Here is a 115343-nt window from a genome sequence, read left to right on the forward strand (position 1 = left end):
TATTGAGTGGCACGAATGCTAGTTGTGAAACAAGCAATGCTGCGTTAAAGATGAGGGCGGGCCCCTCGGCTCGGCATGCAGGTGCCGAAGCCAAACCACCACTAAGTTGCTGTGGTAAAGAGTCACGGTGGCGAGCGTTAGTGGAAAAGGCATCGTAAGAGGTGTCAGGTAAGTGTTAAGAAGACGAGCGAAAGCGAACCGATCGAAGAGGTGTCGAAAGGATTGGACGATGTCAGAACCGGGGATCAATATCTACCTGGGATCAATAAGGAAGTCACCTGTTTACTGGCCTTATGGCATCCGGCATATAGACGGCGTGATCTTAACACAGGCTTTAATGTGGAACGTGCGAACCTGTCGTAGCGATGTTAAGGGAAAACCTCAAGCCGGAGTGCCAGCAAGAGGGAAAGTACCGATGCGCTTCACGGGGGCGGAACTCTTCGTAGTACTGATGAGGCCTCTGTAATGGATGTGGAGGGAAGGGAGCGTATTATTCAAGTTTTAGAAAACATAGAAGGAAACTGCTTAAGGGCAGGAGGTACAGAAATGAAGAAAACAAAACCATTTACAATTGGAAAACTAGAAGTAATGAATGCTTATTTAAAGGTAAAAGCCAATAAAGGCAGCGGAGGTGTGGATCAGATGAGTTTACAAGACTTTGAGCTAGACAAAGCAAACCATCTGTATAAACTGTGGAACCAGATGAGTTCCGGCAGTTACATGCCCTGTGCGGTGAAGTTGGTAGAAATCCCAAAGAAAGGTGGCGGTAAAAGACCGCTGGGCATTCCTACGATAGTAGACCGAGTGGGTCAGACCGTAGTAAAAGACCTGCTGGAAAAGGCCATGGACAAGATCTTCCATGAAGACAGTTACGGCTACCGTCCAAACAAATCAGCCCATCAGGCACTAGAGCAAGCCCGTAAGCGCTGCTGGAAGTTTGATTGGGTGATAGACATGGACATCCGCGGTTACTTTGACAACATTCCGCATGAGTTGCTAATGAAAGCAGTGAGGAAACACACCGACATCAAATGGGTGCTGCTATACATCGAAAGATGGCTGGTTGCTCCATTACAACTGGAGGATGGAACCATAGTGGCAAGAACGAAAGGCGTTCCGCAAGGATCGGTAATCGGGCCACTACTGGCTAACCTCTACCTGCATTACGTGATGGACTTATGGCTAAGCAGGAACCATCCTGACTGCCCGTTTGAACGTTACGCAGATGATAGTGTGATCCATTGCGCAAGTAGGCCAAAGGCCGAAAGGCTATTGCAATTATTAGCAGAAAGAATGCAGGAATGTGGACTGGAAATGCATCCTGAGAAGACCAAGATCGTGTACTGCAAGGACAGTAACAGAAGGCAAAACTCACCCTACGCCGAGTTCGACTTTCTCGGCTATACATTCAGGCCGAGGCAAGCTCAACACAGCGGACGCAAGGAAACTTTCAGTAACTGGCTGCCCGCAGTAAGCAGGAAATCGAAACAATCTATGACTGAGAAGATGAAAAGCTGGACGATACTTCGGGCATCAGATGTACAGATCGAAGACATAGCGAAAGCTATCAATCCTGTTTTGAGAGGCTGGATCAATTACTACGGTAAGTTTTACCGAACAGAATTAAAGGACTTTATGACAAGAGTAAACTTAATGATTGCCCGCTGGGCACGTCGCAAGTACAAGAAGCTCCGAACGAGCTTGCTGAAAGCCATAATGTGGCTTAAAGGACTATCAGTTAGACAACCATCCTTATTCCTACACTGGGAGATCGGAGTAACACCGAGATGATGGCAACTAACAGAGAAATCCAAGTCCAACCTTCGCACGCGGGATGCTTGACACGAAGTCAATGGTTGGATAATAAGAGCCGTATGATGGGAGACCATCACGTACGGATCTATGAGAATCTCAGGCTGAAATGCCTGGGTTTACTTAACAATCTTCAAATTATGAAATGTATATATATGCTATTTTTTGCTGTGTTGCTATTTGTTTCCTGCAAAAAAATGGATGTTTCCCAACCTGAGTTCGAAGTCCAGTTGAGCAAGCTTCAATATAAAGTGGATGATACGGTGAGGTTTAACTTCTCTGGCGAAGTAGAAAATATTGTTTTCTATTCCGGGGAGCGTGGCTTCAGATATGCAAATAAAGATGCGGTGACGATTGAGCGTGGAATTCCACAGCTGCAGTTTACAACTGCGCTTGCGGGAGTAGCACAAGCCAATTCCCTTAAAGTTTTGGTTACCAAAAATCTGCTGGGAAGCACTCCTGAAAATTTAGTGGCTAGCAGTTGGACGGATATCAGTGATCAGGTAACCCTGGCCGTCAATTCCACCAGTACTGTATCAGGAATCGTTGATCTGAGTACATATGCTACAGAAGGTACTCCCTTTGCCTTGGCATTTAAATATGAGGCGGTAATGAAACCCACAGTCGCGCAACCTACCTGGGTTGTCCGTGCTTTTTCTATCAGTAATTTGTTTCCCGACAAGACATCAGTGCCGCTTGTCTCATTAGCTTCTGGACCATGGACATCCTATAACTTTAAAAATCCTGCAGCGGCCTGGGCTGTTTCGGCAACAGAATTAAGAATGAATGGTGGTGCTGCAAACTCGCCAGATAATGAAGATTGGCTGGTTACAGGGCCTTTAAATTTAAAGGCAACAAAAGAAGTTGCTGATTTCGGATTATCAATACAGAATATCGCAGGACGCAGATTAACCAATTATAGTTATGTGTATAAAAACCCTGGTGTTTATAAAGTAACTTTAGTTGGCTTTAACAATAATATTGATGGTAATAAACAAGTTGTCAGGGAATTTGAAATTACAATAACCCAATAAAAAAATTGAGGATGGAATTATTCAAGAAAGCTACGCTCTTTTTGCTCCTGATAGGAGGAGGTCTGGTAAAAGGGCAAGCCCCTAAAAATGATGTCTATGACAATTCTAAGCCAGTAGTGCTACTGCAGCCCTTGGATATGCAAAGGGTTAAGCAAATTGCAGCGATGTTACCGGAAAAACCTTCTGGGTTTGGGGAAACGTATAAAAATCGTAAAGAGTGGGACAGACTATTTAAAACTGGGAAATACGCTAAACTGCTCAAAACTGCCGATAGTTCATTAAAGGAACCGTTTCCGGCCTGGAGCGATTCAGACTATCTCGCTTATTGGACAAAAGGGACATCTGTTCCGGGAAAGAACATGCTTCAAAAGCGATTGTTATGGCTAACACAGTATGTCTTTGCAGAATGCCTTACCGACCAGGGAAAATACACCAAGGCAGCTGAAAATGCAATACTCGAATTGTGCCGTCAGAAATCGTGGGTAAATCCAACCCATGATTATGATAAAGTAAACTTTGAGGGGAAAAAATATCTGGTTGAGCTATCTGCCGTAAGTTATGCCCGGCATATCGCGCAGGCCTTATATTTACTGGCTGACAAGATCGATCCAAAAGTTAAAGCGGAAGCGATCAAAGCCTTGCAGCTGCGGGTCTTCGATCCTGTCTTAAACTCAGTTGAAACCGGCAACAAGGATAATTTCTTTTTAACGAATACCAATAACTTTAATGCGGTTTGTCTTTCCGGAACGGTTGGCGCTGCCGAAACCGTGATTGATGATAAGACTGAAAGGGCTAAATTTATCGCCATTGCAGAGCGCTATCATAAGAATGGCATTCATGGTTTTCTGCCCGATGGCTATTGTACTGAAGGTTTGGGTTATTACAATTATGGTTTTGGGCACTTTGTGCTTTTACGTGAATCGGTATACAAAAGCACCAATGGCAAGATTGACTTGTTTGCAGATCCTAAGGTAAAATTGATTGCAGAATTTCTTCCTAAAACGGTAATTATCCATGATGTTTTTCCTTCAATTGGTGATTGCCGACCATATACTCAACCTTCCGCTTTTATTCTTTATTATGTAAATCGGAATCTTGGAATAGATATTTCAAGCTTTAAGAAAAGTGCTTTTGAAGGACGTACCACAGATCTGGCTGAAAGTATCCTTGCCGTTTTTCCCGAAACAATATCTTCTGCAAAAGTGACCGTAAATACCAAGGGCACTGAACTGAGGTCTTACTTTGACCAGGCGGGGGTACTTACGGTGCGCCCCGGGCAAAACTCAGATCTAGATATGGGCGCTGCCATTAAAGGCGGCAACAATAACGAACACCATAACCACAATGATATTGGCTCGTTCTCTATTGTGATTGGAGATGAAGTATTGATGGGGGATCCTGGGATTATTCCTTATACCTCTAAAACATTTGGGCCAGAAAGGTATACCTATAAGACCATTGCTTCTTATGGGCATCCGGTACCGCTCGTTGCGGGTAAGGAGCAAATACCCGGCGCTGCGGCAAAAGCCAATGTCATCAGTACTAGCTTTAGCGACGACCAGGATAAACTGGTGATGGACATTGCTTCTGCTTACCCGGTAAAGGAATTGAAAAAACTGGAAAGGGAGTTTACCTACAACCGCAAGCCGGGGGAATTTTTGACTGTTAAAGATAATTTCATCTTTGATAGCAATCAAGCCTATGAGACGGCCTTAATAACAAGGGGCAACTGGAAGCAGATCAATCCTCGTCAAATCGAAATTACCGGTAAGAAAGATAAGTTATTAGTTACCATAGAGAGTAAAAATAATTTTGAAATTAAAAGCGAAGAGTTATCTGAAGGGGCTAAGCCTTATACCCGACTAGCGATCCGGCTAATCAACTCAGTTAAGGAGGGGACAATTTCGATGACCTTTAAACCAATCAGATAAATTGTGACTATGCTGATTCTTACAACCTGGTTATGAAAAATCCATATCTGTTATTCGTTATCGTCTTTCTGCTATGGAGTAACTCCGCAAAACCAGCTGTTGTGAATTCAACTTCAAACGGGGGAAACTGGAATGCCCCATCGAGTTGGGCCGGAGGAATTGTACCCTTAAGTACCGATAGCGTAAAAATCGTTGCCGGAAGTACCATAACCATAAACCTGAGCGGGAGCGTCACAGTAAAAAGCCTTGAGATTACAGGAACATTAAATTTTGCTTCCGGATCGGGAGTACTGCTGATCAACGGCTACCTGCTCATTAACAGCGGTGGAAAACTGGATGCTTTTAACGGCACAACCGGCAAAAGTGTAACTGTAAACGGGCATTTGACCAATAACGGATCTATTGAATTTTCAAGGACCGGAAGCATCCTGAAACTCGGGAGTGCGGCTGCTCAAACCAGCATCAGCGGTTCAGGAAATTTTAACATTATCCGTCAGTTAACCATAGACAATACAAGTGGTGTTGTTCTAAACGCCGCGGTCAGTATATCGAATACGCTTCTGCTCAATGACGGCACCTTTACCAATGGTACCAATTTAACACTGAACAATACAGTCGTAGGAAATGGCACAGCATCTGCCCAATGTATCATCCAGCGGTCCCAGACTGCAGCACTTGCCAGCACTTACACCCTTGGTGCAACAGCATCGCTTTATCTCGCCTATGTACACAACCCCTTAATAAGCCCGGCAAGCATTTCAGAGGGAAATGAAATGCCTGTATCCAGGTCCTTATTCCGGATAACCATCAACAATCCCGCCGGACTCCTGCTCAATGACAATGTAACTTTACGTTCCTCCAGTTCTGCATTGGTACTGACTTCAGGTGTCATCAATTTGCCAGCGGGTAAAACCATCATTTGTAACCATGTGAACAATACGAATACTGCTGGTAACGCAACCAGCTACATAAATGGGGGACTGGCGATGGCCGTCGGAACAACAGCAACCACAAGGGTATTCCCTGTGGGGGCTAACGGTCAAAACAGGAAAGTGACTCTAACAGGTCTCTCCGCTTTATCGGGCACATTAATCGTCAGGTTTGCCGTAGGTGCGCCGGGCAGCCCTCTAACCGGATCTGGTCTTACTGCACTTTCAAACCAAAGGGTATGGGAAGGGAGTGTGTTCAGTGGCACAATCAACAACTTCACAAAAATAACGATTGACACTCAACCAGATGATTCCATCCCTGGATCGGCAGTTGACGCGAGAATAGCCAAATCAGCATCATTAAATGGAACCTATAACAGTCTCGGAGCAGGTTCAAACACATTCACAAGTATAAACTCCCCAGTAAGCAGCTATACCACCCTGGGCTGGTTTGCCCTGGGCGCACTGTTGCCAGTCAGCAGTACCTATTATGTTGCCGCAGACGGCAGTGACATTGCCGACGGGAAAACAACGGCAACTGCCTGGAAAACCCTGAACAAAGTAAATGCCCAGGTTTTCAATACAGGAGACTCCATTCTGTTCAGAAGAGGAGATACCTTTAACGGTAAATTACTGATCAAGTATACCGCTAATCTTTATATTGATGCTTATGGAACAGGAGCAAAACCTGTCATCAGTGGTTCGGCGCCTATAAGTACCGCCTGGACACTTTACGGAGGGAATATTTGGCAAACTACATTTAGCCCTGCAGCCCCGGCTGAAATAAGGTCGCTGATAAAAGGAAACGACTTGCTCCCCATTAGCCGTTACCCTAATCCTGACGTAAATCACGGATATTTAAACTTCGAATCCTTTTCCGGAAATACACAGATCACAGATAATGAACTTTCAGGCACACCAAACTGGACCGGCGCTGAATTCGTTTTAAGGTCGTACCCTTTCCGGCTGATCCGCAGTATGGTAACCGCGCATAGTGGAACTACGATAACCTTTCCTGATCCGGTTGACATCGGCATTAAAAACGGTTTTGGCTACTTTTTTGTAAACGACCTGAAAGCCATAGACCAGGAAGGGGAATGGGCATATAAACCATCAACTGGTACAATTTATGTATATGCCACTTCCGACCCAAACCTGAACAGTTATTCGTATGCCAGGGAAGATATAGTCATACAGGCCGACACGGTCAATCAGCTTAGGCTCAAAAACCTGGACATTCAATATGCTGGCAAACTGGCCTTACTGCTAAACAAAACGACTGGCGCAATGATAGACGCTGTAGACATTTCCTATTCCGGTGGCGACGGAATTATACTAGGCAACAGCAGCCGGGCAAGCATACAAAATTCCAGCATATCCCATGTGAACTGGAGCGGAATCTATAGCCAGGCAAATAGCGACCAGATTACCATCAGCCATAACGAGATCACCAACATCGGAAACGCGGCCTACGGGAAGGGGAAAACTTTCGCAGGCATAGACTGTAATTCCGCCAACTCTACCGTTTCCTATAATAAAGTAGCGAAAACAGGCTATTCAGGGATCATCTCTGCTGGGGTCAACAACCTCATCCAGAGAAATGTAATCGACAGTGTTGTACTGTTGCTAAACGATAACGGTGGGATTTATACCAATGACAATATCAATAAGACCAACGGAACTATAATTGAAGAAAACATCATTACAAACAGTATTGGTGAGTATCTGGGCGCTCCTGTAGCGAGCCTGTCCAGCGGTATATATCTGGATAACTTATCTGAAGGGGTTACTGTGAGGAACAATACTGTCGCTTATGTGAACGGCTATGGCCTTTACGGACATTTATTGCAAGGGGGTAATAAATTTTACGAAAATACCTCTTTCCAGAGTGCCCTTTCGGAAATGCGACTCCATGTTCCTACCGTGGTGCCAGAGACTGAAGTCCGGGGAAATATATTGGTGACCAATGATCCTGCAGTTACACACAATGTACTATTGGGCAACTGTCCTGACCATACCTATGCTGAAATTGGTACGTTCAAAGATAATTACGTGGTCAATCCATTTAATGACAAAACCATTCGCTTTAATTATAAAGAAGGTAGCAGCAGTCCAAATATCCGCTACAATTCAGTATATGAATGGGAAGCCGCCGCTTCGCAAATCAGTGGTACAGTCGCTTCGCCTTTAAAATATCCATCCGGGACTATACCCTCAGACGTCATTAAGTTTTACTGCAACCCGACTTCTACAAATCAAAGTTTCAGCTTACCGACAGGTTCGTTTATTGATGTTAAAAACCAGGCTTACTGCGGAACTTTAACTTTAACACCCTATAGTTCGGTCATACTTCTAAAAGCCAGTTCTGTTAACTGTGTTAGCCCTGACTCCTGCGGCGTACCGACGAATGTAGTGGTTACCGCTACTTCCGATACCACAGCAACGCTTAGTTGGAATGCTGCTGCAACTGCTATCAATTATGATGTGCGCTATAAAGGCACGGGGGAGGCCGATTGGAAATACTACCATAACATTTTTGGCACCTCGGCTTTGCTGATCAATCTGGATCCGGAAAAAACTTACGAGTATCAGGTAAGGCGCAGCTGTTACGGAACAGAAAGCGATTGGGTTTTGTTGGAAGACACTACTGCGACTACCGCGGCATCAGTGAAACAAATTCAGGCTAGCGATTTAAAAAGCAAGCCTGCTCCTGTACCGAAGGTAAACCTGACAGCCTATCCCAATCCTTTTAAAAATCAAACAACAGTAGCTTTCAACCTGCCTTTAGACCAGGAAAAAGTGACTTTAAATGTTTACAACATAATGGGAAACAGGGTGCAAGGACTATTTGAAGGCAAAGTAAAAGGGCAGCAGTCCCACATTTTTGAGTTTGACAGAAAACTCCTTCCAGCAGGAGTCTATTTTGTACGACTTATTACCTCACAAAATACAAAACATATTAAAATAGTAATTACAGATTAATTACAGGAAAATAAATGGAAAGATCAGAAAATAACCGAAATCACACATTTTATATCGCATTGGCCATGTCATTATTTCTGATGACCATATGCAGCAAGATCTTCGCTCAAACCTATCAGCCTGAATGGCAATCGCTGGATAAAAGAGAAACTCCGGGCTGGTGGACTGATGCTAAATTTGGCATATTTATTCACTGGGGCCTTTACTCTGTACCTGCCTATGCACCGGTTAATGAAGTTAAAGGAGTTTATGAAAAATATGCCGAACATTATGAGAACAGGTTGATACAGGGCAATAAATTATTTACTGCACATCACCGGAAGTTTTATGGTGAAGGGTTTAAATACAGTGATTTCGCAGCAATGTTTAAGGCGGAATATTTTAATCCTAATGAATGGGCTGAGCTTTTCGTTAAATCAGGGGCAAAATATGTGGTACTGACTTCCAAACACCACGATGGATTTTGTTTATGGCCTAGTGCCGAAAGCAATAAATGGAACAGTGTTGATGTTGGGCCGCGTCGTGATATTGCAGGTGAGCTTACTGAGGCCGTTAAAGCTAAGGGATTAAAGATGGGATTCTATTATTCCCTGCTAGAATGGACTAATCCACTTTATAAACCTCAGACTGTTGATAACTATGTGGATAACCATATGTTGCCTCAGATGAAAGATCTGGTTAACCGCTATAAGCCAGAGGTGATCTTTGCCGATGGGGAATGGGATTATGAATCCGGAAAACTTAAAAGCACTAAGTTTTTGTCCTGGTTATATAATGAATCTGCAGTAAAAAAGACAGTTGTGGTTAATGACCGCTGGGGAAAAGAAACACGTAGTAAGCATGGAGGCTATTATACAACTGAATATGACCTGGTGCATGATGCGAAAGGAATAGGAGAAAAAGCTGAGCATCCATGGGAGGAGAGCCGTGGAATCGGAACTTCCTATGGCTTTAACCGATTTGAAACCTTAGATCATTATTATACAAGTAAACAGTTGATCGATTTGCTGATCGATAAAGTGAGTAACGGAGGCAATCTTTTGCTCAATATTGGACCTGATGCCAATGGACTTATTCCGGTAATTATGCAGGAGCGGTTGTTGGACATGGGCAGCTGGTTGAAGGTGAATGGAGAAGCCATATATGGGACTTCTTCATGGGCCAGGAGACCTCAGCATAGTAAGGAACAAACTGTTTTTTACACTCAAAAAGGAAAAGATCTTTATGTGATCTGTAAAAAATGGCCACAGACTGATCTGATCATCGGCGCGGTTAAAAAAGCAGGTAAAGTGACTTTATTGGGCTCCAAAGCTTCCCTGAAAGCGGTTATTACTGGAGATCAATTAAGCATACAAGTACCCACTTTAAATCCAGACACAATGCCATGCGAATACGCATGGGTTTTTAAAGTAGAGAATTTTAATTAGCCTATTGTCAATGTATATGAGATATAAAATAATTCTGACTCTTGGACTGATTATCCAGACCCTAAACGGATTTACTCAAGAGGCCAATAAACCACTTTTCCCTAATGGGAGTAAGGTTTGCTTTGTCGGTAACAGCATCACCAATAACGGCGAATATTACAATGATCTGTGGATGTACTATGCCACACGGTTCCCGAATGAAAAAATCCATTTTTTCAATTGTGGCATTTCCGGCGATGTAGCTGGCGGAATCTTAAAGAGGATGGATAAGGATATCCTCATCCACGAGCCTACTCATGCTGTGATGATGATCGGCATGAACGATGTGAAGCGGGATCTTTATGGAAAGAAAGATGTTAACGAGGAATTGAAGCAAAAGGCATTGACGGATTATAACAATAATACAGATGCGGCAGTAAGCATTTTAAAAAAACGTGTAGGAAATGTGATTCTGCTTAAACCTTCAGTTTATGATCAGACAGCAGTTCTAGAGACACCTAATCTGTATGGCGTTAATGATGCTTTACAACGTTGTGCTGAACAAATGCATTCCCTTTCGGAAAAATATCAAACTGGTTTGGTAGACTTCCAGACTGTTTTGCTCCGTATCAATAAAGAAGAACAGGCAAAAGATCCTGCGTTTACCATTATCGGTAAAGATAGGGTACATCCATTGTCCGTAGGTCATTTTGTAATGGCTTACCAGTTTTTAAAGGATACAAAAGCCCCTCAATATGTCTCGAAACTGGTAATTGGGAACGACTTGGCTGCCTCGCAAAAGGCTAGCTTTAATGCAGAAATAAAAAAGCAATCCAATAAAAATAAGGTGCTGACTTTCGAATGTCTTGAAAAGAGTCTGCCATGTCCGGTCAAAGAATCTGCAAAAAAGGCTCTTAAATGGCTGCCCTTTAATGACGAATTCAATATTTCATTGCTGCAGGTAAAAAGTTTAGAACGGGGAGACTACAATCTTTTTATTGACGATGTTTTAATTGCCTCCTTTACTGATGAAGCATTTTCTACCGGAATTAATCTTTCGCTATATCAAAATACACCCCAATATCAGCAGTCCATAAAAGTGATGGATGCTTGTGTAAAATATAGGGATACAGAATCAGCGATTCGTAATCTTCGCTTTGTTGAATTTAATCAGCTTTCCGGCCTCAAAGACCAATCAGATCTGACTCTAGTGGAGCAATATCTGAATAAAAGACTAGAATCTTTGAAGGATGGGGGACATTATGAATATTATCAAAAGCAGTTTAAAAACTACATTTTAAAAAAGAATGAGGAAGGGGAAGTCTTGAAAAAATTACCTGTGCTCGCTGCGGCTATTTACGAAGTAAACCAGCCAAAGCCCCACGTTTTTAAAATTGAGAAAAAGCCCTAGACCAATACGATTGAAGATGGAAAGAAGGAAATTTATAAAAGATTTGGCGGCCTTTGCTGCGCTTCCTATTGCTGCACCGCTTATGGGGGCTATCAGTAGTGGTACCATTAAACCTAATGCCAAAATCTTATTACGCTCATCATGGCAAACGGTAAATATCGGCGATATAGGCCACACTTTTGGGAATATGGAGCTGTTTAACACCTATCTGCCCGGGGCAGAGGTCACGCTTTGGCCAAATAATCTGGAGAATGGAGTGGATGAGTTGCTCAAGAAGAGTTTTAGTCAATTAAAACTTGCTCCTGGAAAAATTGATGCCGCTGGTAAACCTACTACCCCGGAACTGAGGCAGGCGTTTGAAACATGCGACATTATGGTGCATGGCTCGGGCCCTTGGATTGTAGTCCCTCAAGACCTGGCTGCATGGCATAAACAAACTGCTAAGCCTTTTGGCATGTACGGAATTTCGCTGGTGGATGGTGATGCGGCATCTATAGATTTAATCAACAAGGCTTCCTTTATATATTGCAGAGATACCGCTTCGTTGGACTATCTAAAGTCTTTAAAATCAAAATGCCCGGTAACAGAGTTTGCCCCGGATGCAACTTTTGCGATTAATCTTAGAAATGATCAGCTTGCAACTGATTATCTGAATAGGGTAGGTCTGAAAAAAGGAGAATTTATCTGTGTGATTCCCCGACTTCGGTATACCCCATACTGGAAAATGAAGGGGACGAAGCCAACGGAAGAGGATGAAAAGAAATATATGATTTCACAGTATTATAATGAGATGGATCATGTAAAACTTCGTGAGGTCATGATCAGATGGGTGCGGGAAACCGGATTAAAGATTTTAGCTTGTCCTGAAGTCATTTACCAGGTAGGGCTAGCCAAAGAAATATTGGTAGATCCACTTCCTGAAGATGTGAAGAAACAGGTAGTGTGGCGAGATACTTACTGGATTCCCGACGAAGCACAATCGGTTTATGGCCAGGCCAGAGCACTGATCAGTTTCGAAATGCATTCGCCAATCATTGCCTTTTCATCAAATGTTCCTGCAATTCACCTTAGACAGCCAACGGATACCCGAAAGGGGCAGATGTGGGCAGACATTGGTTTGGCAGAATGGCTTTTTGAAATTGATTTTACCAGTGGGAACCAGATTGGTGATGCACTGATGGAAATTCATGGAGATTATCCCAAAGCATTAAAGAAGTTGGCGAAGGCAAAGGAGTTTGTAACAAAGAGACAAAAAGACTCAATCCATAAAATTATAGATTCTATTTGAAAATTTAAAAGGTGACATTAGGCAGGATGGATAGTTTCTTTTTAAAAGAGTCTTCTTTTGGGTTAACCAACTGAGGCATCCATACCTTGTAAAAAGAACGCTTCTGCCCGTTTCCTGCCGACGCATAATCACAAAGAGATACGGATATAGGCGCCTTGGGATACTCTGTATAGGATTCAGGAATAAAGTTGGCCTCAAACGTCATAAAATACCCTCCAGGACGGCTAGCTGATCTTGTAAGCGCTATGTAGCCGTCCTTACCAATAACGGGTTTTAAAACGGATTCGACACCCTCTTCTTCAAGTCTGGCATCTCTGGTCAAAACAATAGGGCCAGTCATAATAGCAAAACTTTTCGGGAAGCTATCGCTTTCTATAACACGACCGCGCATATCCAATTTTAAAGAAATCTGGTCTCCTGATTTCCAAATGCGCTTAATTTTAGCCAATTGGCCAAATTGCGAACTATCAATATTTTCGCCATTTATAGCTAAAGTAGTTCTTTTACTCCATTTTGGTATGCGAATAGTGATTTCAAATGCCTCAGGTTTAATCATCTCAAGACTTATGTGAGTCTGTCCGGATTGAGGGTAATCCGTACGCTGTAAGATCGTTACCTTTTGGTTGGTTGGACTTTTTGCATTGTATATGCCTTCAGCAAAGTAATTGATCTGTAGCCCCTCATTCCGCTCCGTTACAATATAGGCTGGTAAGTTAAATAATCCTCTGGGTCCGCTGGCTTCACAGCAGTTCAATCCCATTCCACATTGTTCACTCCCTGGTAGCCGTTGCCCATTCAATGGTGTGTACTTTGCCCAAACTGCAGCATCGGCACTCATGGCACCTAATAAGGCATTATAATAGGTTTTCTCTGCTTCATCGGCATATTTGGATTCTCCAGTTAGCCGGAGTAATTGATGAGTTAATTTGAGCCAGGTTACCGTAACACAAGTTTCCTGGTAATGATTAATTGGGAAACTTTGTGCTGCCTTACCTCCAAACCACATTTCTGTTGAGGCGCCTGAACCGGCAATATTAATTTCAGTTTTACGGATATTCTCCCAGGTATTTTCCACCGCATATTTATAAGTAACATCTCCTGTCAACCGGTAAAGTTCCAGAAGCCCTTCATAGCACGACATCATCTCATAGGCCTTTTGTCCCTGCTCAAAACTATACCAACTCTTTGGTTTTGAAAACCGTTCACTTACATCTATCTGAGATTTACTTAATAACTGAGGACCTTGCGCTGTCTCCCATTGTCTGACAATCTCTTTTGCAAAATCCAGATACTTTTTATCATTGGTGTACTTATACAACATACAAATGGGTTCGAGTACCGAAGAGGCAGCCATTCCCCTGTAATTGCCCTGTGTAACGATTACTCCTCCTTGTCGATTCAGCTCAGCAATCAGATAGTCTGCTAGACGCACAGCCCCAATAAGCACCTTTTTATTTTTAGTAAGGTCATAATAAGCGAGCAAGCCTAGCATACAATATTTCTGGCCCCAAATATCCCATTGTTGCAGTCGCTTGTCCTTCGCGTAATTTCCAATATAGCCATCTGGACTTTGCGTGGCTAATAAGCTTTCTGCAGCGTATTCAAGTGTCTTTTTTAGCCTGTTGTCGGCTTTATATTTATAGGCCAGAACTGCCGACGTAAACCATTTACCCCAAAACTCGCTTTGCCATAACCTGCTTTCCTTTCTGTTTTCAAGCTTAAATGGCTCAATTAGTCGATCTACATCTTGTGCCAGAATGCGGTTATTTATAGATTCATCTAATTTATGAGCCAGATAACCACTCATATTTACTTTTTCCGTTAAGCGTAAAACGTCTTTGACGGGGAAGTTATTTTGAGCTTGTGCTGAAAGCGTTATTTTGAAGAATATCAAAGCAAAAACTAAGCAGGTAATTTTCATTTTCGGGGTATACATCGTGCTATGCTCACAATTATCTATCATATTTAGTATCCGGTATTCTGAGTAATCTTATCAGGATTAGTATCAATTTGCTGTTGAGGAATTGGGAATACAGTATTATGATCATCTATCTGAACAAGCACTCCTTGATTTTTTATTTCATTCTTCAAAAAGTAAGCATTCATTACCGGGATAAGACGATTAGTCCTTACCAAATCAAAAAAATGTAATCCTTCGAAGGCAAATTCAATTCTCCTTTCCTTTTCTATTGCAGTGCGCAAGTCTTGTTGGTTAATTGTTAATAGTTTAGGAGGTAAGTTTGTTCTGACAGTAGTTCGTACTTTATTTAAGTATATAACCCCATCGCCAGTTGCTCCAGTTTCGTTTTGACATTCCGCATACATTAAAAGAATATCGGAATACCTAAGAACCGGAAAATCTACACTGGTGTCGAATCCTTGAATTATACCCTGGTCTAAAAACTTTCTTACATGAGGTCTGCTGGTTATTGTGGTTCCTACTGTTATAGTTAAGGCCATTGTGCTGTTCTTCCGGGCATCACCGGGTTCAAATTCGTTATATAAATCAGTCGTTGGGACATTATACCCTGCACCACCAATTGGTTGTACGAAATTTCCAGTAGGTGCAAAATAGGCATGAGCGGCATTGCCTTGACTTGGAGATAAGCCCCTGGTATATTGAATTGCAAAAATGATTTCCTTATTATTTCCATTATTATATCTAAATACATCTGAATAGTTGGGTAGAAATCCGTAAAGAGAAGTGGTTTTGTCAATTATATCTTTAAGATAAGGTTTTGCATCACTAAACTTCCGCTGAAACATAAGAACCCGTGCCAGTAAACCTTCAGCAGCCCATTTCGTTGCTCTACCTATATCAGCAGCGGCGTAAGTAGGAGGGAGCAAATCAAAGGCCTCTTTTAAGTCAGTTTCAATTTGCTCATATATTTTTATTTTAGGTGCTCGCCCATATTCATAGGTTTCTTCTGGAGTTTGCAACTCTTTAGTAATTAATGGAACATCACCAAATGTAGTTACTAAGGAATAATAGAAATAGGCACGTAAAAATTTAACCTCACCCTTCAATCTGTTTTTTACAGCTTGATCTCCAAAAGCTACAGGATCAATTCGGCTAAGGACAATGTTGGCCCGACTAATGCCCTTATATAAGGCTGTCCAACGTGTATTTAAGACTCCAGCAGATGTAGTTCCGACCGGTATAACATTAAATAAGTCAAAGTCGCAATGGCCTACAAGGCAGCTGGCCGCATCTGCAAAGGAATCGTCTGTCGGGATATCTCCCACAATGTAATCAGAAGAGCTAGCTGTTTGCAAACTCGAATAAGTAGCATTAACGGCATTGGTTATGTCTTGAACTGTTTTATAAAAATCATTTGTCGAACCTGAGGTAATTGGGTTTAATTCAATAAAATTTTTCCCACAGCCTAAGGAAAACAAACAGCATATTGTGATTAAAGATAAAGTCTTTTTCATAATGTAATTATCGAAATGTTAAAATGATAAATTAGCCCCAAAGATAAATGAGCGATTGAGTGGGTATGATCCATAATCGATCCCTATACTGGTAACACTTTCGCCAAATTGATTAACTTCAGGATTGTATCCAATGTACTTAGTGAATGTAACCAGATTTTGTCCGGTTGCATAAATTCTAACGCTTCTAAAACCGAACTTTTTAAGTAATTCGGGCTTTACAGTATACCCAAGTGATACATTTCTTATCCGAAGATAACTGCCGTCATATAAGTAACGTTGAATATTGGAAGGAACCAGACCAATTGACGGTGTCGTTCCCGCTCTTGGATAATTTCCATTGCCGGGATCCGAAGGAGATTTCCATCGATTTAGAATTGCTCCTTCAAGTTGATTTTGCGCAAGGCTTTGTGTCCCGATAAAGCGTGACCCTAAAAAATAAATGTCACCCCCTTGAACGCCCTGGATTTGAATACTTAAATCAAAAGCCTTGTAAGAAAAATCATTGGTGATGCCATAAGAAAAGTCAGGTGTTGGATTACCTAAAATCACCCTATCAGCGTCTGTTATTACACCATCGCGATTAGTATCAACAAACTTAGTATCCCCAGGACCTGATGCTGATGTGAATTTCTGATCAGGATGCGCAGCAACATCATTTTGATCTTTGAAAATGCCATCTGTTTTATAGCCATAAAAAACGGCAAATGGTTGGCCAACCTGGATAAGCTGAGTAACCGTATTTTCCCTTGTAGTTAAAATGGGTTCATTTTTATCTCCTAGTTTTAATACTTTATTTCTGTTAATAGATAGGTTTAAATTTGTGTTCCACTTAAATTTATTAACCAAATTTTGGGTCCGTACTTCAAACTCTATTCCTTTATTTTCGATATTACCAATGTTTCCTAGATATTGATTGAAACCTGAAAGACCTGGTATTGGGCGATTGTATAGTAAGTCTTTGGTTAGTCTCCTATAAAGATCGGCCACAAAATACAACCTGTTTTTAAACAAGCCAATTTCCAGACCCATGCCCAATTGCCTGTTTGTTTCCCAGGTTAAGTTATCATTTTGAAAATTATTTATTGCGTATCCGGGAGCAATGGCTCCGTCGCCAGCTCCAAAGTTATAATTTGCCCTTGTTAGAAGACTTTGCCAACCATAGTTTCCAATACTAAAGTTACCAGTTGAGCCATAGCTTGACCTTATTTTTAACTCTGAAATAACCGGAATCTTTTTCATGAACTTTTCTTCAGAAACACGCCATCCAAATGATACAGAGGGAAATGTTCCCCACTTCTTGTTAGATGCAAACCGACTTGCACCATCTGTTCTGATAGATGTTGCTAACAGGTATTTCTTTTTATAATCATAATTAATACGAGCCAGATAACTTAACAGTGTCCATTGTTGAACTCCATAAGTGCCATTGATTACTGCAGCACCCTGAACATTTTGAATTAAATCGTTATCAAAACGTCCACTTTGTCCGGTAAGATTTAGCGAGTTGCTACTACTTTTCTGAACGGAGTACACACCGGTGAGATTAATATTATGTCCTCCTTTAAATGCCTTGGTATAGTTTACTTGATTTTCCCAACTAAAATTATAGCCGTAACTGCTTGAACCTGTACTAGCAATGTTAACAATGTTGGGGTCTTTTCTATCAGGTGTTAAAACTGCCGTCGAGCTTGTACTTACAGTAGAAGGTCTATAAAATGTTGCTCCATTGATACGATAATCACCACCAAAACTAAGTCTATAAGTTAGATTTTTAAAGGGCTTAAAATTTAAGAAACTAATGCCCTGCACACGAAATATGCTTCTATTATTTACGTAATTGGGGTCATCCAATGGCTGTAAAGGTGAAACAATTGCCGAATTACCCGGAGCAAAAATATTGCTTTGTAGCGTCATTCCATAAGTGCCGTCAGGATACCTTGCTGGCACAGTTGGTGGCATCATTAATGCAGCTAAAATTGTGGCGCCATCTCCTAAAGAACCATTAAAATGCCCATCAGTTCCCCTCAGGTTTTCAAGGCTATAACTTGGTGTGATATTTAGCCCTATTTCTAAATAGTTATTTAATTTTGAGTTGAAGTTTGCCCTCATATTGTATTTACTAATATCAGTTGACTTTATTATACCTTGTTGTGTAAAATAATTTCCAGAGATATAATAGTTAAACTTATCACTACCACCCTGTGCGCCAAGCTGAAAATTAGAGATGGGAGCTGATCTCATTATTTCACTTTGCCAATCGGTGTTAGGAAAATTCTCGGGGTGGTCATATTCTACTAAATATCGATATGCAGTGGGTCTGGAGGCATTAGGAATATTGGGGTCACCACCACTTTGTATCCAGCTACTTTGGTACCCTTCAATTTGATATTTAATGTATTCATCTTTGTCAAGCACTTTTATTCTTTTTGATGCAGAATTAATACCAGTATAGGTTGAAAAATCAAATTTTGCCTGCCCAGCCTTTCCTTTTTTTGTTGTGATAATAACAACACCATTACCTCCTCTTGAACCATAAATTGCTGCCGCAGCGGCATCTTTCAGCACGTCAATTGTCGCAATATCATTGGGATTTAAAGAATTAATATCGCTTGCATCTTCTAATGGTAACCCATCTATTACGTAAAGAGGCGCGTTGCTTGCATTAATGGAGCCAGAACCTCTGATCCTAATTGTAGGATTATCGCCTGGTCTACCTGATCCTTGTCTTACTTCAACACCAGACATCTGACCTGCCATTGTGTTTAGGACATTCCCTGTAACTTGTTTTTCAATTTGATTGGATGACATAGATGAGACCGAGTTACTCACATCTGATTTTCGTTGTGTTCCATATCCCACAACGACCACTTCATTCAATGCATTGTTCGTTTTGACCAATTCAACATTAATGTTTTTTGAGGTATTAACACTTATCTCAACCGTTTGATAGCCCATTGAACTAAACGTAATTACTCCGGCCTCGTCGGTAACAATGTTATAAAAACCATTAGCACCTGTAGTGGTGGTGCTACTACTATTCTTCACTTTAACAGTAACCCCAGGTATACCCGAATGATCATCTTTGTCCATCACGGTTCCAATAATTTTGATCTTGGAACTTTGGGTACCGGTAATTGTCTTACTGTTTGTTTCTTGGTTTTTTTTTAAAATGATCAATCGATCATTTAGCGTCCAGCTGATATCTTTACCTTGTAATATCGTTGATAATGCAACCTTAAGGTCTGTTTTAGAAAAGTTGACCTTTATTTTGTCCTGGTCATTTATTAAACGGTTATTATAAAATACCGTATAACCTGTCTGCTTTTTAATGGCATTAAAAATATCCAGAAGGCTAACACTTGCACCAGACATTGTTAGCTTTCCCAGTTCCTGTGCTTGTACCTTTGAAATGGATAAGCTAAGCAGACAAGTAAACAGCGTAACAATAAATAGAAATTTCTTCATAATTCAATTCAGTTTATAGTATTTGGTTATCTATAAGACTGATTAATTAGTATGATGGGTGAATCAATTTCTAAGAGAATTGAACTTAAACTGTAATTAGTAAGAAATATGAACGGTATTGTTCTTGATTTTTGCTTTTATTTCGGAAGAAGTTTCGAGGCTATTTAAAAACAATTCAATAGGTTTATTTTTAAAAATAACACCAGATAATTTAAAATTTGAAATTTCCCGTTGCTCAAAAAATACTTTAACACCGTACCATCGCTTTAAAATTTCGCTTATATCTGTTAATGATAAATTGTTAAAATATGCTTCGCCATCCATCCAACCCAGTACCTGTTGCTGGTTAAATAATTGATCATTAAAACCCTCATCTGTTAAAATAACCTGATGACCTGGGTTAAGAATATGGTTTTTCTCTTTAGCTTGCAAAGATACTTTGCCTTCTAATAAGGAAACAACCATGGACTTTGGATGATAGGTATTTACATTGAATGTTGTTCCCAGAACCCGTATTTTGGAATTGGGAGTATGGACAATAAAGGGGCAATTTTTATTCTTAGCTACTTTAAAGAAACCTTCCCCCTCCAAATAAACCTCTCTAAATTCTTTTGCGAAAATTGTTGGAAATTTAAGTGTGGAAACTGAATTTAGCCATACTTCTGTTCCATCGGCCAATGTAATTTTATAATCGAATTTAGCGGGGACAGATAAGGTCATCCAGTCCATTGCCTGATTTTGAGTTCTGCTATAGGATAAGGCCTTGTTATTATTTAAAATCTCTATATCTCCAATATTTATGACTTGTTTATTACCAGTCAAGCTTATGGTTTCCCCTGTTGAAATACTTAGTCTTACCTTATCCTGATTAATTGACGAAGCGAGATGTGCTTTAGCAATATGCTCAGCCGATTTAAAATTATGCAAGACAACAAATCCAATAATAACTAAAATTGCGGCTGCTGAAATTATTTTTGCAATACTAATTTTAAAAATTGATTTCTTTGCGTTCAATTTTTCACTTACGATGAGCCATTCTTTTTCACTATCTACATTATCTATATAAGTTTTTGCTCTTGTCGTTCCAAATTTTTGCTTTAAAGATTCCCATTCCTTTTGAACTTCAGGATCATTATCGAGCATCCGATTTAACCGCAGATCATCCTCAGGACTAATCATCCCTGTAATCTTGTCAATCAATAAATCTAAAATATGCTCCTTACTACTTTCCATTTATCTAAAACTTTGTAACTTAATCCTTAGCACTTTAACAGCGAGTTTTAGATGTGTTTTTAACGAATTTACCGTAATACCCATTTCTGTTGCGGCCTCTTTGTATGGCTTGCCTTGCATATAAACTAAATCAAATGCGTGCAAACGCTGGCTGGGAAGCTCGTTAATACATGTCGTCATTCCCCTGTTTAATTCGTTACGTTCCATATAATCCTCTGCAATTTGTTCTTCAAAATTTAAATGATAGATATCCTGAAGCTTCCTTTTTGTGCTATTTTTTGAAATTTTACTTAAGCATTTGTTTCTTACTGCAATTCTCAAATAAGATTTAATGGATAAGTTAATGTTCAAATAAAGCTTTTTGTCCCAAATCTCTATAAACAAGACCTGAACAATGTCGTCAGATTCCATTTCATCTCCCAATAAATTGAAAGCCTCAGTACATAGAAATTTATGATATTTTAAAAATATCTGCTGATATGCAGCCATACTGCCACGATTAAGCTCGCTTAGTAATACATCATCATCGCTCACATGATCATATATTAATTTGTTCTGACTAATAATTTGAGTTAATCGTTTCAAAAAATTGCAAGCTTACTATTTGGTTATATAAAAATACAATATTAGTTTCTGTTTTATCAAGGAAACCAGTCTATCTATTATAAGAAAGACTGGTTTTCTTTGTACATGGGTGAATGGAAAAAAAAATAATTTTAATTAATTATTCTTTGAGGATTAAATCACCTTGTGATTTGGCATAGAAATAGAATGTTCCGCTCGTACTGTTGATTGGAGTTGCAAGTAATTTATTGCCCGATATTGAAAATGAAAAAGAAGGATAGCTAGCACCTGCACCTGTTAAAAGGCCTAAGCTGGAAATTACAGTAACCAATGGACTTGAGCCTGAACTGGCTTTATTTACCAAGAGGTAATAAGTAGATGTATTTGCATTAGAAAATGCGGCATTCTTTACTGTAATTAAAATTGTACCACTAAAAGTTAGCGGTGAAAAGCCTGCATCCAATATTCCTAATAAATCCACAGCACTAGCACCGCTGGTTACGATCGTTTTATTTACATAGGCATCAGCTGCAAAGGTCCCCCATTCGTCATACTTTGAAACTACGCCATTTTTATAAATGCTTTTTAAATTGACAATATTGTTATACTTGTTTTTTTCTGAAAGCTTATTAAATGAATTACCTGCTTTGATAATATAGTGATCTATCAAAGCAAGATTCTGGGTTCCAAAATAATTTGTAAATGTATTGGTATAATTGATATTGTTTCCCGAAACGTTAATTGTACCGTACGTAGTACTATCAATTTCCACAACATTTCCAGAAAAGTTGTCAATTATATTTCCAGTAATATTGATAATTTGATCGGTAAGGGTCCCAGCAGCTCTAATTACGCTATAAACACCTTTTTGGCCCGTCCAGGCAAAGTTATTACCTGATACATTTAGCGCCTTACAATTTTCAACATAAATTGATTCTTCTCCGGATTCAAAGAAATTATTATTGGATACGATTATCCAATCTGATTGTTTATCTATTCTGAGATGATATTTTTTGTTTACTCTTCTCGCTGCATCCGAAGGAAAGAATAAGACATTGTTAATGTATTTTAACCCATCTATCCCGTTACAATATACCGCTGTTATCAATGTATTGTTGGATACATTTCCTGAAAAAGTGCAATCACTTGTGGCCATCCATGTGGCAGTAGAAAGCCTGTCTACATAAAAACAATAGTTAACATCATTAAAAATGTTTCCGTTACTAATCTCAATCATAGCATTAGCGTGAGTTGCTGTAATTTCCGGTTTAACATAAATGGATTTATCACATCCATTAAAAACATTCCCAGTTATCAATAGTTTCCTACAATTCTTAATCTGAATGGCGTTTCCGGCAAGCGTAAATGTTAAACCACTTATAGTAGATGTGTAAGTGCGTAAAGTGTCATCCCCAATGTTAATTGTACCTAATAAATTAGCTTTATACCCCATAATACTTACATCAGTTTTTGAAAGGGTAACCGCTGCAAACTTATAAGTCCCTTTTTCAAACATTACGGTTTGAAATTTTTGAGCTCGGTTAAAGCAATTTTGGATTGCTGCACCATCATCAGTAACCCCATCACCCTTGGCCCCAAACCAATTCACACTAATTGCTCCGGTAAAAATTCGCTTCCATCTGTTCCCATCAGCGTCTACTAAAACGGTTCCTGTATTATCGGCTGATGTATGATCTGATAGATCTTTGTACCAATTACCAGTTCCATAATCTGTTGATGATGCATGTTTATAGGGCTTTCCGCTAATGTTTCTGATTTGGTTTATTGTTCCGGTAAAAGCGGCAAGTGAATCTGTTTGTGCCTTTGCCATTACCACAAATAACATTAACGTTATTGTAATTAAAAGTTTTCTCATTGTATTTGATTTGGTTAGAATTAAAAGATGTTAACTATGTTTATATATCTAAAGGACTCATTTTTAACAACAAAGGGTTAAGCCGTAGTCATTTTTTTAATTTCCTCAACCATTCACCCAAATGCTTTCTCTTTCGGTCTTAATGTTAACAACACTAATTCCGAAAAAATGAAATATCAACCGATCAACTCATTCTTTAAAACTTTACTCGCATTAACAATACTAATATCCTTACCGCAGATAGGTTTCCCCCAAAAACTAAATTATGTTCCTAAAAAAAAGGTGCTGAATGCAATAAATAGAAACATTGAAGATGCTACTATTCAATATAAAATTTTGAAGAACACCATTCCTAAAAATAAATTGCCACGAACTTTTGAGAATGGGAAGCTTATTACGAGCAATTCTGATTGGTGGTGTAGCGGGTTTTACCCGGGGACGTTATTTTACCTCTTTGAACTGACAAAGGACACTGTTTTGAAAATAGAAGGATTAAGAAATCTAATCCTGTTGGAGAAAGAACAATACAACAAGGGAACGCATGACCTGGGATTTATGATTAACAATAGTTTTGGAATCGCGAATCAACTATTCCCAAATAAATCATATCAAAATATATTAATTACCAGTGCTCAATCACTGGCAAGTCGATTCGACGCTAAAGTAGGTTGTATACGGTCCTGGAATAATAAAAAACCTGGAGACTTTTTAGTGATCATAGACAATATGATGAATCTAGAACTTCTATTTAATGCAACTAAACTTTCAGGAGATTCGACTTATTATAAAATTGCGGTTAAGCATGCAAATACAACCATGAATAATCATTTTAGGTTGGATTATAGTTCCTATCATGTGCTCGAATACAATACTGAAACAGGAAAGCCAATGTTAAAAAGAACGGATCAAGGATTCGGCAATGAATCTGCATGGGCAAGAGGTCAGGCATGGGGCTTATACGGCTTTACCATGATGTATGCAGAGACTAAAAATAAAAAATACCTCGATTTTGCGAATCGGATTGCTAGCTTCATTATTACTAATCCTAATTTACCGGCTGATCAGATTCCGTATTGGGATTTTGATGCTCCTAAAAGTCCACAGACTTATCGCGATGCTTCAGCAGCAGCAATTATTGCCTCTGCATTAATCGAGTTAGCTAATTTTAACAAGCCCAGTTTGGCCACAAAGTATCTAACCGTTGCCGAAAAAATCATCCTTCAGTTGTCAACTTCTCAATACAAAAATATAAACGGACAAAATGGAGGATTCCTTTTAAAGCATAGTGTGGGCAGTTTGCCCCATAATTCTGAAGTAGATGTACCATTAACTTATGCTGACTACTATTATGTAGAAGCAATGAGAAGATATTTAAACCTTCAATAATTTTAATTCTTAATATTTTAATATGAAAAAGTCATTTTTCCTTAAATTTTTGTGCGCATTTTTTATCCTCGGCACATGTTTGATAAAATACTCATACAGTCAGGACGAGTTTAAAAATAAACTTAAGTCATCTGCATCTGTTATTGATTCTAGTGGTTTAACTTTAAAAAATGGCCTCTACGGAAATATCATCAATGGACAAAGTTTCCAGCAAGATGCATTAACAAGTTACGGTGGATGGCAATATATTACTTATTACGATGCAGAAAGACATGTTTGTGTGGGTAGAAGAAAATTACCATCGTCCAAGTGGGAAATAGTTAGATTAACAGACTACCGATTTTCAAAAAATAAAAGTCAGGAGAATGATGGCCACAATACAATTAGTATAGGTCTTTGTCAAAAGGACGGTACAATCCATTTATCATTTGACCAGCATGGTGGAGGATTGAATTACCGTGTTTCCAAAACAGGCATACTGGAGCATCCAGAAAAAGTGCAATGGGAATCCACACTTTTTAACCCTGTGATCAATTATTTGGAAAAGGACAAACCAGTTTTGGCAATTTCATATCCTGCATTTATAAGTACCCCACAAGGAAATTTGCTGTTTATATTTAGGAATGGAACTAGTGGAAATGGTGATTGTATACTTGTAAGTTACGATGGTAGTAAAAGCAAGTGGTATAACACACACACTTTTATATCTGGGAAAGGGGAATATATAGATCCAAATGCTGGTAAAAGTACAGCTCGCAATGCATACTTAAACAATGTTAGTTTTGATCGGCTTGGGCGCTTACACATTTCATGGACATGGCGAGAAATTGTAGCATCTAAAGGAAACAGAGATATCTGTTATGCCTATAGTACGGATAATGGTAATTCCTGGCTTGATCAAAAAAATGCAACAATTACAACATCAGGTGCTACTAAAGAAAGTATAGATACACAAACACCTAATGTTTTAGTAAAGAGTTTAAGCCGCGGCTGGGGTATGATTAACCAGCAATCTCAAACAATAGATCATAATTTAACTCCTCATATCGTGATGTCACATAGAAAGGAGGAGGGGCTACCCGGATGGTCCAGAATGGATGATGCACTATATTTTCATTATTATAAAATGGGAGAAAACTGGATAGCCCAAAAAATACCTTTTATGGGGAACAGGCCAAAATTATTAGCTGATAAAAACAATAATCTATACTTAATTTTCATTCGTAAAGGCAATTTTGATTTTATTAACCAGGGAGCACCTTTGGTAATTGTTAAAGCAAGATCAAAAAATAACTGGACAGACTGGACAAGTATTTACGAATCAAAAGAACATTATTTTAATGAGGTTCAAGTTGATACAAAAAGATGGACTGCAGACAATGTGCTATCAATTATGGGCCAGGCCCTTCCAATCAATGTAGGAGCTGCATCGGCAATTAAAGTAATTGACATCAAACTTTAATCTTATTAAAAAGGTCAAATTAATTTCCATTTTGAACCCAATTAGATAGTATATTCTCTACGGGGTTGCTAGCCTAAACAGTCGGAATTTGGCTTGTTTAAACAAATAAGATAAAGAATTCTCTATAAAATTAAATTCATGGTGAAAAGTCCGATTTTATTTCGGAAAGTTACTTAATAGGCAACGTCTAATGGACGGCATATGAACGGACAATGAACGGATATTGAACGGATACTGAACGGACCAAGCCGTTCAGTGTCCGATTAATATTGGTTAAATAGTAGTGAAATAAATTTCGTTTAACCGGAGGCAGACCGAAAGCTGATTTATACATGCTAGGTTACAGTGAACATACAGATCTCTTAATTTTTAAAAATTGCTTTTATTGAACTAAGGAAAAACTTTAATTTATTAAATTGGTTTATACGTTACCGTACGTATGGCACTAATCACATTTACAAACAAAGGTATTTACTGTAAGCAAGGAGATTTCTATATCGATCCATGGCAACCGGTTAACCTTGCCGTTACCACACATGGCCATGCCGATCATGTTAAATGGGGCAACAAGGCCTACCTTTGTCATGAGCATACTAAACCCATCCTGCAACATAGATTGGGTGATCTGAATATTCAAACCCTGCCTTATCATAAAGAGATCAATATCAATGGGGTTAAGTTGAGTCTTTATCCTGCTGGACACGTTATAGGATCAGCCCAGATCCGATTGGAGTACAAAGGAGAGGTTTGGGCTGTATCTGGCGATTACAAAGTGGAGTACGATGGTATCAGCACTGCTTTTGAGCCTGTAAAATGCCATACCTTTGTATCTGAAAGCACATTTGGCCTTCCTATTTATAAGTGGCAACCGCAACAGGATATTTTTAATCAAATAAAAAACTGGATTTCTCATAACCACGATAAAAATCAAACCACTGTGCTTGTTGCTTACAGTTTGGGCAAAGCGCAAAGGTTGATGGCAGGCCTGGCAGGTTACGTGGATATATATGTACACAGTTCAATAGCCAATTTAAACGATGCTTTTTTCAAAGCAGGGATAATCTTGCCACATACCATTCCTATTACGGCCGAAACAAGCAAGGAATCGCTGCTGAAAGGAATTGTAATTGTTCCACCAGCGGTGGCTGATGGAAAATGGATAAAGAGTCTAACCCATGCAGCGACAGGTATTTGTTCTGGATGGATGCAAGTTAGAGCAGGTAGAAGATGGCGCAGTGCAGATGCGGGATTTGCATTAAGTGATCATGCCGATTGGCCAGGATTATTGTCGGCGATTAAAGCCACAGAAGCAGAAAAGGTTTATGTGACACATGGCCATACTGCAGTTTTCAGTAAATACTTAAATGAAATCGGTATTGAGGCAGAAGAGGTGAAAACGCAATATGGGGACGGGGAAGAAGAGGATAATATAGAGGTCAATAAAGATTAAATGAAACGGTTTAGCCAATTGATACAGGAGCTGGAAATGAGCAACAAAACCAACGACAAAATGTTGGCGCTTGTTGATTATTTTAATGAAGCCGATGATATGGATAAGCCCTATGTAATTGCGATGTTTACCGGAAAGCGACCGAAACGTCCGGTAAGCACAGCCCTAATTAAACAATGGGCTATAGAATTGAGTAACTTGCCCGAATGGCTTTTTGCCGAATGTTATCACAATGTGGGCGACCTTAGTGAAACGATAGCGCTGATATTGCCGCCTCCCACATCAATCCGAGACCGTAAGTTGAATGAATGGATCAATGATCTTGCCTTACTAAATGATAAGGATGAAGCCTTTAAAAAACAATTCATTACAAAGGCCTGGGACACCCTGGAAACTTCAGAACGTTTTATTTTCAATAAACTGATATCAGGCAATTTCAGAATCGGAGTATCCAATAAAATACTGGTCAATGCGCTTGCTAAACAAAGCGATACCGAAAGCAGTAAGATTATGCACAGTATTATGGGCAAGTGGCTTCCTTCAGAAATCAACTATACCGACTTAGTTAATGGTGTACATGTAAATACTGATAACTCATGGCCATATCCATTTTGCCTCGCTTACGCCTTGGAAGGAGTGCTATCATCACTTGGAGAACCCCAGGAATGGCAAGCCGAATGGAAGTGGGACGGCATCAGGGGGCAGATTGTGAAACGTAACGGAGAGTTATTTATATGGTCCAGAGGTGAAGAACTGGTTACCGAACAATTTCCTGAACTCCATTTTTTATTAGACGAATTAGAAGATGGTACTGTGCTGGATGGTGAAATACTATCTGTAAAAGATGGAAAAGTGCAAGCATTTAGCATATTGCAACAACGGCTAAATAGAAAAACTATCCATAAAAATCAGTTAAAGGATGCACCAATAGGTTTCTATACCTACGACCTATTGGAATATAAAGGACGTGATATTCGTGAAGAAGCATTGAATAAACGTAGACAAATATTGGAGCGCATGATTTCAAATTTGAAAACCAATAGCATAGTCGTATTGTCGCCAATAGTCTCATTTAACCAATGGGACGAACTGGCTAAGCTTAGAGAAACTGCCCGGGATCTCAACAGCGAGGGCATCATGTTAAAAAAGCTGAATTCAGCCTATCATTCTGGAAGGAAACGGGGAGACTGGTGGAAATGGAAAATAAACCCTTACACGGTTGATACGGTGATGATCTATGCTCAAAAGGGGAGTGGCAGAAGAGCAAATTTTTATACAGATTATACTTTTGCGGTAAGGGATGGGGATCAGCTCGTCACCATAGCGAAAGCTTATTCGGGATTAACAGATAAAGAAATTAAGGAAGTAAATGCCTTTGTAGTAAAAAATGCAATTGAAAAATTTGGCCCAGTAAGAACCGTTAAGCCAGAATTGGTATTTGAAATCGCTTTTGAGGGAATTGCAGAAAGTAAGCGGCATAAAGCAGGTTTGGCTTTAAGATTCCCAAGAATTGCAAGATGGAGAAAAGATAAAAAAGCAGATGAGATAAATACATTAGATGATTTACGTCAGTTATTACAAGCTACTTTATTACCTCCGGCATAATGATTTAAACCTAAAATTTCTGATATTTTATAAATATGCAGCTGGAAAAAAGCAAAGGATACAAGAAGGTTATTAAATGGTTGAAACAGCATAAGAAGAAGCCATTTAAATTTCAGACAGATGCCTGGGTAAATTATGCCGAGGGATATTCTGGACTTATAAATGCCCCGACAGGTTTTGGTAAAACTTTTTCTATTTTTCTGGCTGTGATCATTGACGAATTAAATGGTGATCCATCTCTTGGTGTAAGCACAGCGGCTATTCAAAAAAAAGGGAAGCAAATCAAGCAAAAGCGGAAATCTGGCTTAAAACTAATCTGGATTACCCCACTGCGTTCTCTTGCCAAAGATCTTGCACGAGCAATGCGCGAAGTCTGCGAGCAGCTTGAACTGGACTGGCAGATAGGCGTTAGGAATGGGGATACTCCTCAAAACGAAAAGCTGAAGCAGAAAAAACAAATGCCGGAGGTACTGATCATTACTCCCGAAAGCATCCACCTCTTGCTCGCCCAAAAGAGTACTTTTAACTATTTTGATCAACTCCAATGTATTGTTGCGGATGAATGGCATGAGCTGCTTGGGAGTAAGCGAGGGGTACTGACGGAACTCGCTATATCAAGAATCAGAGGATTGCTTAGCGAGCAGCACCCAGAACGCTTACTTAGAATATGGGGGATATCCGCAACCATAGGGAATATGGAACAGGCAATGGAGGTCTTGGTGCCTTATGATGATATCCTAAAAATTATTATCAAATCCGATATTGAAAAGAAAATAGAGATACGTTCCATTTTGCCCGACCATATCGATATGTTGCCTTGGGCCGGACACCTGGGACACAAGTTGGCACATAAGCTTTTACCTATTATTCATAAGAGTAAAACAACGCTTATTTTTACCAATACGAGGGGGCAAGCCGAATTATGGTATCAAACCTTGTTGGCTCAGGATGAAAATCTGGCTGGTCTGATCGCTATCCATCATGGCTCAATTGATTATGAATTAAGAAACTGGATTGAAGAGGCCATCCATACGGGGGCATTGAAAGCTGTGGTTTGCACCTCATCCCTGGATCTGGGTGTCGATTTTAAACCCGTAGACACTGTGATACAGATCGGTTCGCCAAAAGGCGTAGCTCGGTTCTTACAAAGGGCAGGAAGAAGTGGTCATTCTCCTTATGAGACTTCTAAAATATACTTTCTGCCTACCCACGCGCTCGAACTGGTAGAAGCTGCCGCGATTAAAGAAGCAGCAAGAACACAAGATATTGAAAGCCGGGAACCTATAGTCATGTCTTTCGATACGTTAATCCAATATCTCGTGACACTGGCTGTTGGTGATGGTTTTGAGGAGGAGAAGATATTTTTTGAAATTAAACAAACACATGCATTTAGAGAATTATTGCCGCAGGAGTGGAAATGGATTATGCAATTTATCTCTACTGGTGGCGACAGTTTAACCGCTTACAATGAATTCAAAAAAGTAAGTAAAGATGAAGATGGTCTTTGGAAGGTGAAGAGCAGGCAGATTGCGATGCGTCATAGACTCCATATTGGTACTATAGTGAGTGATGCGATGCTAAAAGTTAAATATTTGAGCGGCGGGTATATAGGGATGATTGAAGAATCCTTTATCTCAAGAATGAAACCGGGAAATAGTTTTACGCTTGCCGGCAGGGTGTTGGAATTTATAATGGTAAAAGAAATGATGGTACTGGTTCGGAAAAGTAAACAGAAACAAGCCATCAGTCCAAGCTGGATGGGCGGGCGCATATCACTAACTGCAAACCTGGGTAGTATACTCAGGAAAAAATACAACGAAATACTAAATAAAACTCATGCTGAAGAGGAATTGGATTTTATTTTACCCTTATTCGAACGTCAGGCAAAGGTATCCCAGGTACCGAAAAGTAATGAATTTCTGATTGAATTAATTGATACCCGGGATGGATATCATTTTTTTGCTTATCCCTTTGAAGGTCGACAGGTGCATGAAATTATGGCGGCATTAATTGCATACAGGTTAGGGCGGATTAAGCCAATCACCTTCTCTATCGCCATGAACGACTATGGCTTCGAATTATTAAGTGAACAGGCCATTCCCCTGGATGAGGCTCATGTTAAAACGCTTTTTAGCCCCGAAAACCTTAGTGAAGATATTGTCGCCAGTATCAATGCAACCGAAATGGCAAGGCGAAAATTTAGAGATATAGCTTGCATATCAGGACTAGTATTCCAGGGCTTTCCCGGTAAATACGTTGCCAATAAACACCTTCAATCTTCTGCAGCTTTATTTTTTAATGTTTTTACTGATTATGATAAATACAATCTGTTGTTGCGGCAAGCTTATGATGAAGCGTTTTATCAACAGATCGAAGAGCCAAGGCTTGCAGCGGCCTTGAAACGCATTCAGCAGAGCAAAATAATTATTGTTAAAACGGATCGTTATACTCCTTTATGTTTCCCGATTAAGGTAGACAGTTTGAGGGATAATATGAGTTCCGAAGAGCTAAGTCAGCGTATAGAAAGGATGACTGCCGAATCGGAGAAAGCATTACTGAAAAAGAAAAACAACAGACGAAATGATGACCATTGATTGTAAAGGAGAACAATTTATACTTAGCAAAGAACGCGCAATCTTTTGGCTGGCAAAAAAAATGCTTGTCATTAGCGATTTGCATATTGGGAAATCGGCACATTTTAGAAGATCTGGTATTCAAGTACCCGACACAGTGGGTTTAACAGATCTCCATCGTTTGACTTCTTTGATGAAAGAGTTTGAGCCTGATACCTTACTCGTAACGGGTGATATGTTTCATAACAACATCAATAGTGATGCAAATGCTTTTGTAGAGTGGAGAAGGCGTTATACTCATTTAAACGTAGTGCTGATTAAAGGAAACCATGATGCTTTGAAAAACGAAGATTATGAGGCCTTAAATATAGAGGTCCATCCTAAGGAACTCCTTTGCACGCCATTTCGGTTTATACACGATCAACCCATGGAAAAGGATGAATATTACAACATTTGTGGTCATATCCATCCCGGTGTTGTATTGCAGGGAAAGGCAAAACAAAAGTTAAAGTTTCCCTGCTTCTATTTTGGGGAACATTGTGCAATTTTACCTGCTTTCAGCGTTTTTACAGGTTTAAAAATACTAAAACCACAAAAAAGCGATCAATTTTATGCCCTTGCTGGTGATAAAGTAATTAAGGTACTATCTATATTTGATGAAAAAAGGAAAAATGCAGGAATTTAATAGAAAAACAGAAGCTGGGGCGGTAGCATATTTTCGTCATTGTATAAAAAATGGGGATGTGGCAGGAGCCTTAGGTTGCTTTCATGCCCAGGCAGTCTATATAGATAGAGATGGGAAGGAGCTAAGGGGATTGGATGAAATTCAGTCGGCGATGAATAACATATGCGCATTAAAATTGGATATCAAAGGCGGAACCCCGCACATAGCTGTAGTTGATGATCTGGCTATGTGGCTTGATCAATGGGAAATGACTGGAAATACACCAGACGGACATCCAATTAAAATGACAGGGCATACTTCTTGTGTAATGAAAAAAAATGAGGAGGGAAACTGGTTGTGGATAGTTGACAATCCTTTTGGTTCTGCAGTGCTAATTAATAACGGATAAAATGAAAGATAATACTAGGGTATATAAAATGTCTTTTGCAAGCGTTTATCCGCATTACATTCAAAAGGCGGAGAAAAAAGGCCGCGCAAAAGAGGAAGTTGATGAAATCATATTTTGGTTGACCGGATATGATAAACAAGAATTTCAACAACTTCTTAATAATAAAACCGATTTTGAAATCTTTTTTGCTCAGGCACCATTAATCAATCCAAAGGCTTCAAAAATTACTGGCGTAATCTGCGGTTACCGTGTAGAAGAAATCGAAGATGAACTTATGCAAAAGATTCGTTATTTGGATAAATTGATTGATGAGTTGGCAAAAGGAAAAGCAATGGATAAGATTTTAAGGAGTTAGGTGGATCTTGCAGGATCATTTCGATTGCTGTTTGAAGAAATCGATGATCACCTTATTTGCAGCCGGGGGATAGGAATGACCTCCGGGATGACTATAGATCACTACAGGCATACCGATACTGGATTTATATAACATGGCATTAGCTGCAAAAGGGACACCTGTATCATCACATTTATTTAATTTTAACAGGAACCCGCATGTTTTTTTCTGCCATTCGGTTTTCACAAGCCCATCTTTTTCACCATAAAGGTGTAATACAGGCTTTGGTTTAAGTTGGTTCATTATCCTTGCTGCGACGGCCGCCGTAGGCGCTACCGCTGCAAAAACCGACCCTCTTGCAGCCCAAAGCAGATAGGTGAACCCGCCACCATTAGAGTGCCCGGTAACATAAATTCTATTTGCGTCGATGCGATAGTTTTCTTGTAAAGAAGCGAGCATGACGTCAAAGAATTTCAGGTCGCGGTCGCCATCGGTTCCAACGCTTTTTTGCCAGCCTGGAAGTTTCCCTTCTGGGTCAGTAAGTTGTCCAACTGTGTTTAGGCCCTGTGGACATATAAAGATAGCTTCTGGCCATAATTGGTCGAATCTTCGCGTTTTATACACGTTTTCCATATTACCACCATGACCGTGAAAAGTGAAAATAATAGGCGTTTTGTTAGTTTTAGCGCCATCAGGAATATAGACCAATGCTTTCCTCACCGTATCACCGATTTTCCATTCCATGACTACTGGATTGGGATTGTTAGCTTTTACATTTTGACCAAATAAAGCAATCGATGGAATTAGTAAAATCGCCAGAATGCTGACGTAGAGTAGGTGGAATTTTAAAGTCATATAACTCTATAGAGTGGAATAAAATCAAATGGTTTAATTGGCCATTAACCTATGATTATATTGTGGATTTAGTAAGTTTGTTTATACCAAATAACGCTAAAATGGATAGGAAGAAAAAAAAGCAAGCGGCAATTAAGTCGGCAGCCAATGTTGATCAACAGCGAAAGGCACTAAAAGAAAGATTTATAGACCGTATTAAGAAATTAATTATACTTGTTGGTGATGAAGTCTTGTTAGAAAAGTTCCCGGCCATTTATTTGGAAAAACTTTACGAATGTCGTTATCCAGTGCTAAAAGCTAAAGGAGCCCCAGGCACAGATATTAGTAAGGCAAGAGTAATTCAGTTCAATAAATTGTTGCTGCAATTTATGGAGGGGGCTGAGTTGACCTTGCCCAACGGTAATAAAATACCAATGGCATGGTATCTTTCAGAAGGTACGACTTTGAGTGATAGCGTATCTGAGTTTGATATCAGTAGAGATCCTAAGCTGGAAGGAATCAAAAAAGAATTTGCTTTCGGTTTACATGAAAGTAAGTTTCATCATGATCTACAGGACATATTGGAAATGCTGGTAAGTGAGGCTTGTATATTCTTGAGTGATTACAATGATCATATCTACAGAGCAGATATTTCTATGACGCCTTATTTTGCGCCATTCAATCCGCAAAATGACATCATTATCCACACCTTTAAACCAAAGAAAGAAACAATAGAGACAAATAAAGGGGCGCGGACTGCGATACGTCTGGGCTGGCCTTCTGAAGACTTTGAATGGGAATACTATAATGTCAAACCATCACTATTAGGCTTCAAGACCCCAGGTCTCGATATTCCTCTGGAATTATATATCAGTACCCATGCTTTTGGCAGGCTGCAGGAGAGAATCAACATCACACCTGGCATCATGCATCAAATATTGTTGCTCACCTTTTTACAACCTGAGATATCGCACCGATGGAACGGAAACGAGAGTCATGTTGATTTTCTAGTCTCTGGTCAGAAAGTTGGATATCTAGTCGTGAAACTACATGGCAGCAAACTGATGATCCATACTTTTCTATTTCTAACCAATAATGATACATTCGAAGGTGAAAAACTTGGACGCCTTTTAAGCATTGTTAAGGAAGATAAAAAGTATCTGGAGATAGACACCCTTCCAACATTTAATGCCTATCATATTGACAAAAATGAAAAATTAAGCAAATTGTTTAAAGATGCTGGCTGCGGATCATTACTAAAATTGGGACACCTGCAGGAATTTACCGCCAACCAGGTCTCGGATAAAGATCCTGAATCCATTTTACACTACCTGGCTGATGCTCCATACCTCAATAAACAGAATCTTAATTTTGAGTAACTTTAAGGGGGATGATCATGAACCGTATATAGCCATAAAAAAGGCCGGATATTGACGTAAAGTCTATATCCGGCCTTTTTACATCAGAAAAGAAACTATTTTTTAGCCTCGTTTAGTAGTTGCGTGTGTAAACGTACATACTCAGGGTTTTTAATTTCTGTAGCCAATTGTAAACCTGATGCCGCTGTTTTTGCAGCAGCTGTTTTGTCACCCATTTTTAATTGGATCCGGCCTTTTAATAATTTTATCCATGGTGCTTTACTGTCTGCAGCTTCGGCCGCAGTAGCCCATTCTAAAGCTTTATTTAAATCTTTATCATTTGAATAGTAATATTGAGCTGCCTGGAAGTAAGGTTTTTTCTCGCCTTTCATCGCTGCATCAATACTAGCCATTACGGTAGCATCAACTTCAGTAGTCATATTTACAGTTATGCCTGTATTTTCCCACATCAATTGTAATTTAGCGGTGGTAGGATATACATCAGCAAATTGAATCGTAAAAGTTTCTACTTTATCTTTCAGTTTGCTGGCTTTAACTTTAACTCTTAAAGCATCATCAGATTCTTTATATTCATAAGCTCCCCATTGCTTAGATGCTTTATTGAATATTACTGTCCATTCATCTTTGCCTGGGATAGTAAACAATTCGTACTCACCAGCAGGTAACTCTTTACCGTCAATTTTAACAGGCTCAGTGAAACTGATTGTAGTCGCCGAGTTTGCACCAGTACGCCATACAGATCCATAAGGCTCCAGATCACCAAAAATTTTACGACCTTTTACGTTAGGGCGAGAATAATTAAGTGTGATTTTACCTAGACCAAAGTTTTGAGTAATAGTTTGACTTGTGCTCGGTTGAGGCATTTTTAAGCCTTGAGCTTGAAGGTCAGCCGTTAATGACACGGTTAACGCTAGCAATAAAATTGCTTTAATAGTCTGTTTCATATGAATATATATATTTAAATGGTTATTAACCAATTATATTTTGATGCCACTAATTTACATCTATCATTGTATATTCTTTATTAAATATAAACTCTATATAGAAACTTGACGAAGAAATTAGATAATCATACTTAAATTAGCTCCTATGAAGGTCAATACAAGTAGTACTTTAACAAAGTTTGTCGTTTTTTTGTTTTTATTTGTTGTCGCAGAACGGGTTGAAGGACAAGAGATAGAAACTGGGGTCTCCAAAGAACTGGCTATACATCGGAAAGCAACTGTAAGTCGTATCCATTATGCCCTTGAGCTTGATATTCCTACTGTGAAAACAGAGAAAATTGAAGCTATGGAAGTACTAAGCTTTGATTTAATCGAAAATAAGCAGGTTTTACAGCTTGATTTCAAGGAGAATCCTGCAAAGCTGAAAAAATTGATTGTGAATGGGAAGGTAACTCCTATACAGCATAGCAAAGAACATTTACTAATAGCAGCTAAATACTTAAAAAAAGGAGCCAATCAAGTTAAAATAGAATTTCAGGCAGGCGAATCTGCTTTGAATCGCAATGCGGATTATTTATATACTTTATTTGTCCCGGATAGGGCAAGAACTGTTTTCCCATGCTTTGATCAACCCGATTTAAAGGCTACTTATGATTTAACTTTAAAAGTTCCTGCAAGCTGGAAAGCAATGGCAAATGCGCCATTAAAAGATTCGACACTGTTAAATGGACGTAAAACATATCGCTTTGCCACTTCTGATATTTTAAGTACCTACTTGTTTTCATTTGTTGCTGGAAAATTTGAACTGAAAAATGGTCGTGTAGGGCAGATGAACACAGATTTTTTGTACAGAGAAACAGATACTGCAAAAATACGGTACAGCATGAATGAGATCTTTAAGATCCATACCGATGCCCTTAAGTATTTTGAAGATTGGACAAGTATTCCGTACCCATTTAAAAAGTTTGGTTTTGCTGCAATACCCGACTTTCAGTTTGGCGGAATGGAGCATGTAGGTGTTATACAATACAAAGCTTCAGCTTTGTTTTTGGACGGAACGGCTACAAAAGATCAGTTGAATTCGAGGAGTAATTTGATTGCTCATGAGACGGCCCATATGTGGTTTGGTGATTTGGTAACGATGAACTGGTTTACTGATGTTTGGATGAAAGAAGTGTTTGCCAATTTTATGGCAGATAAAAGTGCAGAGGGTAGTGTGGGTAAAGATGAATTTGATTTGAAGTTTTTAGTGGATCATTTTCCTGCAGCTTACGGCATAGACCGTACAACAGGATCAAACCCGATAAGACAGGAATTGGATAACTTAAAAGACGCAGGAACCTTATATGGCAATATTATCTATCATAAAGCTCCCATCATGATGCAACAGTTGGAGCGCTTAATGGGGAAAGATAAATTTAAACAAGGGGTAAGAGAATACCTTAAGAAGTTTGCCAATAGTAATGCATCCTGGCCTGATCTAATCACCATTTTGGATAAATATGCGGATGCGGATTTACAAACCTGGAATAAAGTGTGGGTAAATGAACCAGGAAGGCCGGTGGTAGATTATATCATAGAAAAGAAAGGTGATAAAATAGGAAGGTTTACCATCAAACAATCTGCAGAGTATGGCAGGGATAGGATTTGGCCAGAGTTTTTTGAGCTCACTTTATATTACGCTGATCATACTAAGGAAGTAACGGTTAATTTAAATGCGGCAGAGGTAGAATTGAAAGAAGTGGAGGGGATGGACCTGCCATTATTTGTCCTATTCAATTCATCCGGGCAGGGCTATGGTTTATGGCCGGTAGATCGGGCAATGTTTCCTCAATTGTATACCATTGATAAATCTCTAAATCGTGCTACGGCATATATCTCACTTTATGAGAATATGCTGAATGGCAGGTTTGTGAAACCGGCAGAATTGTTAACCCTTTTTCTTGATGGATTGAGTAAAGAAAAGGAAGAGCTGAATCTCAAATTGATGACCAATTATATTGGCTCTATTTATTGGGAATTTATGACTCCAAAGGAGCGGATCAGTTTAGGCGAATTACTGGAAAAAAGAATTTGGAGCGCCATGTCGGAACAGGCTGCCTCAAACTCTAAAAAGCTATTGTTTAAAGTATATCAGGATGTGTTTTTAAGCCAGGACGCAAGTAAAACGTTATACGATATTTGGAAAACAAAAAAAGCTCCGGAAGGCTTGAAACTTTCTGAAGACGATTATACAGCCTTAGCTTTTTCGTTGGCATTAAGAGAAAGCAATGCTTCTACAATTTTGAAAGATCAATTGTCGCGCATTACAGATGCAGATAGAAAGATTAGGTTTGAGTTCATCATGCCGGCACTTTCTTCCGATCAGTTAGAAAGAGATCAGTTTTTTAAAAGCCTTGAACAGAAAGTAAACAGACAGAAAGAAGCGAATGTGTCGGCGGCCCTATACTACCTGCATCATCCTTTAAGGCAGTCGACCTCAGTAAAATATCTGCAAAAAAGTTTGGAACTTCTGGAAGAGATCCAAACTACAGGTGATATCTTTTTCCCTCAAAGCTGGTTGCAAGCTACACTTGGTTATTATCAAAGTGCGGAGGCTGCTGCAATTGTGAACGATTTTTTAAAGAATCATCCCAATTATAACCCCAAGCTAAAGGCCAAGATATTGCAATCTGCGGATAATTTGTTTAGGGCGCAAAAGCTTTTGCAATAGTTTATAGTTCGATGGATTTGTAGGTTATTTTAATACTTTGGGTGTTTTTGTCTTTGCTAATCATCATTTTTGAAGGGTAACCATCGGTATTATATTCGTAGCTGAAATCTGTGTTTTCCGATGGAGACTTTTGATTGCGATAATTGAGTAGATTGTTAAGGTAATAGCTTAGAAACCAATGTTCAGATTCAATGGTAAATAGTTGAGCATAGCTGATGCTACTGGCAATGCCCTTTTTCTGATCAAAGGTATACGTATGTATATTTGTAAATCCCGAATCATTGGTTGTGGTTACCGTAGATAGATTTCCAGATTTGATATAGGATTGTGCTTCGATCAGATTATCTGAGTTGTTGTAATAATGAAGGCTGCTCAGTTGTTGCAGATCATTATAGCTTATCGTGTAGTATCCTCTTGGGGTGTAAGTATGCAGTAGTTCTTTATAGTCAAATATCAGCACTTTGTTGATTACCTTTTTATCCTCCAGTCTGTAATTCACTTTATAAAATAATTTGCTGCTCTTATATTTCTCAAGTGCGATTGGATACTGCGCTGCGTTGTAAGTGATCACCGTTTTGGTACTTCCTTCCCCTTCAGAAATTTCTGTGAGTAAGGTGGTGTTTTCCTTGTATTTTAAGTTGATAATTAAACCTGCTGCTTCAAGTTTTATAGGGACCAATGTTTTAATGATGACAGGTGGCTCAGGTTCTGGTATCTCTATTTTAGTGTTTCGACTCTTCTTACAAGCTAGTACGAACAGTAATGCAAAGAGCGCTGCAAAGTGATGATGTTTTAAATTGCCCATGGTTCAATTGATTTATGTTGATCGTATTCAGGATTAGGTATTGGTAAACCTCTCGATGTTTAATTCAATAAAAAAATATTCACATTTAATTTCTTCAATTCATGAAAAAATCATTGAAAAATATCCCTTGAATGAATGGATAAGCCGTACTTTTACGGCACGATTTCTTTTTAGCACGTACGTTTATTAAATTATATTATGGACGATTTTTTAGCTGCCCGCCTCCAGATGGCCTTCTCCTTAGGCTTTCACATTGTTTTTGCCTGTATTGGTATGGTGATGCCCTTTTTTATGTCTGTTGCCCATTTTTATTGGCTTAGAACAAAAAAAGTAGTCTACCGGGATGTGACCAAGGCCTGGAGTAAGGGAGTGGCTATATTCTTTGCCACGGGAGCAGTTTCGGGCACAGTATTGTCTTTTGAACTCGGCTTGCTTTGGCCCAAATTTATGGAGCATGCAGGACCGATATTTGGAATGCCGTTTTCTTTGGAGGGAACGGCATTTTTTATTGAAGCGATAGCCTTGGGCTTTTATCTATATGGTTGGAATAGGCTCAATCCATGGTTTCATTGGGCAACAGGTGTGGTAGTCGGGATTAGCGGATTACTTTCGGGGATTCTTGTGGTTGCTGCAAATGCCTGGATGAACAGTCCAGCTGGTTTTGATTATATCGATGGACAGTATTTAAACATAGATCCTATAAAAGCGATGTTTAATGAAGCCTGGTTTTCTCAATCGCTACACATGTGTATAGCTGCATTTGTTTCAACTGGTTTTGCTGTTGCAGGTATTCATGCTTTAATGATCCTTAAAGGAAAAAGTGTAAAATTCCATAGTACAGCGTTTAAAATTGCTGCAGTATTTGGTACTGCAGCAGCTTGTTTACAACCTTTAAGTGGTGATATTTCTGCTAAAGATGTGGCCAAGCGACAACCAGAAAAATTGGCGGCTATGGAAGCTCATTTTCATACAGAAAGATTTGCGCCTCTCATCATAGGAGGAATACCGGATACAACCAATCAGAAAGTGGATTATGCGATTAAAATTCCGGGCTTGTTGAGTTTTATGGCTACAGGCGACTTCAATGGAGAGGTGCAGGGACTTGATCGTGTGCCTAAGGCAGATCAGCCGCCGGTAGCGGTTACCCATTATGCTTTTCAGATCATGGTAGGGATGGGGATGGCTATGGTGTTGATCGCTGTATTATATTTCATCGCTTTGTGGAAGAAAAAAGACTGGTTACGCAGTCGCTGGTTATTAAAATTGTTTGTCATTGCAACTCCTTTAGGCTTTATAGCCCTCGAAGCTGGTTGGACGGTTACAGAGGTAGGCAGGCAGCCCTGGATTATCAGAGGAGTGATGCGGACAGCAGATGCTGTAACGCCTATGCCTGGTATTGCTTATTCTTTTTACTTATTTACGGCTGTGTATATCTCTTTGGCCGTCATCGTAAGTTTATTGTTATTTAGGCAGATCAGCATGGTCGACAAATTATATGATTCTGCAAACCAATCAAAAGATGAACAATTATGATATATGTAGTTATTATTTTCCTGTGGACTTCCATTTTATTGTATATCCTGTTAGGCGGAGCTGATTTTGGTGCCGGTATTATCGAATTGTTTACTTCTAAAACCAATAAGGCCAAAACACGTAAAACGATGTATAAGGCTATTGGGCCTATTTGGGAAGCCAATCACATGTGGTTAATCATTGCTGTTGTAATTCTATTTGTAGGTTTCCCTAAAATATACACGACTATTTCTGTTTACTTACACATTCCTTTGGTATGTATGCTGCTAGGAATCATTGCAAGGGGTACTGCCTTTGTGTTTAGAAATTATGATGCGGTGAAAGATGATATGCAAAAAGTATATACCCCAATTTTTGTGTATTCGAGTCTGATTACTCCCTTTTTTTTAGGAATTATTGCTGCGAGTTCTGTATCTGGCCAAATTGATCCACAGGCAAATGATTTTATATCGGCATATATTTTTAGCTGGTTAAATTGGTTCTCTGTAGCTGTGGGCATCTTTACTGTAAGTATATGTGGTTTTCTGGCTATTATCTTTATCATCGGACAAACTGATAGTGATGGCGACAGACAGCATTTTGTGGGTAAGGCGAAGCGCGCAATCTTTATGGTTATGTTTTGTGGAGCTTTGGTTTTTATAGCAGCTTATGCAGAGCATATCCCCTTGGCCACATGGATTTTTGGGGATACACCGGGCTTAATTGCCATTATTGCGGCTAGTATTTCTTTAATTATTATGTTTTATGCGCTAAATAAAGATAAACCGATCCTGCTGCGATTGCTTGCTGGTTTTCAGGTGGCGATGATTTTATTTGCTGCAACTTATACGCACTTTCCCGATATTGTGTTACTAAAAAATGGCGAGAATCTTTCCCTTGTCGCTCATCAGGGGCAGGTAAAAACGATAGCCTCATTAGGCTATGCCTTGCTTATCGGTAGTCTATTTATTTTACCCGCCCTGGTCTATTTAATTTATATTTTTCAGAAGCCGAAAGCAGTGGTGGCTGATCATTAGCCAAATGTTAAACTTTGTTAAGTTGTGTAACAAATTACGAGAACAATTTCTAATAGAGTGGTTTTTGTGCTTAATTCGTGGTCTTTTATAAATTGACGAATTAATTATTCCATTATTATGTAATGGGACATTAAACCTAAGCCACTTTATAAAGTCTTAAATTTAATATCGCAATTAACATAATAACACCAAATATGAAAACAGTATTTATTAAAATGACATTTTGCGCGGTTTTACTCGCCGGTCTGGGCGCTGTTGCTCAGGCTCAAAAGGTAAATAACCTGCAGGAGGTTAGTATATTCGCTCCTCATGCTATTAAAATTGATGGTAAAAATTTTGAATGGAAAGACAGTGATTTTTCTGGGAATAAGCGTACTAGTCTTTCTTATATTATAAGTAACGATGATAAAAATCTTTATCTGATTATTAAATCTACTGATATCGCGAACAATTCTAAAATACTTGCGGGAGGTATTACTTTTTCGGTAAATCCGGATGGTAAAAAGAAAGAAAAGGAGAGTATAACCTTGACTTATCCTCTTCCGGCTGCCTTTGGCAGGCCAGGTGGCGGCGGGGGTGGGCAGAGCCGACGTGCAATGGGGATGACGATGTCCATGGGCGGCGGCGGTGGTCCGCAGAGCGCAAAACAAAGAGATTCTTTTATGGTTGCCAGACAGAAAACGCAATTGGTAGCGGCTAAAGAGATTAAAATTCATGGTTTTAAAAATACAACAGACACATTAGTCTCTATATATAATGAGTATGGCATTAAAGCATTTGCTAATATCGATAAGGATAATGTTTATTTCTATGAAGTAGGAATTCCATTAGAGGCTTTGGGTATTTCAGTAGCCGACGCGAAAGAATTTGCTTATAACATTAAGCTGAATGGCTTACAGTTACCAAATTTTGGTGGCGGTGGCGGCGGAGGTAACTTCGGCGGTGGTGGCGGAGGCGGCGGTCGTGGTCCTGGCGGTGGTGGCGGCGGAGGCGGTCACTTTAGCATGGGCGGCGGTGGCGGTATGGACTTTCAGGCTTTGATGAGTCCGACCGATTTTTGGGGAAAGTACACACTTGCAAAGAAATAACCTTAATACTGTAAAGAAACACACACATACACCCCAACCATACAAGCACACAAATGAACTATTTTAATTGGGTTACGGCTAAGGACTATTGCGTTCTTTTTAAGTCGAAGTACCTACAGCATTTTAAGAAACTGGCAGTCATTTTAATAATGACGCTTAGCTTTACCGAGGTATTTTCCCAGCAGCCAGCTAAAAAGGAAGTTCCTCCACCATTACCTACCAGGCAAATTAGCGGTATTGTAAAAGATAGCACAGATTTGGGTGTAATAGGCGCAACGGTTAGTTTAACTTCTGATAAGGATACCCTGAAAACATCAACCAATAGTGACGGTATCTTTGTTTTTAAAGATGTAAAATCAGCAACCTATACCCTTTTAATACAAAGTATAGGTTATGAAAAATCCCCTGTGATGCGTTTTAAACAAAACGACATGATTCCGAGGATTGTGATGGATCCAATTTTACTTAAAGAGCAAAAAAACACTTTAAATGAAGTGGTGATTAATGGTACACCTTCAATAACCTATAAAACGGATACGGTAGAGTATAAAGCCAGCGACTATGTAGTGAGGAAAAATGCTACCGTTGATGAGCTGTTAAAGAAGATGGAAGGAATGGAAGTCGGCAACGATGGAAGTCTGGTCCATCAGGGAGAAACAGTAACAAAGGCTAAACTGAATGGTAAGGAATATCTTGGGGGAGACATCGCAAATGCAATTAAAAATCTTCCTGCGGAGATTGTTGATAAAATTCAGATCGTAGATGACTATGGTGATCAAGCAGCTCGTACAGGGGTTAAAGATGGGGATCCTCAAAAAGTACTGAACATCACGACCAGAACGGATAAGTCTGTTGGTAATATGATGAATTTGAACGCCGCTGGAGGTAGTAATGAGAGAAAGGAGGCTGGATTATTCACAACGCGAATTAATGGAAATCAGCAGGTAGGTTTAAATGGAAATTTTAAAGATGTGATTAATCTCAACGCGCTGAATGGCTCTAACAAGAATGGAGATGCGAGATTTAGTATCCGTGATAAAATCGGAAAAAAGATTGATTATAATTTGAATTACCAATTTGGAAAATCTAATGGCGACAGTGAGAATGAGTCTAACTCATTAAGTAATATAAGTCGTCCTAATCCCGATGGCAGTGTTACAACTGGACAATTGCGCTCTAATAATTTTAGCAATAGCTTTCAAAAATCAAATAATCATCAGTTTAAATTTGAATTCGAAGTAAATCTGGACTCAAATGATTACTTAAAAGTTATTCCAACTTTCAATTTAAATTCTTCTGATAATAATAGTGAATCTTCGGTAGTGCAAAGGGGGAGTGATATTGGGTTGAAAATGGATCAGGACCGTACCATAAAGAACGAAACTTCCAGAACGGCTCCTGAATTTGGTGTTTCTGTTTTTTATCAACACACGTTTAAAAAATACCGAAGGAATTTTTCGACACAGGTAGATTTGAATAAAAATAATCAGGACAACGAGCAGGCAAGATATAACTTTACAACCTATTATCGTGAAAACTTTGATCCCTTAGATTCAGTAACCAATCAGATCATTGCCCGTAAGAATAGACGTGACAATTATCGAGGAAGTATGACTTATGTGGAACCACTTGGAGTCAATACACAATTTGAGGTGAATGCTCAGGTGAATTATAATGGATATGACAATACAGCAACTACAAGAGATATTTTGGCGGATGGCTTGTCTGGTGTCGTAGATTCATTGAGTAACATTTATAAATATTCCTTTACACAGGGACGGATTGCATTGAATTTTAGATATGGAATGTCAAATACCTCCAAAGTTCGTTTTTCTGTTGGTATAACCGGTGTACCGGCATTACTCTCCGGCACTAAGCAAAGTCTCGGAACCACAACAAATCGTAGCAGTTTTAATCTGATTCCTATCGCTAGGTTTGAATATCGTTGGACTAGACAACAAAGGATGTCTTTGAACTATTCGGGAAATGCAGTTGAGCCTACGTTTGATCAGATACAGCCAGTAAGGGATGTTACGAATCCAAATAATCCAGTTATTGGTAATCCTGATCTGAATGCTACTTTTGTACATACTATAAGAGGTGATTATAATAATTATATTGCAAATTCGAAGCTTAATCTTTCAATTACTGCAAATGGATCTTATACAGAGAATGCTGTAATTAGAAATGTTTCAAATGTTCCGAACCCAGGCCTCCCTGGAACCAATATTAATGAAACACGCTTTTTGAACGTTAGCGGAGTATATAGGCTAACGGGTAATTACAATATCAGTAAGCAGCTTAGCAACAGGAAATATAACTTGCAACTTAACGGTACTGCGAACTATAGCCATAACCTGAGTATGAGGGATGGTGTTTTGAATGCCACTAATATAACCTCTTTAAATCAACGTTTTGGTCCAAAAATCAACCCTACAGACTGGTTTGAGATCAATGCCGATATCGGGTATAAAATTGATAAATCTGACAATACAACAATAGGTTTTGTTAGCAATACGATCAACACACTTTCTCTTAATTTAGATGGGAGAATTTATTTATGGGAAAATTGGATGTTCGCTTACAATGGTAGTAAACAATATATAAATGGTATAGCTGGAAATACAAATAACAGACCCTTAGTGATCAATGCAAGTTTGGAGCGTCAGTTATTTAATCGTAGAGGTCAGATCACGTTTCAGGCGTTTGATATTTTAAATCAGAATAATATTCTTAGCTATGATCAAGCAGCAGACGGAGGATATACAAATACAACTGTGAATCCTGTAAGCAGGTACTTTATGCTTAAATTGAGCATGCGCTTGCAGAAATGGTCTGGTGCACAAGGACGTGGTGGCAGAGGCATTATGCGTAGAGGTGACGGAAGCTTCATGTAAACGGTCTTAAACCTATAAAATATGCCCCCTTTTTGCTTTATGCTAAAGGGGGCATTTCTGTTTTGGGCTGTTTTGTAATTATTTATGTTAATTCATTTATTTTATTAAAATTTGGACGAAGGATCATGAATGGGCTAAGGAAGTGCATCCCACTAGAAGTCTAGCGTTATATAATCGGGCTTGGTCAGAATTTGCAATGTATCTGGGAATAGGGAATGCCACGAATGAATCATTATTCGGGTCTTTTTTACGTAGGCTTGTTTAGTTAAACTAGTTGTTTAATGGGGTAAATACTTTTATTTTATTTTGAATTACAACTTTTATTTTGGTAATTAATTAGCTTTTTTATTGTTTTTTTTTATCTTTATTTGATTTTTTATCAACTACTTGTAGATATTTCCAATAAAGATGGGACGTTATCTTCCGGTTTAGCGATGTTTTTGGGCAGTATTAGGAGAAAAATTGGAACTTTTCGACATCTTGGTGCATACACCGTTTTTTTGCTCTTATTAGTGGTTTTTAATTTTTTAAATATCTGTTGTTTAGATGTTTGTGTTGTCTTTTATGAGTGGGATTTAGTTTCGGGAACCCTCCGCTTGTGGCTCGGTCAGACCTTATAACAAACAGGTACATCCTAGGTACATGACAGGTACATGATAGGTACCTCATAGGTGTCGACACCTTCCATGTAGGGCTTAGATACCTATCATGCACCTAAGAGGGAGTCTCTTGTCTTAGGCTGAAGTACTGGTGTTTCTTTTAACTAATAGTAAAACGATATTTAATAGTTCAAATAGGTCTTTTTTTTAAAGTTTTAATACCATTAATCCTAAATTTAAAAGGCTGGGCTAACGCGGCCTATCAAATGTATGGCGTTAAAGGAATACCTCAAAACTATTTAATTGTCCCATATTTGCTACCTTTGTTTAGGGAATTAAGGTATGGGGACCAAATACGAATCTACGTCGGACACTGAACTTGTCAGTTTACTCAAGTCTGGGAACAGATTGGCGTATACCGAAATTTATAACCGATATAAGTTTATCCTCCATACGCATGCCTATAAATGGATGCGGGATAGGGATGAAGTGATGGATATTATCCACGAACTTTTCACTTTTTTGTGGGATAAAAGAGAAAGCATTCAATTTAGCACCAGCCTCTCCGGTTATCTTTATGTCTCCTTAAGGAATAAAATTTTCAATAGAGTATCGCGTAAAAAGATAGAATCACAATATATCTGCTCCCTTCAAAGTTTTATTGACAGGGGTGATTGTATCACGGATCATTTGGTCCGGGAAAAAGAGCTTACCCATCTGATTGAAAAGGAAATTGCTGCGCTTCCTCACAAGATGCGTGAAGTTTTTGAGCTTAGTCGTAAATCGAACTTAAGTCATAAAGAAATTGCTGATCAATTGGGGCTTTCTGATCAAACTGTGAGAAAACATATCCAGCATGCCCTTAAAATTTTAAGGGTAAAACTAGGTTTGAGCTTGTTTCTGTTCACATTGTGAACTAAAATCAACTTTTTTAAAATTATTTTCATTTTTATTTACCCCATAAGGCTAGGCTATTTGTCTTCCATCATATAAGCACGATAAGATGCTTTAGACCATGGAGAGAATAGAGGCAAAAGAGCTGTTAGCAAAATACGAGACGGGTAAGTGTACTGAGCGGGAGAAGGCTTTATTGGAAAGTTGGCATTTAAGCTACGCGCTTGATGCTGTAGAAAGTATTCGCTTCGATGAGCAGTTGAAAGATTTAGATCTGGTATGGAATAGATTGCAGCAGGAGCGGGCTAAACCAGATACTAGAGCGTTGACCTTGTGGCCTAAAATTGCAATGGCAGCAGCCGTAATTCTTGTGGCTGGTATCGCTTTGTTTTTCTACTTCCAACAATTAAATCTATTTCAACAAAACGATAAGTTGGCGTCTGATGTACCTCCGGGAAAAAACAATGCGGTGTTAACCCTAGCTAACGGGCAAAAAATAATACTTAACGAAAGGACTAAAGGAGAGATCGCTAAACAAGGGGGGATCTCAATCACAAAATCTCAAGATGGAACGATTATTTACAATGTCGATCAGTCTACGACAGCTGAAAAAGCGAAAGTAGGGGAATTGTCTTATAACACTATTTCTACCCCAAGGGGTGGTAAGTACCAGTTAAACTTGCCTGACGGGAGTAAAGTTTGGTTAAATGCCGCATCAATGTTAAAATTTCCGGTCGTATTTTCAGCAAAAGAACGTAGGGTAGAGTTGATTGGAGAAGCTTATTTTGAAGTGACTAAAAATAAACACCAACCATTTCACGTTAAAACTGCGCAACAAGACGTAGAAGTCTTAGGAACCCATTTCAACGTAAGTGCATACAGTGATGAAAAGGAAGTTAAAACGACCTTGCTAGAAGGTTCTGTAAAAATTGTCGTGCGGAGTAAACAGTCAAAAGCAAAAATGTTAGCGGATGTGGTGTTGAAACCAGGCGAGCAGGCTACTTTGACAGAAAGCCAGCTTAATGTTGCTAGTGCAGATATTGGAGAAGTGAGGAGTTGGAAGGATGGAATGTTTGAGTTTAATAACTGTGACTTAACCAGCATAATGCGTCAGGCCTCAAGATGGTATGATGTAGATGTGGTTTACGAAAGTGGAATCCCCAATGTAAAATTTAGTGGAGAAGTCTCTAGAAGTGTAAATGCATCAGCTTTTTTAGATATGTTAAAATATCTTGATGTAAAATTTCGCATAGAAAAAATTGGGAATAACAGAAGTAGAATCGTTGTTTCTAAATAACTGTAATCAATTATAACCTTAAACCAAAAAAATGAATAGACATTTACATCCAAAGTAAAACACCATGGGGTAACTGAATAAAAAAAACCGGGAAAAGTGTTGAAGCACTCTACCCGGCATTGACTCGGATTGCAGTCCTTGTCACCGTTCGGTTAACCATTTTTCAATTTATCCTGATTAAAATCTGGATGAAAAACATGTAGCATATCTCACTATTATCAACCTAACCTTACAAATGTATGTATTTTATTAATACTTCATGTGGTATGGGCAAGCCTCGGCTTACGCCATACTTTAGATCAATTCGGGACGTTTATAAGAGCATTTCGCTTATAAAACCCGCAACCAGAAGACAGATTATTATGCGAATTAATTTAATTGCAATTCTAATGACCATGTCGCTGATGCAAGCCGCAGCCAGCAGCTTTGGTCAGCTCGTAACATTGCATAAAAGAGACGCAAGTCTCAATGAAGTGCTTAAAACAATACGCAATCAAACCAATTATACTTTTTTATACAATAGCGGACTCCTTAAGAATGCAAAGCCTGTGTCTGTTAATTTAGAGAAAGCAACTTTGGAAGAAGCATTAAGGGCTTGTTTTGAGAACCAGAATCTTAGTTTCAAGATTATTGAGAAAACTGTACTCCTTAAAAAGAAAGAAGTTGGTCTGTTGGATAAAGTAGCAAATTACTTTAGTGCGATAGATTTAAGAGGTAAAATATTGGATGAAGATGGTAGACCACTTCCAGGTGCGACCATTCGTGTAAAAAATACCACAAGGACAGTATTAACCAATGAACGTGGTGAATTTGAATTGAAAGGGATAGACGACAAGGCCATATTGGTGATCTCATTTCTTGGTTATACCACAAAGGAGATTCAGGCAAGCAAAGCAAACCCACTGATTATTAGTTTAGATGTTAATCCTGCAGAACTAGGCGAAGTAGCTGTGGTTTCGACTGGTTATCAAAAAATACCTGTTACACGTGCTGCGGGTTCTTATGCTGTAGTGACTGATAAAGCTATGGCGGGAAAACTTCAAACTAATATTATTGAGAGGATGGAAGGTATGGTTGCCGGTTTAACATCCTTTAAAAGTGGCCGTAATGATAAACCTAATATCCAGATCAGGGGAGTATCAACATTAACCGAAAATTCGATGATGCCTTTGTATGTTGTTGATGGAGCACCTTTTGAAGGGGATATACAGGCAATTAATCCTAGTGATGTAGAGTCTGTTACTGTATTGAAAGATGCGGCAGCAGCTTCTATTTATGGAACTCGTTCAGCCAACGGTGTAATTGTAATCACCACAAGAAGCGGTAGTAAGGGTAAGCTAAACATTGCTTATAATGCAACAGCAAGATTTATAGGGTTGCCGGATAGAGCTTATGCTAATAAAATGAGCAGTGCTGAGCTGGTTGATTTTCAAAGAGATATGTTTAACTATCGTTCTGGTTCCTACGCATCTATAGATCCCCGTAAATCAATGGTAGAAACTTATCGTTTGTTTTATGACGCAAGGCAAGGTGTTATTACTGAGTCTGAGTTGCAAAAACAATTGGATGTGCTTCGCAATAGGGACAGGTACGATCAGGTAGTTGATGAATTTTTACGTAAAACGTCAGTTACCCAACAGCACAATCTTTCATTTTCAGGTGGGTCAGATTTTTATAAATATAATCTTTCTGGAAACTATTTGGCTAATGCACCTATTGAACGCGCGCAAACCAACAATAGGATTGGTTTTAACTTAAAAAATAGTTTTAATTTCACAAAATGGGCAACAGTAAGTATTGGGGTATTAGGTAGCAACACTAGAAATGATTACGATAATGGTACTTCTGCTGCTCCTTTAACAGGTACAACTATTTATGCCCCTGGAATGGGTATTTTTAATGCGGGTAAGGCTTCTTATTATATGCTTAGGAATGCCGATGGTAGCTTGGCGACAAACTGGCTGAACTCGAAATCGCAGTTTGAAATAGATCGCTTAAAATCATTGGGACTTCAGGATGAAAATTATAATCCAATTACTGATCTTGATAAAAGCCACCTGACCAATACTAGTAAATACTTAAACCTTAATGTTTCTGCTAATTTAAAACTGATGGATGGGTTAAATTTAGATTTACTCTACCAAAGTGAAAGAACAGAGCTCTACAATAAGGAATATTACAGTAAAGATGCTTATAGGGTTAAAACCATGATCAATGACGCGACGGTAAAAGACGCAAAGCAGACCAAGATGATCCCTGTTGGTGGACAGATGAATGAACAAAGAGGTGACCAGAATTCCTATACACTTAGGGCACAACTGAATTACAATAAAGAGTTCAAATCGAAACATCGTGTTGATGCAATTATAGGAGCTGAAAAAAGAAAAATTCTAGGCACCTCTACTAATATTTATAAATATGGATACGACGATTTCAGTTTGAATTATAAGCCAATCGATGAACAACTTTTAAGTTCTGCAGTTCAAAACACACAAGCTCTATTTGATCAGTTTAACTTCCCGAAAGGAGATAGCAGGGCTGAAAGAGGTTTTGTAAGTACAGATGATCGTTATGTATCTCTTTACGGAAATGGCTCTTATACCTATGATAATAAAATTACAGTTTCGGGTAGTATCAGAGTGGATCAGTCTAACCTTTTTGGAACGGATCCAAAATATCAGTTCAAACCCTTTTGGTCGGCTGGATTACTCTATGTAATTGCCGAAAACAAAATGAACTGGTTGGATCGTGTTGCGGTGCGTGCTACTTATGGTGTGAGCGGAAATGTACCTAAAAGAGGTGGTCCGTATATGATTTCTGTGACTAACGGTAATAATGGTCTTACAGGGGAATCACAGGATAACATTTCAAGCCCACCTAACAACGGTTTACGCTGGGAACGAACCAATGTAACTAATTTCGGTTTGGATTTTAGCGTTCTTGACAGACGTTTATATGGTTCGGTAGATGTGTATAATAAAGCAACGAACGATTTGTTGGGTGATTTGAAATCGGATCCTACATTGGGATGGAATTCATTGGTGCAGAATTATGGCAGCATGGCAAATCGTGGAGTAGATGTTGCTTTAACAGGTAATATCATAACAAACACTGATTTTAGCTGGTCAACAGGATTGAATTTCAATTATAATAGAAACAGGTTGACTAAACTTGAAAACACTTCCAATACAGTTGGCTTTTATTTGAGTGATATTCAGAATAGGGTGGGTGTACCAATGGGTGCTTTATATAGTGTAAGGTATGGTGGTTTGGACAGTAAGGGAGCCCCTAAAGCGCTTACCGCCAATGGAACAGAAGTTTTTTCAACAGATAAACTGACTGTAAACGATCTGGTTTATAATGGCACGACGATCCCTCCATATTCGGCTTCATTACAAAATACTTTACGCTATAAAGGTTTTGATTTGTTTTTTATGTTTATCTACTATGGTGGAAATGTAATGCGTGATGTAACTGCACCGTACTTAACTAAACTTGCGGAGTTAAACTATACCTCTAACATGGAAAGGTCTGCTTTAACTTATTGGAAAAAACCTGGGGATGAATTGATTCCGGGGATGGCTCCTGCTTTTAGTACTGCTTTAGGTGGTGCAGTAACCAATATATGGGAAGCTAGTGATCAAAACATTCAAAAGGCTGATTACATTAAACTCAGAGACATCACGCTGAGTTACAATTTTAAAGGTAACTGGATGAAGAAAAGCTATTTGCAAAGGATGCGCTTAAGTTTGCAAGTACAAAACGCATGGAGATGGGCTGCCAATAAAAATAACCTGGATACAGAGGTTTGGAACGGTACAAAATCTATATCTCCTACCAGAGGTACGTTATATCCTGCTTCTTATACCGTCGGTCTTTCTGCTAATTTTTAATTGAACCTCATCATGAAAAAAATATTTATATTATTCGTCGCATTGACAAGCATTGCTGCTTCAGGATGTAAAAAATACTTGGATGTTAAACCCAAAGGGTATACCATTCCATCAACCTTTGATGATTATCAGAAATTACTAAACAATCAGTCATTGGCTGGGAGTTCCTCGCCTTATGCTAATTTTTTAACGGATAACCTCCGTGCTGGTGAAACTAATGATCCGAACAGGGCAACAGAGTATCCGCTGATGGGATTAGAACTGCGTAACTTATATGAATTTAAAGGCGGGGCAATTTTTGATCCAGCAGCAGCCGATCCTTTTTGGGAAACTGCTTATGCACATATTTATGTTTACAACACGGTAGTGAATAACATAGAGAAGGTGTCTGATGGATCGGATATCAGTAGAAAACAAATGAAGGCGGAAGCTCAGATAGGTCGTGCTTTTGAATATTTAATGCTAGTTAATGGTTATTCGAAACATTATAATCCATCTACAGCGGCGAGTGATTTGGGGGTTCCGATTATTTTAACAGAAGATATCAATGCACCTTATACAAGACATACAGTAGCAGAAGTATATGCACAGGTTAAAAAGGATCTTGATGAAGCTTTGCCAAATTTAGCGGCTACAGTACCTAACATTTTTCACCCTGGTAAAAGCGTAGGTTTTGCCTTTTTGAGCAAGATGTACCTGTACATGGGTAATTATGCTGAAGCTTTAAAAAATGCGAATGAAGCACTTAAAATAAATAGTGCCTTGATCGATTATAGCCTCTACACCACAAAGAACGGAACTACTTTTGGTAGAGTAGTTACTAAGGCGAATGTATTAGTAACCTTCCCTGATGGATATAAGAGTACCGAGAGTATTTGGGCACGTGTTCCAGGTTCAGCCAGCTTATCTAGTTTAGATGCAAAACTATATGCAAGCGACGATTTAATCAATACCTATAGGACCAATCTTCCTGCAGGGGCAACAGATCAACGCCTGGCGCTCTTCTTTTGTGATGGACAATCCAATTTTGGTTCAGCACCTGTGCTATTTCCAGGAAGATTCTTGTGGGCACCCTACATACAACCCAACCTTGGTTTTAGTACCCCTGAACTTTATTTAATCGCGGCAGAATGTGAAGCCAGAATTGGAGATAAGAACAGAGCTGTGGGCTACCTGAACACTTTACGTAAATCTAGGATTATCAATAACACAGATTTATCGGCAGGTACTAATGATATCGCTTTAAGACTGACACTAGATGAACGTAGAAGAGAAATGCCCTATTTAGGTATTACTCGTTTAATAGATTTAAAGCGCTTAAATATGGAGAGTGGCTTTGCAAAAACGGTAACGCATCAAGTTGGAACTCAGTCTTACCTGTTACCTGCAAATGATAATAGGTACATTTTGCCTGTACCACAAAAAGTGCTTGATTTTAACCCTACTATACCTCAATATCAACGTTAATTTTTAAGATTAACTGATTATTATGAAACCCTCATGTGCTACTGAAATGAATGAATTTAGGTAGCACATGATAACTTCATTACTATTAAAAAGAAATTTATACCGATGAAAAACATATTCACCTTCCTTTTCCTATTTGTCGCTATAAGTGTACATGCACAGGAAGAAATCCATTTTAATAGCTCATGGACTGAAGCAAAAGAAAAAGCAATTCAATCAAAGAAACTTATTTTCATTGATTGTTACACCTCATGGTGTGCCCCGTGTAAATGGATGGAGAAAAATGTATTCATCCAGCCAGCTGTCTATAAATACTACAATGACAACTTTGTGAATTTAAAGGTCGACATGGAAAAAGGTGAAGGCATTGAGATGCGTAAAAAATATAACGTACAATCTTTTCCTACCTATTTGTTTGTCAATACAGCAGGTGATTTGATACACCGGACTGCTTCGAAAATGGAGGCAGAAGCATTTCTTGCTGAAGCAAAAAGAGCAAATGATCCGAACAGAAACCTTGCCGCATTAAAAGAAAAATACGATAAGGGTGCCAGAGATCTGCCTTTTTTATTGGATTACTATCTGGGTGTAGAGCGGTCTGACCGCAATACTGCAGGAAAAATAAGTGATGAGATTGTTAGTAAAGTTACCGAAGCAGAATTAAACACTGAATTGGGCTGGAAAATGATTAAGGCATTGGCAAGAACTGAAAAGGACAAACTTGGCGCCTATTTTATTGCCCATGAAACTGCGTTTAAGAAATGGGGTACTCAGGCTGAATTAGACAAGGTAAGGGACCGTCTGGTAACGAGTACCATGTATGGTTTAATGAGAGGTAGTAACGAACAGGCTTTTATGGAAAAGCTGGCTTATTTTAAAAAATCAGACAAAATTGACCGTAAAAAACAAGGTGTGATGTTGGAAGCTGATTACTATCTGGAAAATGGGAGAACGGCTGATTACGTAAAGCTGACCACTGCGGCCTTGAAAAATGAGTTGAAGGATGATGCCGAAAAGCTGAGCTTTCTTGCCAGAAGAGGATCAGGTTCCAAAAGAGGTGACGAAGTTGTAGCTCCGGCTATTTTACAACAGGCCTACTTGATGGCTAAGCGTGCTGTAGCACTCGATCCTGAGGAATACAGTGTTCAGTCGACCTTTGCATTGGTGTGTTTAGCTATGAAAAACAAACCGGAAGCATTAGCAGCCGCAAAAAAGGCAAGACTGCTGGCAGATGCCGAGACTTCTAAAATTCAGAAGCTTGCGCAACAATTGTTGGATAAAGTTGAGGCGCTTTAAGCTGTAAAATAATTCAAAGTTTAAAGAGAAACAGGCTGTATCATGATTATTGGTACAGCCTGTTTTATATACGATAGAAAGAAATGAAGAAAATTTTTGCCTTAATCATTGTGCTTGCAGCATTTAAAGTAAATGCGCAAAATGAAATAAAATTCAATCAAACCACGACCTGGAAGGAAACCACCGAAAAGGCAGCAGCAACAGGTAAACTGATATTTGTGGATTGTTATACCTCCTGGTGTGGGCCATGTAAGTGGATGGATAAAAACGTGTTCGTTGAACCAGCTGTAGCTACTTTTTTCAATGATAACTTTATCAATGCTAAAATTGATATGGAAAAAGGTGAAGGTGTTGAGTTGCGCAAAAAGTATGAAATTCATTTTTATCCAAGCTTTCTGTTTGTAAACAATAAAGGCGAGGTTGTGCATAGAACAGGTTCCAGGATGTCTGCAGAAGAGTTTTTGGAAGAGGGGAAAAGAGCGATTAACCCAAAGAGTGGTCTTGTTTCCCTGACTGAGAAATACAATGCTGGTGCACGTGATCTTCCTTTTTTATTGGATTACTATCTGGTTTTGAGAAAGTCTGATAGAACAAATGCTGATAAAATTGGTAAAGACATTGTTGGCGAGATCTCTGTCCAGCAGTTAAATACAGAATTTGGTTGGAAAGCAATCAAGGCCCTGGCCAGAAATGAAAGTGACAAATTAGGTGCACATTTCATGGCTAACCAGAATGCATATAACAGCTGGAGTAAGCAAGAGGAGCGGGAAGAGTTAAAGGGGCGCTTAATCACCAATACGCTTTATAGCATGATCAAAGAAAATAACGAACAAGCTTTTATGGATAAATTAGCCTTTTTTAAAAGATCAGATAAGGCTGACCGTAAAAAACAAAGTATTATGTTGGAAGCAGATTATTATCTGGAGCATAAAAGACTTGATGATTATTTGAAGGTTACTAACGCAGCTTTAAATAATGAGTTGAAAAATGACGGAGAGAAGCTGAGCGCTATGGCTTGGAGAGCTGGATTTAATGGTGGACCTACACCAGCTTTTTTGGAGCAGGCTTATGTACTAGGTAAACGGGCTGTCGAAATTGCACCCGAAGAATATGGTGTCATTTCCTCTTTTGGTTATATATGTCTATATATGAAAAATAAAGAAGAAGGATTAAAAGCTGCAAAGAAAGCGTATCAGCTTGCTGATACTTTAGGTTCTAAAGTTCAGAACCGAGCAAAACAGTTGGTAGGCGAGCTAGAAGCTTTGTAAATAACGAAGTGAATTTTTCCAGAATTGTATAAATCGTCCTTTCTGGGGACTTTTTTACGAGTTGATTTTGGTGGCTGGGTTGTAATTGTGGTTAGATTTTCCTGCATCATGTTCAATTGTAAACTTCATAGGAATATTTCAATTAACAAAAAATGAACAGCATTAATTGAAATTTAACTTTCAATTAAGTTAAATCAAGGTTTAATTGTGTAGAATGTTGAAGGGTATTTTGGCTGATTTGTTATTCATGTGAGAATTATAGAATGGATTTTTAACTTAGCGCCTTAGGAGTCCAAAAATAGATGCCGGGATACACAGAAACTGAGGAGAGAAAGATCATCATTGCTTTAAAAGCAGGGGATGAGCTTGCGTTCAGAAAAGTGTTTGATTTGCATTTTCACAAGCTCTATGCGTTTTGCTTTCGCTTTTTGAAAAACAAGCAACATGCAGAAGAAATTGTGAATGATGCCCTGCTAAATGTTTGGACAAATAGAAATCGGATAGATGAAGAGCGGACTATTTTACCCTATTTATACACCATAACACGGCGATTGGCATTAAATGCATTGAGAGATATTGCTACCTCGCAAAAAGCAATGGATGAGCTCTGGTTTAATATAGAAAGATTGAGTAATGAAACAGAAGAATTGGTTTTGTTGAACGATCTGATGCAATTTACGGAAAGTGCAGTGATCCATTTACCAGCACAGCAACAGCTGGTTTTTAGGATGAGTCGTTATGAAGGACTTAACTATGATGAGATTGCAGAGCTATTAAATTTATCCAGAAATACGGTTAAAAACCATCTTGTAGCCGCTTTAAAAACCTTACGTACTCGTTTTAACGAGTCGGATGCTGCCTACTTTTTACTCCTTTCGGTTGTGCTGCTAAAATAAATTTCATTCCAACTAGTCTTGATTTGATTTTACCGTGTAATACCCTATATCAACCCAATTGAGTTGATAACGAATCCTATGGTAAACCAGGAACATTTAAATGCTTTAATTAAACAATTTACTGATGGTACCATTAGTAAAGATGACTATGTTGAGCTGATGGCCCATTTTAAAAGCGATAAAGAGGCTGATGAAGTCTTTTTAGCAATGGATAAGGCTTGGATGTCAGAAAGCATTGACAGAGCGCATAGCCCTGAAGAGATGGATGTCCTATATTATAAATTAACTAGCAATAAAGGATTTAATAAAGTACCTAAAGTTAAGTTATGGCCAAAGATCGCCATAGCGGCTTCGGTAGCTATTGCGCTTAGCACAGGAATCTGGTTCTTTGTAGCACATCAGCGAATGATCAATGTTCAATCGCAAATGGTGAATAACAATAATATATCACCTGGCCACAATCAAGCTACTTTAATTTTGTCGAATGGTAAGCATATCAATCTTAGCGATACTAAAACTGGTGTTGTGATAGATGCTGCTAGATTAAGCTATAATGATGGTACAGAAATTAAAGAGAGCAAGCCCACTTCGCTATTAACGATAACCACACCAAATGGGGGGACCTATGAGATACGCCTGTCCGATGGGACTAAAGTATGGCTAAATGCAACCTCAACTATTAAGTTTCCTTCAACTTTTACGAAATCAAAATATCGGAAAGTTGAGTTGACTGGGGAGGCCTATTTTGAGGTGGAAAAGGATAAAAAGATGCCCTTTATTGTGGTAACTAGAGGGCAGGAAGTGGAAGTATTAGGAACGCATTTTAATATCAATAGTTACCCCGATGAAGCCAGTACAAAAACTACCCTATTGGAGGGGAGTGTAAAGGTTTCGGTTATAAATGCAAAAACCTTGCATCAAGCATCACCTTCTATTTTAAAACCAGGTATGCAATTCATTTTTACTTCATCTGGAGTTAGGATACAAGAGCTTAAAGATCCTGAAGAAGCGATTTCCTGGAAGAGCGGCTATTTTACTTTTAACCGTGAATACCTGGATGAGGTGATGAGAAAAGTGTCTAGATGGTATAATGTAGACATAGTTTACAAAAATGAACAGATTAAATTGATACCATTTAGCGGTACCATTACTCGTTTTACTAATGTTTCTGAAGTGTTAAAGATGCTTGAGCTTACTGGTAAAGTAAAGTTTACAATAGAAGGCAAAAATATTATCGCAGATCGCAAATAAACAATTTACATATCAACTTAAAACCAATTAAACCATGAAACAGACCATTAGCAGCGCATAGTAATTCCCAAAAATTGGTTTGTCAGGTAAAGAACAGGAGCGCTGAAGACGCCCCTGAAATATCTGATAACCTAAAACGTGCGACAAACAACGATTTAAGGAATTTAACAGACAACCAAATGTATAAAATATATACTAAAATTTTAGGTTGGCGAAATCGCCATGCCCCAAAAATATTGCTGACGATGAAGCTGACTACCGTTATATTACTCACCACATTTATGCAGGTAAGTGCCTCAACTTTTGCCCAAAAATTGAGCTATACCCAAAAAAATGCATCTCTGGAAGAGATTTTTAAGGAGATAAAAAAGCAAACAGGCTATACCGTATTCTGGTCTTCCAATAGTTTAACAAATAAGAGGTTAGATGTGGTGTTTAAATATACCAGTTTACCGAAAGTAATGGAAAGGTGTTTGGATGGTCAAGACTTAACCTATACGATTGAGAACCATACGATAGTCATTAGCGAACGGGAAATGACTATGGTTGATAAGCTGATTAGCTACTTTGATATAATAGATGTCAAAGGCCGGATCACAGACGAGTACGGAAAAGCGCTGCCAGGTGCAACTGTAATGGTTAAAAATGGTGGAAGGGCAACGATTACGAATGCTAGCGGTCAATACCAATTGGTCGGCGTAGATAGTAAATCGATATTAGTTGTTTCTTACTTGGGATACAAATCCAAAGATGTCAACATTAACGGTCGAAGTGTAATTAATGTAAGCCTTATTGAGGAAACAGAAGACCTGAACGACGTAGTGGTTGTTGGTTATGGAACTACAAAAAGAAAAGATCTGGTGGGATCCGTAGCGACTGTAAGTGCCGATGACATGCGTAAACAACCAGCGACTAACTTCACCCAAGCATTGGTGGGCAGGGCTGCAGGTGTTCAGGTCAGCAGACCGAATGGAGCCCCGGGTGGTGGAGCTTCTATACGTGTCAGGGGGATGTCTACGGTCTTAGGTGTAAATGATCCCTTGTTTGTAATCGACGGAATCCCTGTTCAACTGTACAATGGCGGAGGAGCGGATGCTTTGCGCTCTGCACCTGCTTATGGACTCCTTGATCCGCTTGCCGGTATAGATATGAACGATATAGAAAATGTTGAGGTGCTTAAAGACGCAACAGCGACAGCAATATATGGTTCGAGGGCTGCAAATGGCGTGATTATTATTACAACTAAAAAAGGGAGGGCAGGAGAAAAACCAGTATTCAGTTTAAATTATGATGTTGCCCTGGATAAACAGAATAAGTTTTATGATGTGCTGTCTGGGCCGGAATATGTAAAATTTATGCAGGAAACTTATGCTGCCGCAGGACAAACTATTGATGACGATACTTTTCCAGGAATGGCTGATACTGATTGGCAAAGAGCGGTAATCCAAACTGGCGTAACGCACAATTTAAATTTAAGTTTGCTCGGCGCATCTAAAGACGGAGCTACTAATTATGGGTTTTCATCTGGTTTGACAGATCAAAAAGGAATCCTGATTAATACAGGCTTTAAACGTTATTCAATCCGTGCAAATGTAGAGTCCAAAATCTTTAATGCTTTTAAAATTGGAACCAATTTGAACTATAGCTTTATTAAGCAGACTGGTACTTCATCGTCCTTGTATGCTAATTATTTAGCACCAACTTACCGTCCGGATTTACCAGTGTTTAATCCCGATGGCACTTATGCAAATGATGGAGGTAATGATAATCCGGTTGCCTCTAGAAAAGGAACCGATATCGCGCAAAGTAATCGTTTTCTAGCCTCTGTTTTTGCTGAACTGGAAATCGTAGATGGTTTAAAATTAAGATCGTCAATTGCATATGATATCAATAACAATACTGGATTTACCTATTCACCGAGCTGGATGCTTTCAGAGTTTTTTTATGATCAGAAAGGGAGCCGTAACGATAAATCCTTTCAATACACAAACAGGGTTTTTGACAATACGTTAAGCTATATCAAGGCTTTCAACCGTCACCATATAGATGCGGTGGCCGGTGCTTCCTGGACTTTGAATAAAAGTAATTACATGAATGTCTCTAGTATAAATTTCCCTAACGATGACGTGCTCAATAATCTTGGTTCTGCAGGGCAAATCAGCTCGTATGCCAGCGACGGGGAAAGCAGTGGATTGGAGTCTTTCTTTATGCGTGCGAATTACAATTATGATGGGAAATATTATCTTACCTTAAGTGGAAGAGCCGATAATTCTACCAAGTTTGGGCCAGGAAATCAATGGGGCTATTTCCCTTCTATCGGTGTAGCATGGCGCTTCTCTAAAGAGAAATTTATGGAAAGCTTGCCTTTTGTAGATGATGCTAAAATCAGATTAACAACAGGTAAAACGGGAACTTCAGCTTTTGGTGGTTTCGGCTTTTTAACGCTGTTTAACACAGGGTATTTTTACAATGGAGTTAACGGCCTGAGGGCAAACCCAGGCGACGGGCAGCCAAATCCAGATATCCGTTGGGAAAGTACACAGCAAACTGATGCGGCACTGGAGCTTAGCTTCTTAAAATCACGACTGACGACCGCGGTAACTTATTATAAAAAATATACCGAAGGATTAATTACTGGGCCGAGGATTCCTGTATCCGGTGGTTATACTTTTCAGACCAAAAACTTAGGTGATATCAGTAACCAGGGATGGGAAATCACGGTATCGGGTGTCCCGGTTCGTACCAATGATTTTACCTGGACGTCAGACTTTAACATTACTTTCAATCAGAACAATGTTGAAAAAACTTATGGTACAGCATTATATGGTAGTCTTTTGTTGACCGAAGGAGAGCCATTGAATGGAATCCGGGGATATAGGACAAAAGGTCTTTACCAGTCGCAGGCTGAGGTTGACCAACTCAATGCAACTGCAAGAATAAAAACAGGGAATCCAAATGCATTTTACCATAATGCATTAACGGGACCTGGAGATGTGCAATATGTAGATTTGAATGGTGATGGGGTAATCACAACCGCCGATAGGGAAATGCTTGGTTATGCGCAAAATCCGAAATACTATGGAGGATGGAGTAACACGTTACGGTATAAGAATCTGGAATTAAGTAGTTTGTTCCAGTTTGATGTCGGGAGTGAACTGCAGAGAGAAACAACACCTGATAAATTTTATGGCTATGGACAAAATGTCTCACCATTGGTTTTAACTGGTTGGACTCCTGAAAATCCAAATACCAACCAGCCAAGAAACGCAATTAATGGGCCGGTACAAAATGTAGATGAAAATAGTGACAGGTTTGTAGACAATGCGTCCTTCCTGCGTTTAAAAAATGTACAGTTAAGCTATATGTTTAAAAACAGCATGCTTACAAAGCTTCACATTGCCCAGCTAAGGGTTTTTGCCGGAATGGGTAATTTATTTACCTGGACGAAGTACAGGGGCTTAGATCCGGAAGTAAACAGTGAGGGCTCCTTCACCGATAATGGAAGGGATACCGGTGTTTACCCTCAAGCGAGAACTATAACCTTTGGTATGAATTTAAAATTTTAAGCTAAGAACATGAATAAGATATTGATATATACCGCTTATTGCTTCATAGCCTTGTTTGTACAGGCTTGTAAATTAACAGATGTTACTGATCTGAAACCAGACCATAAGCTGGATGAAAATACTGTCGTTGTAGATATTCCATCTGCAGAAAAACTGCTAGCCGGAGCATATTACAGTTTAAGAGATGAACCATTAGCACTCTATTGTGCGGCCATACCAGGTTATATGGGCTTAAACCTAACTTCTACATCCGCTACTTATACCTCGTTTATTAATAATGATGTACAGCCGAGTAATGGCACCCTAAACAATTATGTATATGCCGGCCCGTATCAGCTGATCCAGACTGCTAATTTTGTAATTGAAAAAACACAGGCTTTACAAGTTACTAATCCTCGCAAAGCTTCGGTCATTGCAGAGGCTAAGTTTTTAAGGGCGCTGGGACATTTCTATATTCTTCGTTTATTTGGCCAGTTTTGGGATATAAATTCTAAATATGGTATAGAACTTAAGGATAAGTCAAATTTACCTGTTACAGCCAGAGCTAATGTTAAAGTTTCCTATGAACTGATACTTTCTGATCTGGATGAAGCCATTAAAAATTGTTCGGATTATGAAACTGGTGTAGCTAAAGGTTATGCTACTAAACTTGCTGCCAAAGCATTCAAGTCAAGGGTACTTCTTTATAAAAAAGACTATGGAGCAGCCGCTTCCCTGGCAAAAGAAGTAATGGGTGGACCTGCAGAATTGAGTTCTAACTTCCTAAATATGTTCCAGGTCGAGAAGTATAATTCAGATGAGGTGATCCTGGCTGCGATTACTTTTGCCAATAACAACAACATCTATTATGAAAATGGTAAGAGTTACTATTACGTTTCCGGAGGATTTAATCTATCTGACCGATATATTACGCTATTAAGAACTGATGTGCGAAAAACGATTATCGGTAAAACTTCAAGAGATCCCGTCGGCGATCCTACTAAGTGGCATGGTGATGGCAAGTTTCTGAAAGGCGTGGATGGTAGTAGAAACGATACTGAGTATTACTTCAGGCTGGCTGAAGCATACCTTATTTATGCAGAAGCTGAAGCCCGTAGAGAAGGTGGCAATCTTTCGGATGCGCTTGATGCGGTAAATAGTTTACGTTTAAAGCGGGGAGCTGGTATAGTTTCATCCACAAATAAAGCGCAGTTGCTCAGCTTGATCAGAACGGAAAAGGAATTGGAACTGGGAGCGGAATCCGGGGAGGATTGGTTTGATATTGTCCGTTATATTAAAAATGGCGATGTAGAGGGCGCAACTATTAAAGCAACATTAACTGATGTGAATAAGTTGATCCTGCCTATTCCACAGGTTACGGTGGATGCTTCAAACAAAGTTGTTGAACAAAATCCTGGGTATTAATAAATCGTCTAAATAGAAACACATGAAAAATAATCTCATTGTACTGGGGCTGATCGGATTTAGTTTATCTGCTTCTGCTCAGCGAAAATTAATAAAAAAGCCTTTGGAAAATGGATATACCATTAATGGGAATATCACAGACCTGACATCTCCTTATGTGTATATTTATGCACCAGGGAAACGTGATTCTGCAGCTGTTAAGGATGGTAAATTTACCTATAAAGGGAGTGTGAAAGCTCCTGTTAGTTTATATCTTTCGGACAGTGATCAAAAGTTTGCCCTGGATCTTTATGTTGAAAATGTTCCTGTTACCATTATTGGTAAAATCTCAGATCCGGAGAACATCATTGTTAAAGGGGGAAAGACCCAACAGGAATTGAATGTATTGGAAGCAAGCCTTAAGGAGGGAGAAGTAGCAAGAACGAAGCTTTACGCTGCGTACGGAGTAGCTGAGGCTGCGAAAGATGAAGCTGCTATCAAGCGAATAGAGGCTGATCTGAAAAAGATACAGCTAACTTCAGTAAGCCTGACAAAGAAGTTTATAGCCTCTCATTTAAATAGTTATGTAAGCTTAGATAAAATAAAAGGAATGGGGTATAATGCTGACTATTCCGAAATCTATAAGCTCTATCAGACACTTGATCCTGCACTAAGGGCTTCGGAACGAGGTAAAGAATTTGAAACTGCACTGTCGGTTTTAAAAAGAGGTGGTAATGGTCAGAAAATGATTGATTTTACACAGAATGATATGGATGGTAAGCCGGTTAGCTTTTCCTCATTTAAAGGTAAGTATGTACTTGTTGATTTCTGGGCAAGCTGGTGCGGACCATGCAGGGCTGAAAACCCCAATGTGCTTAAAGCTTATCAAAAGTTTGAAAGTAAAGGTTTTACGGTATTGGGTGTTTCTTTGGATGACACTGCTGAAAAATGGAAGAAGGCTGTTGAAGAGGATAAAATGCCCTGGACGCAGGTTTCAGATTTAAAAGGTTGGAAGAATGAAATTTCAACTTATTATGGAATTCGCGGCATTCCGTCAAATTATCTCGTAAACGCAGAAGGTATAATTGTTGCCCGAAATTTAAGAGGAGCAGATCTCGAAAATAAACTTAAAGAATTGCTTGGTGATAAATGATCACGACATTAAAAAAGCCCTGCTGATTTACTCAGCAGGGCTTTTTTATAGAGCTTTATATCTTAGAATGAGAAATCGTCGTTCTGATTTTTGCTTCCCACTCCTTCATGATTTTCAGAATATTCATAACGTTTTTCTACTACATCCTGATGGTTCTTGATGTACTCAACCGTTTCGGTTAATCCTTCTGTAAACTTCTCAAAGTCTTCTTTATATAAAAAGATTTTATGCTTTACAAAAACACCGTCCTCTAGTCTTTTCTTGCTTTCGGTTAAGGTTAGGTAATAATCGCCTGATCTAGTAGCTTTAACGTCGAAAAAATAAGTTCTTTTACCTGCCCTTACTTTCTTCGAAAAAACCTCTTCTCTCTCTTTGTTGTCAAATTCTCCCATGGTTGGTATTGATCTTGGTTTTGGTTCGGGTAAATATAAACTAATAATTATTAAAGTTCAAAATGAAATTAAATAGTTTGCTGCTCTTCCTCTAGTAATTGGTTTCGATACATTTCCGCATAAGCACCATCATGTTGTAATAACTGCGAATGGTTACCCTGTTCAATGATTTTGCCGTGATCCAGCACAATAATTTTATCTGCATTTTTTATTGTAGAGATCCTGTGGGCGATCAAAATACTGGTTTTACCCTTCATAATTTTGCCTAGATTCCTCAAAATTTCTTCTTCTGTTCGAGTATCAACCGCCGAAAGACAATCGTCGAAAATGAGTAAACGAGGCTCTTTGATTAAAGCTCTTGCAATAGAAACCCGCTGTTTCTGTCCGCCAGAGAGCGTAATGCCACGCTCGCCAAGCATGGTCTCAAACTTCTGCTCAAAATCAATAATATTATGATATACAGCAGCATTCTTGGCTGCGGTATCAATTTCTTCATCCGTCACCTGGTCTAAGCCGAAAGCGATATTGTTTTTAATGGTATCCGAGAATAGGAAGACCTCCTGAGGTACAAAACCAATCTGATTGCGGTAATTGTTTAAATTCAGATTGTTTAATTTAGTGCCATCTACACTGATTTGGCCATCATTTATATCATACATGCGCATAATTAAATTGGCAAGCGTAGATTTTCCAGAGCCTGTCCGACCAATAATCGCGACAAACTGTCCCTGCTCAATTTCAAAACTCACATCTTTTAAAGCTTGTATGCCCGTATCAGGGTAGGTGAAGTTGACATGCTCAAATTTAATGTTGCCATTAAGGACTGGGGTGTCAGTATTTTTTGATGTAATATCCGGGCTTAACTGCAAAAACTCATTGATACGTTTTTGAGAGGCTGAAGCACGTTGAATTAGGGTGGTCACCCAACCCAACATGGAAACCGGGAAAGTCAACTGGTTTACATATACGATAAACTCTGCGATGTTACCGGGGGTAATAGATCCATCGATCACTTGTATACCACCAATATAAATCGTAAGGATGGTACTTAAGCCAACCAACAAAAGCATCGTGGGATAAAAGAGTGCCTGTACCTTAACTAAACCCATTGCGTTGTCTTTATAACCTTGACTTTCGGCAGCAAATATTTTTTGGGTATAATCCTCTCTCACATATGATTTAATCACCCTGATGCCAGAGAACCTTTCCTGGACAAAGCTAGATAGTTTAGACAGCTGCTCTTGTATCTGTTCACTCTTTTGATTGATTAGCGTATTCACAAAGTAAATGATTACCACAAGCACGGGCAAGGGGAGTAGACACCAGATGGCTAGTGTTGCATTTACCGAAAACATAGCCGAAATAACCAGCATAAATAATACAGCAGTATTGATCGTATACATAATGGCCGGACCAACGTACATTCTAACCCGGTTCACATCCTCGGTTGCCCGGTTCATCAAATCGCCGGTATTGTTGCGTCTGTAAAAACCAAGACTCAGTTTTTGGTAATGCGCATAAATCTCATTCTTCATGTCAAATTCAATATGCCTCGACATTAAAATGATCGTTTGTCGCATAAAAAACAAGAATAATCCTCTTAATAAATACAAAACCAATACCAATACTCCAAAATAGAAAAGGCTGGTACTAAAGATATCGTATATTACAGCTGCCCGATCAAATCCGTCGAACAAGCGGTAGATCTGAATGTTTTCGGTAATGAGATTAAAGGCGTGGCCGATAACCTGTGCGGGGATCACACCAAAAATATTGGAGATGATCACAAAGAAAACCCCTGGGATAATCCACCATTTATATTTATAGAAGTATTTGTTTAAAAAACGCAGGTGTTTCATTATGGTGTAAAGTTATCCAAATGAACCTATTTTTTTTAAACTCTTTGGTTAAAACAATGTAAATAATGTTTTTTTATGCTAGTTTTGCGACATATCTGATAAACGAAATTATATGTCTGGTAATAGTTCTATTGTGAATTCAGTTTTAGATCAGTTAAGTGCATCGGGGCACAAGAAGGTAATATATTGTAACGATCCCGATACCGGATTAAAAGCAATTATAGCCATTCACGATACAACTTTAGGCCCTGCATTAGGTGGAACTCGTATGTGGAGTTACGCTACCGAAGCCGAAGCATTGCAAGATGTTTTAAGGTTATCGAGTGCAATGACTTATAAAGCCTCTATTACCGGTTTAAATTTAGGGGGTGGTAAAGCCGTAATCATTGGCGATTCCTATAAAGGAAAATCTGAAGCTTTGATGCGTAGCTATGGTAGGTTTATTAAAAACCTAAATGGCGAATTTATTACCGCTGAAGATTTAGGGACAACCACCAAAGATATGGAGTACATCCGCATGGAAACCAGCCATGTAACAGGTGTGCCAGAATCATTGGGCGGAACAGGTAATCCTGCACCAACAACAGCAAAAGGCGTATATTTAGGTATTAAAGCCTGTGTTAAAGAGGTATTTGGAACTGATATGCTGGCCGGGCGCTCTGTAGTAGTACAGGGAATAGGCAATGTAGGTGAACATTTGGTGGCTTTATTGAGAGCTGAAAATGTTGATGTTTATATTAGCGATATCAATGAAGAACGTTTACAACATGTAGCACGGACTTATAAAGCAAAACCAATCAGTGCGGATAAAATCTTCGGACTGGATGCTGATATTTATGCGCCATGTGCATTAGGGGCTACAGTGAATGATACAACTATCAATAAAATGAAGTTTGCCATTATTGCGGGATCTGCTAATAACCAGCTTGCTGATGAAAACGTACATGGAAAATTATTGCTGGAGAAAGGCATACTATTTGCGCCGGATTATTTAATCAACGCGGGTGGTTTGATCAGCTGTTACTCTGAACTGACCGGCTTTGGTAAAAAACGTACGATGCAGCTTACAGAGAATATTTACAATGCTACCAGAGATGTTATTAAAATGTCGAAGGCAGATAAAATACCAACAATATGGGCAGCTAACCGTATTGCAGAACAAAGGATAGTCGATATCAAAAAAATAAAATCATCATTTTAATCACCAGGTAATTTACCACTCGTTCTTACATTCATGTTAAACAGAAGGCACTTAAGAATTAAAGCTCTGCAAAATATTTTTGCATGGCAAATGTCAGACAAGAAAGATCTGGCATCCTCAAAGAAGGCATTAATGCAAAGTATTGATGACGTATACGAAATGTACGTTGGCATGCTTTCGTTGTTAGTAGAAACTACAGAGTATACAGGAGTAGACGCTATTGAGCGCTCCAACAAACACCTGCCTACAGCGGATGACCTTAACCCGAATTTAAAGTTGTTAAACAACAAATTTGCGGTTACGCTAAAACAAAATCCAGATTATTTAGCTGCGATCCACAAGTACAGGATCAACTGGATGTCTGATCCGGAATTTGTAAAAGCTATTTTTAATACTTTAAAAGTTACTCCTGAGTACGCTGAGTACCTGGCCGACGAAGACAATAGCTTAGAGGGGTCAAAAACAATCATCAAATTTATTTTCAGAAAAATTATCCTTAAAAGCCACAACATTATTCAGGCATTTGAAGATAAGTTTATCAACTGGTCTGTTGATAAAGAGGTAATGCAGGGAATGGTTGCTAAAACTATTAAAAATTTTACTTCAGAAGATCCGTTTAAAAACAAACTAACTCCAATTAGTCAGGATTGGGAAGAGGATAGTAAATTTGTGCAGGATCTATTTGTATATACCCTTAAAAACAACAAGGAATATCAGGAGCTGATTGCAGAAAGAACTAAAAACTGGGAGTCAGAGCGTATCGCGTTAATGGATACCATCCTAATGAAAATGGCAATTTGTGAGCTGTTAAACTTCCCTTCAATACCAGTTAAAGTAACGATAAACGAGTATCTTGATCTATCAAAAGATTACAGTACGCCGAAAAGTAATTCATTTATTAACGGTATATTGGACAAAATTTTAGGCGATCTGAAAAGAACAGATAGCATACATAAAATTGGTCGTGGACTAATAGAAGAATAAAGGAATATGAGAAAAATCTTTGTACTGGCATTGGTGGCTATATCATTTGCATCATGCCAAAATGCAACAAAAACTAATGAAACAGCTGGTACTGCTACCGAATCAGCAGCGGTAGCTGGAGCAAATACCGATGCAGCCGTTCCAGTGGGTGACGCCGCAGTAATGGACTTTGAAAAAGGAAATTACGATTTCGGTAAAATCACGCAAGGCGAAAAGGTTTCTTACAGCTACAAATTTAAAAACTCAGGTAAAAGTCCTTTAATTATTCTGAATGCTACCGCTACATGTGGTTGTACGGTTCCAGAAGTACCTAAAGAGCCAATTAAACCAGGTGAAGAGGGCGAGATCAAAGTCGTATTCAATAGTACCGGTAAATCAGGTATGCAGGATAAAGTAATTACGGTTACTTCTAATGCGCAACCTCACATTGCCAGTTTACATTTGACAGGCGAAGTTAAAGAACAATCTAATTAATACACTTTATACAATATAATATGATATCAACAGTAATTTTGCAAGCCCAAGGCGGTATGTTAAGCACATTAATACCTATGGTTTTAATCATGGTTGTTTTTTACTTCTTCATGATCAGACCTCAGGTTAAAAAAGCAAAAGACCTTAAAAAAATGGTTGCAGCTTTAAAAAAGGGAGATAAAATAGTTACTACCGCTGGTATTCATGGCCGTATAGCTGATATGAACGAGACAACTTTCTTAATCGAAGTAGAAGGTGGTACCAAAATCCGTTTTGATAAGACTGCAGTATCTTTAGATGCAACTATCGCTGTTGCTCCTAAAACAGAAGAAACAAAAGCATAGTTTTTCTGTAAAATTATTTTTAAAAGCCTGTATCATTTGTTTGGTACAGGCTTTTGCTTTTATGCATTTCACCAGAGTAGTAGATTATTTGTATTTTTACAGCAATGCCGTTTATAAAACTGACAAAAATAGAACGAAAACGAATTCTCGTTTTACTTACCTGCTTGCTTCTCGCAATTGCAGCGTGGCTATTTATGGCTTTAAATAATAAATACCCCTATACGGTTAAAACGGTTTTAAAGTACAATAGCATTCCTCAAAAGAAAGCTTTCCATCCTTTGCAATCTGATACCGTTGATCTGGAGGTTGAAGGAACTGGCTGGCAGTTGCTCTTTTCCCGCTTACGGATCAAGCCTCAAGCCATTGCCATCAGTCTGGAAAAACTAAACAATAGAAATTTTATCCTTTTTTCAGAACAGTTAATTAATGTGAACAACCAGCTGGAAACCTCTCAGAGAATCATTTCTGTGAAACCCGATACGCTATACTTTGATTTCTCTCAAAAAACAGTAAAAAGAGTACCAGTTACGCTGGTATCTGGTCTTAATTTCGCAAAGCAATACGGGATCTCTAGCCCAATTGAGATTACACCCAACTATGTGACCATTTCTGGACCTGAGCAGGAGTTGGAAAAGATTAAGGAGTGGAAAACAGATTCCCTAAAGGTTGAAGATGTTCAGTCGACCGTTAAAAGTATGGTGGCGATGAACCAAAGTAAAATGAAGAATGTGAGCATTTTCCCTTCAAGCGTGGAAGTTAAGGTGCCTGTGGATGAGTTCACAGAAAAGGTGTTGGAAGTTCCTTTAAAGATCCTCAACAACAAGGAGTATTATAACATCAAACTCTACCCAAAGAAGGTGAAAATTATTTTTTTAGTAGCCCTATCAAAATACAATCAGGTGAACGAAGAATTTATCGAGGCAGTTGTAGATATGAACGAATGGAAAGATCATAAGCACAACAAACTGAGGGTACGGATAGTGCGTTTTCCTGATTTTTGTAAAGTACTCCATGTTGTACCGGAGAAAGTTGATTTTATTATTGAAAAGTAATGTTAAAAGTAGGGATTACAGGTGGAATAGGCAGCGGTAAAACAACAATCTGTAAAGTGTTTGAAACATTAGGCGTACCCGTGTTTTATGCCGATACGGTGGCCAAACAGATTATGGTAAGCGATGAAATCCTGGTAAAGGGAGTGAAAGCCGCGTTTGGCGAAGAAAGCTATAGCGTTGATGGCGTATTGAACAACAAACACATTGCAGGTATTGTCTTTAATAACGCCTCTGAATTGGCCAAATTAAATGAGCTGGTGCATCCGGCAGTGTTTAGGGCATTCGACAATTGGGTTAAGCAAATCCCGGCCTCAACACCTTATATTCTCAAAGAAGCAGCTTTGCTATTTGAAAGCGAATCGTATAAAATGTGCGATTTAAATGTCCTGGTTATTGCCCCCGAAGAAACCAGGTTGCAACGCGTAATGCAACGCGATGGGGTAACGGCAGCACAGGTTAAAGCACGTATGGACAAACAAATGTCCGACGAAGAAAAAGCAAAACTGTCTGACTATATTATTAATAACAACGAAACAGAATCATTGATCATTCAAGTGACCAACTTACATCAACTGTTTTTAAATATTCCTGAATGATACTTGATGATTTTATAGTAGTGACCAAAACAGGCTTGTTTTGTAGTTACGGGGATTTCTATTTAGACCCCAAAGAAATAGTGAAAAATGCGGTTATCTCTCATGCGCATGGAGATCATGCCATTGGAGGTAACCTACACGTATATTGCACCGAAGCTACTGCGCTGTTTATGAAGCACCGCTACAGAAAGTTTGCCGGTGGAGAATTCTATCTAAAAAACTATTACCAGGAATTTGAGCTTAACGGTGTCAAGATCAGTTTTGTACCAGCAGGACACATCTTGGGCTCTGCGCAAGTTTTAATGGAGTACAATGGCGTAAAATACCTTTATACGGGAGATTATAAGTTGCAGCCTGATAAGACTTGTGAGCCTATTGAATTTGTAACTGCTGATGTGTTAATTACTGAAACTACTTTTGCTGACCCCGGTACTCAACATCCGGTAGCTGAAGAAGAAATCTTGAAATTAAATAGCACTCAAAGTAATATTATGTTAGGCGCTTATGCCTTAGGTAAATGTCAGCGACTGATTAGTTTGATGAATGACCATTGTACAGAAAAAAGGATACTGGTACACCATAGCATGCTGCCTTTCGTGAAGATTTACGAGGAAATGGGCATCAACTTGGGTAAATATGAACCATACGATCGTAAGGTGATGAAAAATAACCTGACCAATATGGTGTATTTGGTGCCGCCAATGGTGTTTAGGAGCTATTTTAAAGCGATTAATGTAATCAGGGTATTTGCTACGGGCTGGAAACACCTGCAAAATAACAATGAAATTCAATTGTATGTTTCTGATCATGCCGATTGGAACGACATCCTTTTTACGGTAGATAAAGTAAAGCCATCGCAAATTTGGACCAATCATGGTAGTGGCATCCAATTAAAAAATCATTTCGAAGGAAATTTGGTAGTTAAATTGCTTAACTGATGAAAGAGGGTGAGGACTATTATTTTAATGATGATGGTTTAATGGTGTTTACAGCAGCATATCACCTTAAAAGAGGCTATTGTTGTAAAAATAAATGTAAACATTGTCCCTGGGGTTTTGGTAAGAAAAAAACTAAAAAAACAGGAGAAGATACCTAAAGGAGTAGAAGATGCAGCTGCAGAAAGAAATCAAAACATCTCGATTTGAAAATGTGCACCAGCAAACAGTAGTAAATGTTTTGTTTACCTACGGATGGTGCAATGATAAGCTAAAAGAGGCGGTATTGCCTTATGATATCACCATCCAGCAATTCAATATTTTAAGGATTCTGAGAGGACAGCACCCTAATCCTTCAACCACTAGTCTTTTAAGAGCTAGGATGCTGGATAAAATGTGTGATGTCTCCAGAATTGTAGACCGTCTGATTCAGAAAGAGCTTGCCTTGAAGAAGGGAAGTACCAGTGATAAAAGGTCAGTGGATATTCTGATCACTGGAAAGGGACTGGCTCTGCTCGAAAAAATGGACAAAGAAGTAGACCTTGCGGTTGCGACTGCCTCAAATTTAACTGTAGAGGAAGCCCTAACCTTGAATGCCCTGCTTGATAAAATGAGAGGTTAGTGCGCGTGAGCGTGCCCGCCTCCTGAGGTATAAAAACCGATCAGGGCTATTGCCACGCCACATAATACCGCAATCATCTTACGCTTGCTAACCTTATGATCCACGCTCGATTCGAATAGGATAGTGGTAGAGATGTGTAAAAATATACCAATCACGATACCCATAATCTTATTGAAATACGCCTCTATACCTCCAATACTACCGGTGCTCAGTCCGTAACTTACGTAAAAACCAAGTGGGGCCATGATGGCAAAGATACTAATGTAGATGATTATACTGTTTCTGTTGAAATGACTCTGTAAAAGAATACTGGCCAATGCAAAAGCAGCAGGGATATGGTGCAGAGCGATGCCATAAATCAATGCGTTGTGCTGATCCTTAGCCACAGGCATTCCTTCAAGAAAAGCATGCAGGCATAAACTGATCATAATGCCATAAGGAAATACCTTATTCTCATTGTGCTTGTGGATATGTCCGTGCTCAACACCTTCAGAAAATTGTTCCAACACAATCTGCAATAAAAACCCTATTAAAATAAATAAGCCTATGTCTGCATGATCCGCTCCGCTATATGCGTCTGGTATTAAATGTAAAACGGTGATGGCAAATAAATATGCCCCACTAAATGAAAGAATTAATTTTAGCAGTTGAGATTTGTCGCTTTTTACTAAAAAGATGGCTGTGCCTCCTAAAAAAGCACTGAAAAATAAAACGACTAGTTTCCAGATTTCCATTATGATTTTGGTTGTATTTTTCTATAAATTATTGCGGTAAATATGCCAATTGTAGTGCCCAGAACAGCGCCCACAATAGTGTCGATAGGGTAATGTACACCTACATAGATTTGGGAAAAAGAAATGATAAAGGCCCAAAACAAACCTATTGGCAAAATAGGTTTCCATTTGTTGTAAAACACAAAAATGAGGAATACGGCAATGGCAAAATGATTGGTGGCATGGGCCGATGGAAAACTATATCCACTTCCACAACCCACCCTGTGGATGATCTCATTGGCAAGAGTAGGTTCGTTACATGGTCTGAGCCGAGCAACAAAGGGCTTAATCAGTCGCGAGGCAATTAAATCACCCATGGCAAAAGTGACCAACAGCATCCCTACAATATAAGCACCCTTTTTTTTGTATTCAACAAAGCAAAAAATCAAGATAAATAAATAAAGGGGAGCCCAGAAATACCTATTGCGCATCAAAGGTAGTAACCAATCGAAAAATGGATTAGCCATTCCCCGATGGATCTTTAAAAATAGCTCAACATCAAATTGTTGTAAGCTTTCAATCATACTTTTTTGCAGATTAATATCAAACGATCTGATTTGTTTTCATCAAATTCTTCTAAACCATAGCTGCCAAACTTAGCGGTGATCTGTAAGCCGCTCTTCTCCAACATTCTTTCAAAATCAGTTAGCAGAAAAGCTTGTACGCGCTCTTCGAAAGCAAAAGGTTTGTCGCGATGCTCAAAATTGATGTGCTTAATAATCTTACCATCGGCCACAAACTTACTTAAGTGAAATTCTATCCCTTCAACAGTTTTGGTTTCCTGAGAGGTAAGGTTCTTAACAATCTTTAGGGTGTTAAAATAATCAATCACCAAAGTTCCGTCAGCTTTTAATCCTTTTCTAAAAGATTTTAAAGCATTTACATGGTCCTTTTCGCTATCAAAGTACCCAAAACTGGTAAAAAGGTTCAGCGCAATGTCGAAGTAATTGATAAAACACAATCTCCGCATGTCATGGACATAAAAATGCAGGCGTTTTGTTTCAAATTGCTGCGCATATTTAATACTTTGTTCCGAAAGATCTATTCCAGTTACATCATAGCCCTTTTTATTCAGGTAAATGGCATGACGGCCACGGCCGCAGGCAATATCCAAAATTCTGGATTCAGCTGCGGGTTTTAGATAAGCCGATAAATTATCAATCAGAAATTCAGCCTCAGCATCATTCCGTTGACTGTAAAGAATGTGATAATAGGGAGAGTTGAACCAATATTGAAACCATTTACGCTGCATAGAGCCAGTACTTTTGATGTTTAGAAAAAGACAAATATAGTGTTTTGGTCTGCAACAGATACTATTATTTGTGTGGTAAATGCAATTTAACTGCATTTAGATTAATTATGACCAAAGTTAAATAAGTGGTTACCTGATTTTTTCTTATTTTTGAAGAAAACTGAACAGAATTGACACTAATAAAATCTATCTCCGGAATAAGGGGCACAATTGGCGGCGTGGCCGGCAATGGTTTGACTCCCATTGACATTGTAAAATTTACTGCAGCTTATGGCTCATGGGTAATTAACAAAACCAACATTAAAAAGATTGTTCTTGGTCGCGATGCCAGGATATCAGGCGAAATGGTCAATAACCTTGTTATAGGAACCTTGCAAGGATTGGGTATTGAAGTCATAGACCTTGGTTTATCAACAACACCAACTGTAGAAATTGCAGTTCCTATGGAAAACGCAGGTGGTGGGATCATTTTAACGGCAAGTCACAATCCTAAACAATGGAATGCGCTTAAATTGTTAAATGAGAAAGGCGAGTTTATTAGCGATGCAGATGGAAAAGAAGTGTTGGAGATCGCTGAAAAATCTGAATTTGAATTCGCTGATGTAGATAGCCTGGGTAAGGTAATTACCAATGATACTTATTTGCAAAAACATATAGACATTATCCTGGCGTTGCCATTGGTTGATGTAGCCGCAATAAAAAAAGCTAATTTTAAGATAGCTATTGATTGTGTGAATTCTACGGGCGGGATATTTGTTCCAGCATTATTAAAAGCTTTAGGTGTAGAAACGATTTACGAACTATATTGTGAGCCTAATGGCCATTTCCCGCATAATCCTGAACCATTGCCAGAGAATTTGACTGAAATTGCTAAGGTTGTGCAGAGCAAACAGGCTGATCTGGGTATCGTAGTTGATCCGGATGTAGACCGTTTGTGCTTTGTTTGTGAAGATGGAGAAATGTTTGGTGAGGAGTATACATTGGTAGCAGTTGCTGATTATATCCTTCAAAACACACCTGGTAATGCCGTATCTAACTTGTCTTCGACAAGAGCATTACGTGATGTTGCTGAAAAGGCGGGTGGCGAATACCATGCTTCAGCAGTAGGTGAGGTAAACGTTGTAAATCAAATGAAGGCTACTAATGCCGTGATCGGTGGTGAAGGTAATGGTGGTATCATCTATCCAGAATTGCATTATGGTCGCGATGCTTTAGTGGGCATTGCCTTGTTTTTAACGCATCTTGCAAAATTTGGAAAGTCTATTTCCTTAATGCGTAAAAACTATCCGGAGTACTATATTTCTAAAAATAAGATCACATTAACTCCAGAGATGGATATTGATGCCTTATTGGTTAAAGTACAAGAGAAATACAAAGATCAACCAAATTCGACTATTGATGGATTGAAGATTGAATTTGATAAGGAATGGGTACACTTGCGTCGCTCTAACACAGAGCCGATTATTCGTATTTATAGCGAAGCTGGGACCGAAACTGTAGCCGAAGGTTTGGCCACAAAGATCATATCCGATATCAAAGAAATATTGAAACTGAACTAGGGGAAAATGGAAAGGATTTATTTAGATAATGCAGCAACCACTCCCTTAGATAAAGATGTGATGGCCGAAATGGTGAATGTAATGAGCAATTATTACGGAAACCCTTCCTCTATTCATGCTCAGGGCCGGGAAGTTCGTACTTTGATTGAAAAAGCAAGGAAAACCGTATCTGGATTGTTAAATGCAACACCTGCCGAGATATTTTTTACTTCAGGTGGTACGGAAGCCGATAATACAGCAATTCGTTGTGGTATAGCTGCTTTTAACATTAAGCATGCAATTACGACTAAAATAGAACATCATGCGGTTGAGCATACCTTAGAAAGTCTTTTAAAGCAAGGGGTGATTGACAAGTTGAGTTTTGTGGATATTGATGAAAAAGGTAATGTAGACTATAACCACCTGGAAGAGTTGCTTAAAAACAACGAACGTTCTTTTGTATCCTTAATGCAGGCCAATAATGAATTGGGTACTTTAACCGATATAGAAAGGGTAGGAGACCTTTGTGAAACTTACAATGCCATCTATCATTGCGATACGGTGCAAACAATGGGACATTATGTTCATGATGTGAGGAAGCTGAAAGCCCATTTTATTGTTTGTGCAGCTCATAAATTGCACGGACCTAAAGGTGTAGGTTTCTTGTTCGTAAACCATAATGTTAAAATCAGTCCGATGATTTTTGGTGGAGCGCAAGAACGTAACATGCGTGGTGGTACTGAAAATGTATATGGAATTGTAGGCTTGGCTAAAGCATTGGAGATTGCTTATGCAGAGATGGAACAACACCAAAAGCATATTCAGGAGTTGAAAAGCTACATGAAGGATAAGTTGGTTGCAGAAATACCAGGGATTGCCTTTAATGGAGAGACCGATCCGGAGAATAGTTTATATACCGTATTGAATGTTTCTTTCCCAGAAATGGATATGGCTGATATGTTGTTGTTTAACCTGGATATTAATGGCGTTTCTGCTTCGGGCGGCAGTGCTTGTTCATCAGGGTCAAACATCGGCTCTCATGTGCTTACCGGCATTCATGCTGATCCAAACAGACCTTCAGTGCGTTTCTCATTCAGTAAATACAATACCAAGGCAGAACTTGATTTTGTAGTGGAAAAGGTAAAGGAGATTGTGGATAAAAACATCGTCGTTTAATTAAAACAGAAAAACTATCAGAATTGTTTATGGATTAGGAAACTGTATTTCTACCATAAATACTTTTGATTATGAAAACGACAAAAAAGGGTGAGGACAAAAAGGTAGTACCTAAAGAAGAAACACCGGAAGAGGAAGCACGCAGAAAACACGCACACAGGAGGACTGTTTATAAAGAAACAGAAGAACGGGTTCGTGAGAAGGATCTAAACAGCGGAGAAACTTCCTCTGTTGGGGATATGGGAAGAACAGAATTCCTTATCAGACCAAAAAGAAAGAGTAGACCACTTGGACCGGGGCATGAACCTGGAACTACACCTGGAAGAGATATATAATTAGAAGTAAAAAAGAAAGGGTTTGTGCAGACACAAACCCTTTCTTTTTTATTTTACGCTAAACCTTAGTTTTTCATCATTTTAAGGAATGACGCCAATTTTGCTTTCATCGCCCTGCGGTCAACTATAAAATCTAAAAAGCCATGTTCTAAAACAAACTCAGCAGTTTGGAAACCTTTAGGTAAATCTTTTTTAATTGTTTCTTTAATTACCCTTGGTCCGGCAAATCCGATCAATGAGCCTGGCTCAGCAATATTAATATCGCCCAGCATAGCGTACGATGCAGTTACACCACCCGTAGTAGGATCTGTTAATAAAGAGATGTATGGGATTTTAGCCTGACTCAACAAAGCTAATTTAGCTGAAGTCTTAGCCATTTGCATTAATGAAAATGCAGCTTCCATCATTCTTGCGCCACCTGATTTTGAAATCATCAGGAAGGGAATTTTGTGTTTAATACTGTAATCAATAGAACGAGCGATCTTTTCACCTACGACCGATCCCATAGATCCCCCAATGAAATTGAAGTCCATACAGGCAACCATTAGGTCTTCACCCTCTACTTTACCGTGAGCAGCCCTGATCGCGTCTTTTAAGCCAGTTTTAGCCATGCTTTCTATCAAACGATCTTTATATGGTTTGCTGTCTGTGAACGCTAACGGATCTCCTGATGTCAGGTCTGCAAATAGTTCTGTAAATTGATTATTATCAAATAATACCTCAAAATATTCTTTAGAGCCAACCCGCAAATGATAGTTGCAGTATTGGCAAACATATTTATTTTCTACAAGGTCTGCACTATGTAACGCTTTCTTGCAATTCGGGCACTTGTTCCATAAACCATCTGGTGCCTCTTTCTTTTCTTCCGTTAATGTACTGATACCTTTTTTTTCTCTCTTAAACCAAGCCATGTTATTTGTTGAAAAATGCGAGTACAAAGAAACAAAAAAAAATTAGAACAGTTTAAGGTTGTTTTCATTAGAAAAAATTGGGATTGTACGTACCGCATGGTTTAGGTAAAAAATAATAGGTATAAACTTGGCCTCTTTGATATTTTTCATAACTTCGGCATATCTAAAATTAAAAATAATGAGTTTAAAAGGCTATAAAGGCGTAATTTACGGAGATGCTGTTCAGGAATTGTTTGAGCAGGCTAAGAAACATCAGTTTGCTTTACCGGCAGTAAATGTGACAGGAACCAACACCATCAACGCGGTAATGGAAACAGCGAAAGCAGTTAATTCACCAGTTATGATCCAGTTGTCTAATGGGGGAGCGCAGTTTTACGCAGGAAAAACATTAAACAATGACAATTTGAACGCATGTGTACTAGGTGCAGTATCTGCAGCTAAACATGTTCATTTATTGGCTGAACATTATGGGGTAGCGGTAGTATTACATACAGATCATGCTGCTAAGAAATTGTTACCATGGATTGATGGATTGCTAGATCACGGCGAGAAATTCTTCGCTGAACATGGTAAACCATTGTTTTCTTCTCACATGCTTGACCTTTCGGAAGAGTCGATTGAAGAAAATATGGAGATCTCTGCTAAATATTTAGCACGTATGGCTAAAATGGGCATGACCATTGAAATCGAACTAGGTGTTACTGGTGGCGAGGAAGATGGTGTTGACAACAGTGATGTTGATAGCTCTAAATTATATACACAACCTTCTGAAGTAGCTTATGCTTACGAAGAGTTGAGCAAAATAAGTGATAAATTTACAGTTGCAGCAGCATTTGGTAATGTTCACGGTGTGTACAAACCAGGTAATGTTAAATTACAACCCGTAATTCTTAAAAATTCTCAGGATTTCATCAAAGAGAAATTTAATCTTACTGCTGAAAAACCAATTAACTTTGTATTCCATGGTGGATCGGGTTCTTCACAAGAAGAAATCAGAGAAGCAATTTCTTATGGAGCCATTAAAATGAATATCGATACGGATATGCAATGGGCAATGTGGGAAGGTATTTTGGATTATTATAAAGCGAATGAAGCTTATCTTCAAGCACAAATCGGTAATCCTGATGGTGAAGATAAACCAAATAAGAAGTATTATGATCCACGCGTTTGGTTACGTAAAGGCGAAGAACAATTTGTTAAACGCTTAACGCAAGCATTTGAAGATTTAAATTGCAGAAATGCTAGTGATAAATTATAATATATCGCGATAAAATATAAAAGCGCTGCAAGATTAGTCTTGTGGCGCTTTTTTTTACTACTCGAACTAACAATATTGGCTCTTTTTTGTTAAATTAAATATGGAAACTGCACTTCAGGTAATTAAAATAAAGAATCAGGCAGATTTGGATAACGCATTTGCCATAAGAAAGAAGGTATTTGTTGAAGAACAAAACTGTCCACCCGAATTGGAATGGGAAAATGAAGACGTATCAACCCATTTTGTCGCCGAACTAAATGGTGTGCCCTGCGGTGCTTGTCGTTGGCGCAAAACCGACGCAGGTTATAAATTGGAACGGTTTGCTGTGCTTAAAGAATTTAGAGGGAAAAGAATAGGGCAGGCCCTGGTTGCAGCAGCACTCGCTGATTTGCCAGACAGTGCCAGATACATTTACTTAAATGCTCAACTGGATGCTATGCGTTTGTACTCCCGCTTTGGTTTTGTAGCCGAAGGAGATCAGTTTGAAGAAGCTGGAATCCAGCACTTTAAAATGGTAAAGAAAGCATAGTTTTATAAAAACACTTTCCCGGAGAAGCGTAAGGCTTCCTGCCATTTATCCATATTTAGGTTTAAGACTTCCCCTTTACTGTTTAGATAACTGATCAGATCTTCAGTAGCCATATTACCAGTTAAATCATCTGTAGCCATCGGGCAACCGCCAAATCCTTTCAACGCGCTGTCAAAACGCCTGCAGCCACTCTCATAGGCGGCTTGTATTTTCTCAAAACGTGTATAAGGGGTGCTGTGTAAATGGAGACCAATTTCAATGTTTTTAGCCGGGTCAACCTGCTCAAAACGTTTGACCAATGAAGGGAGAATCTCTTTTATCTTTTGCGGAGTAGATACACCTGTGGTGTCAGATAGGGCAAGTATCTTTGCGCCATTTTGTACCAGTTCATCCGCCCATCTTTCTATAATTTCTACATTCCACTCATCTCCGTATGGATTTCCAAAGCCCATAGACAAATAGATCACAGCTGTTTTATCACGTTTGCTGCACAATTCTAACAGTTGCTTTACCGTGTCCAACGATTGGGCAATGCTGGAATTGGTATTGCGCTGCTGGAATGTTTCTGAGATCGAAAAAGGAAAACCCAGGTAGTTGATCTCTGGATGCGTGGAAGCCTCTTCAGCGCCTCTTAAATTAGCCACAATAGCTAGTAGCTTTGATGAAGTACTTCCCAAATCCAGTTTCGACAATACTTCGGCAGTATCGCGCAACTGTGGAATGGCCTTTGGTGAAACAAAACTCCCAAAATCTATGGTATCAAACCCTACCTGTAGCAATAAATTAATATAAGCCGCTTTTAGATCTGTATCTATAAAATTATGGATGCCCTGCATTGCATCGCGTGGACATTCAATTAGTTTAATGGATTGTTGTTGAGTCATGAGGAGTTTCTATTTCTTCTAAATCTTTTGGGCGGATAAATGGGCGGATAATCAATCTTGTGCCCCGGTCGTAACTAAAATAGCTCCATACCCAGTTTACAAATACCACCAGTTTATTTCTAAACCCTACTAACGTCATCAAATGTACAAACATCCAGGTAAACCAGGCAAATACGCCCTGAAACCTGATCTTATGTAAGTCTACTACCGCTCTGTTTCTTCCAACAGTGGCCATTGTACCTTTGTCTGTATATTCAAAGGGTTCCAGTGGTTTTTTCTCTATTACGTTTAAGAGGTTTTTAGCCAACAGCTTTCCTTGTTGTATGGCAGCGGGAGCTACTCCTGGGTGTCCATTTGGAAATTCGGTGGTGATCATGGCCGCAACGTCGCCAATGGCATAAATGTTAGCGTAACCATCGACAAGGTTTACTTCATTTACCTTCAATCGATTTCCTCTGACTATTATTTCGGGATTCAGCCCGTCAAGTAATACGCCTTTTACCCCGGCCGACCAGATAACTGTTGAAGAGGGGATACGTTGGCCGTCCAGCAAGCTTAAAACTTTCCCATCGTAAGCCTGGACTCTGGAATTGTTCATGATGATTACGCCCAGTTCTGTTAAAAATTCAGCAGATTTTTGCTGAGACTGAACAGACATATTGCCTAATAGTTCTGGCGAGCCCTCAATCAAATATATATTTACATCGTTAATGTTTAAATCAGGATAATCACTTTTTAGTACATGTTTTTTCAATTCTGCCAATGCTCCAGCTGTTTCCACGCCAGTTGGTCCACCGCCAACGACTACGAAGTTCATCAACTGCTTTTTTAATTCCGGGTTTCCTGGAATCTGTGCCGCTTCCAGATTTTGCAAAATCAAGCTTCTCAGATTTAAAGCTTCCGGAATAGATTTCATGGGCATGGCATTTCGCTCTATTTCATTCTGCCCGAAAAAATTACTTGTAGATCCGGTAGCCAATACCAGATAATCATATTCAATTGGACCAATAGAGGTTTCAATTGTATTTTTGCTTGCATCTACTTTTTTGACTTCGGTTACTCTAAAGGTTAAGTTTTTATGTCCTTTAAAGATCTTTCTTAAGGGGAAGGCGATAGAATCAGCTTCTAGACCTCCTGTTGCTACCTGGTAAAGTAAAGGCTGGAAAGTATGGTAATTGTGTTTGTCGAGCATGATCACTTCGACTGCTTTACTACACAGTTTCTTCGCTAATTCGATGCCGCCAAATCCTCCGCCTACAATAACAATTCTTGGTTTGTTGCCTTTTGGGAAATGTTGCTCCATAGTATTGGGTTTCATCTATTTATTTTATTGTTTTTTGTTGTCAGATGGAGCCTTTGATGATTCAAATAACTATTGCCCTCTGTGCTTAACAATTATTTGAATCATGTCGGGTTCAATAAATATACATAGCAACAATTAGACCTAAAACAACAAAAGGCATCCTTTTCAGGATGCCTTTGATGATAAGTTTTAAACTTAATATTATTTTTTGCCTTTTACTTTGGCTTCACCTAAGTCTAATACAATTGGAGTAGAGATACACAATGATGAGTAGGTACCAATGATACGACCAATTAACAAGGCGAAGATAAATCCGCGGATACTTGCTCCACCGAAGATAAAGATCACTAACAATACAAAGAATACAGTTAATGAAGTCAAGATAGTACGACTCAATGTGCTGTTCAACGCAAAGTTGATTAATGTCTCTCTTTCTTTTCCATGTAAATCCTCTTTACCTTGTTCTGCTAATTTCTCACGGATCCTGTCAAATACAACAACCGTTTCAGTCATGGTGTAACCCATTACCGTTAAAATCGCAGCGATGAAATCCTGACCAATCTCTAAAGAGAATGGAAGCACACCGTCTAAAATGGTATAGAAAGATAGTACCAATAATACGTCATGGAACAAAGCGATAACCGCACCTAAACCGTAGTTTAGTTTCTTAAACCTTACCACGATGTAGATAAACATCACTAAGCAAGAGAATAAGATAGCACCGTAAGCACTGTAAAGGATGTCACTCGCAATGATTGGACCTACCTTCTCGTTACTTACAATGTTGTATTTCACATCTGTTTTAGCTAAACCTGCCTTTAATGCAGTTTCAACAGTTTTATCAGCGTTAATATCTGAGTCAGTAATGTGGAAAGTAGTTGTGATTTTTAATTCATTATCCGCACCGGCTGTTTTTACAATGGTTTCCGATTCAGGGAAAACATCAGCTAGCTTAGCTTTTACATCTTCAGTATGCATTCCTTTATCGAAATGTACAATGTAAGTTCTACCACCTTTAAAGTCAATACCAAGGTTTAAACCACCATTTTTGAAATAGAAGATGAAACCTAAAAGGATGATGATTCCAGAAATAGAATAATAAAGTTTTCTGTGTCCAACGAAGTTGAAAGCAATGTTTTTAAATGCGTGGATTGTGTATTTGTTACCAAAAGTAATGTCTACTTTTTTATCTAACAAAGTTTCGAATACCAAACGTGAGATCAATACCGCACAGAACAATGATGATAAGATACCGATACATAAGGTAGTTGCAAAACCTTGAACAGGACCGCTACCGAATACATAAAGGATAACACCCAATACCAATACGGTAACGTTTGAATCGATGATAGAAGACATTGCATGTTTGAAACCTTCTTTGATCGCTACTGGAGTAGATTTACCTAAAGTAAGCTCTTCCCTTACACGTTCAAAGATCAGGATGTTTGCATCAACCGATAAACCGATTACCAATACGATACCAGCAATACCAGGTAGAGTAAGTACAGCACCCAGTGATACCAATATACCCATGATGAAGAATAAGTTGATCACCAATGCAAGGTTAGCCACCCATCCAGCTTTGTTGTAATACATCGCCATGAAGATCAAGATCACAACAAATGCAAGTACAAATGATAATAAACCATTATGAATAGCAGCTTCACCTAAAGATGGACCAACTACGAACTCACCAACGATTCTTGCAGGAGCAGGTAATTTACCAGCTTTTAAGATATTGGCTAAATCTTGTGTGTCGTTTACTGTGAAGTTACCAGTGATAGAAGAAATACCGTTAGGGATTTCGTTCTGAACAGTAGGAGCAGAGTAAACTGTGTTATCTAAAACAATAGCAATTGCTTTTTTATTGCTTGCATCAGCAGAAGCTTCAGCAGTAATTTTTTTCCATTTAGCAGCACCATCACCAGTCATATACATGGTAACCTCTGGTTTGCCATGTTGATCGTAATCATGACGAGCATCACTGATTGCTTCACCACCTAAATCTGGTTTGCCATCTAAAGAAGTAACTTTGATTGCATACAATTCAAAAATCTTACTTGGAGATTGAGCTCCTAGATCAGCAGGCTTAAGACCCCACATGAACTTGTAAGTCTGTGGAATGATAGAAGCGATTTCTGGTCTTTTAAGGAATGCGTTTACTTTAGCAGTATCTTTTTGAGCAACCCAACCAACAACAGGTCCTGGACGTAATGCAGGTTGACCGTTTTCACCTTGATAAGTAGGGATGTTTAAAACTGCGAATAATGGATTTGATTTTGCAGCCTCGTTGTTTTTTAAACTTGTTGAATCTTTAGCATCAGTCTTTTTAGCTAATCCTGCTAATTTACTTCCGCCTTTAGCAGTAGTATCTTTTGCAGCACCGGCAACTGATGTAGTATCTTTTAAAGTTAATGCAAGAGTTTTGTTGATGTTTTCCAAAACAGGATATACTTCCTCATTTTGGTATACTTGCCAGAATTGTAATTCTGCAGAACCTTGTAATAATTTATGAACACGCTCTTTGTCTTGAACACCTGGCATCTCAATTAGGATGCGGTTAGTACCTTCTTGTTTTTGCATGTTCGGACTCACAACACCGAAACCATCGATACGGCTTCTGATGATAATGAATGAACGATCGATAGCACTAGTTGCTTCTTTTGATAAAAAGCTTTTAACTTCAGAATTGCTAGCATCTGGCTTTAGCAGTTTTGCATTGTCCTGATTAGAGAAAAAATCTACAAGTTTTTTGTTTGGTTCTAATTTTTCAAATTCGTTAACAAACAAATTGATGTAATCTTTACCACCTGCATTTAGCTGTTGTTGTGCAGTAGCTAATGCTTTGTTAAAATTAGGATCATCGGTATTTCCAGCTAAAGACTTAACTAGTTCAGATAACGAAATTTCCATCGTTACGTTCATACCACCTTTAAGGTCTAACCCAAGGTTGATTTCTTTTCCTTTACAGAACTGATAATTAAAACCGAAAAGCGGATAAACCGGCACAGTGGCCATTGAGTCTAAATAAGCTTTTTCTTTTTCGACGTCTCCTTTAGCATAAGCCTTTGCGTCTTTTTCAACCTTAGAGGTAACAAAGTTGAATGAGAGAGAATACACACAGACAATACCTAATAGTATTGCCATAAATTTAATAAAACCTTTACCCTGCATTTGTTTGTAATTATTAGTCTATATATGCTATATATTTTTTTAACAAGTCGGCAAATCTAATTATTTTTTTAATTAATAGGCCACCTTATTGATTTTTTATTAAAGAGGCTCAACTATTTGCGTAGAAGTGTCGAAAAAGTGTAAGCTACAGGATTTTTTTCATCTGGAAGATGTTTTTCTACACTTGTTTCTTCCCAGAGGTCGAAATCAATTTCAGGGAAAAAGGTATCGGCCTCATAGCTTTGATGAACTTTGGTAAGATAGATGCGATTAGTGATCGGCATGGTTGCTTTATAGATTTCGGCACCACCAACAATAAATACTTCTTCCTCGGTTGTGCAAAGGGCAATTGCATCTTCAATATTGCTCGTCACCTCCGCACCTGGTATTTGTAACCCAGCTTTTCTGGTTACTACAATATTGCGTCTGTTTGGTAATGGCTTTCCAATAGAATCGAAGGTTTTACGTCCCATTATAATGGTATGGCCAGAAGTAATTTCTTTAAAATGTTTTAAATCGGCTGGCAAACGCCAAAGCAACTGATTGTCTTTTCCGATGGCATTGTTTTCGGCAATAGCTACAACTACGGATACGATCATACGGCTACTGCTCCTTTAATATGTGGGTGGGCATCATAATCCGTTAGGGTAAAATCTTCATATTTAAAATCGAAGATATCTTTCACTTTAGGATTGATGTGCATCACTGGTAATTTTTTAGGATCACGACTCAATTGTAGCTTGGCCTGTTCAATGTGGTTGTTGTATAAATGCGCATCACCCAGCGTATGAATAAAGTCGCCATATTGTAAACCGCATACCTGAGCTACCATCATCGTGAGCAAAGCGTAGGATGCAATGTTAAACGGAACGCCTAAAAATATATCGGCGCTACGTTGATACAGTTGACAGCTCAATTTTCCATCAGCTACATAAAACTGGAAGAAAGCATGACAAGGTGGAAGCGCCATGTTTTCAACTTCTGCTACATTCCATGCTGAAACAATAATCCTTCTTGAATCAGGGTTATTCTTAATGGTATTTATAATCTGTGCAATTTGATCGATATGGCCACCATCAGGTTTAGGCCATGATCTCCATTGCGAACCATAAACAGGACCCAGGTCGCCATTTTCATCTGCCCACTCGTCCCATATTTTTACACCATTGTCCTTTAGATATTTGATGTTGGTGTCACCGCTCAAAAACCAGATCAGCTCATGTATGATGGATTTTAAATGCAGTTTTTTTGTGGTCACCATAGGGAAACCTTCTTGAAGGTTAAATCGCATCTGATAGCCAAATACGCTAATTGTTCCAGTGCCGGTACGGTCATGTTTTTGTGTGCCATGGTCCAGCACATGCTGCATTAAATCTAAATATTGCTTCATAATTGTTTAAAATGGAGGTAAACCCCAGACAAAAGTACATAATATATGGAATGTTTGAAGCATCCAACATCTTGTAGTTATTCCATATTCATCAGCCTGGCAGATTTTACATATTGTTCTTTGCAGTTGAGCTACCGCTTTTAGTTTAGAATTAACTATTAGTTATTTTTGAAAATCTTTATTGAATATTTTTATTATTTAAATGAGTTATTTATTTTTGTTATAGATTATATTTTTATGAAAAATGACAAAATCGATGATTTAGGTAAGCTTGGAAAGAATAAAGCTTATCCAAAACGGGAGCCCATTGTAAGTCGGGTTAGTGATATTGATTTTTCTGGGACTTATTCTTACGCGAACTATTTGCGTTGGCAGTTTGATGAGCGCTTGGAGCTTATTAAAGGGAAGGTGTTTGAGATGGCAGCGCCTGCTCCTTTTCATCAGCTGGTTTCGGGTAGGATATCGGGTGAACTTTATTACTTTTTAAAAAAGCAGCCTTGTAGGATATATCCTGCACCTTTTGATGTGCGCTTTCCTGATGTTTCTAAACGAAATAAGGATGTCTACACGGTTTTGCAACCAGATATTTCTATTGTTTGCGATATGAGCAAAATAGATAAGAGGGGTTGTGTAGGGCCTCCAGATATCGTTGTGGAGATTTTATCCCCAAGCAACAATAAAAAAGATCTGGAATATAAGTTTGCGATTTATGAAGAGTATGGTGTACGTGAATATTGGATCGTGTTTCCGGATGAGCGGTATTTGTTGAAGTATGTACGCAATGCTGACGGGGTTTTTATAGCTGACAAACCTTATAATGGGGATGTCGATTTTGTCTCAGATCTTTTGCCTGGCTTTCGATTAAATATGAATGAGGTGTTTGAAGATTAATAATTTGTTTTGATGAACTTATAATGATTTAAATTATGAATGATGATAAAGTGAAAAGTGCTGGGCGCGCTAAAAAGCCAAAGTCTTACATCCAAAAGGAGCCTGTAGTACGCAAAGTCAGCGATATTGATATTTCAGGTACTTATTCTTACGCGAATTACTTGAAATGGGAGATTGTGGAGCGACTAGAGTTGATTAAAGGGAAGATATTTGAAATGTCTGCTCCATCTCCAAACCATCAGCGAGTACTTGGGAGGATTCAATTTGAGATGTATTTATTTTTAAAAGATCATTCCTGTGAGGTGTTTGCCGCACCGTTTGATGTGCGTTTTCCGGATCAGTCGAAGGCAGATAAAGATGTATATACCGTTTTGCAGCCTGATATTTGTGTGATCTGTGATGAGGCCAAGTTAGATAAGCGAGGTTGTATTGGTGCACCAGATATAGTAGTGGAAGTACTGTCGCCAAGTAACAACAAGAAGGAGTTGAAAAATAAGTTTGAAATCTATCAAGAGTATGGTGTGCGGGAATACTGGATTGTTCATCCTAAAAAACGAACTTTTTTAAAGTATGTGCTGAATAGTGAAGGGCTGTTTGTAGTTGGCGAATTGTATGAAGGGGGAAGTGAGTTTGTTTCTGATATTTTGCCGGGCTTTCGATTAAATATTGATGAGGTGTTTGGTTTGATGAAGTAAGTCGAGTTTTTTGTAAGTTTGCAGCTCTAATATTAAATGCAACATACATGCTTGCTTTTGCAAATGCTAAAATAAACCTTGGCTTAGACGTCACTCAAAAAAGGGCTGATGGTTACCATAACATCGAAACGGTTTTTTATCCAGTAAAGTTATACGACGTTATTGAACTTACTGATGCGGATGAAACGACTTGCATTGTTAAGGGAATGGATGTGCCGGGTAATATGGAAGATAATCTTTGTATGAAAGCATTCGAGGTACTGAAAAAGGATTTCGATTTACCTGCGCAACAAATTACGTTACTTAAAAATATTCCGATTGGTGCGGGATTGGGTGGAGGCTCATCGGATGCGGCTAATCTGATTAAGCTCGTGAATGATAAATTCAAGTTGGGGCTATCTGTCGAGGCGATGCGAGACTATGCGCGACCTTTGGGAGCTGACTGTGCTTTTTTTATCAAGAATCAGCCAGCTTATGCTTTCGGTAAAGGCGATGAGTTCAGTTCAATAGCAATAGATTTGTCAAAATTTAATCTCGTTTTGGTAAAACCGCCCATTCACGTGGCTACAGCAGATGCTTATGCTGGAATAAAGCCTATAATTCCTAGTAGATCGGTAAAAGATTTAATACATTTGCCTATAACAGAATGGAAGTCTAATTTGAAAAATGATTTTGAGCCTTCTGTGTTTTCAAAATATCCGGAGATTGAACAGGTCAAAATAAGTTTATACCAATCTGGTGCGTTATTCTCACTCATGAGTGGCAGCGGTTCTAGTGTTTATGCAATTTTTGATCGCCAGGTCAGTTTGCCGGAACTTGAAAGAAACAACAAGGTTTTTTATAATGTTTGATACTTAAAATGGAGATTAATTTAGTACGTAAAAGCGGTAAGTTTAATTTTGAAGCAGAAAATACTGCAGGGTTTAAAGTTGAGCTGGATGCTAAGCCTGCAATTGGTGGTGAAGGTAAAGGCTTCAGACCAATGGAAATGCTTTTAGTTGGTTTGGGTGGATGTAGTGGTATTGATGTGGTGAATGTGCTGACCAAGCAAAAGGAGCCTTTGGAGGATATAAAAATTGCCATTAAGGCGACCCGTAAAGACGAAGAGATGCCACCAATATTTGATGTGATTGATATTCATTTTGAGCTTTATGGCACATTAAGTGTGCAAAAAGTGGAACGCGCTTTAGCAATGACTTTTGATAAGTACTGCTCTGTGTCAAATATTTTAGGTCGCTCTGCTACCATTAATTTTACCTATACCATTCATCAATAAATAAAATGCAAGAAGAGAATTTCGAAACGATTGCCATACGCTTACAGGCAGAAAGAACACAGTATAAAGAGCATTCAGTGCCGTTGTATTTAACGTCAAGTTACAAGTTTGACGATGCGGAAGATATGCGTGCGCTTTTTGCCAATGAAAAGGAAGGGAATGTTTACAGTCGTTATGCCAACCCAAATACAACGGAGTTGATTGATAAAATGGTTGCCCTTGAAGGTTCGGAAGCTGGTTGGGCTACTGCTTCAGGAATGGCGGCAATATTTACCACACTTGCAGCTTTTCTAAAGTCTGGTGATCACGTATTATCGAGTCGCTCAGTATTTGGTTCAACGCATCAATTGTTTAGTAATGTTTTTTCGAAATGGGGTATTACCTATACTTACGCAGATCTGGATAAAACAGAGCAGTGGGAAAATGGTATACAGCCGAATACAAAAATTATTTTTGTAGAGACACCTTCTAATCCTGGAATCGATATCATCGATTTGGAGTGGTTGGCTAAATTGGCGAGAAAACATAGTGTGTTGTTAGTAGTTGATAATTGTTTTGCTACGCCATATTTGCAGCAGCCAATAAAATTAGGAGCTGATATTTCTATTCATTCGGCAACTAAATTTATAGATGGACAAGGTCGTACTTTGGGTGGGATCATTTTAGGCTCTGTTGCTTTGATCAAAGAAATCGAAGGTTTTGCCAGACACAGTGGTCCTTCGATGTCGCCATTTAACGCATGGTTGTTGTCTAAAAGTTTAGAGACCCTTGCAGTGCGTATGGATAGACATTGCGAAAATGCATTAAAAGTTGCTGAGTTTTTAGAAAGTCACGCCAGCATTAAAAGGGTAATGTACCCTTTCTTACCTTCACATCCGCAGTATGAAATTGCTAAAAAGCAAATGAAGCAGGGTGGAGGCATCGTAACGCTTGTGATTGATGGCGGTGTAGAAGCGGCAAGTCGTTTTATGAACAAATTGAAAATGTTCTCGATTTCTGCTAACCTGGGTGATACACGATCTATCGCTACGCATCCGGCAACCAGTACGCATTCAAAACTAACGGAAGAGGAACGTTTGCAGGTGGGAATTGAGCAAGGAACAATTCGTTTGTCAATTGGCTTAGAGCATATCAACGATATTCTTGGAGATATCAAACAAGCTTTAGCTTAAGTTTTCTCCGTAGAAAAAAAAGCGTGGGTGTCGTTTCAATTTAGAAACAGTGCCACGCTTTTTTTTATGCAATGTTTTTTAGGTAATCTTATTTCGTATACTTCGGCTTCCAAATATTGATCAGGCCTAATTGATGTAATCGCGATCTTCATCGCTTAGCGTGCTTTTGTTAACCGTGTCACTGTGTTGTTCGATTTCCTTATCGTATGAGGTTACGGTTGTTTTAGGTCGACCTGCCCAAAAGCCAAGTACAAAACCTACAAAAGTACAAACGCCCACCACCACAAGCTTCGATATGTCTTTTTTCAGAAAGATGAAGTCAAATTGTACAGCATCTGTGTTCATCATTAGAAAAATAGTAAAGAGAGCTGTGAGAACGATAATTAAAATGGTTTTTGTGCGCATGATTAAAAGCTGTAGTTTAAAATTAATTCTAAGATAGGATTTTGGTTGTAAATTTTGTTTACGAAGACAAATCTAGTACCTACGTCAATAATGGGTTGGTAGCGGAGCAGGTTCATGCTGCTGCGAAGTTCGAAGCCATAAGTTTTAGGTTCCCCAATATTTGTGTCGATGCCCAGATTTTCATAATGGCAAAATAGACCACCACGCACATTTCTGATGTAAGCGAGCGGACCTACTTCGGCATCAGGAAAAGCAAACGGGAATCTGTAATTGAAAAGTAGGGTGTTTTTTAAAAAGTTTCGGGCTCTGATGTTGTTGTACCCGTAAACTGCACTTATCTCGTTGTCGTACCTTCTTACGCCGCTCGTGTTTTGGTAGTTGAAGCTGGCCATAAAAGAATGGTTTTTTAACAACCCGGGAAAATAGAAAGATGTTCCTATCGCAAATAGTTGACCGTCTAGTGCATTGTCGAATGGTTGGTGAAGGTAAGTTAGGCTTAACGTTTGTGCCCATTTTGGTGCAAGGTCACGGTCGGCTTGACGCATAGAGTGTACAAAAGAGAAGCCGTATTCCATTGGGAACTTAAGGTTGGTGATGTAATTCAATGGCATATTTTCTCCCATGTAGCGCTTGGTGTAGCTGGTTGCCGTCCTTAATGAAAAACTGTAGGTGTCTCCGAGCGTGTTTAAGCTAATTGGAAGCATTGCCTGGACTTGGATGTTGTTCTCTCTCCAATCGCCTTGCATAACGCCTTTGTTGCTGTTGTAGAAAGTTCTTCTGGGTCTGTTCCTGTAGGTGGCGCTAATCACCGGGTAAAAACTTTTAAGCACAATGCCTGCATTGTACTCAAATCGGTTCAGGTCTCTGTAGTATTCGGCGCCGGCGAAAGCGTTAAGGGTATTGAGTAGATTGTCTGAATCGAATTGTAATCCACCACGGTATTCATCTTCAATCACTGGGCTAATGCTGTGCACGTTGATCATGTCACCAAATGTGCGGTAAGGTTTGGAAGCGTAGGTGCTATCTGGAATTTTGGAAAATACATTTCCCGTGTGCTCCTGTTTTTCTGCTGCCGCGCCAAAGTAGACAAAATTGTTTTTACCGGGCTCTTCCGGATTTATGCGAGTTTCGGCAATGTCGTAACCCGTCTGTTTGAAATTGTTGAAGAGAACAGTGGCTGCCCCTTTTGGAAAAGATGGATTGAATGCGCCGTATTTTGCTTCGCTCAGAGCGCTTATTTTTTTTGTTTTGATATCTATGCTGTAAATGTTGTCAAGTCCGCTGTAATGCGCGTTAAATGCGATCTGCTGATTAATGAATATCGGCCTTGATAATTGCTGTTGCGTAGGAGCGATGAGTTCCTCGGTTTGTCCGGTTCTGTTGATTGTGTTTAGGGTTTTGCCTTTTTCACTAACGGCGATGTAGGCTACCGTATTTCCACTAGCGCCAAAAGATGGCGTTTGCAGAATTAGGTTTTGTGGGTTAGGGTAGGTAAATAGCAGATCCCCGTTTTGGGCATTTAGCTCAACCAGGTTGCATTGATTGTTCAAATCGAACTTTACTATTACTATTTTTTTTCCATCGGCCGAAAGTGATGGTGAGAAGAATCTGGTTTTTGAACTCAGCTTTTTTACTTTTTTAGTTTTCAGGTCGTAACTGCAGATGACGCTATAACTGCGCTGACGATAGCGTGGATCGTATCTGACCTCGTCCCAAACGATAAGTCCGTTGGCATAACTGAACCATGGCTGTTCCTGGTAGCCGATGTCCAGTAGGTGAGTTTCCTTGTGGTTGCTGTCGATCAAAGCGAGGTGTGGAACTTCGGTCTTACTTTGCTTTAAAGTTAATATGCTGTTGTCGCTTAATTTGACTGGTAAAAAATAGTTGGTGGCGTACTTGGCTGGTTTGGTTAATGACTCGTAGTTTTTGCTCGGTGTCGCGGCCGCTTGGTCGGTCCATTTTTTTTTAAGTGTTGCTGTCGTTTGTTCAAACCATTTGTGACTTCCCTTACCTGTGAATTTTTTTAGTGAGTTCGAAAAAGGGTAGAGGCGAACCGGGCGTTTCCGTATATCCGTTAGCACCTCATCGAAGATATCTTTTCCTTGCTCGGTCCTGATGATGGATGACATCAGGTAGCCGAATTGGTAGTAGCCGGGAGTGATGTCTTTGTTTGAACCAAAACTTGCTTTGCTGTAGGAGATTTTTTTTCCTTCGAGTAGGCTTGCTCTGTAAGGCATGATCCATGAAGGTTGCCTTCCGCGACCGGCCTTTGTTAGGGCAGTTTCAGTTGTCACTGCGTCGCCTTCAAAAAACCAAATTGGGAGGCTTGCTCCGAACCAACCAAAGTAAACTAATTCTGGAAAAGGGTGGGCCTTGCCGCCGGTCAATTTGTCGAACTGAGCAACGTGTCTAAGTTCGTGAACGGCGAGGTTGTTTAGCCAGTCTTGACTGTCGAATTGCTGGGGCGGGGTTGTGTAAAATTCTGACTTTTTTGGTCCGAGCTGAACGAAGCCATTTGCGATCACTCCCTGGTTTTGAAGGAGCACTGGAATGCTCGTTTTTTTTACGCCCAAGCTGCCGCCTACATAAGGATAAATGTAGGGAAGGGTGTTGGCCATTCTTTGTGCTTCTTTTTCCATCTCCGCAGGATAGATCACTTTAAAGCCGGCGGCATTTATTTGGCGCCATTTTACACTAAGTGGGTTTTGCTCTTCGTTGAAAATCTGTGAGAAAACTGAATGTGAAATTAAACTTAATATTGCGGTTGTTTTAATTTTGATTATCAGTGATTTATATAGTTTATTTCGCTTCATTTTTTGTGTTTGCTAAAATAATTAGTATTTTAAAATTTTTAAGCTTGATTTTATATTATGTTTTATTTTAACTGATGTTATTTTTATTATTGATATTCAGTTGTTTAATTTGTTTATTGTTTTTGTGTTGTTGGTCTGTTTTGGTCGTTATTTTTATGGATTTTAAAGGTTTTTCTGTGTTTTTGCTATTGCGTTGATGTGGCCCTTAAACCCGAGGTTAAGGTACACTATTTACCTGGTAAATAAAATTAAATTTCTGCTGCAGCTTTTGATTCTGTATACAGAAAAGATGTTTTTGTTGCTAGTGTAGGTTGGAAAAATGAGACGTGTTTCTGTCATAAAACCGATCGTTTGAAGGGCTGTAATAGGTGCTTTTCAGAAGGCCTGTTGATTCGTTTTTTGGCAGCTGGATCGCTGTCTTTTGGACGCAATATTTCTCCCCTACCCTATGGGTTAAAAGACAAAAAAAATTAGTGTTGATTTCTGTATTTTCTGTAAACCGGGTACAAGAATACTGCCCCTAAAATAATGATGGCGCCAAGGTAAAATCCGATCGACATGGTCTCTTTTGTACCAAAGAAAAGGAAGGCTAAAAGGATGCCGTATACGGGCTCAAGATTGGTGATGAGGGCAACGTTAAAAGCGGATATTGTTCGCATCACAGAGACGCCGGCAACGTATGCAAGGGCGGTGCAGACCGTGCCCAATAAGCTTAGGTAAAGCCAGTCGCTAGCACTTAAATTGAACCGCTCTGCGAAGAGACTTTGATCGAATACGCGATATAAACTGATCCAGAAAAACGCCCCTGCAATCTCATAAAAACTGATGACAAGTGGGTTGCTTTTTTGTACCAGTGTAGAGTTTATTGTTCCGAAAAGACTCGATGCAAGGGCCGCTGAAAGACCGAAAATGATACCTTCAGTATACTTAGATTCGAATTTAAAGATGAGATAGATGCCCAGAATAATGATTAAACCGATGACAATATCGGCTACCTGCATCCTTTGTTTTTTGATCAGAGGCTCTAAAATAGCTGTAAAAAGGGTAAAGGAAGATAGGCATACCAGGGTAACAGAAACAGTTGAAACCTTGATGGATTGAAAGAAAAGAATCCAGTGTAGTGCAACAATGCTTCCGGTGAAAAAGAACTGTAAAAACTGCTTTTTGGTGATTATAAGGCTTGTTTTGCTCAGTTTAAAGTAAATGAAAAGGGAGATGCTGGCAATTAAAACTCTATACCACACCATTTGTACAGCGCTAACAGAGATTAATGCCCCAAGGATACCTGTAAAGCCCCATATGAATACTGTGAAGTGTAAAATCAGCAGGTTTTTGTTTGGGCTTACAGGTAGTTTTGTCATTATTTTGGTGCTTTTCGAAGTAGATAGTAGCCCAATAAACCGAAGCATATGGTGGGCATTAGTACCGCTAAGAGGGGCGGAACGCCGCCTTTTAGTGAAAACATTTTTGCGAATTGGTTAAATACAATATATCCAAAGCTTAATATTATACCTATTCCAAGGGGTAGTCCAACGCCTCCGCGTACCTTTCTGGATGATAGTGCAACACCAATAAGGGTTAAAACGAAGGCTGATAAGGGGTGTAAATAACGTTTGTATTGCTCAAACAATAAATCGTTCCATATGCCCGATCCTCTGATTTTCTCTTTTCTAATCTTCTCTGAAAGCTCTTTATTTGTAAGGTTTTCGAAGATGTTATCATAAGCAGAGAAGTCATCAGGACGCATATCCAGTACTGTATCTTTAGTCATGGAAGCACCGCTTACAAACGTTTCTTTTAGTCCATTAACATATCGTATAGAGTAGTTGGTTAGCTTCCAGGAGCGTTTTAAAGAGTCCCATTTGATTTCATCTGCAATCAGCTTCTTAGTCAATACATCGCCTTTAAAGTTGTCTAGAGAGAAGCGAGTGCCTGTTTTGCTCTTGTTGTCAAAGTTGTCCATATATATATAAGTGTTGTTGTCCAGTTTCATGTGGATATTACTCTTACTAGATGGATCGTTCTTCTTTACGTATGTGTTTTCGAAGTTGTTTTTAAGCTGATTGGTATAGGGTAGGATGTATAAATTGGATGCTAAATTGAATGTAAATATGATAAATGCAGATACAAAATAAGGCATTAGGAAGCGATTAAAGCTCACTCCTCCACTCAAAATAGGTACGATTTCCGTCTGATCGGCCATCTTTGCGGTAAAGAATATAACGGCAATGAAGTTGATCAGGGGCGAAAGCATGTTCACATAATAAGGGATAGAGCCCGCATAATACAGCGATATAACCTGCCAGAAGCTAAGGTTGGAGCTTAAAAAGTCGTCCAGTTTCTCAGATAAATCAAAAATAACGATGATTACAACAAATAAAGTTAGGGTATATAGAAATGTACCCAGGTATTTGCTGATGATGTACCAGTCGAGAATTTTGATCCTGTCTTTGATAAAGTTCATTTATAATTTATTACCTAAGATAGTAACCATTTTGTTCTTCCATGCGTAAAATTCACCACTAATGATCTTCTCGCGGGCTGTTTTAACCAACCACAGGTAAAAATGCAGATTGTGTAAGGTAGCTATTTGTGCACCAAGCATCTCTTTTGAGTGCATTAAGTGTCTTAAATAGGCTTTAGAATACACTTGATCGGCAATCAAATCACTGTCAGCTTCAATTGGAGAGAAGTCATCTGCCCACTTTTTATTGCCGATATTGATGATACCATTTTTTGTAAATAGCATCCCATTTCTGGCATTCCTAGTTGGCATTACACAGTCAAACATGTCTACACCAAGCGCAATGTTCTCTAATATATTTATTGGTGTACCTACACCCATTAGGTAACGCGGTTTTTCTTCAGGTAGTATATTACAAACTACCTCAGTCATTCCGTACATTTCTTCTGCAGGCTCGCCTACAGATAGTCCGCCAATGGCATTACCCTCGCGGTCCATTGAAGCGATAAACTCTGCAGATTTCATCCTTAGATCTTTATATACAGAGCCCTGTACAATAGGGAATAAGGTCTGGTTGAAACCGTATTTTGGTTCGGTAGTATCAAAACGATTGCAGCAGCGCTTTAACCAGCGGTGCGTCATGTTGATAGAGTTTGCTGCGTATTTGTAATCACATGGATATGGTGTACATTCATCGAAGGCCATGATGATGTCGGCCCCAATGGTACGTTGAATATCCATTGCATATTCCGGTGTAAAAAGGTGTTTTGATCCGTCAATATGCGATCGAAAAGTCACGCCTTCCTCTTTAATTTTGCGAACTTTACTTAAAGAATACACTTGATAGCCGCCGCTATCGGTAAGAATTGGTCTGTCCCATCCAATAAATTTATGTAGACCACCGCCTTTTTCAAGGATGTCAAGTCCGGGTCTTAAATATAAATGGTAGGTATTGCCTAAGATGATTTGAGCGTTGATGTCATTCTTTAATTGCTGTTGGTTAATTGATTTAACTGTTCCAGCAGTTCCCACAGGCATGAAAATGGGGGTTTGTATGTCGCCATGATCTGTTGTAACTGTTCCTGCTCTTGCCTTCGAATGTATATCCTTCGCTTCTAAATTAAATTTCATCTTTATGTGTTTATTGCTTTTTTGAGCCTCATCAGTAAAAAATGATGATTTTAAGGCATTCAAAAAATCTGCGCAAAAATAGCAAAAAACAAGCTATTTATGGGTTAAATTTTTTATCAACATAAAGGAACATTACAGATTAAAAATCAGAAATTTGGCTGCATCAAAATTACGTCGTGGAATTAACCTTTATAGAGGGCGCATTAGTTGAGCGCTTAGCATATTGCCTGTTCGGTATCTTAGTTTTTTGTTTTCTGATACAGTTGTATTTTAGCTTATTTGTGCACCTTAAATTGGCGCTTGTAAAAGTCGCCCCCATACCTGAAACTGGTAAAAAACCTTTAAGTGTGGTGATTTGTGCTCGTAATGAGGCTGAGAATCTGACCAAGTATTTACCTATAGTACTTGAGCAGGACTATCCTGATTTTGAGGTTGTTGTTGTAAATGATAGGTCTTGGGATGGGACAAGAGACATACTGGAGGCATTCGCAAAGCAGTATCAGCACCTTAAAATCGTAACAGTTAACGAGGGGAGTAAATTTATTGCGGGTAAGAAATTTGCCGTAACGATGGGAATAAAAGCTGCTGCTCATGAGTGGTTGGTTTTTACGGACGCGGATTGTATGCCAGCTTCTTCGAAATGGTTACTTGGTATGCAGCAACCAGATGATAATGGTGTAGAAATCGTGCTCGGTTACTCTCCATATTTGAAGAAAAAAGGGATTTTAAATGCTTTAATTCGTTTTGAAACCTTTTTTACGGCTGTAAATTATCTATCTTATGCTATAAAAGGTATGCCTTATATGGGGGTTGGCCGGAATATGGCTTATAAAAAATCACTGTTTTTTAACAATAAAGGTTTTGCTGCACACATGCATATTCCTTCTGGAGATGATGACCTTTTTGTAAATGCTCATGCCCATAATGGCAATACGGCTATATCTATTCATAAGGATGCACAGGTTTGGTCTGAGCCAAATACCAGCTTTGGTGCTTATTTGAAACAAAAGAAACGTCATTTTGGTGCAGGTAAATTTTATAAACGGAAGCATAAGTTCATTTTGTCTGCACAGATTATTATACAATTCTTATTTTATGTTACCTTAGTGTTATCGATGTGTTTTAAGACAACGCTTTATCCAGCTTTAGGGGTGCTGGCACTGAGTATTATCATCAGATGTTTTGTTTATCCACGTATCTTGAAGCGACTAAATTATGGTGATTTAAGGTGGTGGTTCCCGATTTTAGACATGCTATTATTCATTTTTTTAGTGTTTAATGGCATTCTATCTATATTTGTTAAAAAAGTTCAGTGGAAATGAAATCAACGTTAATACAGAAATACTTTAAAGACTTAACTGAACAGCAGATTGCTCAGTTTGATCAGTTGTATGATTTATACAGCTTTTGGAATGCACAAATCAATGTGATTTCCAGAAAAGATATTGATGAGCTTTACGAACGCCATATTTTGCATTCATTGGGAATTGCCAAGTTTTGCACTTTTAAGCCAGGAACAACGGTTCTGGATGTGGGTACAGGTGGTGGTTTTCCAGGAATTCCATTGGCTATTTTATTTCCGGAAACGGAGTTTCATCTAGTCGATTCAATAGGTAAGAAGATTAAGGTTGTTGCTGAAGTAGCCTGGGCTCTGGGCTTAAAGAACGTTACAGCTAGCCATTTAAGGGCTGAGCAAGTGATTGATAAATACGATTTTGTGGTTTCAAGAGCGGTAACGAGACTTATTGATTTCTATCCATGGATACAAGGTAAGTTTAATAAGGAGTCTAAAAATTCCATTCAAAACGGGATTCTTTACTTAAAAGGAGGGGATTTGGCTGAGGAAATTGCTGAATCAAAATTAAAAGCAGAGCTATATCCGCTTTCAGCCTACTTTGAGGAAGAGTTTTTTGAAACTAAATACGTGGTTTATATCCCTCAGTAAGTATTTATTTCTGGTTTTACTGATCAATTAATTCCATTTTTTTAAAATATCAGATCTAAAGTGTGGATGCTTTAGGGCTAATTGTATAAGTTAGCCCATGAGTCTAATCCATAAAATTGCCCTTACGCTTATTAAAAGTGTAGGGGATATCCATGCTAAAAAATTACTTGATCATTTTGGTTCTGCCGAAGCTGTTTTTAAAGCCAATAAGCAGCAATTAATCGCAATTAATGGTATAGGCGAGATCATTGCGAATCTAATTTTGCAAAGCGATGCTTTATTTCAGGCTGAAAAGGAACTCGCTTTCATTAAAAAGCATCGTGTAAAAGTCCTTTTTTACACAGATGATGAGTATCCTCAGCGATTGAAAAACTGCCATGATGCACCTGTTCTGCTCTATTATAAAGGTAATGCAGATTTAAACCATCCTCGGATTATTAGTGTAGTTGGTACAAGAAAGGCCACAGCTTATGGTAGACAACTGTGTCAGCAGCTCGCTGAAACACTCGCGCCTTATAATGTGATCATCGTGAGTGGACTGGCTTATGGGATCGATGTGGCCTCGCATAAGGAAAGCCTGGAGCAAAATATTCCTACGGTGGGAGTAATGGCACATGGTTTAGACCGGATTTACCCCGCTTTGCATAAGCCCTTGGCCCGCAGAATGGCTTTAAATGGTGGTTTGCTGACTGAGTTTCTGCCAAATACTAATCCTGATAAGGAGAATTTTCCTAAAAGAAACCGCATTATTGCAGGGCTCTCTGACGCTACAGTGGTGGTAGAAGCTACAGGAAAGGGTGGGGCTTTGATTACTGCAGATATTGCAAATTCTTACAATAGAGATGTGTATGCATTTCCCGGCCGGACAACTGATCCATTTTCTGAAGGTTGCAACTTCCTGATCAAAACTAATAGGGCGGCCTTAATCCATCATGCAAAAGATCTAATTTACTACCTGGGTTGGGATGATGTACTGCCTGAAAAAGAAGGGGTACAGACACAATTATCAATAAAACTTTCTAAGGATGAGCAAAAGGTAGTCTCGCTTTTGCAGGGCTCATCCCTACGTATCGACGAACTGGCGCTCCGTTTAAGTATTAACCAAAGTAAGTTGGCTATGCTCTTATTGGGACTTGAAATGCAGGGGATTTTGATTTCCTTACCGGGTAAAGTCTATAAGCTGAATTAAGATATTTTATGTTCCGCATTATTAACGTTGGTTTGTAAGTCTATTGGAATACTAGATTAAAATGTTATTTTGTTTATCTTGATAATTCAACATTATATAGTGAATGTTTGTTTATGTGTAAAATTCTAATCTTCTATCCGTATTTTTGCATCATGTGGTATAACAATATTTTAGAAACCATTGGCAATACGCCGCTGGTAAAATTGAATAACATTACTAAAGAGATTTCCGCTACAGTACTAGCTAAAGTCGAAACAACCAACCCTGGTAATTCTATAAAAGACAGGATGGCTTTGAAGATGATAGAAGAGGCTGAAAAGAGCGGAAAACTTAAACCGGGTGGTACAATTATAGAGGGCACCTCTGGAAATACTGGTATGGGACTCGCCATGGTGGCCATTATTAAAGGTTACAAATGTATTTTTACAACTACGGATAAGCAATCCAAAGAGAAAGTTGATGCATTGCGTGCCTTTGGTGCCGAGGTAATTGTCTGTCCTACTAACGTAGAGCCGGAAGATCCACGTTCTTATTACTCGGTATCTTCGCGCCTGGAGCGTGAAGTTCCAAACTCATGGAAGCCTAATCAGTACGATAATTTAGATAATTCTTTAGCGCATTATGAGCAGACTGGACCGGAGATTTGGAAACAAACTGAAGGAAAAATCACGCACCTTGTAGTTGGTGTAGGTACTGGTGGCACCATTTCTGGCACTGGAAAATATTTAAGAGAGCAGAATCCGAACATAAAAATTTGGGGTATTGATACCTATGGATCGGTATTTAAGAAGTATAAAGAGACCGGTATTTTAGATAAAAATGAGATTTATCCGTACATCACCGAGGGTATTGGTGAGGATTTTCTTCCGAAAAACGTTGATTTCGATATCATAGACCTGTTTGAAAAGGTAACAGATAAGGATGCGGCTTTGATGACACGCGAGATTGCGCGTAAAGAGGGAATCTTTGTAGGTAACTCTGCCGGTTCTGCTATCGCTGGATTGTTGCAGTTAAAAGATAAGTTAAAGCCTGAAGATGTGGTTGTTGTGATCTTTCATGACCATGGAAGCCGCTATATGGGTAAAATGTACAATGAGGACTGGTTAAGAGAGCGTGGTTTCCTTAAAGACGAGAAGCTTACAGCACGCGCTATCATTGCGAAGAAGGATAGTACAGAGATCGTTACGATTGATTGTGAGAAAACGATTCATGATGCTTTTAATAGCATGAGTACATTGAAGATCTCACAAATACCTGTTACCCAAAAAGGTATGGTGATCGGTAAATTGGCCGAAAGTGACATCTTGAAAGCATTATTGGAAAATCCTTCTTTAAAATCTGCTCCAGTTCAGCAGATCATGTCGACTGGATTTCCATTTGTAGATCTGAATACTTCGATTGACCGGATTTCTTCTTTAATCAATAAAGAGAATACTGCGGTTTTGGTTGAAGATGAGCAAGGAAAAATTGAAATCATCACACAGTATGATATTATTAACGCCATTTCGGGTTAATTTTTAGCATCCGGAACGGAGTTCATAAACCAAAAAAGCCACAAATATTTGTGGCTTTTTCAGTTATATACAATCCTGTTGGATTGATTTTAATGTGTTGGTGCGGATGCTTCTACCCGCTTAATATCTGCGCCAAGGGCACGTAAGCGGGTGTCAATATCTTGATAGCCGCGCTCAATCTGTTCGATATTGAAGATAGTTGATTTTCCCTCAGCAGATAATGCTGCGATAAGCAATGAAACTCCTGCACGGATATCTGGAGAGGTCATACTGATACCTCTTAATTTATATTTTTTATCGATACCATTCACAGAAGCGCGGTGTGGATCACAAAGAATGATTTGTGCGCCCATATCGATCAGTTTGTCTACAAAGAATAACCTGCTTTCAAACATTTTCTGGTGAATCAATACATTTCCTCTAGCTTGTGTAGCTACTACAAGGACGATGCTCAGTAGATCTGGAGTAAAGCCTGGCCAAGGTGAATCTGCAATCGTTAGCATTGAACCATCTATAAATGACTCAATTACATAGTGTTTCTGAGAAGGGATAAAAATATCGTCACCTCTTAATTCAAATTTGATCCCTAATTTTTTAAATACATCAGGAATTACACCAAGCTCTGAATAACAAACATTTTTAATGGTGATTTCAGACTCAGTCATAGCCGCTAAGCCAATAAATGAGCCAATTTCAATCATGTCTGGAAGCATTCTGTGCTCAGTTCCACCCAGTTTTTTAACACCTTCAATGGTTAGTAGGTTAGAGCCAACACCAGAGATTTTAGCCCCCATGCGGTTCAGCATTTTACATAACTGTTGTAGATATGGCTCACAAGCCGCATTGTAAATGGTCGTAGTTCCTTTGGCAAGTACAGCGGCCATTACAATGTTGGCTGTACCAGTTACAGAAGCTTCATCTAATAGTATATATGCACCAGTTAAGTTCGTTGCATCTACATTAAAGAACTCTTTTTTACTGTCGTACACAAATTTTGCACCTAGTTTTTCAAAGCCGATAAAGTGTGTATCTAATCTTCTGCGACCAATTTTATCACCTCCCGGTTTAGGGATGGCTGCTTTTCCAAAACGTCCTAAGAGTGGGCCAACGATCATAATTGATCCTCTTAAACCACCACCTTTAGCCTTAAATATATCCGATTGAAAAAATTCAAGGTTGATGTCTTTAGCTTCAAATGTATAAGTGTCTTTGTTCAGGCGCTCAATAGTAACGCCCATATCTCCCAGCAGTTCAATAAGTTTATTAACATCCTTAATGTCTGGGATGTTGCTGATGGTAATTTTCTGATCGGTTAATAAAACGGCAGCTATGATTTGTAGTGCTTCATTCTTTGCACCTTGAGGATGAATTTCACCCTTTAATTTCTTACCGCCAATTATTTCAAATGCGTTCATGTTATTCGTAAGATGTATGGATAAAAACTGGTAAGATTAGTGTCGCTGTTTAGGGTTGTTATTGTTGCGGGCAGGACGATTATTGTTGTTTTGTCTGCCTTTATTGTTGTTTTGTCTACCTCTGTTGTTATTTGTAGGTCGTGCAACTTGTGGTTTAAACTCAACTTTATTTAAGTTAATGTTCTCGTCCAGTTCTAATTGGCCTCCAGATAGTTCGCGAAGGTTTTTTAGGATGGTCTCATCTGCAACACTGTCTTTGTTCCAGGTTACATAAGCCATTTTCATAAAATTGGCTATTCCCTGTACCATTGCTGCTCTACGTTCGGGTTCTTCAACGGCTTTGGCTTTTTCAATCATCGTTTCCACCGTTTTACCGTAGTGTTTATAGGTGATTTTTTGTTGAGGATAGCCAATATGTTGAGGTTTTACCAATGCATCTTCAGGAGTAGGCTTAGGGTAAGGACAGTCTACATCAATTTTATAACCCGAAATGATGTGCAAATGATCCCAAAGCTTGTGCTTGAAATCTGCTACATCGCGTAAATGAGGGTTTAAAAAGCCCATTAGATCAATTACTGCCTGGGCGTATTTATTACGTTCTTCAAGATCTGGAAGTTCAATAATGTACTTTACCATGTTTTGTACATTACGGCCATATTCGGCTAAAATCAACTCGTTTCTTGTGGTGTTATACTCGAAATTCATTTATATGTTTTCGTTAATATTTTAATTTCTTAATGCTCTGATTCATTGGGGGTGCTTAGTATGCGCGTCTATTTTATGTTTCAGACGCATTTATAACCGACACAGTTATTAAAGAAATAACGCCAAATGGCCGGTTTATATATATTATATATCAGTTTTTTAATTATTACGGAGCCTTATAGGCTCCGTAAGTCCTGTAAATATAAGGGTTATTTAACAATTCGCAACTTAGCAAATTTTAATAACAATTGCTTGTTACCCAGACCTTGGAAAAATACGGTCGCTTTTACATCTGGTAAAGTGCCTTCCAGACTGATGATTTTGCCGAAACCAAACTTTTCATGTTCCACATCCATGCCATTTTGGAAAGCATTTGCTGCATCAGGTGCAAAACCTGGTGTAGGCACGTGTGCTTTAGGAAGCATTGAGGTTGTTTTTGGTCTTTGAGCAGGGGAGGTTGTCGTTCCAGCAGGAGATGACATACTTGGTTTTGGCTTAGTGAAAGTATCACGTTGCTGTGTCCAGGTGCGTCGCTCATCGTTAAAACTATTTTCACCCAGCGTGCTTTTGGCTGGTTTTACGACCTCAATTTCAAGGAAACGGGCATCAATTTCATCGATGAAACGACTAGGTTCGCAGTTGGTAAGGGTTCCCCATCTATAACGTGAAGTAGAGTAGGTGAGGGTAAGTTTCTTTTCTGCACGTGTTACCGCCACATAAAACAGCCTGCGCTCTTCTTCCAGGTCAGTTCTTGAATTGAGTGACATTTGTGATGGGAAAAGGTTTTCTTCCAATCCTACCACATAAACGTTCTTGAATTCCAGACCTTTAGAAGAGTGTATCGTCATTAACGAAACTGTGTCCTTCTCCTTATCGTCTTTTTTATCGTCATTCGTTAATAAGGCAATGTCTTGCATGAAAACAGCCAGACTGCGGTCTTCGATGTCCTCACGCTCACCAAATTCCTTAATACCGTTTAATAATTCCTGTATGTTTTCGTGTCTGCCGCGACCTTCTTCAGATTGATCGGCGTGTAATTCTTTTAAAATACCAGAATGCTGTGCAATGTATAAGGCTGTTTCATAAGCATCTTGTTTTCTTGATTCCGCTGCAAAGCTCTGAATCATTACCGCAAAGTCATTCAGTTGATTGGCAATTCTACCCGGTATATATTGCTGTGGGTTACAGATTACCTGCCACATGGTGATGTTGTGCTGGTCGGCTGCCACACTGATTTTCTCAACTGTGGTATCTCCAAGCCCTCTTTTTGGGTAATTGATCACCCTTTTTATGGCTTCTTCATCAGCAGGATTAAAGGTTAACCTGAAATAGGCAATTAAATCCTTGATCTCTTTACGTTGGTAGAATGATAGTCCACCATATATCTTATAAGGAACATTCAGTTTCCTTAAAGCCTCCTCCATAGCCCTTGATTGGGCATTTGTTCTATAAAGGATGGCGAAATCATTGTAGTTATAACCTTTAGTTGTACGGTCCTGAACAATGGAATCAGCTACAATTTTACCTTCTTCGTTGTCGGTAAATGCACGTTGAACCTTGATCCTATCGCCGCTCTCATTGTCTGAGAATACGTTCTTTTCTAATTGGTTTTTGTTGTTGGCAATAATACTATTGGCCACTTTAACGATGTTCTGCGTCGAACGGTAATTCTGTTCCAGTTTGTATACTTTCAAATCTGGATAATCACGTTCAAAGTTCAATATATTCTGGATGTTTGCACCCCTAAAAGCATAGATACTTTGCGCATCATCACCCACCACACAGATGTTCTGATAAGCGGCAGCGAGCTTTTTAACAATAGTATATTGCGAAAAGTTAGTATCCTGATACTCATCCACCATCAGGTATTTAAATTTCTGCTGGTATTTGTTTAATACATCGGGATGCGTTTTTAGCAAGATATTGGTCTTAAACAACAAATCATCAAAGTCCATAGCACCAGCTTTAAAGCAACGTTTGGCGTAGGTTTCGTAGATCACACCAATTAAAGGTCTTTTATTGCTGATGTCCTCCGCCTGAATTTCAGTATTTTCCATGTACTCTGTATAGGAAACAAGGTTGTTTTTTGCTGATGAAATTCGGTTGAATACGAAGTTTGCATTGTATAGTTTATCATCCAGTTGCATTTCGCGTAGAATGGCTCTGATCAGGCTTTTACTGTCGTCTGAGTCATAGATCGTGAAATTGGAAGGATAGCCAATTTTTTCAGCTTCAACTCTTAATATTTTGGAAAATACAGAGTGAAATGTACCCATCCAGATGTTTTTAGCTTCGGCTCCAACAACTTTCATGATACGTTCACGCATATCTTTCGAAGCTTTGTTGGTAAATGTAAGTACAAGAATATTGAAAGGATCTACTCCTTTCTCAATCAAATATGCCACCCTATAGGTGATTACTCTTGTTTTTCCGGAGCCTGCACCGGCAACGATCATTGCTGGGCCTTGTGTGTTTTCTACTGCTGCGCGTTGTTGGGGGTTTAAACCTGCTAAATAATCCAAAATCCGTTCCTGATATTAAAGTATGCTGTTTATAGATACATTCTTATACAATTGCAAATTTAAGAAATTATGTGTGTTTAATAGAATGTGTTGGTAAAATACTAGAAGGTATCGATCTGATTAAAACTAAAGGCAATTTAATTCACTGTATATTAACGGACGTTACCCGGACACTGCTCGGCCTCAGCCGGGTAGTGTCCGGGTAACGTCCGGTTAATGTCCGGGTATGAGCCGCGTTTATAGAGTTAACTGTAAGGAAACTTATTGGTGATCAACTCTTGTTTTTTATAATGGGGAAAAAATGGGATAGAAAATGGAAATTTAGTAAGATCATTTTATGCAAAAAAGGAGCAGACTAATCAAGTATAACCGCTATAACCTATCGTACCGATGTTTATACAAAAAGTACCTTTATAAATATTTAAATTATATTTGCCCAAACTAATTTGTTATGCAAGAAATCAAAAAATATGTAGAAGAAAACAAGCAACGCTTTTTAGATGAGCTGTTCGAATTGTTGCGCTTCCCATCGGTTAGTGCCGATCCTAAATATAAAGCAGATGTACTTAAGACTGCGGATTTTGTAGCCCAGAAACTAAAAGATGCGGGTGCTGATCATGTAGAAATCTGCGAAACTGCAGGTTATCCGATTGTTTATGGCGAAAAAATCATTGATGCGAGCTTACCTACCGTTTTAATTTACGGACACTATGATGTGCAACCAGCAGATCCATTGGAGTTATGGAAAACACCTCCATTTGAGCCGACTGTACGTGATGGAAAGATTTATGCGCGTGGTGCATGTGACGATAAAGGACAATTTTACATGCATGTAAAAGCTTTTGAGTTGATGATGAAAACCAATACCCTTGCGTGTAACGTGAAATTCATGATCGAAGGTGAAGAGGAAGTTGGTTCTGCAAACCTTGGCATTTTTGTAAATGCAAATGTTGATCGTCTAAAAGCTGATGTGGTTTTAATCTCTGATACTTCAATGATCAGCATGGAGAATCCATCTATTGAGACTGGTTTACGTGGTTTAGCATATATGGAGGTTGAGGTTGTTGGTCCAAACCGCGATTTACATTCAGGCGTATATGGTGGCGCTGTAGCAAATCCTGCAACGATCTTGTGTAAGATGATTGCTTCTTTGCATGACGAAAACAATCACATTACTATTCCTGCATTTTATGATAAAGTGGTAGAATTGACTGAGGCAGAAAAAAAGGCCTTGAATTCTGCTCCATTTGATTTAAACGAGTATAAAGAAGATTTAGATATCAATGCGGAGTGGGGAGAAAAAGGTTATTCGACATTAGAACGCACAGGAACCAGACCTACATTAGAGGTTAACGGTATCTGGAGTGGTTATATTGGCGAAGGTGCTAAAACTGTACTTCCTTCTAAAGCTAATGCTAAGATTTCTATGCGTTTGGTACCTAACCAGACTTCTGATGAGATTTCTGAAATCTTTACCAAGCATTTCGAGAGCATTGCTCCTGATTATGTAAAAGTTAAGGTTACTGCTCATCATGGTGGCGAACCGGTAGTAACGCCTACAGATAGTATTGCTTATCGTGCGGCTGAAAAAGCTATTGTAGATTCTTTTGGTAAAGCACCAATTCCTACGCGCGGTGGTGGAAGTATTCCTATTGTTGCTCTATTTGAAAGCGCATTGGGTATTAAATCTGTCCTTTTCGGCTTCGGCTTAGATAGCGATGCTTTACATTCGCCAAACGAGAAATACGATATTTTTAACTACTATAAAGGAATAGAGACTTTGCCTTTGTTCCACAAGTATTTTGCTGAATTGAGCAAATAGCTTAATGAGCAAGCTGATTAATAGCAGCTTGCTTAATTTTATAAAAACACCAATATTCCTGCTCTCCGCGGATTCAGAAATAGAATCGGAAGATCGATCAGGAACATTGGTGTTTTTATTTTGGATGGCTACCTGAAAGGTGTATTTTTGCGACATCATGCCGCCAGCACCTAAGAAAACATCCACTTCCAGAAAACCTACCTTCCGCCAAACCTATGAGTCCGATGCATCTGGCCGGCCTCGCAGAAAAGCTACTCCAAGAAAAAAAGTAGTAAAGAAAAAGCCCTGGCCGCTAGCTGTCAAGTTTTTTATTGCTGCTGTAGTGTTGGTGCTACTTTCCCCATTTTATTATGGCTATGTGATTAAAGGGTTCAGTTCTACCTGGAGTTGGATTAAGGATATTGGTGAAGACCCCAATTACCGCAGTTATAGTAGCTTTAATATTCGCATCCCTAAGGGGTATAATATTCATGGTATAGATGTTTCTTATTATCAGGGTAAGATAGACTGGAAGAAAGTAAAGTCCATGCAGGAAGATGATGTTAGGATAGATTTCGCTTTTATAAAGGCAACTGAGGGCTTATTTCAAGTAGACCCATATTTTCAACGCAATTGGCGTGAAGCACCAAAAGCAGGTGTGATTTGCGGCGCTTACCATTTCTTTCGCCCTCAAAAACCGGGAGAATGGCAAGCTAAGTTCTTTCTCCAGACCGTTAGTTTTGAAAGAGGGGATTTACCACCTGTTGTGGATATAGAGGAATTGAACGATGTTCCTGCCTCAAAAATGCGTATTGAGCTTGCTGGATTTGTAAAATATATAGAAAAGAAAACAGGGGTAAAGCCCATTATATACACAGGCCTTTCTTTTTACAAGGATTATCTGCAAGGGCATTTTGATGAGTATCCCTTATGGATTGCACATTATCATCAGCCGAAGTTAAAAGTAAGTAAGGCTACGAATTGGCATTTTTGGCAGCACTCTGATAAGGCGAAAATATCGGGTATTAATCACGTAGTAGATTTCAATGCTTTTAATGGAGATAGTCTGGCTTTTGATCGCTTGTTGATCAAGTAGTTTTGTGGCATTGCAATTGAGTTGTATAGTTTAGTTAAACTATATTTATCATGAAAAGACTAATCATTGCAGCATTAATTGGAGTAGCTTCAATAGCGAATATTAACTGGGCGAATGCTCAGATAAGCGTGAATGTAAATATAGGGTCCCAACCACTTTGGGGACCGGCAGGGTATGATCATGTGGATTATTATTACTTGCCCGAAGTTGATTCTTATTACTACGTACCTACAGGTCAATACATATACTTGCTGAACGGAGCTTGGACTCGGAGGAGCGCCTTGCCAACCAGATATCGTAATTTTGATTTATATAGAACTTATAAAGTTGTTCTCAATGGTGATAAGCCCTATCTGAGACATAATGATCATGTAAATAAGTATAAAAACTATAGAACATCATATAATAAACAAGTTCCTATAAGAGATCATAAGGATAAGAAATATGATGTCGTTAGAAATCGTCCAAATGTAGGTAATAATCGTCCGAACGTTGATCGCAGACCTGGTAATAAGGGTAATAGCCGTCCTGAAAGAGCTGGGAATGAGGGTAAAGGAAGGTCTGAGAACCATGGCAAGGGTGAAAATCGTGGAAAACATTAAAGAGGAATGAAACCGGATCCGCTTTCAACTGATCTGAATAGCTTTTGGTCGCAGGATACGCGGGCTTTATTGGAACAGTTTCATACACGCCCTGAAGGATTAAAGACGAGTGAAATTGGGGGGCGTAGGGAACAATATGGCTTTAATACGATCAAATCTGAAGGTAGGAAGAGTGATATATTGTTGTTTTTAGGACAGTTTAAAAGCCCAATCACCATTATCTTACTGGTAGCCGCCAGTTTATCTTTTTATCTGGGCGAGCACGTTGATGCCTTGATCATTATCATTATAGTCTCTTTTAGCAGTGTTCTAGGTTTCTGGCAGGAAAGGGCCGCTGGAAACGCAATCGCTCAATTGCTGGCAATGGTTAGGATACAGGCGAACGTACTCCGTGATGGAAAAGCAGGAGAGATTCCGGTTGAAGATATTGTGCCTGGAGATATGGTGCTGCTTAATGCAGGAGATGTGATCCCTGCAGATTCATTCATCATGGAATCCAATGAGTTGTTTGTTGATGAGGCGGCATTTACCGGAGAAACCTTTCCAGTAGAAAAGGAAGTTGGTATTTTAGCCTTGGACACGCCATTGGCCAAGCGGAGCAATTCACTCTTTATGGGAAGCCACGTAATTAGCGGTACAGCCAAAGCTATCGTAGTTGGAACCGGGGTAAATACCGAATTTGGGCGTGTGAGTCAGCGTCTTAAAAACCGGACGCCGGAAACTGAATTTGAGCATGGTATTAGGCGCTTTGGCTATTTCCTTATGGAAATAACCTTGGTTATGGTTGTTTTTATTTTTGGAATTAATGTATTGTTACATAAGCCTGTGCTGGATTCGATGTTGTTTACCCTTGCCATAGCAGTTGGACTAACACCGCAACTCTTACCTGCAATTATCACTGTTAATCTTGCTCAGGGCGCACGTAGGATGGCTCAAAAACAAGTGATAGTTAAGCGACTCAATGCTATAGAGAATTTTGGATGTATAGATATTTTGTGTTCGGATAAAACCGGTACGCTAACAGAAGGGAATGTAAAAGTGAATGATGGGTTGGATTGTACTGGTAAAGAAAGTGCTAAAGTTCTGAACCTGGCAAAAATAAATGCTATGCTGCAGCAAGGATTTAAAAATCCTATTGATGAAGCGATTTCGGCACTTGATCTTAAGGACTATAAAGAAAGAGAGCGGTTGGATGAGATTCCTTATGATTTTATACGAAAGCGTTTAACCCTGTTGGTTTCGTCTGATAGAGGTCCGCAAATGATTACTAAGGGCGCTGTAAGTCAGGTTACTGAAGTGTGTAGCTATGCTGAAGACGCTGAAGGGAAGTTAATAACTATTGCTAAAGCAAAACCTGGAATCCAAAAAACTTATGAGATACTAAGTGCAAAGGGCTATCGTACTTTGGGTGTAGCTTATAAAAATCTGGATAGTAAAGGCCCTATTCATAGAGCGGATGAAAAGGATATGGTATTTGCGGGGTTCGTGACCTTATTTGATCCAGCAAAAGAAGGGATTGCAGCAACCATTAAATCCTTAAAACATTTAGGTATTCACTTAAAGGTGATTACTGGCGATAATGCGCTTATTGCGAGAAGTATGAGTGAGCAGGTGGGTATGAAGGATGCTTTAATTCTTACGGGACCGGCATTGCGGCAAATGAGCGATGAGGCTTTACGTCACCAGGTACTAAAAACGGATATTTTTGCGGAAGTGGAACCTAACCATAAGGAAAGGATTATCCTTGCCTTAAAAAAGGCAGGAAAAGTAGTTGGCTATATAGGGGATGGCATTAATGATGCATCTGCGCTTCATGCTGCAGATGTTGGCATTTCGGTGAATACGGCGGTGGATGTGGCTAAGGAGGCTGCGGATATTGTCCTATTGGATCATGATTTGAATGTATTGATCGAAGGGGTGAAGGAGGGACGGCGGACCTTTGCCAATACACAGAAGTATATTTTTATGGCCACAAGCGCTAATTTTGGAAACATGTTTAGCATGGCTGGCGCGTCTTTATTTTTGTCTTTCCTACCCTTATTGCCTAAGCAAATTCTGCTGACCAATTTAATGACTGACCTACCTTCAATGGCTATTGCTACAGATAATGTGGATGAGGAATGGACAGCGAAACCCAGACGCTGGGACATTGGTTTTATTAAGCGCTTTATGCTAATCTTTGGGGTATTAAGCTCTGTTTTCGATTACCTTACTTTTGGTGTTTTACTGTTTTTCTTCCAAGCTGCTGAAAAGGAATTTCAAACCGGTTGGTTTATTGAGTCTATTGTTTCTGCAACGCTTATCGTTATGGTGGTGCGTACCAGAAAAACCATTTTTACCAGTAAACCTGGCAAATATCTGTTGATGGCTACGATACTAGTAGCTGTCCTGGCTTTGTTGCTTCCTGTCATGCCATTTGCAGCTATTATGGGTTTTTCAGCTATTCCTTTTAAATTCTATTTGGCAATGTTGGCCATTGTTGCGATGTACATTATTTCTGCTGAGCTGGTTAAACACTGGTTTTACAAGCGCTTTTATTAAAGCAACGGGGATAGCAACCTCGCAGCTTTTTCGAGTAATTGCTTGTACAAAGGACGATCTGCCCATTGCTCGGGATCGATTCTTACTGCATTTTTAATATCATTATAAAAAGCAGCGCTTAACTCAGTGGCGATTTGGGTATCGTAAACAATTGCATTTACTTCAAAATTGAGGTCAAAGCTTCTGAAATCCATATTTGCAGTGCCCACCATTGCTACTTTTTTATCGGTTACCATCGTTTTTGCATGTATAAAGCCTTTTTGGTACTGGTAAATCTGGACACCAGCTTTTAGGAGGTCGTTGTAATAGGATCTAGCTGCAGAGTTGACTAAAATAGAATCTGATTTGCCTGGTACCAACAACTTCACTGAGATTCCACTTAGGGACGATATGATGAGTGCATCCAGTAAACTCTCCCCTGGGATAAAATAAGGACTGGTAATTAGAATTTCATTGGTGGCCAGGTTAATAGCTTGCAGAATGGAAAATAAAATGGTGGGCAACTCTGAATCTGGTCCGCTGGCTGCGATTTGTACTATTTTGTTTTCTTCAGCTTTTTTGGGAGTCTTAGTGGGGAAAAAGTAGGTGTTGGGTTCTAATATGCTCTCGGAGCAGAAATTCCAGTCGCACACAAAAAGATATTGAAGGTACTGTGTACCTGGTCCATCAATGCGTAAATGGGTATCACGCCAGTACATTTGCTTCGCATTGCCATTAATGTACCTGTCGCTCACATTAATTCCGCCTACAAATGAGGTGT

At 39.0% G+C, this 115343-nt stretch carries 89 protein-coding genes (1 of these 89 running past the window's edge); 60 read left to right on the forward strand and 29 right to left on the reverse strand.

The window, feature by feature from the left end; translation table 11 throughout:
* The first annotated feature begins 210 nt into the window (after positions 1 to 210).
* From BLS35_RS27695 to BLS35_RS08405, 8 genes are all read left to right on the forward strand, one after another.
* Positions 211 to 363, forward strand: coding sequence for a hypothetical protein (locus BLS35_RS27695; RefSeq protein ID WP_175459582.1), 153 nt, complete (start codon positions 211 to 213; stop codon positions 361 to 363).
* Positions 364 to 546: 183 nt separating this feature from the next.
* Positions 547 to 1791: a group II intron reverse transcriptase/maturase gene (ltrA, locus tag BLS35_RS08375; protein WP_217634945.1), complete on the forward strand. Its 1245-nt coding sequence runs from the start codon at positions 547 to 549 to the stop codon at positions 1789 to 1791.
* Positions 1792 to 1952: 161 nt separating this feature from the next.
* Positions 1953 to 2846 (forward strand): DUF5017 domain-containing protein, encoded by an 894-nt coding sequence (locus BLS35_RS08380; RefSeq protein WP_165973285.1) that lies wholly within the window; start codon positions 1953 to 1955, stop codon positions 2844 to 2846.
* 11 nt (positions 2847 to 2857) lie between these two features.
* Positions 2858 to 4777 (forward strand): heparinase II/III family protein, encoded by a 1920-nt coding sequence (locus BLS35_RS08385; protein WP_090779789.1) that lies wholly within the window; start codon positions 2858 to 2860, stop codon positions 4775 to 4777.
* A gap of 32 nt (positions 4778 to 4809) precedes the next feature.
* Entirely contained in the window at positions 4810 to 8688 is a 3879-nt protein-coding gene (locus BLS35_RS08390; protein WP_090779792.1) for a T9SS type A sorting domain-containing protein, read from the forward strand.
* A gap of 14 nt (positions 8689 to 8702) precedes the next feature.
* Positions 8703 to 10115, forward strand: coding sequence for an alpha-L-fucosidase (locus BLS35_RS08395; protein WP_207909098.1), 1413 nt, complete (start codon positions 8703 to 8705; stop codon positions 10113 to 10115).
* 16 nt (positions 10116 to 10131) lie between these two features.
* Positions 10132 to 11505: an SGNH/GDSL hydrolase family protein gene (locus tag BLS35_RS08400; RefSeq protein WP_165973284.1), complete on the forward strand. Its 1374-nt coding sequence runs from the start codon at positions 10132 to 10134 to the stop codon at positions 11503 to 11505.
* 16 nt (positions 11506 to 11521) lie between these two features.
* The gene (locus BLS35_RS08405; protein ID WP_090779797.1) at positions 11522 to 12793 is read left to right on the forward strand and encodes a polysaccharide pyruvyl transferase family protein; all 1272 of its coding nucleotides are present in this window, start codon (positions 11522 to 11524) and stop codon (positions 12791 to 12793) included.
* A 4-nt stretch (positions 12794 to 12797) separates the two neighbouring features.
* On the opposite strand, the gene BLS35_RS08410 is transcribed toward BLS35_RS08405, so the two are convergent.
* From BLS35_RS08410 to BLS35_RS08435, 6 genes are all read right to left on the reverse strand, one after another.
* Complete coding sequence (locus BLS35_RS08410; RefSeq protein WP_207909097.1) at positions 12798 to 14756, reverse strand: glycoside hydrolase family 127 protein; 1959 nt, start codon at positions 14754 to 14756, stop codon at positions 12798 to 12800.
* A 2-nt stretch (positions 14757 to 14758) separates the two neighbouring features.
* Complete coding sequence (locus BLS35_RS08415) at positions 14759 to 16228, reverse strand: RagB/SusD family nutrient uptake outer membrane protein (protein ID WP_090779799.1); 1470 nt, start codon at positions 16226 to 16228, stop codon at positions 14759 to 14761.
* Positions 16229 to 16246: 18 nt separating this feature from the next.
* Positions 16247 to 19696, reverse strand: coding sequence for a SusC/RagA family TonB-linked outer membrane protein (locus BLS35_RS08420; protein WP_090779801.1), 3450 nt, complete (start codon positions 19694 to 19696; stop codon positions 16247 to 16249).
* 96 nt (positions 19697 to 19792) lie between these two features.
* Complete coding sequence (locus tag BLS35_RS08425) at positions 19793 to 20929, reverse strand: FecR family protein (protein WP_090779804.1); 1137 nt, start codon at positions 20927 to 20929, stop codon at positions 19793 to 19795.
* The gene (locus tag BLS35_RS08430) at positions 20930 to 21514 is read right to left on the reverse strand and encodes a sigma-70 family RNA polymerase sigma factor (RefSeq protein ID WP_090779806.1); all 585 of its coding nucleotides are present in this window, start codon (positions 21512 to 21514) and stop codon (positions 20930 to 20932) included.
* A 139-nt stretch (positions 21515 to 21653) separates the two neighbouring features.
* Positions 21654 to 23369 carry a glycosyl hydrolase family 28-related protein gene (locus BLS35_RS08435; RefSeq protein WP_090779808.1) on the reverse strand — a complete coding sequence of 572 codons (1716 nt, stop codon included), beginning with the start codon at positions 23367 to 23369 and terminating at the stop codon, positions 21654 to 21656.
* A gap of 168 nt (positions 23370 to 23537) precedes the next feature.
* Here BLS35_RS08435 and BLS35_RS08440 point away from each other — a divergent pair, with 168 nt between their 5' ends.
* The 8 genes from BLS35_RS08440 (at position 23538) to BLS35_RS08475 (ending at position 33273) form a co-directional block, all read left to right on the forward strand.
* Entirely contained in the window at positions 23538 to 24755 is a 1218-nt protein-coding gene (locus BLS35_RS08440) for a glycoside hydrolase family 88 protein (RefSeq protein WP_090779810.1), read from the forward strand.
* Positions 24756 to 24834: 79 nt separating this feature from the next.
* Positions 24835 to 26217: a BNR repeat-containing protein gene (locus tag BLS35_RS08445; protein ID WP_165973283.1), complete on the forward strand. Its 1383-nt coding sequence runs from the start codon at positions 24835 to 24837 to the stop codon at positions 26215 to 26217.
* Between the two features lie 439 nt (positions 26218 to 26656).
* The gene (locus BLS35_RS08450; RefSeq protein ID WP_090779814.1) at positions 26657 to 27667 is read left to right on the forward strand and encodes a ligase-associated DNA damage response exonuclease; all 1011 of its coding nucleotides are present in this window, start codon (positions 26657 to 26659) and stop codon (positions 27665 to 27667) included.
* The gene (locus tag BLS35_RS08455) at positions 27668 to 29272 is read left to right on the forward strand and encodes an ATP-dependent DNA ligase (protein WP_090779816.1); all 1605 of its coding nucleotides are present in this window, start codon (positions 27668 to 27670) and stop codon (positions 29270 to 29272) included.
* A 35-nt stretch (positions 29273 to 29307) separates the two neighbouring features.
* Entirely contained in the window at positions 29308 to 31866 is a 2559-nt protein-coding gene (locus BLS35_RS08460; RefSeq protein ID WP_090779818.1) for a ligase-associated DNA damage response DEXH box helicase, read from the forward strand.
* Entirely contained in the window at positions 31853 to 32530 is a 678-nt protein-coding gene (pdeM, locus tag BLS35_RS08465) for a ligase-associated DNA damage response endonuclease PdeM (protein ID WP_254778759.1), read from the forward strand. Before BLS35_RS08460 ends, pdeM begins: the two co-directional genes overlap by 14 nt.
* Positions 32502 to 32918, forward strand: coding sequence for a YybH family protein (locus tag BLS35_RS08470; protein WP_090779821.1), 417 nt, complete (start codon positions 32502 to 32504; stop codon positions 32916 to 32918). The genes pdeM and BLS35_RS08470 overlap by 29 nt, the downstream gene beginning before the upstream one ends.
* A gap of 1 nt (position 32919) precedes the next feature.
* Positions 32920 to 33273, forward strand: coding sequence for a DUF2200 domain-containing protein (locus tag BLS35_RS08475; protein ID WP_090779822.1), 354 nt, complete (start codon positions 32920 to 32922; stop codon positions 33271 to 33273).
* A gap of 15 nt (positions 33274 to 33288) precedes the next feature.
* Here BLS35_RS08475 and BLS35_RS08480 read toward each other — a convergent pair whose 3' ends face one another.
* The gene (locus tag BLS35_RS08480) at positions 33289 to 33996 is read right to left on the reverse strand and encodes a CE1 family esterase (RefSeq protein ID WP_254778761.1); all 708 of its coding nucleotides are present in this window, start codon (positions 33994 to 33996) and stop codon (positions 33289 to 33291) included.
* 212 nt (positions 33997 to 34208) lie between these two features.
* Here BLS35_RS08480 and BLS35_RS08485 point away from each other — a divergent pair, with 212 nt between their 5' ends.
* A complete protein-coding gene (locus BLS35_RS08485) occupies positions 34209 to 35465 on the forward strand; it encodes a hypothetical protein (RefSeq protein WP_090779826.1) in 1257 nt (418 codons plus the stop codon).
* Positions 35466 to 35560: 95 nt separating this feature from the next.
* On the opposite strand, the gene BLS35_RS08490 is transcribed toward BLS35_RS08485, so the two are convergent.
* Complete coding sequence (locus tag BLS35_RS08490) at positions 35561 to 36409, reverse strand: DUF2911 domain-containing protein (protein WP_090779828.1); 849 nt, start codon at positions 36407 to 36409, stop codon at positions 35561 to 35563.
* Between the two features lie 145 nt (positions 36410 to 36554).
* Here BLS35_RS08490 and BLS35_RS08495 point away from each other — a divergent pair, with 145 nt between their 5' ends.
* Positions 36555 to 39122, forward strand: a complete 2568-nt coding sequence (locus BLS35_RS08495; protein WP_090779830.1) for a M1 family metallopeptidase — start codon at positions 36555 to 36557, stop codon at positions 39120 to 39122.
* Between the two features lies 1 nt (position 39123).
* Here the strand turns inward: BLS35_RS08495 and BLS35_RS08500 are convergent, their stop codons facing one another.
* Positions 39124 to 39927, reverse strand: coding sequence for a hypothetical protein (locus tag BLS35_RS08500; protein ID WP_090779832.1), 804 nt, complete (start codon positions 39925 to 39927; stop codon positions 39124 to 39126).
* A gap of 198 nt (positions 39928 to 40125) precedes the next feature.
* Between BLS35_RS08500 and BLS35_RS08505 the strand changes: the two genes are divergently transcribed.
* The 15 genes from BLS35_RS08505 (at position 40126) to BLS35_RS08575 (ending at position 65424) form a co-directional block, all read left to right on the forward strand.
* Entirely contained in the window at positions 40126 to 41460 is a 1335-nt protein-coding gene (locus BLS35_RS08505; protein WP_090779834.1) for a cytochrome ubiquinol oxidase subunit I, read from the forward strand.
* Positions 41457 to 42476 carry a cytochrome d ubiquinol oxidase subunit II gene (locus tag BLS35_RS08510; RefSeq protein WP_090779836.1) on the forward strand — a complete coding sequence of 340 codons (1020 nt, stop codon included), beginning with the start codon at positions 41457 to 41459 and terminating at the stop codon, positions 42474 to 42476. The genes BLS35_RS08505 and BLS35_RS08510 overlap by 4 nt, the downstream gene beginning before the upstream one ends.
* A 194-nt stretch (positions 42477 to 42670) precedes the next feature.
* A complete protein-coding gene (locus BLS35_RS27700) occupies positions 42671 to 43564 on the forward strand; it encodes a hypothetical protein (protein WP_165973266.1) in 894 nt (297 codons plus the stop codon).
* Positions 43565 to 43617: 53 nt separating this feature from the next.
* Entirely contained in the window at positions 43618 to 46461 is a 2844-nt protein-coding gene (locus BLS35_RS08520; RefSeq protein WP_254778763.1) for a beta-sandwich domain-containing protein, read from the forward strand.
* A gap of 941 nt (positions 46462 to 47402) precedes the next feature.
* A complete protein-coding gene (locus BLS35_RS08525; protein WP_090779843.1) occupies positions 47403 to 47975 on the forward strand; it encodes an RNA polymerase sigma factor in 573 nt (190 codons plus the stop codon).
* A 100-nt stretch (positions 47976 to 48075) separates the two neighbouring features.
* Complete coding sequence (locus BLS35_RS08530) at positions 48076 to 49251, forward strand: FecR family protein (RefSeq protein ID WP_090779846.1); 1176 nt, start codon at positions 48076 to 48078, stop codon at positions 49249 to 49251.
* Positions 49252 to 49613: 362 nt separating this feature from the next.
* Positions 49614 to 53144, forward strand: coding sequence for a SusC/RagA family TonB-linked outer membrane protein (locus BLS35_RS08535; protein WP_175459583.1), 3531 nt, complete (start codon positions 49614 to 49616; stop codon positions 53142 to 53144).
* Positions 53145 to 53156: 12 nt separating this feature from the next.
* A complete protein-coding gene (locus tag BLS35_RS08540; RefSeq protein ID WP_090779849.1) occupies positions 53157 to 54611 on the forward strand; it encodes a RagB/SusD family nutrient uptake outer membrane protein in 1455 nt (484 codons plus the stop codon).
* A 105-nt stretch (positions 54612 to 54716) separates the two neighbouring features.
* Positions 54717 to 55907 (forward strand): thioredoxin family protein, encoded by a 1191-nt coding sequence (locus BLS35_RS08545; protein WP_090779851.1) that lies wholly within the window; start codon positions 54717 to 54719, stop codon positions 55905 to 55907.
* Between the two features lie 83 nt (positions 55908 to 55990).
* Positions 55991 to 57175 (forward strand): thioredoxin family protein, encoded by a 1185-nt coding sequence (locus tag BLS35_RS08550; RefSeq protein ID WP_090779853.1) that lies wholly within the window; start codon positions 55991 to 55993, stop codon positions 57173 to 57175.
* Positions 57176 to 57477: 302 nt separating this feature from the next.
* The gene (locus tag BLS35_RS08555) at positions 57478 to 58071 is read left to right on the forward strand and encodes an RNA polymerase sigma factor (RefSeq protein ID WP_090779855.1); all 594 of its coding nucleotides are present in this window, start codon (positions 57478 to 57480) and stop codon (positions 58069 to 58071) included.
* Positions 58072 to 58149: 78 nt separating this feature from the next.
* Positions 58150 to 59322, forward strand: coding sequence for a FecR family protein (locus tag BLS35_RS08560; protein WP_090779857.1), 1173 nt, complete (start codon positions 58150 to 58152; stop codon positions 59320 to 59322).
* A gap of 179 nt (positions 59323 to 59501) precedes the next feature.
* On the forward strand, positions 59502 to 62888 hold the full coding sequence (locus tag BLS35_RS08565; protein ID WP_132225973.1) for a SusC/RagA family TonB-linked outer membrane protein: 3387 nt from the start codon (positions 59502 to 59504) through the stop codon (positions 62886 to 62888).
* 9 nt (positions 62889 to 62897) lie between these two features.
* A complete protein-coding gene (locus BLS35_RS08570) occupies positions 62898 to 64292 on the forward strand; it encodes a RagB/SusD family nutrient uptake outer membrane protein (protein ID WP_090779860.1) in 1395 nt (464 codons plus the stop codon).
* A gap of 22 nt (positions 64293 to 64314) precedes the next feature.
* The gene (locus BLS35_RS08575; RefSeq protein WP_090779862.1) at positions 64315 to 65424 is read left to right on the forward strand and encodes a TlpA disulfide reductase family protein; all 1110 of its coding nucleotides are present in this window, start codon (positions 64315 to 64317) and stop codon (positions 65422 to 65424) included.
* Positions 65425 to 65486: 62 nt separating this feature from the next.
* Here the strand turns inward: BLS35_RS08575 and BLS35_RS08580 are convergent, their stop codons facing one another.
* Positions 65487 to 65816, reverse strand: coding sequence for a DUF3276 family protein (locus BLS35_RS08580; protein ID WP_090779864.1), 330 nt, complete (start codon positions 65814 to 65816; stop codon positions 65487 to 65489).
* 68 nt (positions 65817 to 65884) lie between these two features.
* Complete coding sequence (locus BLS35_RS08585) at positions 65885 to 67675, reverse strand: ABC transporter ATP-binding protein (RefSeq protein WP_090779866.1); 1791 nt, start codon at positions 67673 to 67675, stop codon at positions 65885 to 65887.
* 112 nt (positions 67676 to 67787) lie between these two features.
* Between BLS35_RS08585 and BLS35_RS08590 the strand changes: the two genes are divergently transcribed.
* From BLS35_RS08590 to BLS35_RS08625, 9 genes are all read left to right on the forward strand, one after another.
* The gene (locus BLS35_RS08590; protein ID WP_090779868.1) at positions 67788 to 68876 is read left to right on the forward strand and encodes a Glu/Leu/Phe/Val family dehydrogenase; all 1089 of its coding nucleotides are present in this window, start codon (positions 67788 to 67790) and stop codon (positions 68874 to 68876) included.
* Between the two features lie 90 nt (positions 68877 to 68966).
* Positions 68967 to 69860 carry a transcription antitermination factor NusB gene (gene nusB / locus BLS35_RS08595; RefSeq protein WP_254778765.1) on the forward strand — a complete coding sequence of 298 codons (894 nt, stop codon included), beginning with the start codon at positions 68967 to 68969 and terminating at the stop codon, positions 69858 to 69860.
* 6 nt (positions 69861 to 69866) lie between these two features.
* Positions 69867 to 70334: a DUF1573 domain-containing protein gene (locus BLS35_RS08600; RefSeq protein WP_090779873.1), complete on the forward strand. Its 468-nt coding sequence runs from the start codon at positions 69867 to 69869 to the stop codon at positions 70332 to 70334.
* A 20-nt stretch (positions 70335 to 70354) separates the two neighbouring features.
* A complete protein-coding gene (yajC, locus tag BLS35_RS08605) occupies positions 70355 to 70678 on the forward strand; it encodes a preprotein translocase subunit YajC (protein WP_090779875.1) in 324 nt (107 codons plus the stop codon).
* A 194-nt stretch (positions 70679 to 70872) separates the two neighbouring features.
* The gene (locus BLS35_RS08610) at positions 70873 to 71730 is read left to right on the forward strand and encodes a CdaR family protein (RefSeq protein ID WP_254778767.1); all 858 of its coding nucleotides are present in this window, start codon (positions 70873 to 70875) and stop codon (positions 71728 to 71730) included.
* Positions 71730 to 72326, forward strand: a complete 597-nt coding sequence (gene coaE / locus BLS35_RS08615; protein ID WP_090779878.1) for a dephospho-CoA kinase — start codon at positions 71730 to 71732, stop codon at positions 72324 to 72326. Before BLS35_RS08610 ends, coaE begins: the two co-directional genes overlap by 1 nt.
* The gene (locus BLS35_RS08620; RefSeq protein WP_090779880.1) at positions 72323 to 73264 is read left to right on the forward strand and encodes an exonuclease; all 942 of its coding nucleotides are present in this window, start codon (positions 72323 to 72325) and stop codon (positions 73262 to 73264) included. The genes coaE and BLS35_RS08620 overlap by 4 nt, the downstream gene beginning before the upstream one ends.
* Positions 73264 to 73422 (forward strand): DUF5522 domain-containing protein, encoded by a 159-nt coding sequence (locus BLS35_RS27705; protein WP_165973282.1) that lies wholly within the window; start codon positions 73264 to 73266, stop codon positions 73420 to 73422. The genes BLS35_RS08620 and BLS35_RS27705 overlap by 1 nt, the downstream gene beginning before the upstream one ends.
* An 11-nt stretch (positions 73423 to 73433) precedes the next feature.
* The gene (locus tag BLS35_RS08625) at positions 73434 to 73883 is read left to right on the forward strand and encodes a MarR family winged helix-turn-helix transcriptional regulator (RefSeq protein ID WP_090779882.1); all 450 of its coding nucleotides are present in this window, start codon (positions 73434 to 73436) and stop codon (positions 73881 to 73883) included.
* On the opposite strand, the gene BLS35_RS08630 is transcribed toward BLS35_RS08625, so the two are convergent.
* Genes BLS35_RS08630 through BLS35_RS08640 form a run of 3 tightly spaced genes read right to left on the reverse strand, consistent with a single transcriptional unit; the run spans position 73880 to position 75908 of the window.
* Positions 73880 to 74617 (reverse strand): ZIP family metal transporter, encoded by a 738-nt coding sequence (locus tag BLS35_RS08630; protein WP_090779885.1) that lies wholly within the window; start codon positions 74615 to 74617, stop codon positions 73880 to 73882. The two genes, BLS35_RS08625 and BLS35_RS08630, sit on opposite strands and share 4 nt — an antisense overlap.
* Positions 74617 to 75180, reverse strand: a complete 564-nt coding sequence (locus BLS35_RS08635; protein WP_090779887.1) for a phosphatase PAP2 family protein — start codon at positions 75178 to 75180, stop codon at positions 74617 to 74619. The genes BLS35_RS08630 and BLS35_RS08635 overlap by 1 nt, the downstream gene beginning before the upstream one ends.
* Positions 75177 to 75908, reverse strand: coding sequence for a class I SAM-dependent methyltransferase (locus tag BLS35_RS08640; protein ID WP_090779889.1), 732 nt, complete (start codon positions 75906 to 75908; stop codon positions 75177 to 75179). The genes BLS35_RS08635 and BLS35_RS08640 overlap by 4 nt, the downstream gene beginning before the upstream one ends.
* Before the next feature lie 170 nt (positions 75909 to 76078).
* Between BLS35_RS08640 and glmM the strand changes: the two genes are divergently transcribed.
* The 3 genes from glmM to BLS35_RS08655 all read left to right on the forward strand — a co-directional run bounded on the left by glmM (position 76079) and on the right by BLS35_RS08655 (position 78957).
* Positions 76079 to 77467, forward strand: coding sequence for a phosphoglucosamine mutase (gene glmM, locus BLS35_RS08645; protein WP_090779891.1), 1389 nt, complete (start codon positions 76079 to 76081; stop codon positions 77465 to 77467).
* 6 nt (positions 77468 to 77473) lie between these two features.
* A complete protein-coding gene (locus tag BLS35_RS08650) occupies positions 77474 to 78622 on the forward strand; it encodes a cysteine desulfurase family protein (RefSeq protein WP_090779893.1) in 1149 nt (382 codons plus the stop codon).
* A gap of 71 nt (positions 78623 to 78693) precedes the next feature.
* On the forward strand, positions 78694 to 78957 hold the full coding sequence (locus BLS35_RS08655; RefSeq protein ID WP_090779895.1) for a hypothetical protein: 264 nt from the start codon (positions 78694 to 78696) through the stop codon (positions 78955 to 78957).
* 65 nt (positions 78958 to 79022) lie between these two features.
* Here BLS35_RS08655 and accD read toward each other — a convergent pair whose 3' ends face one another.
* Positions 79023 to 79868: an acetyl-CoA carboxylase, carboxyltransferase subunit beta gene (gene accD / locus BLS35_RS08660; protein WP_090779896.1), complete on the reverse strand. Its 846-nt coding sequence runs from the start codon at positions 79866 to 79868 to the stop codon at positions 79023 to 79025.
* Between the two features lie 178 nt (positions 79869 to 80046).
* On the opposite strand from accD, the gene fbaA reads away from it, so the two are divergent.
* Together fbaA and BLS35_RS08670 are read left to right on the forward strand one after the other, a co-directional pair.
* Positions 80047 to 81126 carry a class II fructose-bisphosphate aldolase gene (fbaA, locus tag BLS35_RS08665; RefSeq protein ID WP_090779898.1) on the forward strand — a complete coding sequence of 360 codons (1080 nt, stop codon included), beginning with the start codon at positions 80047 to 80049 and terminating at the stop codon, positions 81124 to 81126.
* A gap of 100 nt (positions 81127 to 81226) precedes the next feature.
* Positions 81227 to 81655 carry a GNAT family N-acetyltransferase gene (locus BLS35_RS08670; protein ID WP_090779900.1) on the forward strand — a complete coding sequence of 143 codons (429 nt, stop codon included), beginning with the start codon at positions 81227 to 81229 and terminating at the stop codon, positions 81653 to 81655.
* Between the two features lie 2 nt (positions 81656 to 81657).
* Here BLS35_RS08670 and BLS35_RS08675 read toward each other — a convergent pair whose 3' ends face one another.
* The 5 genes from BLS35_RS08675 to BLS35_RS08695 all read right to left on the reverse strand — a co-directional run bounded on the left by BLS35_RS08675 (position 81658) and on the right by BLS35_RS08695 (position 88406).
* Positions 81658 to 82539, reverse strand: a complete 882-nt coding sequence (locus BLS35_RS08675; protein ID WP_090779902.1) for a hydroxymethylglutaryl-CoA lyase — start codon at positions 82537 to 82539, stop codon at positions 81658 to 81660.
* Entirely contained in the window at positions 82517 to 83842 is a 1326-nt protein-coding gene (locus BLS35_RS08680) for an NAD(P)/FAD-dependent oxidoreductase (RefSeq protein ID WP_090779904.1), read from the reverse strand. The genes BLS35_RS08675 and BLS35_RS08680 overlap by 23 nt, the downstream gene beginning before the upstream one ends.
* A 201-nt stretch (positions 83843 to 84043) precedes the next feature.
* A complete protein-coding gene (gene secDF, locus BLS35_RS08685; RefSeq protein ID WP_090779906.1) occupies positions 84044 to 87016 on the reverse strand; it encodes a protein translocase subunit SecDF in 2973 nt (990 codons plus the stop codon).
* A 113-nt stretch (positions 87017 to 87129) separates the two neighbouring features.
* On the reverse strand, positions 87130 to 87615 hold the full coding sequence (locus tag BLS35_RS08690) for a dihydrofolate reductase (protein ID WP_090779907.1): 486 nt from the start codon (positions 87613 to 87615) through the stop codon (positions 87130 to 87132).
* Positions 87612 to 88406 (reverse strand): thymidylate synthase, encoded by a 795-nt coding sequence (locus BLS35_RS08695; protein WP_090779909.1) that lies wholly within the window; start codon positions 88404 to 88406, stop codon positions 87612 to 87614. The genes BLS35_RS08690 and BLS35_RS08695 overlap by 4 nt, the downstream gene beginning before the upstream one ends.
* Positions 88407 to 88643: 237 nt before the next feature.
* On the opposite strand from BLS35_RS08695, the gene BLS35_RS08700 reads away from it, so the two are divergent.
* The 5 genes from BLS35_RS08700 to BLS35_RS08720 are packed head-to-tail and all read left to right on the forward strand — an operon-like array spanning position 88644 to position 92440.
* A complete protein-coding gene (locus tag BLS35_RS08700) occupies positions 88644 to 89297 on the forward strand; it encodes a Uma2 family endonuclease (protein WP_090780388.1) in 654 nt (217 codons plus the stop codon).
* A 35-nt stretch (positions 89298 to 89332) separates the two neighbouring features.
* On the forward strand, positions 89333 to 89992 hold the full coding sequence (locus tag BLS35_RS08705; RefSeq protein ID WP_090779911.1) for a Uma2 family endonuclease: 660 nt from the start codon (positions 89333 to 89335) through the stop codon (positions 89990 to 89992).
* Positions 89993 to 90039: 47 nt separating this feature from the next.
* Entirely contained in the window at positions 90040 to 90843 is an 804-nt protein-coding gene (ispE, locus tag BLS35_RS08710) for a 4-(cytidine 5'-diphospho)-2-C-methyl-D-erythritol kinase (protein ID WP_090779913.1), read from the forward strand.
* A gap of 8 nt (positions 90844 to 90851) precedes the next feature.
* Positions 90852 to 91268 carry an OsmC family protein gene (locus tag BLS35_RS08715; protein ID WP_090779915.1) on the forward strand — a complete coding sequence of 139 codons (417 nt, stop codon included), beginning with the start codon at positions 90852 to 90854 and terminating at the stop codon, positions 91266 to 91268.
* A gap of 5 nt (positions 91269 to 91273) precedes the next feature.
* Positions 91274 to 92440 (forward strand): O-succinylhomoserine sulfhydrylase, encoded by a 1167-nt coding sequence (locus BLS35_RS08720; protein ID WP_090779916.1) that lies wholly within the window; start codon positions 91274 to 91276, stop codon positions 92438 to 92440.
* 126 nt (positions 92441 to 92566) lie between these two features.
* Here the strand turns inward: BLS35_RS08720 and BLS35_RS08725 are convergent, their stop codons facing one another.
* The 5 genes from BLS35_RS08725 to tgt form a co-directional block, all read right to left on the reverse strand.
* Positions 92567 to 92788: a LapA family protein gene (locus BLS35_RS08725; protein ID WP_254778771.1), complete on the reverse strand. Its 222-nt coding sequence runs from the start codon at positions 92786 to 92788 to the stop codon at positions 92567 to 92569.
* 59 nt (positions 92789 to 92847) lie between these two features.
* Positions 92848 to 95658 carry a TolB family protein gene (locus BLS35_RS08730; RefSeq protein ID WP_090779920.1) on the reverse strand — a complete coding sequence of 937 codons (2811 nt, stop codon included), beginning with the start codon at positions 95656 to 95658 and terminating at the stop codon, positions 92848 to 92850.
* Between the two features lie 470 nt (positions 95659 to 96128).
* A complete protein-coding gene (locus BLS35_RS08735; protein WP_090779922.1) occupies positions 96129 to 97019 on the reverse strand; it encodes a DMT family transporter in 891 nt (296 codons plus the stop codon).
* Positions 97019 to 98122: an LptF/LptG family permease gene (locus BLS35_RS08740; protein WP_090779924.1), complete on the reverse strand. Its 1104-nt coding sequence runs from the start codon at positions 98120 to 98122 to the stop codon at positions 97019 to 97021. The genes BLS35_RS08735 and BLS35_RS08740 overlap by 1 nt, the downstream gene beginning before the upstream one ends.
* Positions 98123 to 99253, reverse strand: coding sequence for a tRNA guanosine(34) transglycosylase Tgt (gene tgt, locus BLS35_RS08745; protein WP_090780390.1), 1131 nt, complete (start codon positions 99251 to 99253; stop codon positions 98123 to 98125).
* Positions 99254 to 99429: 176 nt separating this feature from the next.
* Here tgt and BLS35_RS08750 point away from each other — a divergent pair, with 176 nt between their 5' ends.
* From BLS35_RS08750 to BLS35_RS08765, 4 genes are all read left to right on the forward strand, one after another.
* Entirely contained in the window at positions 99430 to 100575 is a 1146-nt protein-coding gene (locus BLS35_RS08750) for a glycosyltransferase (protein ID WP_254778773.1), read from the forward strand.
* A complete protein-coding gene (rsmG, locus tag BLS35_RS08755) occupies positions 100572 to 101198 on the forward strand; it encodes a 16S rRNA (guanine(527)-N(7))-methyltransferase RsmG (RefSeq protein WP_090779926.1) in 627 nt (208 codons plus the stop codon). The genes BLS35_RS08750 and rsmG overlap by 4 nt, the downstream gene beginning before the upstream one ends.
* Before the next feature lie 97 nt (positions 101199 to 101295).
* A complete protein-coding gene (gene dprA, locus BLS35_RS08760; RefSeq protein WP_090779928.1) occupies positions 101296 to 102387 on the forward strand; it encodes a DNA-processing protein DprA in 1092 nt (363 codons plus the stop codon).
* Between the two features lie 152 nt (positions 102388 to 102539).
* The gene (locus BLS35_RS08765) at positions 102540 to 103901 is read left to right on the forward strand and encodes a pyridoxal-phosphate dependent enzyme (protein WP_090779930.1); all 1362 of its coding nucleotides are present in this window, start codon (positions 102540 to 102542) and stop codon (positions 103899 to 103901) included.
* Positions 103902 to 103990: 89 nt separating this feature from the next.
* On the opposite strand, the gene murA is transcribed toward BLS35_RS08765, so the two are convergent.
* The 3 genes from murA to BLS35_RS08780 all read right to left on the reverse strand — a co-directional run bounded on the left by murA (position 103991) and on the right by BLS35_RS08780 (position 108543).
* Positions 103991 to 105316, reverse strand: coding sequence for a UDP-N-acetylglucosamine 1-carboxyvinyltransferase (gene murA / locus BLS35_RS08770; protein ID WP_090779933.1), 1326 nt, complete (start codon positions 105314 to 105316; stop codon positions 103991 to 103993).
* Between the two features lie 36 nt (positions 105317 to 105352).
* Complete coding sequence (locus tag BLS35_RS08775) at positions 105353 to 106021, reverse strand: DUF4290 domain-containing protein (protein ID WP_090779935.1); 669 nt, start codon at positions 106019 to 106021, stop codon at positions 105353 to 105355.
* A 209-nt stretch (positions 106022 to 106230) separates the two neighbouring features.
* Complete coding sequence (locus tag BLS35_RS08780) at positions 106231 to 108543, reverse strand: ATP-dependent helicase (protein WP_090779937.1); 2313 nt, start codon at positions 108541 to 108543, stop codon at positions 106231 to 106233.
* A 451-nt stretch (positions 108544 to 108994) separates the two neighbouring features.
* Here BLS35_RS08780 and BLS35_RS08785 point away from each other — a divergent pair, with 451 nt between their 5' ends.
* The 4 genes from BLS35_RS08785 (at position 108995) to mgtA (ending at position 114583) form a co-directional block, all read left to right on the forward strand.
* Entirely contained in the window at positions 108995 to 110365 is a 1371-nt protein-coding gene (locus BLS35_RS08785; protein ID WP_090779939.1) for a dipeptidase, read from the forward strand.
* A gap of 157 nt (positions 110366 to 110522) precedes the next feature.
* On the forward strand, positions 110523 to 111440 hold the full coding sequence (locus BLS35_RS08790; protein ID WP_090779942.1) for a glycoside hydrolase family 25 protein: 918 nt from the start codon (positions 110523 to 110525) through the stop codon (positions 111438 to 111440).
* A gap of 50 nt (positions 111441 to 111490) precedes the next feature.
* Positions 111491 to 112042, forward strand: coding sequence for a hypothetical protein (locus BLS35_RS08795; RefSeq protein WP_090779944.1), 552 nt, complete (start codon positions 111491 to 111493; stop codon positions 112040 to 112042).
* A gap of 6 nt (positions 112043 to 112048) precedes the next feature.
* Complete coding sequence (gene mgtA, locus BLS35_RS08800) at positions 112049 to 114583, forward strand: magnesium-translocating P-type ATPase (RefSeq protein WP_090779946.1); 2535 nt, start codon at positions 112049 to 112051, stop codon at positions 114581 to 114583.
* On the opposite strand, the gene cls is transcribed toward mgtA, so the two are convergent.
* A protein-coding gene (gene cls, locus BLS35_RS08805; RefSeq protein ID WP_090779948.1) for a cardiolipin synthase crosses the window boundary here: on the reverse strand, positions 114580 to 115343 show its 3' portion. Its footprint extends 688 nt past the window's final position; the window shows 764 of its 1452 coding nt (coding positions 689-1452); its start codon lies off the right edge, out of view — the gene reads right to left on this strand; its stop codon occupies positions 114580 to 114582. The two genes, mgtA and cls, sit on opposite strands and share 4 nt — an antisense overlap.

Source organism: Pedobacter sp. ok626 (assembly GCF_900100435.1).
Taxonomy (GTDB): domain Bacteria; phylum Bacteroidota; class Bacteroidia; order Sphingobacteriales; family Sphingobacteriaceae; genus Pedobacter.

What these genes read in the sequence shown, in the direction of transcription:
- ltrA (WP_217634945.1), top strand. Translation starts at nt 547, where the DNA reads ATGAAGAAAACAAAACCATTTACAATTGGAAAACTAGAAGTAATGAAT.
- BLS35_RS08380 (WP_165973285.1), top strand. Translation starts at nt 1,953, where the DNA reads ATGAAATGTATATATATGCTATTTTTTGCTGTGTTGCTATTTGTTTCC.
- BLS35_RS08385 (WP_090779789.1), top strand. Translation starts at nt 2,858, where the DNA reads ATGGAATTATTCAAGAAAGCTACGCTCTTTTTGCTCCTGATAGGAGGA.
- BLS35_RS08390 (WP_090779792.1), top strand. Translation starts at nt 4,810, where the DNA reads ATGAAAAATCCATATCTGTTATTCGTTATCGTCTTTCTGCTATGGAGT.
- BLS35_RS08395 (WP_207909098.1), top strand. Translation starts at nt 8,703, where the DNA reads ATGGAAAGATCAGAAAATAACCGAAATCACACATTTTATATCGCATTG.
- BLS35_RS08400 (WP_165973284.1), top strand. Translation starts at nt 10,132, where the DNA reads ATGAGATATAAAATAATTCTGACTCTTGGACTGATTATCCAGACCCTA.
- BLS35_RS08405 (WP_090779797.1), top strand. Translation starts at nt 11,522, where the DNA reads ATGGAAAGAAGGAAATTTATAAAAGATTTGGCGGCCTTTGCTGCGCTT.
- BLS35_RS08410 (WP_207909097.1), bottom strand. Translation starts at nt 14,756, where the DNA reads ATGATAGATAATTGTGAGCATAGCACGATGTATACCCCGAAAATGAAA.
- BLS35_RS08415 (WP_090779799.1), bottom strand. Translation starts at nt 16,228, where the DNA reads ATGAAAAAGACTTTATCTTTAATCACAATATGCTGTTTGTTTTCCTTA.
- BLS35_RS08420 (WP_090779801.1), bottom strand. Translation starts at nt 19,696, where the DNA reads ATGAAGAAATTTCTATTTATTGTTACGCTGTTTACTTGTCTGCTTAGC.
- BLS35_RS08425 (WP_090779804.1), bottom strand. Translation starts at nt 20,929, where the DNA reads ATGGAAAGTAGTAAGGAGCATATTTTAGATTTATTGATTGACAAGATT.
- BLS35_RS08435 (WP_090779808.1), bottom strand. Translation starts at nt 23,369, where the DNA reads ATGAGAAAACTTTTAATTACAATAACGTTAATGTTATTTGTGGTAATG.
- BLS35_RS08440 (WP_090779810.1), top strand. Translation starts at nt 23,538, where the DNA reads ATGAAATATCAACCGATCAACTCATTCTTTAAAACTTTACTCGCATTA.
- BLS35_RS08450 (WP_090779814.1), top strand. Translation starts at nt 26,657, where the DNA reads ATGGCACTAATCACATTTACAAACAAAGGTATTTACTGTAAGCAAGGA.
- BLS35_RS08455 (WP_090779816.1), top strand. Translation starts at nt 27,668, where the DNA reads ATGAAACGGTTTAGCCAATTGATACAGGAGCTGGAAATGAGCAACAAA.
- BLS35_RS08460 (WP_090779818.1), top strand. Translation starts at nt 29,308, where the DNA reads ATGCAGCTGGAAAAAAGCAAAGGATACAAGAAGGTTATTAAATGGTTG.
- pdeM (WP_254778759.1), top strand. Translation starts at nt 31,853, where the DNA reads ATGATGACCATTGATTGTAAAGGAGAACAATTTATACTTAGCAAAGAA.
- BLS35_RS08470 (WP_090779821.1), top strand. Translation starts at nt 32,502, where the DNA reads ATGAAAAAAGGAAAAATGCAGGAATTTAATAGAAAAACAGAAGCTGGG.
- BLS35_RS08475 (WP_090779822.1), top strand. Translation starts at nt 32,920, where the DNA reads ATGAAAGATAATACTAGGGTATATAAAATGTCTTTTGCAAGCGTTTAT.
- BLS35_RS08480 (WP_254778761.1), bottom strand. Translation starts at nt 33,996, where the DNA reads ATGGAATGGAAAATCGGTGATACGGTGAGGAAAGCATTGGTCTATATT.
- BLS35_RS08485 (WP_090779826.1), top strand. Translation starts at nt 34,209, where the DNA reads ATGGATAGGAAGAAAAAAAAGCAAGCGGCAATTAAGTCGGCAGCCAAT.
- BLS35_RS08490 (WP_090779828.1), bottom strand. Translation starts at nt 36,409, where the DNA reads ATGAAACAGACTATTAAAGCAATTTTATTGCTAGCGTTAACCGTGTCA.
- BLS35_RS08495 (WP_090779830.1), top strand. Translation starts at nt 36,555, where the DNA reads ATGAAGGTCAATACAAGTAGTACTTTAACAAAGTTTGTCGTTTTTTTG.
- BLS35_RS08500 (WP_090779832.1), bottom strand. Translation starts at nt 39,927, where the DNA reads ATGGGCAATTTAAAACATCATCACTTTGCAGCGCTCTTTGCATTACTG.
- BLS35_RS08505 (WP_090779834.1), top strand. Translation starts at nt 40,126, where the DNA reads ATGGACGATTTTTTAGCTGCCCGCCTCCAGATGGCCTTCTCCTTAGGC.
- BLS35_RS08510 (WP_090779836.1), top strand. Translation starts at nt 41,457, where the DNA reads ATGATATATGTAGTTATTATTTTCCTGTGGACTTCCATTTTATTGTAT.
- BLS35_RS27700 (WP_165973266.1), top strand. Translation starts at nt 42,671, where the DNA reads ATGAAAACAGTATTTATTAAAATGACATTTTGCGCGGTTTTACTCGCC.
- BLS35_RS08520 (WP_254778763.1), top strand. Translation starts at nt 43,618, where the DNA reads ATGAACTATTTTAATTGGGTTACGGCTAAGGACTATTGCGTTCTTTTT.
- BLS35_RS08525 (WP_090779843.1), top strand. Translation starts at nt 47,403, where the DNA reads ATGGGGACCAAATACGAATCTACGTCGGACACTGAACTTGTCAGTTTA.
- BLS35_RS08530 (WP_090779846.1), top strand. Translation starts at nt 48,076, where the DNA reads ATGGAGAGAATAGAGGCAAAAGAGCTGTTAGCAAAATACGAGACGGGT.
- BLS35_RS08535 (WP_175459583.1), top strand. Translation starts at nt 49,614, where the DNA reads ATGCGAATTAATTTAATTGCAATTCTAATGACCATGTCGCTGATGCAA.
- BLS35_RS08540 (WP_090779849.1), top strand. Translation starts at nt 53,157, where the DNA reads ATGAAAAAAATATTTATATTATTCGTCGCATTGACAAGCATTGCTGCT.
- BLS35_RS08545 (WP_090779851.1), top strand. Translation starts at nt 54,717, where the DNA reads ATGAAAAACATATTCACCTTCCTTTTCCTATTTGTCGCTATAAGTGTA.
- BLS35_RS08550 (WP_090779853.1), top strand. Translation starts at nt 55,991, where the DNA reads ATGAAGAAAATTTTTGCCTTAATCATTGTGCTTGCAGCATTTAAAGTA.
- BLS35_RS08555 (WP_090779855.1), top strand. Translation starts at nt 57,478, where the DNA reads ATGCCGGGATACACAGAAACTGAGGAGAGAAAGATCATCATTGCTTTA.
- BLS35_RS08560 (WP_090779857.1), top strand. Translation starts at nt 58,150, where the DNA reads ATGGTAAACCAGGAACATTTAAATGCTTTAATTAAACAATTTACTGAT.
- BLS35_RS08565 (WP_132225973.1), top strand. Translation starts at nt 59,502, where the DNA reads ATGTATAAAATATATACTAAAATTTTAGGTTGGCGAAATCGCCATGCC.
- BLS35_RS08570 (WP_090779860.1), top strand. Translation starts at nt 62,898, where the DNA reads ATGAATAAGATATTGATATATACCGCTTATTGCTTCATAGCCTTGTTT.
- BLS35_RS08575 (WP_090779862.1), top strand. Translation starts at nt 64,315, where the DNA reads ATGAAAAATAATCTCATTGTACTGGGGCTGATCGGATTTAGTTTATCT.
- BLS35_RS08580 (WP_090779864.1), bottom strand. Translation starts at nt 65,816, where the DNA reads ATGGGAGAATTTGACAACAAAGAGAGAGAAGAGGTTTTTTCGAAGAAA.
- BLS35_RS08585 (WP_090779866.1), bottom strand. Translation starts at nt 67,675, where the DNA reads ATGAAACACCTGCGTTTTTTAAACAAATACTTCTATAAATATAAATGG.
- BLS35_RS08590 (WP_090779868.1), top strand. Translation starts at nt 67,788, where the DNA reads ATGTCTGGTAATAGTTCTATTGTGAATTCAGTTTTAGATCAGTTAAGT.
- nusB (WP_254778765.1), top strand. Translation starts at nt 68,967, where the DNA reads ATGTCAGACAAGAAAGATCTGGCATCCTCAAAGAAGGCATTAATGCAA.
- BLS35_RS08600 (WP_090779873.1), top strand. Translation starts at nt 69,867, where the DNA reads ATGAGAAAAATCTTTGTACTGGCATTGGTGGCTATATCATTTGCATCA.
- yajC (WP_090779875.1), top strand. Translation starts at nt 70,355, where the DNA reads ATGATATCAACAGTAATTTTGCAAGCCCAAGGCGGTATGTTAAGCACA.
- BLS35_RS08610 (WP_254778767.1), top strand. Translation starts at nt 70,873, where the DNA reads ATGGCTTTAAATAATAAATACCCCTATACGGTTAAAACGGTTTTAAAG.
- coaE (WP_090779878.1), top strand. Translation starts at nt 71,730, where the DNA reads ATGTTAAAAGTAGGGATTACAGGTGGAATAGGCAGCGGTAAAACAACA.
- BLS35_RS08620 (WP_090779880.1), top strand. Translation starts at nt 72,323, where the DNA reads ATGATACTTGATGATTTTATAGTAGTGACCAAAACAGGCTTGTTTTGT.
- BLS35_RS27705 (WP_165973282.1), top strand. Translation starts at nt 73,264, where the DNA reads ATGAAAGAGGGTGAGGACTATTATTTTAATGATGATGGTTTAATGGTG.
- BLS35_RS08625 (WP_090779882.1), top strand. Translation starts at nt 73,434, where the DNA reads ATGCAGCTGCAGAAAGAAATCAAAACATCTCGATTTGAAAATGTGCAC.
- BLS35_RS08630 (WP_090779885.1), bottom strand. Translation starts at nt 74,617, where the DNA reads ATGGAAATCTGGAAACTAGTCGTTTTATTTTTCAGTGCTTTTTTAGGA.
- BLS35_RS08635 (WP_090779887.1), bottom strand. Translation starts at nt 75,180, where the DNA reads ATGATTGAAAGCTTACAACAATTTGATGTTGAGCTATTTTTAAAGATC.
- BLS35_RS08640 (WP_090779889.1), bottom strand. Translation starts at nt 75,908, where the DNA reads ATGCAGCGTAAATGGTTTCAATATTGGTTCAACTCTCCCTATTATCAC.
- BLS35_RS08650 (WP_090779893.1), top strand. Translation starts at nt 77,474, where the DNA reads ATGGAAAGGATTTATTTAGATAATGCAGCAACCACTCCCTTAGATAAA.
- BLS35_RS08655 (WP_090779895.1), top strand. Translation starts at nt 78,694, where the DNA reads ATGAAAACGACAAAAAAGGGTGAGGACAAAAAGGTAGTACCTAAAGAA.
- accD (WP_090779896.1), bottom strand. Translation starts at nt 79,868, where the DNA reads ATGGCTTGGTTTAAGAGAGAAAAAAAAGGTATCAGTACATTAACGGAA.
- fbaA (WP_090779898.1), top strand. Translation starts at nt 80,047, where the DNA reads ATGAGTTTAAAAGGCTATAAAGGCGTAATTTACGGAGATGCTGTTCAG.
- BLS35_RS08670 (WP_090779900.1), top strand. Translation starts at nt 81,227, where the DNA reads ATGGAAACTGCACTTCAGGTAATTAAAATAAAGAATCAGGCAGATTTG.
- BLS35_RS08675 (WP_090779902.1), bottom strand. Translation starts at nt 82,539, where the DNA reads ATGACTCAACAACAATCCATTAAACTAATTGAATGTCCACGCGATGCA.
- BLS35_RS08680 (WP_090779904.1), bottom strand. Translation starts at nt 83,842, where the DNA reads ATGGAGCAACATTTCCCAAAAGGCAACAAACCAAGAATTGTTATTGTA.
- secDF (WP_090779906.1), bottom strand. Translation starts at nt 87,016, where the DNA reads ATGCAGGGTAAAGGTTTTATTAAATTTATGGCAATACTATTAGGTATT.
- BLS35_RS08690 (WP_090779907.1), bottom strand. Translation starts at nt 87,615, where the DNA reads ATGATCGTATCCGTAGTTGTAGCTATTGCCGAAAACAATGCCATCGGA.
- BLS35_RS08695 (WP_090779909.1), bottom strand. Translation starts at nt 88,406, where the DNA reads ATGAAGCAATATTTAGATTTAATGCAGCATGTGCTGGACCATGGCACA.
- BLS35_RS08700 (WP_090780388.1), top strand. Translation starts at nt 88,644, where the DNA reads ATGAAAAATGACAAAATCGATGATTTAGGTAAGCTTGGAAAGAATAAA.
- BLS35_RS08705 (WP_090779911.1), top strand. Translation starts at nt 89,333, where the DNA reads ATGAATGATGATAAAGTGAAAAGTGCTGGGCGCGCTAAAAAGCCAAAG.
- ispE (WP_090779913.1), top strand. Translation starts at nt 90,040, where the DNA reads ATGCTTGCTTTTGCAAATGCTAAAATAAACCTTGGCTTAGACGTCACT.
- BLS35_RS08715 (WP_090779915.1), top strand. Translation starts at nt 90,852, where the DNA reads ATGGAGATTAATTTAGTACGTAAAAGCGGTAAGTTTAATTTTGAAGCA.
- BLS35_RS08720 (WP_090779916.1), top strand. Translation starts at nt 91,274, where the DNA reads ATGCAAGAAGAGAATTTCGAAACGATTGCCATACGCTTACAGGCAGAA.
- BLS35_RS08725 (WP_254778771.1), bottom strand. Translation starts at nt 92,788, where the DNA reads ATGATGAACACAGATGCTGTACAATTTGACTTCATCTTTCTGAAAAAA.
- BLS35_RS08730 (WP_090779920.1), bottom strand. Translation starts at nt 95,658, where the DNA reads ATGAAGCGAAATAAACTATATAAATCACTGATAATCAAAATTAAAACA.
- BLS35_RS08735 (WP_090779922.1), bottom strand. Translation starts at nt 97,019, where the DNA reads ATGACAAAACTACCTGTAAGCCCAAACAAAAACCTGCTGATTTTACAC.
- BLS35_RS08740 (WP_090779924.1), bottom strand. Translation starts at nt 98,122, where the DNA reads ATGAACTTTATCAAAGACAGGATCAAAATTCTCGACTGGTACATCATC.
- tgt (WP_090780390.1), bottom strand. Translation starts at nt 99,253, where the DNA reads ATGAAATTTAATTTAGAAGCGAAGGATATACATTCGAAGGCAAGAGCA.
- rsmG (WP_090779926.1), top strand. Translation starts at nt 100,572, where the DNA reads ATGAAATCAACGTTAATACAGAAATACTTTAAAGACTTAACTGAACAG.
- dprA (WP_090779928.1), top strand. Translation starts at nt 101,296, where the DNA reads ATGAGTCTAATCCATAAAATTGCCCTTACGCTTATTAAAAGTGTAGGG.
- BLS35_RS08765 (WP_090779930.1), top strand. Translation starts at nt 102,540, where the DNA reads ATGTGGTATAACAATATTTTAGAAACCATTGGCAATACGCCGCTGGTA.
- murA (WP_090779933.1), bottom strand. Translation starts at nt 105,316, where the DNA reads ATGAACGCATTTGAAATAATTGGCGGTAAGAAATTAAAGGGTGAAATT.
- BLS35_RS08775 (WP_090779935.1), bottom strand. Translation starts at nt 106,021, where the DNA reads ATGAATTTCGAGTATAACACCACAAGAAACGAGTTGATTTTAGCCGAA.
- BLS35_RS08785 (WP_090779939.1), top strand. Translation starts at nt 108,995, where the DNA reads ATGCAAGAAATCAAAAAATATGTAGAAGAAAACAAGCAACGCTTTTTA.
- BLS35_RS08790 (WP_090779942.1), top strand. Translation starts at nt 110,523, where the DNA reads ATGCCGCCAGCACCTAAGAAAACATCCACTTCCAGAAAACCTACCTTC.
- BLS35_RS08795 (WP_090779944.1), top strand. Translation starts at nt 111,491, where the DNA reads ATGAAAAGACTAATCATTGCAGCATTAATTGGAGTAGCTTCAATAGCG.
- mgtA (WP_090779946.1), top strand. Translation starts at nt 112,049, where the DNA reads ATGAAACCGGATCCGCTTTCAACTGATCTGAATAGCTTTTGGTCGCAG.